The following is a 114783-nucleotide window of genomic DNA, read 5'->3' on the forward strand; positions in this document are numbered from 1 at the left end:
CCGTTCGCCCGCAGGTAGGGCAGGACCGCCCCGGTGATGTCGGCGGAAGGCCAGTCGTCGACGGCGGCCACCGCGAAACGTCCGCCGCTCGCGGCCAGGTGGCGATCGGCCGAATAGCGGTCGAACGGTGTGCACGCGTCGCCCAAGTCGCCGTGAAGCATGATCACCACGGGAATCTCCCCCCGCACCCCCGGCGGAAATCCGACGATCACTCGGTGCCTGCCCACCTTGCTCTGCAGCCGCGCCCCGGGGCGTGCCGACGGCGGGCCGGGAACCGGGCCGCAGACAATCTGGGCGTATGCATCCCGAATACCCTCCGGGCCGGCTATCAGCGCGGCCCCGCCAAGGCCCAGCATGGTCAGCCCTCCGCCTATGAGAAAAGTGCGCCTTTTAAGAAGGCTTTCCCCACTTGGGGGGGTTGCTGGAGCTTCGCCCTCACCGCGTTCCGCATCCATGCACGGCACCATAGGCGGTGTACAGGCGAGCGCGGGTGAAGAACGGTAGTCTTCCCCCACACGGGAGTCGGGCAACGGACTGACGAGGGAAGACACCGGAAATTTGCGCCTGAACCGCCAGGCGCGGCGCGCGTTGGGGCTGGAGCGGGGGCGCGCCGGAGGACGAGGACAGGGGGGCGGATGTATCTCAAGACCTTGACCCTGCGTGGTTTCAAGTCCTTCGCCTCGGCCACCACCCTCCGGTTCGAGCCGGGGATCACCGCCGTCGTCGGTCCCAACGGATCGGGCAAGTCCAACGTGGTCGACGCCCTGGCCTGGGTCATGGGCGAGCACAGCGCCAAGTCGCTGCGCGGCGGCAAGATGGAAGACGTCATCTTCGCGGGCACCTCCTCACGCGCCCCGCTGGGCCGCGCAGAGGTCACGCTGACCATCGACAACACCGACGGCATGCTTCCGATCGACTACACCGAGGTCACGATCAGCCGCCTGATGTTCCGGGCCGGCCAGAGCGAATACGCCATCAACGGCGACACCTGCCGCCTGCTGGACATCCAGGAGCTGCTCTCGGACTCCGGCATCGGCCGGGAGATGCACGTCATCGTCGGGCAGGGCCAGCTCGACCAGGTGCTGCACGCGGGCCCCGAGGAGCGCAGGGCGTTCATCGAGGAGGCGGCGGGCGTTCTGAAGCACCGCAAGCGCAAGGAGAAGGCGCTGCGGAAGCTCGACGCGATGCAGGCCAACATGACCCGCGTCCAGGACCTCACCACCGAGCTGCGCCGCCAGCTCAAGCCGCTGGGCCGCCAGGCCGAGATCGCGCGCAAGGCCGCCGTCATCCAGGCCGACCTCCGCGACGCCCGCCTGCGGCTGCTCGCCGACGACGTGCTCACCCTGCGGACCACGCTGGAGCGGGAGACGGCCGACGAGGCCGCCGTCCTCGCCCGCCGTGCGGCCGTGGAGGTCGAGCTGGAGCAGGGCCAGGTCGCGGAGTCCGAGCTGGAGGCCGCCGAGGCCGAGGCCCAGCCGCGTCTGGCCGCCGCGCAGGAGACCTTTTTCCGGCTCTCCTCGCTGCGCGAGCGCCTCAGGGGTCTGGGCGGGCTGGCCGCGGAGCGCCACCGCCACGCGACCGACACCGCCGTGGAGCGGCGCGGGCGCGACCCCGAAGACTTCGAGCGCGAGGCCGAGGAGGTCAGGGAGCAGGAGCGGGTCCTCGCCGAGCTGCTCGCCGACGAGCAGGAGTCGCTCGCCAGGGCCGTGGCCCGGCGCACCGAGACCGAGGGCGCGCTCGCCGCCGAGGAGCGGCGGCTGGCCGCCGAGGCCAGGGCCGCCGCCGACAGGCGCGAGGGGCTGGCCAGGCTCAGGGGTCAGGTGGGCGCCGTGCGCAGCCGGGCGGGGGCGGCCGAGGAGGAGATCGGGCGGCTGACACGCTCGCTGGAGGAGGCCGAGCAGCGCGCCGAGCGGGCCCAGGCCGAGCACGACGGCCAGGAGCAGGCGGAGCCCGCCGCCGATCCCGCCCTCGCCGAGGAGCTGGAGATCGCGCTGGAGGTCGTGGAGCAGGCCAGGGAGTCCGTGGAACGGGCCAGAGCCGGGGTCGAGGAGGCCAAGGCGGCCGTCGCCGGGCCGAACGCCGCGCTCGGCGCCGCCAAGGCCGCCCTCGGGGTGGCGCGCAAGGCCGACCAGGAGGCGCAGCGCCAGGTGGCCGCGCTGGAGGCCAGGTTCGAGGCCCTGGAGCTGGGGCTGATCAGCGGTGCGGACGGCGGCGCGGTGCTGCTCGGCGCCGACCTGGCCGGGGTGCTCGGCCCGGTGGCGGCCATGCTGACCGTACGGCCCGGTGCCGAGGTGGCAGTCGCCACCGTGCTCGGCGCGGCCGCCGAGGCCGTCGCGGTGGAGTCCTTGCAGAGCGCGGCCGACGCCATCGAGTTCCTCAGAAACGAGGACGGCGGTCAGGCCTCCATGGTCATCGCCGCCGGCGGGGCGGAGATCCAGACGGGCTCCGTGCCGGTGGCCGGCGCCGAGTGGGCGATCAACCTGGTCACGGTCCCCGCCGAGCTGCGGGCCGCCGCCGCGCACCTGCTGGCGGGCGTGCTGGTCGTCGATGATCTGACGATCGCCAGGAAGGCGGTCGAGCAGCGTCCCGAGCTGCGGGCCGTCACCCGTTCCGGTGATCTCCTGGGCGCCTACGCGGCCAGGGGCGGTTCGGCGGGCGGCACCTCGGCGCTCCAGGTGCGGGCCGCGCTGGACGAGGCGGGCGTCGCCCTGGCCGCTGCCAGGGTCGCCGCCGAGCAGGCCGGGACGGCGATGGAGGAGGCCGCCGAGGCCGAGGGCGAGGCGCAGTTCGCGGTCGAGAGCGCCCAGGCGCGGGTGACCGAGACGCAGACGGGCGTGCAGACCGCCCAGGCCGGCGTCAACGCGGCGCAGGTCGCGCTGGACCAGGTCCGGGCCAGGCAGCGCGACGCCGACCAGCGTGTCGCCGCGGTCGCCAAGCGTCTGGCCCAGCTGGACGCCGCGGCCAGAGCCGCCCGTGACGAGTGCGAGCGGCTGGCCAGGGGCGTGCGGGCGGCGCAGGAGGCCCGCGACCGGGACGCGGCGGGCCTCACCGAGCTTGAGGAACGGCTCGCCGCCGCGAGCGAGGAGGGGGAGCTGGAGACGGAGCCCACCACCGAGATGCGCGACGAGCTCGCCGAGATCTGCGCGGTGGCCAGGCAGTCCGAGATGGAGGCCCGCCTCGCCGTACGGACGGCTGAGGAGCGGGCCAGGGGCATCGAGGGCAAGGCCGACGGGTTGATGCGCGCGGCGGAGCGGGAGCGCGAGGAGCGGGCCAGGGCCGCCGACCTGCGAGAGCGGCGGCGCAGGCACGCCCGGGTGGCCCAGGCGGTCGTCCGGGGCATCGAGCGGGCGCTGCGGATGCTGGAGACCTCGATCCTCGCCGCCACCGCGGAGCGCGACGAGGCCGAGCAGGCGCGCGGGCAGATCGACGCCTCGCTCAAGTCCATCCGGATCCGGGTCCGCGAGCTGTCGGGAGAGCTGGACAAGCTGGTCAACCGGGCGCACGGCAGCGAGGTGGCCAGGACCGAGCAGCGGATGCGCCTGGAGCAGCTGGAGATGCGGGCGGTGGAGGAGTACGGCGTCGAGACCGACACCCTCATCGCCGAGTACGGCCCGGCCGAGCCGGTCCCCACGGGGGACGGCGACCCCGTGCCCTACGTGCGGGAGGAGCAGCAGAAACGGGCCAGGGCGGCCGATCGCCAGATGTCCCAGCTCGGCAAGGTGAACCCGCTCGCGCTGGAGGAGTTCGCGGCGCTGGAGGAGCGGCACTCGTTCCTCACCTCGCAGCTGGAGGACCTGAAGAAGACCCGGCGTGACCTGCTGCTCGTGGTCAAGGAGGTCGACGACCGGGTCGAGCAGGTGTTCACCGCCGCCTTCGAGGACGTGGCCCGCGAGTTTGAAACGATCTTCACGCGGGTGTTCCCGGGAGGCGAGGGCAGGTTGCTGCTCACCGATCCCACCGACATGCTGACCACCGGAGTCGAGGTCGAGGCCCGGCCGCCCGGCAAGAAGGTCAAGCGGCTGTCCCTGCTGTCCGGCGGCGAGCGGTCACTGACCGCGGTGGCCTTCCTCGTCTCGATCTTCAAGGCGCGGCCCTCGCCGTTCTACGTGATGGACGAGGTCGAGGCCGCGCTGGACGACACCAACACCCAGCGCCTGCTGACCCTGTTCGAGGAGCTCCGGCAGACCTCGCAGATCATCATCATCACCCACCAGAAGCGCACCATGGAGATCGCCGACGCGCTGTACGGAGTGTCGATGCGGGGCGACGGCGTGACCCATGTCATCAGCCAGCGCCTGAGAGAACACGAGTCCGCCTGACCCCACCGTGTCCGAGCATTCCGGGTCGTCTGGAAAACTGTGGTCTTGTGGAAGCCTATCTCGGCATAATCGCGATCATCGTCGTCGTCGCCCTGCTTGCGGCGGGCGGCGTGTTCCTGCTCTTCAGGCGGGGGGGCGGGCAGGCCCCGCCGGTCGAGCCGCCCGAGGTGCTGCCGCTCCCCGGGGAGCAGGCGCCCGCCGGGACCGTCACCAAGGATGACGACGCGGCGACGACCACCGTCCCGCCGCCGGCGAGGCCGGCCGAGCCCGTGATCGTCACCCCGGAGATCGAGGTTCCGCCGCCGTCCGCGGGCAGGATGGTACGGCTCCGCACCCGGCTGGCCCGGTCGCAGAGCACCTTCGGCAAGGGACTCCTCGAGCTCCTCTCCAGGGACCGTCTCGACGACGACGCCTGGGACGAGATCGAGGAGACCCTGCTCACCGCGGACGTCGGCGTCTCGCCCACCCGGGCGATGGTCGACGAGCTGCGGACCCGCGTGAAGATCCTGGGCAGCCGGACGCCCGCGGAGGCGCGGGCCCTGCTCAGGGAGCAGCTGCTCATCCAGATCGGCGCGGACATGGACCGCACCCTGCACGTCAAGCCGCACGGTGAGCGTCCGGCCGTGGTCCTCGTGGTCGGCGTCAACGGCACCGGCAAGACCACCACCACCGGCAAACTGGCCCGTTCCCTCATCGGCGACGGCAGCACGGTCGTGCTCGGCGCGGCCGACACCTTCCGCGCCGCCGCCGCCGACCAGCTCCAGACCTGGGGAGACCGGGTCGGAGCCCAGGTCGTGCGCGGCCCGGAGGGCGGCGACCCCGCCTCGGTCGCCTTCGACGCCGTGGCCCGGGGCATCCAGGACAAGGTGGACGTGGTGATCGTGGACACCGCGGGCCGGCTGCACACCAAGACCGGCCTGATGGACGAGCTCGGCAAGGTCAAGCGCGTCATCGAGAAGAAGGCCGTGGTCGACGAGGTCCTGCTCGTTCTCGACGCCACCACGGGCCAGAACGGCATGCGCCAGGCCCAGGTGTTCGCCGAGGTCGTCAACATCACCGGTATCGCCCTGACCAAGCTCGACGGCACCGCCAAGGGCGGCATCATCATCTCCGTCCAACGCGAGCTGGGCGTTCCGGTCAAGCTCGTCGGTCTCGGAGAGGGGGCCGACGACCTGGCGCCGTTCGACCCCGAGGTCTTCGTCGACGCCCTTCTCGGAGACTGAGCTCCGGCCCCGCACCGCCCTGGGTCTTCGCCCCGCGGCGGTGCGGGCGAGCGGACGTGGGACAGAGGACGGTCCGGGTCGGGAGCGGCAGAGGGCCTGATGGCGAGGGCGGGCCGCAGCCCGGGTCGACGCCGGGTGTGGGGCGTGGGCCCGGGTCAGCTCGGGGGGTGGGCCCGGGTGCCGATGGGGATGACCAGCGGGGTGCCCGCCACCGGGTCTTCGATGACCTTGGCGTCCAGATCGAAGACCTCCGCCAGCAGCCCCTCGGTGAGGACCTCGGCCGGGGTTCCCGAGGCGATGACCTTGCCGTCGCGCATGGCGACCAGGCGGTCGGCGTAGCGGGCGGCGAGGTTCAGGTCGTGCAGGACCATCACCACGGTCCGGCCGAGCTCGCCGTGGAGTCTGCGGACCAGCTCCAGGACCTCGATCTGATGGGCCAGGTCGAGGAAGGTCGTCGGCTCATCGAGCAGCAGCAGGTCGGTGCCCTGGGCGAGGGCCATCGAGATCCACGCGCGCTGCCGCTGCCCGCCCGACAGCTCGTCCAGCGGCCTGTCGCCCAGCTCCAGCAGGCCGGTCATGGACAGGGCCTCGCTGACCGCCGACTCGTCGTCGGACGACCACTGCCGGTACCAGGTCTGGTGCGGATGCCGTCCCCTGGCCACCAGGTCGGCCACGGTCAGCCCCTCGGGTGCGGTGGGCGCCTGCGGCAGCACGCCCAGGATCCTGGCGACCTCCTTGCTGGGCATTCTGTCGATGCGCTTGCCATCCAGCAGCACCTCGCCGCCCGACGGCTTGAGCAGCCGTCCCAGGGCGCGGAGCAGCGTGGACTTGCCGCACCCGTTCGGCCCGATGATCGTGGTCACCGTTCCGGCCTCGATGCCGAGGTCGAGACCGTCGACGATGATCCGGTCGCCGTACCCGAGCTTGAGGTCAACGGCCTGCAGTCTCACGATCGCGCCTTTCTGCGCACACGGATGAGGAGATAGATCAGATAGGGGGCGCCGAGGACCGCGGTGACCACGCCCACCGGCAGCTCGACGGGGCTGAACAGGGTCCGTGAGATCAGGTCCGCGGCGGTGGTCAGGGCGGCCCCCACCAGGGCCGAGACGACCAGCGGCGGCTGCGCCACCCCCGCCAGGCGCAGCGCGATCTGCGGGGCGGCCAGGGCGACGAACGCGATGGGCCCGGCCGAGGCGGTCGCCGTCGCCGCGAGCAGGACGGCCGCGAGGATCATCAGGCCCCTGGCGAGGTTCATCCGTACGCCCAGACCGGTCACGGTGTCGTCGCCGAAGCGCAGCGCGCCGAGCGAGCGGGTGCCGAGCAGGGTCAGCGGGATGAGCACGGCGAGCGCGAGCGAGACCGGGACCACGTGCTCCCAGCCCCGGCCGTTCAGCGAGCCGGTGATCCAGACCATGGCCTTGCCGGTGTCGTTGACGTCCCCGACGGTCAGCAGCCAGTACTTGACGTTGGTGCAGACCGCCGAGACGCCGATGCCGACCAGCACCAGGCGGTAGCCGTCCATGCCCCGGCGCCAGGCCAGCAGGTAGACGGTCAGCGCTCCGACCAGCCCGCCGACCAGGGCCGCCAGGGGGATGCCCACCTCGGCCAGCGGGCCGCTGGCACCGCCCGTGGTGGCTCCCGCCGCCATGGTGATCGCGACCACGGTCACGCTGGCGCCGCCGGTGACCCCGAGGATGTCGGGGCTGGCCAGCGGGTTGCGGGCGACGGCCTGGGTGATCGCCCCTGCCAGGGCGAGCGCCGCGCCGACGAGGGCGCCGGTCAGCGCGCGGGGAAGGCGGAGCTCCATGACGACAAAGTGGTTGGAGCCGTCACCGGTGATCGCCTGGAACACCTCGGGGACGCTCATCGGGATGTCGCCGATGCGCATGGTGAGCGCCATCAGCGCTGCCACGGAGGCCAGCAGGATCAGGGCCACGGCGGCGGAGCGCAGGCGGAGCAGCCAGGAGGCGGAGCCGATCCGCAGCGGCCGGCCGTTCACGAGTCTTTCCGACGGGGAGGTCACAGGCGGACCGGCTTTCTCCGTCGGACCAGGGCTATGAAGAACGGCGCGCCGATGAGGGCGAGCACAACGCCGACCTCCAGTTCGCCCGGGCGCGCCACCACCCGGCCGATCACGTCCGTGAGGAGCAGCGCGGCGGCGCCGATCAGCCCGGAGTACGGCAGCAGCCAGCGGTGGTCGGGGCCGGACAGCGGGCGGGCCAGGTGCGGGACGACCAACCCGAGAAAGGCCAGCGCGCCGCAGGCCGCCACGGAGGCCCCGCTGAGCAACGTGATGGCGGCGATGCCGACGGCGCGGGTCAGGGTGACGTTCTGGCCGAGGGCGCGGGCGACGTCCTCTCCGAGGGAGAGCGCGTTGAGGCCGGGCGCGTTGAACAACGCCAGGAGCAGGCCGACGGCGATGAACGGGAGCACCTGCCAGGCGACGTCGGGGCCTCTGGACGCGATCGAGCCCGACTGCCAGAACCGGAAGACGTCCAGGGCCTGCTCGTCCATGAGGACCAGGGCCGAGGTGAGCGCGTAGAGGAAGGCGCTGACCGCGGTGCCCGCGAGGGCCAGGGTCACGGGCGTGGGGCTGCTCCGGCCGCCGACCATGCCGAGGGCGAAGACTCCCGCGCTGGCGAGGAGCGCTCCGGCCAGGCCGAACCAGATGTAGCCGTAGAGGCTGGTGACGCCGAGCACCATGATGCTGAGGACCATCGCGAACCCCGCGCCCTGGGTGACGCCGAGCAGTCCGGGGTCTGCCAGCGGGTTGCGGGTGTGGCCCTGCATGAGGGCCCCCGCGACGCCGAGCGCGATCCCGGCCAGGATGCCGATGGCGGTCCTGGGGATGCGCAGCGATCGGACGACGATGTCGCTCTCGGTGCCCGTCGGGGTGGTCAGCGCGTGCCAGACCTCGGCCGGAGGGACGGGTTTCGCGCCGATCGCGACGCTGAGCGCGACCGTCACGGCGAGGGCCGCGAACAGTCCCGCCAGAACGAGCAGGCGATGCCGATGGATCGCCCGGATGGTCCTTCCGGAGGACGCCGTTCGCGTGATTGCCGCCGTGCTCACCCGCGCTCCTCTCGTTTGCCGATTTCGGCATGAGTATGCCAGTTTAGGTATAGCTAAGCTAAATTAGGCTCACCTAACTTTGGTTGAGAGGATTTCAGATGAGAGCGTTGCGTGCCCTGACCGTCGGCGTGGTGGGAGCTGTACTGGCCCTTGGCCTCACCGCCTGCTCCTCCGGCACCTCGGGTACGAGCGCTGAAGTTTCCGGGGGTGCCGGCGCGACACCGGCTCCGGCGGCGAGCGGCGCGGGGGTGTTTCCGCGGACGGTGAAGCATGCCATGGGGGAGACGGTGATCCCCGCGCAGCCCCTGCGGGTCGTGGCCCTCGACCAGAGCTTCGTGGACGGGGTGCTGACGCTGGAGACGGACGTCGTCGGCTACACCACCTACCGGTCTATCGAGGAGAAGCTTCCCGATTACCTGAACCCGGTCCTCGCTCACGCCAAGGAGGCCAAATCGGTCGGGACCCTGGAGCAGCCGGGCCTCGAACAGATCGTCGCGCTCAAGCCCGACCTGATCGTCTCCGCCAAGGTTCGGCACGAGGCGCTGTACGACAAGCTGTCGCAGATCGCGCCGACGGTGTTCAGCGAGACCACGGGCGCCCTCTGGAAGGAGAACCTCAGGCTCATGGGCCAGGCCCTGGGCAAGGAGGACCTCGCCGAGCAGAAGATCAAGGATTATCAGGAACGGGCCGCCGCGATCGGCGTCTCGATCAAGGCCAAGGACGGCAAGCTGCCCACCGTCTCCATCGCCCGCTTCGCCGGTGAGCCGACGGTCCGCCTCTACGTGGAGAACTCCTACTCCGGCCTGGTGCTGAAGGACGTCGGGTTCCCGCGCCCGGAGGACCAGCCGACCGTCAGCGACTCCATCGTGGTGAACGTCAGCCAGGAGAACATCTCCCAGCTCGACGCCGAGCACATCTTCGTCGCGGCCTACGACGACCCGTCGGTCGGGCCGGTCAAGGAGAAGTTCGAGGCCAACCCGCTCTGGGGCAAGCTCAAGGGCGTCAAGCACGACGTCTCCGACGTCACCTGGATGACCGCGGTCGGCATCCAGGGCGCCCACTCCATCCTCGACGACCTCGCCAAGATCTTCGAGGTCGACCCGGCGAAGGCCGCCTGACCCTTCCGCCCGCGGGCCCGGCGTCCCCAGCGGGGACGCCGGGCCTTTCGCCGCGCGGCGAGCTGTTCGCCGGCTGTTCATCGAAGATCATTGTTTGTTTGTCATATCGTTGTTGACCCTGATTTACTCATTCCTGGTGTATGTCGCATCATTCGCATGCATCGCATCGCTCACTTGCGTCACATTGAGAGGCCAGGCGGGATGGTCGAGGTCAAGACGGAAGCCCTGAAGATCGCGACCCAGGATCTGATCAGGGTGCTACTTCCCATGGCGGAGGACATCAGGGCCGTCGTCGAGGGAACCCATCTCAGCCAGATGGCGTGGGGCCTCATCGGCTCGGTCACGGTGGCCAACAACTACACCCCGGCCCAGGAATATCAGGCCAAGCAGGCGGTCGGCTTCGTCAACTCCCTCAACGGCATCAACGCGGGCCTGCTCAGCGTGGTGGCGAACTATCGGGAGGCCGAGCTCGTCGCGGCCAAGGCGATCAACGACACGGGGAAGATCCTCGACCTCGAGGCGAAACTCAAACAGGACAGGGTCGATCTCGCCGAGGCGCAGAAGAAGGATCAGGGGCTCACGGACTAGAGGGAGGGTGTCACGTGCCGGGCGAAGAACTCGGGGTAGCCGGCGGCATAGAGGCCGGGGCCATCGGGGCGATGCTGGCCCTGGGAAAGATCGCTCCGGTCTGGGCGCAGACCATGGCCAAGATCGAGCTGGCGGGAAAGCTGGCGGCGCCGGCCATCGGGGCCGGCGCCATCTGGGGGCTTGCCCAGCCATGGGACGACGACGGGGTCACCAAGGCGTGGGGTGACTGGCGCGTGGTGAGCCTCAAGCTCGCGGAGCTGAGAACCCGGGAGTGGGACAAGAAGGTCAAGGCGGTCGCGGACGCGTGGCCGGAAGGGGCGGATCGCCGTGCCTTCGACGACTTCATGGAGCGCGTCTACCACGAGGTCCAGCAGTTCGAGACCGCCACCATGCAGATGGCCGGCGCGGTGCAGAGCGCCCAGTCGAACATTCACCGGATCATCAATACCTGCGGGGTCTTCATCGACTCGCTTCTGGCCATCATCATCGCCTCGGAGCTCATGCAGCTGTTCGGGCACCGGATGGAGGTCGCGGGCATAGCGATGATCGCTTCTGCCCAGGCCATACCCATCACCCCCGCCACCGTCGCCGAACGGACGGTCATGATGAATCGAGGCGTTGAGCTGCAGGCGCGAGGCTTGGGGATCAAAGTCAAGGCCACCGCCACGAAGGACAGTTCCGGCCTGTTCCTCATGGGGGGGACGATGACCGCGGTGGTCGGTGTCAGCGCGGCCGTCCTCTTCAGTCTGGGGGACCTGGTCGGGTTGGTAAGCGCGGACAACCAGTTCCCGCAACCCCAGCTCAACCTCGGCAGCAGCGGCATAGGGAGCGAGGCGGGGCAGACGGACTTCGACGACATCAGGCGGGGCAGCGTCAAGGAGTCCGGCGACGAGGGCTGGACCTACATCTGACCTGGGTGGACCGGCGCGGCGCGCCGGTCCACAGGATCATCGGCGCTCGTACCTGGCGCGGATCTCCTGGAGTTCGCGCAGTGCTTCGGCCACCCGTGGATCGGAGCCGACCTGGGGGCTCAGGCCCGAGTGCGGCAGCCGGTCCCGCACCGTCTTGTTGAACTCCTCGACCCCACCGGTCAGCGGTGCCATCACTTCGCTCAAACGCTCCGTCGCCTGGGTCAGCGCCTTCGTGAAGGCCTCCATGATCGCTTCCTCCAGAGCCTCGGAGCCCAGGCGCATGGCCCGAGGGTCGATCTTCACACTCAGCAACGTGCCCTCGGGGCCCACCTCGGCCCGGACCAGGCCGTCCGCGGCCTCTCCGTGCCCGCTCGCCTCGGCGAGTTCGTCGATCATCTTCTCGTACTGCTGGGAGAGCTTGCCGAAGTTCTCCAGCAACCGATTCACATTGAGGTCGTCGCTCTGCCCGAAGTTGTCGTATGGCGTTGTCATGTGCCCCTCCTGGCAGGTGCTTCAAGATCGGTTCAAGCCGCGTTCACCCTAGCGCCCGAAAGAACATTCCGATCGAGCGGGAGGGGGCCACGGTGGGTTCGCGGAACCAGGTCGGGTGAGGAGCGGGATCCTGGCTGTCCTCCACCGGCCGGGCATCGTCACGGCGGATGCGGCGACGGCGTTCGCCGCCGTCGCGGATCGGGACCTCGAGGCGGGTCCGGCGAAGGTCGTCTGACCTCCCGATCACGGTCGGAGGCAGAGATTTGTCGCCAATCGGCACCGATACCAAACCGAGTTTTCGGCTTCTGATGGAGAATCGGTCAAAGCGGACTAAAGTCAGGAGCATGGTGACTCACCGCTCAGCGGTTCTACCGACAGATCCGGAAGCCCCTGGTACGTGCCTATGTGGGCATCAGGCTGATTTCATTATCCAGACCCTGTGGTTTTCCGGTCGGCGTTCCCTCGACCCCGTTTGTGAACCTCATGTCTCCGCGGTGGTCGACGCCATCGCCAAGAAGAACGCGCAGAGGGACGGCCGGTCCTGACGGGCCGCCGGTATCCGCCGCACCGCTGCCACCTGCCATCCCGCTCGACTGGCTGTCACCCGCCATCTCGACCGAGCGGTCGCCACCCGCCGTCCTGACCGGACTGCCGCCACCTGCGTCGTCACCCTTGGCCGCTCTCAGGAAGACCTCCTGTCGCGGCCGGGCCGCGACGGTCTCCTCGATACGCTCGGCCATCGTCCTTCGGGTGAAACACGCGCCACCCCCGGGTTCCGTCACGGCATGCCACAACGGCCGTCCGCGCCCTATGTTTTTCTCATAGTGATGCGTCCTGAGTCGCATCGAACGCGACATTAGTGGGTTACTTCGAACTCTGCTAGGCATTGTCCGTATTTGGCCTTAGTCCTGTGGTCGGCTGACGTTGACCGGCCGCAGGCGGGTTCACCCCGAATTACTCGCTCCATCGACGGGCATGGTTTTAGTCGTGGGCGAGAAACGACCTCAGCTCCCGCAGATGCGGGGCGATGTCGAGGCCGCGTTCCGCCAGCCAGGCGTCGTCTCCGTAGGTGCCCCGATACCGCTCGCCGCCGTCGCAGATCAGGGTGACGACGCTGCCCTGCTCACCCGCCTCCCGCATCTCCGCCAGGATCTGTACGGCCGCCGCCACGTTGGTGCCGGTGGAGCCGCCGACGTCGCGGCCGGTGACCTCGCGGATCCAGCGCATGGCGGCGATGGATCGGGCGTCGGGGACCTGGATCATGCGGTCGATCACGCTGGGCAGGAAGGACGGCTCGACGCGAGGGCGTCCGATGCCCTCGATGCCCGAGCCCGGGGCGGTGACGGTGGCGTCGCCGGAGCACCAGGAGGGGTAGAAGGCGGAGCCTTCGGGGTCGACCACGGCCAGGCGGGTGGTGTAACGGCGGTAACGGATGTAGCGGCCGATGGTGGAGGAGGTGCCGCCGGTGCCGGCGCCGACCACGATCCAGGTGGGTTCGGGGTGGGGTTCCATCTCCATCTGGCTGAAGATGCTCTCGGCGATGTTGTTGTTGCCGCGCCAGTCGGTGGCCCGCTCGGCGTAGGTGAACTGGTCCATGAAGTGGCCGCCGGTCTCGGCGGCCAGCCGGCGGGACTCCTCGTAGATCGTGCCCGGGTCGTCCACGAGATGACATTTGCCGCCGTAGAACTCGATCAGCGAGATCTTCTCGGGCGAGGTCGAGGCGGGCATCACCGCGATGAACGGCAGATCGACAAGACGTGCGAAGTAGGCCTCGCTCACCGCGGTGGAGCCGCTGGAGGCCTCCACGACCGTGGTGGAGGGGCCGATCCAGCCGTTGGCGAGGCCGTACAGGAAAAGAGAGCGTGCGAGCCGGTGTTTGAGTGAACCGGTGGGGTGTACCGACTCGTCTTTCAAGTAGAGGTTTACCCCCCAACGTGCGGGAAGCGGGAAAACGTGAAGATGGGTATCGCAGCTTCGATGGGCGTCGGCCTCGACGCGACGGATGGCCTCGGCCACCCAGTGACGGGTCCTGGGGTCGTGTCGATCCACGGTTTCCATGACCTTAAAGGTATCGCCAACTGGGGTTATGTGATACTAGACACATGTTCGTCCGAATTGGCGGTGCGATGTTACGATACTGAGACTTGTCCGGCTGTAGGGCGTGTCGCACCCGCTATTAGCGCAGCCACCGATGGATCCCCTGATCAGGCAGACCTCTTAACGGCCCCTTTACAAGGTGCCTGCGAACATGAGACCCGCCGTCAGCAGGGGTGCATCGCACCTGTGTCGGACGGCAATGGGGGGAACAGCGCAAGGGGGATGACATGATCACGATGACCAAAGAGCAACGCCAGGATTGGTTCGAGCGTGATGTCGTGCCGGTCACCAACCAGCTCTATGCGTCCGCGATGCGTTTGACCCGTAACTCCGCCGATGCCGAGGACCTTGTCCAGGAGACCGTGGCCAAGGCGTTCACCTCGTACCACCAGTTTCGTGAGGGCACCAACCTCAAGGCGTGGCTGCACCGGATCCTCACCAACAACTTCATCAACGACTACCGCAAGAAACAGCGGTCGCCCAAGCTCTCGGCCACCGAGGAGATCGAGGACTGGCAGCTCGCCGCCGCCGAGTCCCACATGTCCACCGGACTCAAGTCCGCGGAGACCGAGGCGCTTGAGCAACTGCCCGACAGCGCGGTGATGAACGCCCTGCGTACCCTGCCCGAGGATTTCCGGGTGGCCGTCTACCTGGCCGACGTCGAGGGCTTCGCGTACAAGGAGATCGCCGAGCGGATGGGCACCCCCATCGGCACCGTCATGTCCCGCCTGCACCGGGGTCGCCGCCAGCTCCGGGGCATGCTTGAGAGCTACGCCCGCGAAGAGGGCGGGCTCCGCCTCACCCCACAGCACCAGGTCGCCTGACCTTCTCGTCGCGTACGGCCGTCCCCGACCCCTTCTCCCGTCATCCCGATCTTCCAGTACGGCTCCCGCCGCTCCAGGCGGGAGCCGTACTTTTGTGTTCGCCTCGGGGCGGCATGAGAAACCGGGCTCGTCATACGAGACCGGGCATGTCGCGCGGATCCGGATCTGCCATCCGAGGGCCGGGCACGTCGCGTGGAGGGCCTGGTCATGCGGAGCCGGACCGCGGCTGCGGGATCCTCAGCCCGCGGCTATCAGCGCGACCGCCGCGAGGGTGAAACCGATGCCCACCACCTGGACCGTGTTGAGTCGTTCCCCCAGCACGTAACGGGCCAGCAGCAGGGTGCTCGCCGGATAGAGCGAGACCAGGACGGCGACGAGGCTCAGCAGGCCCCGCTGCTGAGCGAGGACGAAGAGCATATTGGCGATCATGTCGAGGGCCCCGGCCGCGATGATGATGCGCAGCGCGCCAGATCCCGGGCGCAGGCTGCGGCGAGTGATCAGGGCCAGCAGGGCGATGAGGGTGACCGAGGCCAGGCGCGCGCCGAGCAACGGCCAGATGCCGCCGTCCTCGGGGGCCTGCGAGAGCAGGATGAAGAAGCCGCCGAAACCGGCGCCCGCGGCGAGCGAGATCAGGATCGGACCGTAGCTCCGCCCGGCCGTCGCCGCGGGGGAGGAACCGCGGCTCACCAGCAGCACCGCGAGCAGCGCGAGCACCACGCCGCCCAGCGCGACCGGCTCCGGCCGCTCCCCGGTGGCCAGCCCGAACAGCACCGGCAGAATGGCCGAGGCGGTCGCGGTGAGGGGCGCGACCACCGACATCACGCCGGTGGCGAGTGCCCGGTAGAACAGCACCAGCCCCGCCGTGCCGGCCACGCCGGAGGCCATTCCCCAGGCCAGGGTCCCGGTGGTGAGGGTTCCCGGCAGGAACGGCAGCAGGGCGATCACCAGGACCAGACCGACCATCTGGGAGAGCACCACCACCGCGAGCACCCGTGATCGGCGGGTGGCCAGGCCTCCGAAGAAGTCGGCCGTGCCGTACACCACCGCGCATACCGTTGCCAGCACCACAGCCGCCACTCTTCACCCCAGTTCAATAGGTTGTACTTCTAGTTCAACCTATTACTACACAGATAGTGCACTGCAGTGCAAATCAAGTTCACTACACTGAACTCATGGACCCAGAGACGATCACCGCCGCGGTCGCCAACAACGTGCGGGCTCAGCGGGCGCACCGGCAGATGACGCTCGACGAGCTCGCCGCGCGGTCAGGGGTGAGCAGGGGCATGCTCGTCCAGGTCGAGCAGGGAAGGACCAACCCGAGCATCAACACGCTCACCCGCATCGCCGACGCGCTCGGGGTGACGGTCGCGCGGATCGTCGAGGTCTCCGACACCCCCGCGGTCCGGGTGGTCCACTCCGCCGACGTCGTCGTCTTCCCGCACGGCGAGGCGAGTGCGGCCCGGCTGCTGGTCGGCACGGACGCGCCCGCGATCCTGGAGCTGTGGGACTGGCGGCTGGCTCCGGGCGACCACCACGACGGCGACGCCCATCCCCCGGGCACCCGCGAGATGCTGACCGTGCTGGAGGGGCGGCTCACCCTCTCGGTGTACGGCGGCAGCCACGTCGTGGAGACGGACGACGCCATCGTGTTCAGCGCGGATCGCCCGCACAAGTACGCCAACGAGGGGGATGTCCTGCTGCGGTTCATGATGGTCGTGACGGAGCCCCGGGAAACGCCCGACCGGTAGGGCTCCGTCCCGATCCGGCGGGATCGATCCGGCCGGACCGGGGCGGACGAGACCGGGGCGGACAGGGGAAACGCGGACAGGGGAACCGTCGTCCTCTGGATACGGATTTCATTGAATGCGCCGCTCGAATGGCGCGTCGGCACGCATATCCGCTGATCGATGTCCCATCCTGTTGGGAATGCCCGGCCAAGATCTTGTGGGGGGAGACGGCCGAGGACTGTCCCTGACCCCCGCATCGCTTTCGGGGGTGGGCATGCGGCTGCGGATCGTCGCGGTGACGCTGCTGTTCGCGGTCGGAGGATGTGCCTCTCCGATCGGCCTGGCGGGAATCACGGGCAGACCGATGGACGCCACCCCGACCGGGATCGTGCACCTCGCGGCCGGGTCCGATACGGACGGCTCCACCGTGACCGACCCCGCCACCGGAGGCTCCACGACGACCGGCCCAGCCGCGCCCGCGCCCGGGTCCGGTACGGCCGGCTCCACCGTGGCCGGTCCCCTCATGCCCGAGTCCGTCCCCGCCGATCCTGTCCGGGCCGATCCTGCCCCGGCCGCGCCCGCGGCGGGCGCGCCCCCGGTGGCCGGTCCCGAGACGCCGGCCGCGAAACCGGGCGCGGTCCAGCAGCGGCGGCCGGAGAGCGACTTCCCCCTACCGCCCCCGGCGCGCCCGGTGAACTGCAGGCAGATCAAGTGTGTGGCGCTGACCTTTGACGACGGGCCGGGCCCGTACACCGGGCTTCTGCTCGACATCCTCGTCAAGTACCAGGCCAGGGCGACCTTCTTCGTGCTCGGCCGGATGGTGGCGGTAGATCACCGGGACAGCCTTTACCGGATGGTGGCCGAGGGGCACGAGGTGGGCAACCACACCTGGGATCACCTCGATCTCACCGGGTTGCCGGAAGCCGAGATCATCCATCAGCTGCGCCGTACCCAGGAGATCGTCCGCCATGCGATCGGGTTCGAGATGACCCTCATGCGCCCGCCGTACGGTTCCACGAACACCCGGGTGACCGACGTGAGCCGCCGCGAAGGACTCGCCCAGGTCCTGTGGAACGTCGACACCGTGGACTGGCGTGACCGCAGGGCCTCGATCGTCACGGAGCGTGCGGCGGACGTCGAGCCGGGCTCCATCGTGCTCATGCACGACATCTACCCTTCGACGGTTATGGCCGTCCCCCGGCTGCTGAACGAGCTGACCGCCAAGGGCTACACGTTCGTGACGATCCCGGAGCTGTACGGCGAGCCGCTGACCGGAGGGCCGGTCAGAAGCCTGGACATTCCCAGGGCGGCCATGGCCCGGCTGAGAGCGCTCGACGGCCCGGCCCACGGCCCCCGAGGGCGCCCACGACCTTGAGGTCTCCGCTCTGATGAGGACATGTCCGGCTGCCGGTTGAGACCGGTCAGATGGGCGCCGCCGGTGCCGCACTCCCGGACGAAACTCCCCGCGCCCTCCGTTGCCGGCCGTGAACATGGGGAAGATAGACCGGTCCGTCCTGGGTGCGGCCGGAACCGGCCGCCGGTGACCGCCTGTGGTTGCGAGACGGTGAACCTTCCGGCCCTGTTCTCCGACTGTGCTGAGGAGGAGGCAAGGTGACCGACGAATTGCTGGTGGTCCGCTGCCAGCTCGGTGAGCGCGAGGCGTTCGCCGAGCTGGTGGGGATCTGGAACGACCCGGTATGGACCTACGTGCGGCGCATGATCGGGTCCTCGCAGGCCGATGACGTGGCACAGGAGGTGTGGCTGGCCGTGGTCCGCGGGCTGCCGCGGTTGAAGGAGCCGGGCAGGTTCGCGCCGTGGCTGTTCACGATCGCCCGGCGCACGGTGGCCAACCGGCTGCGTGAGGAGTACGGCAGGCACGAGGTCCTGGCGGAGGAGGAGCAGGCGACCGCCGATCCGGCCGATGCTCTCGTGGACCGCACCGAGCTGCTCGCGGGCCTGTCGGAGCTGCCGGTCCGGGAGCGGGAGATCCTCGTGCTGTTCTACCTGGAGGACCTCTCGCTGGAGGACTGCGCGGAGATCTGCGCCATCCCGGTCGGCACGGTCAAGTCACGCCTCTCCCGCGCGCGGCGCATGCTGCGCGACCACCTCACGGAGAAGGGACACCGGAGATGAACCCCGATGACATGATCGGCAGGCTGTCCGGGCCGCTGTCGCTGCGCAGCCGGATCGGCAACGTCGTGGCGCTGCTCGGCGGGCTGGGCGGGGCGCTGTTCATCGGCCTGCTCTGGGCCACCGAACCGGTCCTGCCGGGCCGTACGCACCTGGCCTTCGGGGCGCTCGTCGCGCTCGGCCTGGCCTGGGCCGGCTACGGGACCTGGGCGCTGACCCGCAGGACGCCGCTGTTCGCCCTCGACCGGGTGATCGCCGCCTGGCTGGCGGTGACCGCGACGGGCCTGCTCACAGCCGGGACGGTCGCGATCGCGGTCGCCCGGGGAACCTGGGTGAGCGCGGCGGGCATCCTCGTCGCCGTGACGCTGGGCGCGGTCGCCCTGGTGATCCTCGTCCGGGCCCGCGCCGCCCGCGCCGCGCTGCTGCGCCGTAAGAGGGAGCTCGGGGGCTGACGGTGAGCGGGAGGGGCCACTAGCTCGACTCCGGCGGCAGGTGCTCCTCGGCCCACTGCGCGATCTGCTGGAGCGCCGGTATGAGTGCCTGGCCGCTCGGGGTCAGCTCGTAGGAGACCGACACCGGGGGTCCCGCGTCGACGGCGCGGGTGATGAGCCCCGCCTTGGTCAGTTCGGACAGGCGGTCCGACAGGACCGAGTCGCTGACCCCTCCGGTCGCACGCGCGAGCTCGCGGAACCCGGCGGGTCCGAGCCCAAGGTTTCCGAGCACGACGCCGCTCCAGCGTTTGCCGAGGACGCCGAAGGCTCGGGTCAACGCGGCGTCGCCACGCATGCAGTCATCCGTGCCGGGGTGATGAGGGGACTTCGGAGTCACGACACCACACTAGCAGAATCACTGTCGCTTTGATTTTCGAAGTAGATAGGATTATCGTCGCAGCCATCCAATTACTAGCAGGGGGATGCAATGATCGAAAATTCAGGCACACGTCCGAGCGTTGTGGTCCTGGGCGGCGGATATGGCGGGTTCAAGGCCGCGAGGGCGCTCGACGACGTCGCCGACGTGACGCTCGTCGACCCCTCCGACGCGTTCATGCACAACGTCGCGGCGTGGCGCGCGCTGGTCGAGCCGGAGTGGCTGGAGAAGATCTTCATGCCCTACGACCGCCTTCTGACCCACGGACACTTCCTGCGTGATCGTGCCGTGGCGGTCGACGGCCGGCAGGTCACGCTCGCCTCGGGTCGCCGGCTTGAGCCCGACTACCTGATCCTGGCGACGGGATCGTCGTACCCGTTCCCCGCCAAGATCGACGAGCCGGACACCGAGACGGCGCGGGCCAGGTTCCGGGAGGCGCACAAGGTGCTGTTCGACGCCCGGCGGGTGCTCCTGGTCGGCGCGGGCCCGTCCGGCCTCGAACTCGCCGGCGAGATCAAGGCGTCCTTCCCCGACAAGCACGTGATCATCGCCGACGCCGCGCCCGACATCATGCCCGGGCCGTATGATCAGGCGCTCCGGGACGAGCTCCGCGGCCAGCTCGACAAGCTCGGCGTCGAACTCGTACTCGGCAGCCCGCTGCGTGCGCTGCCGAGCGCGGCTCCCGCCACCGCAGCCTCGATCGCGATCACCACCGGGGCGGGCGACGAGCTGACCGCCGACGTCTGGTACCGCTGCTTCGGCGTCGGCCTCCAGACCGGCTACCTGCGCGGCTCGCTCGCCGAGACCCGTGACGATCACGGTTACGTCCGCGTTGACGAGCATCTGCTCGTCAACGGCCAGGACCGCGTCTTCGCGATCGGCGACATCTCCGACGCCGACCGCAACATGGCGGGCTTCGCCGGCGCACAGGCCGCGCTTCTCGCCGCGAACATCCGCACGCTGATCACCGGAGAGGGCGAGCTCACCAAGTATGAGCGGTGGCCGACCGCGATCGTCGTCCCGCTCGGCCCCGAGGGCGGCGCCGGACAGCTCCCCGGCCACGACGGCATCGCCGGCCCCGAGCTGGCCTCCGGCATCAAGGGCCGCGCCATGCTGGTCGACGACAACGCCGCGTTGTTCGACGCCCCCGCCCCCGCCGAACGGGCCTGACGACATGCCGCCGGTCATCTGAGCCGGCGGGCGCGTCTTCCCGTCCGAAGAAAGATCACAGTCGCCTCCCGCCCGGGTGGCGATGATCGTTCACGATGGCGTTGATGTGCGGGAGGCCGAGTATCGGGCGACTGTGAGGGACGGCCAGGGGAAGGCGAGCATGGGTGCCGCCCGGCTTGTTCCCGGCAGTTGGTCCGGCATCCGGGCACGCAACCAGCTCGGCCGCTCGACGGACCTTCTCGCGGCCGGGTGGCCTCTGCGACGCCTTCCCCGTGGCGCGTCCAGCCTGGGGGAGTAGGGAGACCCGGTGCTCCCTAGCGCTTTGTGATCACTCCGCAGGCGATGCGGCCACCGGAGTCACCGGTCTTGAGGGTGGCGTCGTCGGGGCTTTTCTCGCCATGGTGGTAGCGGTCGGGGATGTTGGCCTGGTTGTCCGGCAGGGCGTGGGCGATGACGGCGCTGCCGTCCTTGTCCAGGAGCTGGGCCACCGAGAAACGATCGGTCACCATGAAGGCGCTACCCGTGCGGTCCTGAGCGACCAGAAGGTCGGGCAGGTCGCCGGAGTGATCGGGATGGTTGCCCGGGCCGAGGGCGAAGTGGCTGCCCGCGCTGAAGAACGGGCTGCCGGTGGCGGGATCCTTCGACGTGGGATCGCAGATGCCCACGGAGTGGATGTGGAAGCCGTGGTAACCGGGTGCCAGGTCCTTGGCGACGACCAGGAGTTTGGTTTTGTCCTCGCCCATCTTCCCGACGAGCAGCACGCCGACGGCCTTGCCCGTGGCGTCCTTGATGTCGGCGCGGGCCGACAGTTCGGTTGTGCCGCGCGGGCTCGGAGATGCCTCCGCGGCGACCGAGCCCGCCGAGGCCAGTCCCGCGCCGAGCACGACGACCAGTGCCAGATGGATCTTGTGATGCATGAGAACCCCCGAACGCAGTCGAGCTCCTCTGCCGTATCGAGAAGCCCGTCCAGGTCTTCTACCTCAGAAGATACCGGCCGGCCCCGTAGCCACGCCGTGGTGACCGCCGCTGAGACGGACGACAGAAGGCGCCGGACCGCGAGGTCCGGCGCCTTCTCGTACGGCGTGCGGGTTACCCGCGCTTGGCGCGGGCGGCGGAGCGGCCGCGGGCGTTGGCGTCCAGGACGACCTTGCGGATGCGCACGGTCTCCGGGGTGATCTCCACGCACTCGTCCTCGCGGATGAACTCCAGCGCCTGCTCCAGCGAGAGCTGACGCGGCGGGATCAGCGTCTCCGTCGTGTCGCTGGTGGAGGAGCGCATGTTGGTGAGCTTCTTCTCCTTGGTGATGTTCACGTCCATGTCGTCGGCGCGCGAGTTCTCACCAACGATCATGCCCTCGTAGACCTCGGTGGTCGGCTGGACGAACAGGACACCGCGCTCCTGCAGGTTCAGCATGGCGAACGGGGTCACCGGGCCCGACCGGTCGGCCACCAGCGAGCCGTTGTTACGGGTGCGCAGCTCGCCGAACCACGGCTCGTAGCCCTCGAACACGTGGTTGACGATGCCGGTGCCGCGGGTCTCGGTGAGGAACTCGGTCCGGAAGCCGATCAGGCCGCGGGCCGGCACCACGAACTCCATCCGGATCCAGCCGGTGCCGTGGTTGGTCATGTGCTCCATGCGGCCCTTGCGGACCGCCAGAAGCTGGGTGATCGCCCCGAGGTATTCCTCCGGGCAGTCGATGGTCACGCGCTCGACGGGCTCGTGGACCTTGCCGTCGATGGTCTTGGTGACCACCTGAGGCTTGCCGACGGTCAGCTCGTAGCCCTCGCGGCGCATCTGCTCGACCAGGATGGCCAGCGCCAGCTCGCCACGGCCCTGCACCTCCCAGGCGTCGGGACGCTCGGTCGGCAGGACGCGCAGCGACACGTTGCCGATGAGCTCCTTCTCGAGCCGGTCCTTGACCATGCGGGCGGTGACCTTGGAACCCTTGACCCGGCCGACCATCGGCGAGGTGTTGGTGCCGACGGTCATGGAGATCGCGGGCTCGTCGACCGTGATCAGCGGCAGCGGGCGCGGGTCGTCGGGGTCGGCCAGGGTCTCACCGATCATGATGTCCGGGATGCCGGCGATCGCGATGATGTCGCCGGGGCCCGCCTCCTCGGCGGGCTTGCGCTCCAGCGCGTCGGTCATCAGCAGCTCGGTGATCTTCACCTTCTGGATGGTGCCGTCGGTGCGGCACCAGGCGACCTGCTGGCCCTTCTTGATGGTGCCCTGGTGGACGCGGCAGAGCGCGATCCGGCCCAGGTAGGACGAGGCGTCCAGGTTGGTGACGTGCGCCTGCAGCGGGGCGGTCGGGTCGTAGACCGGAGCCGGGATCGTGTTCTTGATGACCTCGAACAGCGGCTCGAGGTCCTCGGAGTCCGGCATGCCGGCGTCCTCGGGGCGGTTCAGCGAGGCGCGGCCGGCCTTGGCCGAGGCGTAGACGATCGGGAAGTCGATCTGCTCCTCGGTGGCGTCCAGATCCATGAAGAGCTCGTAGACCTCGTCCACGACCTCCTTGATCCGGGAGTCGGGGCGGTCGACCTTGTTGATGCACAGGATGACCGGCATCTTGGCGGCGAACGCCTTGCGCAGCACGAACCGGGTCTGCGGCAGCGGGCCCTCGGAGGCGTCCACCAGCAGCACGACGCCGTCCACCATCGACAGGCCTCGCTCGACCTCGCCACCGAAGTCGGCGTGGCCGGGGGTGTCGATGATGTTGAGGGTCATGCCGCCGTGCTTGACGGCCGTGTTCTTCGCGAGAATGGTGATTCCCTTCTCGCGTTCGAGGTCGTTGGAGTCCATGACGCGGTCGTCCACGTCTTGGTTGACGCGGAAGGCGCCGGACTGCCAGAGCATGGCATCCACGAGAGTGGTCTTGCCGTGGTCGACGTGCGCGATGATCGCGATGTTCCGCAGGTCGTCGCGGCTGTTCAAAGGCATGATGGAGTCTCACTCTGTGATCGTGGAGGCTGGCCGCGGACCGTGCGGCCTTCCCATTTTAGTTGATCCGCCCAATCACTCTCACGTCTCTGCCATATGGAGTGCGCTAATTCACCCTTTGGACACCCTTTCGCCGTACGGATCGGACCGGTTCTCCTGTAGGCGGAACTGGCCTGATCCGCCTGCCCAGCCCCCTGTGGATCTCTGCGGATTCCCGCCCAGATCGCGTTCGCGGTCCTCGCGACAGATCAGGTCCGGTCGTGTCCGGGCGCTGGGCATTCCCTAAGCTCGGATCCATGCCTTTCGCTCCATCGTTCGCCGTGATGTTCAGGACCCGGGACAACGTGCGGATCGACGCCGCGCACACCCCGTCGCGCGGGGCGGACGATCTCGGGATCGTCCTGGCCCACGGCTTCACCGGATCGCTCAGGGAACGCTCCACCCGCAGGATCGCCCATGTGCTCAGCGGGTTCGGCGGGGTGATCTCGTTCGACTTCCGGGGACACGGCCGGTCCGGCGGGGAGTCGACCGTGGGGGATCTGGAGATCCTCGACATGGACGCGGCGGTACGGCACGCGCGGGCGATCGGCTACACCAGGGTCGCGCTCGTCGGGTTCTCGATGGGCGGGGCGGTGGCCGTACGGCATGCGGGGGTGCTGGGCGGGGTGGACGCGGTGGCGTCGGTGAGCGCGCCCGCGCGGTGGTACTACCGGGGGACCCGGCCGATGCGGCAGGTGCACTGGGCGATCGAGCAGCCGCTAGGACGGTGGATCGCGAAGGTGGGGAAGCGGACAAGGATCATGAAGGGCGTGTGGGACCCGTTGCCGCTGGCGCCGTACGAGGCGGCCGCGAAGATCTCGCCGACGCCGTTGCTGGTCGTGCACGGTGACGCGGACGCCTTCTTTCCGCTCGATCACCCCTACCAGATCTACGAGGCCGCCCTGGAGCCCAAGGAGCTGTGGATCGAGCCCGGATACGGCCATGCGGAGTCGGCCGCCACGCCCGAGTTGATCCGCCGGGTCGGGGAATGGGTCACTACCAGATCCTGATCTCCAGGATCTTCGCTCCCGGTCGGCGAGATGTCTCCGATGAGGCACCGGGCGAGGAGGACGACGTGAGTCGCGTACTGGTGCTCAACACCGGATCTTCTTCGGTGAAGTACGAGCTGCTGTCCGACGGCGAACGGCTCGCGTCGGGAGAGGTGGAGCGAATCGGCGAGCCCGGCTCCCCGGTGGCCGACCACGAGGCGGCCCTGAAGATCGTCGCGGACGAGCTGAAGGAGCGGGACCTGGGAATCGACTCCCCTGAGCTCACCGCGATCGGGCACCGGGTGGTGCACGGCGGCACGACCTTCACCGAGCCGACACTGATCACCGACGAGGTGGTCGAGGACATCGAGAGGCTCATCCCGCTCGCCCCCCTGCACAATCCGGCCAATCTGGCGGGTATCGCGGTCACCCGGAGACTCCGCCCCGATCTGCCGCAGGTCGCCGTCTTCGACACCGCCTTCCACTCCACGATCTCCCCTGCCGCCTCGACCTACGCGATCGATCGGGAGACCGCCGTACGGCTGGGCATCCGCCGCTACGGCTTCCACGGCACCTCACACGCCTATGTCTCGCGCAAGGCCGCCCTCCTCGCCGACGCACCCCCGGCCAACGTGATCGTGCTGCATCTCGGCAACGGCGCCAGCGCCTCGGCGGTGTCGGCCGGGCGCTGCGTGGACACCTCGATGGGCATGACGCCGCTGGAGGGCCTCGTCATGGGGACCCGCAGCGGCGACCTGGACCCGGAGGTGGTCTTCTATCTGAGCCGGACGGAGGGCCTGTCCATCGACGAGATCGACACGCTGCTCAACCGGCGCAGCGGCATGCTCGGCCTCTGCGGGGACAACGACATGCGCGCGGTGCAGAAGCGCGTGGCCGCCGGAGATCCGGACGCCGAACTGGCCCTGTCGGTCTACTGTCACCGGCTGCGCAAATACGTCGGCGCCTACTACGCCGTGCTCGGCACGGTGGACGTCATCGCCTTCACCGGGGGCGTGGGAGAGAACTCCGCGCCGGTCAGGGAGAGGGCGCTGGCCGGTCTGGGGGCGCTCGGCATCACCGTGGACCCCGTACGCAACGAGCGCGGCGAATCGCTGATCTCGCCCGACGGCGCGGTCGTGAAGGTCGCGGTGATCCCCACCGACGAGGAGTTCGAGATCGCCCGGCAAACTCTGGAGATTGTTTCGCGAACCAACTCGGAATAAAACACGTCTACTTACAGCGGATGGATGAAATCCGTGGGGAGAAGTCCGCGGGACACGAACCATCACTTAGTGGTGGTCGTGGGACATACTTCATGTAGTCGAACGGTTGCCCAGCGTCGCGGGGGCGTGCTGGGCCGTCCATCGGCGGGTGTGCTTGTACGGCTCCTCCGAGCCGTACAAGCACACCTCGATCTCAGCCCAGACGGGCGATCGACTTGTACTCCAGGTAGGCCGAGAGTCCCTCGGGGCCCAGCTCGCGGCCGAGGCCGCTGCTCTTGTACCCACCGAAGGGCGAGCTGGTCTCGATCATGAAGAGGTTGACGCCGTAGGTGCCGGCGCGCACCTGGCGGGCCACGTCCATGCCGTGCTCGGTGTCGGCGGTCCACACCGTCCCGGCCAGGCCGTAGTCGCTGTCATTGGCGATCTTGATCGCGTCGGCCTCGTCCTCGTAGGGGATCACGGTCAGGACCGGGCCGAAGATCTCCTCACGGGCGATGCGCATCTCGTTGGTGGCCCCGGCGAAGACGGTCGGGGCCACGTACCAGCCGCGGTCGTGGGGACGCTCCAGGCCGCCGACGACCGGCTTGGCGCCCTCACCGATGCCGATCCTGATGTAGTCCTCGACCCGCTCCTGCTGCCGCTTGGCGACCAGCGGGCCGATGCCGGTGGCAGGGTCGGCGGGGTCGCCGACCGGCATGGACCTGACCATCGCCGAGACCGCGTCCACGACCTCGTCGTAGCGGTTGCGCGAGGCCAGGATGCGGGTCTGGGCGATACAGGCCTGACCGTTGTTCATCATCGAGGCGACCGACAGGAAGCCCATCGCGGAGGGCAGGTCGCAGTCGTCCAGGATGATCGCGGCGGACTTGCCCCCGAGCTCCAGGGTGCAGCGCTTGAGCTGCTCGCCGCAGATGGCGGCGATGCGGCGGCCGGCCGCGGTGGAGCCGGTGAAGGCGACCTTGTCCACGCCGGGGTGGGAGACGAGGTGCTCGCCGGCCTCGCGTCCGGCGGCGACGATGTTGACGACCCCGTCGGGGATGCCGGCCTCCTTGACCATCTCGGCCAGCAGGTAGGAGTCGAGCGGGGTCTCGGGGGCGGGCTTCACGACGATCGTGCAGCCCGCGACGAGGGCGGGGGCCAGTTTGATCATGATGACGAACTGCGGGACGTTCCACGGAACCACGGCGGCGACCACGCCGACCGGCTCACGGCGGACGACCACCGGCCCGAAGATGCCGGCGCGCTCCTCCTCGACGGGGAACGTCTTGCCGAGCTCGGCGTAGTACTGCAGCATGCCGAGCGGCTGCGGGGCCTGTGCCATCTGGGAGAAGGTGATCGGGGAGCCCATCTCCAGGGTGATGAGCTCGGCCATCTCCGCCTGGCGGCTCGCGTAGATCTCGGCGAGCCTGCCGACGACGGCGGCGCGCTCGGCCATCGTCATCCGGGGCCACGGACCGTGGTCGAACGCCTGGCGGGCGGCGGCCACCGCGCGGTCCATGTCGGCGGGGGTCCCGTCGGGGACGCGGCCGACGACCTCCTCGGTGTGCGGTGAGATGACGTCGATGGTCCCGGTGCCCGCGGGAGCCACCCAGTCGCCCCCGATGAACAGCGTGTCGTGCTGGCGCATGATGTATTGCCTCCTGGTGGGCGGGCCAGAGTCAAACTTGAGCGAATGCTTGCTTGGACAAGTGTCATCCGCAGGGAAGGGCGCCACAAGCCCCACCGTTGCTTGAGACCGAATCATGTTCTGTCGCCGATGGCAAGGGTTGCCCGGAACGCCGGTCGCGGGCTGTCGCCTACCGCGAGGATTGCTCGGAACGCCGCTCGCCGGGCTGCCGTTCGGGGCGGAAACTGCTCGAAACGCCTGCTGCCGGACCGCCGCTTATGGCAAGGGTTGCTCAGAACGCCGACTGCCGAGCTGCCACTTGTGGCAAGAACCGCCGGAAGGCCGGCCGCCGGGCACCCGAAGGCTCTGGTGCTCGGGTGTTCGGAGGGGCCGGTGTGCAAAGATTGCCTCTGGTTGCCACAGTGACATGCCAGGCGGTATCTATTTAAATCCCATTAAAGTGGTAGATAGTTCGTCAATAGTGCATGAGTTCCCCCGTTCCGGTGGCGAGCCCCAAGATCGTCTTCTATAGTTTCGCTCCGTTCGTGGGAGGGCTCTGGAGGTGAGCGAAACGTGAGATCGAGTCGCTCAGCCACGCTGGCTGCCGTGCTTGCCCTGCTGCTTCTGACCCCGGTCATGGCCGGGGCCACCGCGCAGCGCGCCGCCAAACCCAACCCCGAGGCCGAGCTCAAGAAGCTGACCAGCGAGGCCGCCCAGCTCAACAAGGACTACCGGGGCCAGGTGCAGAGCCTCGAGGAGACCCGGGTCCAGGCCGGTAAGGCCACCGCCAGCGCCAAGAGCCTCAAGAGGGCCCTGGCGAGCGCCGAGACCGACATCGTGCGCTTTGCCCAGACCACCTACATGGGCGGCGTGCTGGACGACGGCAACCTGATGAGCTTCGACGGCGACGCCAACCTCGTCCTCGGCCAGGCCGCCACCATGTCCTACCTCGCCAGCCAGCGCGCCACCCAGCTCAACCGGATCAAGGAACTGATCAAAGACGCCAAGGCCGCCGAGAAGGCCGCCGACTCCAAGATCGCCAAGCTCAAGAAAGACATCATCGACCTCAAGAGCCAGCGGGTCAGGATCGAGGGACTCCTGGCCAAGTACGGTTTCCAGACCCCCTCGGGCAGTGGCGGCCTGACCCCTCGCACGGTCACCATGCGCAACACGGTGCTCCAGAACTTCCCGATGCCGTACGGCTACGGCTGCCTGCGCCCGGGCGACCCCGGAGACCACGGCACCGGCCGGGCCTGCGACTTCATGATGAGCAGCGGCGGCCGCATCCCGACCGAGGAGGCCATGGAGCGCGGTAACCGCCTCGCCCAGTGGGCCATCACCAACGGCACCCGCTTCGGGGTCATGTACATCATCTGGCAGCAGAAGTACTACGACGTCCGCACCGGCGCCGGCTGGAAGCTGATGTCCAACCGGGGCGGCAACACCGCCAACCACCTGGACCACGTCCACATCTCGATGTTCTGAGCTGTCAGGCTTCTGACCTGCGGTGATTTCGTTGTAAGCCTCTCTCAGGGCACATCCAGGGCACTTTGCCCCGCTGCCCACACGTCTTCGATACGGCCTCGCACGACACCGCGCAGTTCGGTGGCGGGCGTGAGCGGGCTTGCCTGGGGGACGCACATGCCGACCTTGGCAGCCCGTTGGCGGCCGTGTCCCGGTAGGTGATCAGGGCCAACCACGGTGGCGCGTGAGACGTCAGCCGCGCAACCGCTCCACTTCGATCACCCGTGCGGCCTCCGCTTGCGTCGCCGCACGGACCTCGACGAAGTCGTTTTCCTTGCGCAAGACGGTGACGATGCCAGTGAACAGCGTGTTTTGACGAATGCGGTCACGGGCTACGACTTCTCTGCCGACCGACAGCACGTCGGTATGGGTGTTCTCATCCGCTCCCCACACCCAAGCACGCCCGCTGAATCCCGGCTCGACCCCGAAGAACGCTGTTCGCACACTGGATGCCTCCAGCACCAAAGTGGGCGCGGTATCCGGGTTCAGCTCCCGGCCGATACGCCGGTCAACGCGCAACCGCGTCGCGTAGTCCTCCAGCATCGACCGCGACCAGGACCACATGTTCTGCGGCAGGTTGCCGAGCATGTCGTACAACAGGTCGCCCAGCGTCTCATCGACGAGCCGCGGGTCATCGTCCGAATCGACGGACGAGACCGTTATGCGTCCCCTTTCGGCCCCCGGAGCGATGTCGGCCTTCGGGTAATGACGCACCATCGCACGGCCGGGGCTCGGCGGGTTGAAATGCATCACTGCGGTGGCGGTTTCCGGCCGCGGGTGCGAACGCAGCGCGGGCCACGCCCCCGATTGCGGCGCTGCCGAGCCGGGATCGAGCGAAAGGATCTCCCGCATCCTGACCGCATACCCACTGCTCTCTTCGCTGCGGAGGGCAGGCCCAGAGGCTTCGGCCGCCGGCCAGAACCGCAGCAGCCAGGACTCCTCAACGGCTTCGACCTGGCTGGGGTCCCAGGAGGTCGGCTCGCTCCGCACCGAACCGGTGTAGGCGCTCAGCCAGTAGGCGAAACAAGGCGGTCCCAGAAGGAGCTTCTGCCCCGTGGGGCTGTGTCCCATGCCACTGACCGCCACGATGCCGCCCGGGCTCAAGTAGAGAACCCGCCCCGCCTCCACCCACGGCTCGCCGGGTCCGTCCTCGGGCTCGGCCTCCCATGCCTCCATCCGAACAGCGGCCAGCCGTGCCCCGGCCTGGCTCACCAGCTCGACCTGGCCTAGCGAAATGCCGTCGGGCTCGGCCAGCAGGGCGCCGTGTTCGGTCTCCTGCATGACATCCCAGCCATATCCGGATCCGTCGTACAGACAGAAGCGCCCATACGAGATCGGTGCCTCGTCGTAGACGCTGCGGATCAGCTCGGCCATCTCGATTTCCTCCATCTGGTCGCAGGCGGAAACCCTAGCGATCCCGAACGACAGTTCCGCTTGCGCCATCGGGGTGGCCCGGACGGAGCCCGATATGGAGCAGATGTGGCGCTGTTCGCGCTGGGAGCACGTGCTCTCACGATCGAGACTGCGCTCAGCTCGCGATTATGCCGAGCTCTGCCGCGCCAACTTCACGAAGACCCTGGTTCCGTCACACGGCTGAGAACCCGCGACCAGGTTTCTCGGCATTATCTGGGGTCGCCGTGAGGCGTTAGGCACGTAAGGCATGTGGGGGTGGTGCGGACGTGGCTTACGGATATCCAGGGGTCGTTCTGTCACGTCAGCCACGTAAGGGACGTGCCGTGGTGCGGACTTCGCCCTGAACAACGGTGGAAGCGTACGCAGCGCACCGTCGGACCGTCCTTCTCGACGGTTTGTTCAGGGGAAGGTGGCACGCTGGTGTCCGGCAAGGCCCGCACCGCCGTCTGCGGGAGGTTCCGTTGCTCCGCGCCCTGCTCGTCCTGACGAACCTCGAACTCGACCGCCGACAGACGATCAAGACCGAAGACAGCCGCCCACGACCAGCACGAGCACACGAACCCCGCCACACCAGCAGCCGCACCAGCGAAAACCAAGATCGTGGATCTTCAGTGAAGATCCGGCTGGCCCTCGGTCAGTCGATGCCTTCGACGATGCGGAAGTCGCGCTCGACGCCGTCGGAGAGGGCGACCAGCGCCTCTTGGTAGGCCGCACTCTCGTGCGCCGCGACGGCCTGTTCGAAGCTGTCGAACTCGATCAGGACGGTGCGCTCGGCGATTCCGGCGTCATGCGCCACGACCTGACCGCCACGGACGAGGACCCGACCGCCCCCGGCCTTGACGGCCGGAGAGGCCAGCTTGTTGTAAGCAGCCAGCTTCTCAGGGTCTGAAATGGTGCGGTAGGCGCTGACCCAGTAGCCCTTGGGCATGGAACCTCCAGTGTTGGGATGAGTGCATCTGACTTACGGGTTGGTCTCGGACGAGCGTCGGCGGGCGAGAGCGAGGCTTGTCAGCGTCGTGATCGCCATGGCGCCGATGCCGACCAGCGCCGCGGTGGTGTAGGCGCTGTCGTCGGGGAAGAGGTGGCCGGGGCCGGTGCCCGCGGCGAGGATCAGGCCGCCGATGGCGCTGCCCAGGGAGTACCCGACGCTGCGGACGACGTAGTTGAAGCTCATGGCGCTCGACGTCTCGCTCTTGGGGGTGACGGCCAGGATGACGCCGGGCATCGCGGCCGAGAAGCCGCCGACGCCGAAGCCGAGCACGCCCATCGCCGCGAACAGTTCGGCCAGGTCCGACCGGGCCGCCGCGAACAGGGCGAACCCACCGCCGACCACGACGGCGCTGCCGGCCAGGAGCAGGGGGTCGGCGATCCGCGTCCGGACCCGCGGCGTGAGCTTGCCGGCGACGAACCCCAGCACCGAGAACGGGATGAGGACCAGCCCGGCGACGAAGGTCGTCAGCCCGAAGCCGTAGCCGGCGCCGTGCGGCGTCTGCGCGTACCGGGTGATGAGCGTGAGCAGGAGGTACATGCCGATCCCGCCGACGAACATGGCGAGGTTCGCCCCGGCGACCGCCGGGTGCCGCACCGCCCGCACATCGACCAGGGGCGTCGTGCTGCGCAGCTCGATGACGGCCCAGGCGCAGAGCAGTACCACCGCGACGACGGCGAGGCCCGCCGCCACGGCGAGGTGCCGGCTCCACAGATTCCGTTCGCCGGCGAGGAACAGCACCAGGAGCAGCGCAGCGGCCAGGACGACCGCGCCTGCCACGTCCACGTGGGCGGAGCGGCCTTCGGGGGCTTCGGGCATGGAGCGCCACGCGGTCAGGAGGGCGGCGGCGGTGACGACCAGGCCGAGGCCGTAGGCGGCCCGTACCCCGCCGAGCTCGGCGAGCAGTGCGGCCAGCGGGTAGCCGACGCCGGCCCCGATGATCGAGACCACCGAGATCAGGGCGATCACGGCCGCGCTGCGCTCCTCGGGGAGGTGGTCCCGGGCCACGCCCATCATCAGCGCCGTCAGCCCGAGCCCGACGCCCTGAGCCGCCCTGCCGGCCAGCAGCCACGCGAACGGCAGCGGCAGCACGGTGAGCGCGCTGCCGGCGACGACGACCGCCAGCGTGGCGAGGATCGTGGCCCGCCGGTGCGGGCCGGCTCCGAGCCGGCCCAGGACCGGCGTGGCGACGGCGCCGCTGAGCAGCGCGACGGTCAGCGTCCACTGCGCGCTGCCGAGCGAGACGTGGAACGAGGTCGCCACGCTGGTGATGAGCGGCGTCCCGAGGCTGGCGACCGCCGCCACGACCAGAGCGATGAACATCAGGGCGGGGACCAGCAGCCGCGCCTCGGAACGCGCCACCGGGAATGCCTTCACCGCGACCCCGCCGACCGGCCGCCCGGTCACTGCTTCGGCCCTTCGCGGTCCTGGCTTTCGAGCTCTGCCAGATGCTTCAGCGCCGGAAGGGCCGCCACCAGCGCCTCGACCTCGTCGCCGGTGAGCTCGCCGATCAACCGCTCGAACGCGTGGACGCCCGCCTGGCGCCGCGTCCGGACATAGGAGGCGCCGGCCTCGGTCAGGCACACCAGCGTGACCCGCTTGTCGGACGCGTCGCCCCGCCGCTCGACCAGGCCGGACTCCTCCATCACCCGGACCAGGGCGGTTATCGCGGGCTGGGTGACGCCCTCGACCGCGGCCAGATCGGTGATGCGCCGCGGGCCGGTCCGGTCCAGGGTGGCCAGGGTGGCGACGGACGTCAGGCTCATGTCCCGGGGCAGGCGTCTCACGGTCCTGGTGGCCAGGCCGTAGAGGGCTGCCCCGATGGCGGCGGACGCGCCAGGAACGGTGTCTTGACGACTCATGCTCGAAGCATAACCCTTTTATATTCATAGTTTATGGAAATGCTTTGGTGGGTTCCGCCCGTCTGCGACACTCTCAGAGTGCCGACCTCCGGCGGCACGGTTCCACGCTGTAGGCGCTCAAGAACGTTTGTTCCTCAACCCCCCCGGCCGAGGTCTTCCCGGCGTAATCGAGGCTCGCCGGCGGGCCCCGGTGGTACCGGCGAAATCTCCAAGGACGAACTCCCGTTGACCCTGGGCCGGGTCGTTACGGTGCTGACTAAAGTTGCCCGGGTGCGACGCGTATCAGTGGTGGGAATCTCAGGGTCGGGCAAGTCTTCGCTGGCGGCGGCACTCGCCGGGCGGCTGGGCGCGCCGTGGCTGGAGCTCGACTCGATCTTCCACATGCCGGGCTGGACGCCGCGGCCGGTCGAGGGGTTCCGCGCGGAGGTCGACCGGTTCACCTCGGGCGAGAGGTGGGTGGTGGACGGTAACTACTCCGCCGTACGAGACCTGGTGTGGGCGCGCGCCGACACCGTGGTCTGGCTTGATCTGCCGCGGCACCTAGTGATGCGCCAGCTGCTGTCCAGGACGCTGCACCGGATGGCCACGGGGATGGAACTGTGGAACGGCAACAAGGAGTCGTTCCGCTTCCTGCTGGACAAGGACGAGTCAATCATCCGCTACGCCTGGACGAAGCACGCGACCATGCGCGACCGCTATCAACGCGCCGCCGCCGACCCCGCCAACGCCCGTCTGACCTTCGTCCGCCTCACCTCCCGCGACGCTGTCACCCGGCTGACCCGCTCCCTTCCGTAGCGGCACACGACTCGGCCTGGAACTTCCACGGCTACGGCCAGGGGCGAAGTAGGGCTTGGCTGCGCGGCTGACCAGCGGGAGAAACGTCTTGCCGGGCTCTCAGGGGCGGGTCACGCCAGGTCCGGACCTTGCGGTCAGGTTGGTGAAGCCGGCTCCCGGGGAGCCGCCGGCCGCCTGTCCAGAGCCAATGGCAGGGGGAATCTGTCGGTTCCAGCTGATATTCATGATCACCCAGCGTTTCCGATCATCAGTGGAGCCGTGTCATGACGCCAGCGAGCAAATGGGACCACATGGGCCCGGACACGAGTGCCGCCTACCAGCGGTTCGACGAGCTCACCGAGCAGGGACTCGACCCCGGCCCCGGCGTCGACTGGCGGGTCTACGGCACCTACGCGCAGATGAGGCTCTGGCTGGGGCCGGAAGGCGGCCACGACTACGACGAGCGGGTGCTGCGCGTGGTCCGGTCGGTGGCCGAGCGCGACATCGACTTCACCTACCGGGAAGCGCACCACCTCATGAGCCGGGCGGAGCATTGGGTGCGGCAGGGGCACACCCGCTACGAGGAGCTGTTCCGGATCCCGCTCGCGGCGGCCCGCCGGTTCGACTACCAGTTGCGCCGGGACCTGCTGCGCTGGCTGACGTCGGGACCGTGGCTGAAGGACGCGCGGGCGCTTCTGGCCGAGCAGATGACCGAGCTGCTCACCGAACCCGCCGAGCACGGCCCGGCCGGGGTGGTCCGGACCGAGATCGGGGACATCGACCCCTTCGCCCGCATGCTGGCCGAGGAGTACGGCCCGCGCCTGGTCGAGGTACTGCCGCTGTTCCGCCACTGGAACACCGCCCGCTCGACCAAACCCAGCGCCCGGTGGCTCAGGAACGCCGCGCGGATGCTCACCCCCGGCGCGGTCGCCCTGGTCCGTGAGCTGCTCACGCGGCTGGCGGCCTACCGGGGCGGAGACTGGGTCGACCGCTATGACAACGAGGAGTGGTGGGACAAGGTCTTCCTCAAGGAGCACACCATCGTCGTCGTGCGCGGCATCCTGTGGACCTGCCAGGTCATCGACGAGCGCTGGGTGACCTCGCTCGTCACCGACGTCGCGATGACCTGCGGCACCGGCAGCAACGGGATGGGCTCCACGTGCCGCTGCGAACCCGTCACCAACGCCGCCGTCGGTGTCCTGGCCCGCAGGGGCGGCCTCGACGTGATCGTCCCGCTGTCCAGAATCCAGGCGAAGGCGCGCGCGAGGTCCGTACAGAGGAATCTGAGCCTCGCCCTCGACGCGGTGGCCGACGAGAACGGGCTGACCCGCGAGCAGTTGCTCGACCGGACGGTCCCCACCTTCGGCCTGGACACCGACGGCGTCCGCGAGGAGAAGATCGGCGACTACCGGGTCAGGCTGTGCGCCGACGTGTCCGCCCTGCGCTACGTGAACGCCACCGGCAAGACCGTCAAGTCGCTGCCGAAGGATCTGCGCGCGGAGCTGTCCGATCTGCGGGCCATCCTGAAGGAGCTCAAGCTGACGCAGGCGGCCGAGCGATCCCGCTTGGAACAGGCGATCGTCCATGAACGGACGTGGCCCTGGCGCGAGGTGACCGAGTACTTCCTCGACCATCCCGTCACCGGCCCCTACGCCCGCACCCTGGTCTGGCAGATCGCCGGCGGCCCGGCGGCCCTGCCGGTCAAGACCGCCGGCGGCTGGGAACTGGCCGGCCACCGCCCCGCCCCCGACACCGTGGCAGGCCTGTGGCACCCGATCCACGCGACCGCCGACGAGGTGGCGGCGTGGCGCGACCATCTTCTCGAGGGCGGTGTACGCCAGCCGTTCAAGCAGGTCTTCCGCGAGCTCTACCTGCTGACCCCCGCCGAGGAGCGGACCGGCACCTTCTCCAACCGTTTCGCCGGCCACATTCTGCGCTACGGCCAGGCCCGGACCCTGCTGGGCCAGCGCGGCTGGACCGGCCGGTCGATCGGCAACTGGGACTACGAGAACGGCGGCGACCAGGGCGAGGTGGTGCGCGACCTGGCGGGCTGGCAGGCCCGCTGGGCCATGCACATCGTCTCCGCCCCCGGGGCCGAGACCACCATGCTGTGCGCCACCGAGGGCATCACCTTCCACCGCGACGGGCAACCGGCGTCGATGGCCGATCTGCCGCCGCTGGTGCTGTCGGAGATCCTCCGGGAGGCCGACCTCGCCGTGGGCGTGGCCTCGGTCGCCCGCGACGACCAGGCGCTGATCGGCCACGAACGCTATTGGCGCTCCCACGGCTTCGGCGAGCTGACGGAGACGGCCAAGACCCGGCGCGAGGTGCTGGCGCGGCTGCTGCCGAAACTGAAGATCGCCTCCCGGGTGGAGCTGACCGACAGATTCCTTCTTGTACGGGGTGATCTGAGGACGTACAAGATCCATCTGGGGTCGACGAACATCCTGATGGAGCCCAACGACGCGTATCTGTGCATCGTCCCGGCGAGCGGGCGCGCGGCCGGATCGGTGTTCCTGCCGTTCGAGGACGACGGGGGGACGCTGTCGGTGATCCTTTCGAAGGCGTTCCTCCTGGCCGACGACACGGCGATCACCGACCCGGAGATCACCCGGCAGCTCGGCTGAACGCCCGCTCGGACACCGTCGTAGCGGAGGCGGTTCCCCGTCACGGTGGCGGCCTGGTCGTCACCGTGCGGCTCCCGCCCTTCTGAGGTGTCTTGGGCGCGTGTTCGATGAGGGGGACGGATCAGGCGCCGCCGGGCGCGATCCATTCGGTCAGCTCGACGACGATGCCGTTGGGGTCGGTGAGACGCATCAGCCACTCACCCCACGGGTTGCGCCACATCTGCCTGGTGATGGGTGCGTCCTCCGCGTGCAGGCGCGCGTATTCCCTGGCCAGATCGGTGACCGCGAACGCCACCACCGGCTGGGCGATCCGCTCTCGCGGCAGTTCGAGGTCGCGCTGGTGCAGCAGGATGTCCGCGGCCGCGTCGTCGCGGCTCAGCCAGGTGAAGTCCGGGGTTTCGAGCACCTCGCGGAAACCCAGATGAGTGGTGAAGAAGCGGCGGGAGCCTGCCAGATCGTCGACGGTGAAGACGACCGTTGAGGAGACTATGTTCATGATTCTGCCTGTGTGTGGTTGTTTGCAAAGCTTTCCCTCTTATGCGGTTATTCGCCCCATATCAAGATTGTCGGTACGGCCTGGCCGGAGCAATGCCGGATCTTGCAACGCTGCGTTAACCGCAGACTTCACGCCGGGGAGGACACGCTGGAGATCCGCGACATCGAGGTCTCCCCGACACCGGCCGAGGGGCTGCGTGCCGGCCGGTCCGCGAAGGGCTTCGCATCGGCGTGGATCAGGCCCGATCAGCGGCTCAGGGGAGGACCGACGTGCCGCGCATCGGCATGGCCGGCAACAACACGACGGTGGACGATCTCAGCCGGGCAGCGGTCCCAGGTCGCTGACGACGCGGGCGAAGCCGCGGATCATGTCGTTCTCCGCGGCGCTGCACCACACCAACCCGTACGGCAGCGCGTCCATGTCATTGACAGGCAGGTAGGCGATGTCGGGGCGGGGATAGTACCGGGTCACGTGGAGCGGGAAGAGGGCGACGGTCTCTCCCAGGACCGTAGTCATGAAGATGTCCTCGATGTTGTTCACGGTGGCGGTGCGGTCGATCAAGCGGCCCCCGGGGGTGAATTCCGGGACGTATCGCTCGTACCAGGAGTCGGGCACAGATTCGACGGCGGGATGCTGGAAGTCGCTGATCGCCTCCAGGGAGACCGAGGACCATCTGGTGAGCGCATGGTCGCGGGCCACACCCAGCACCCTCGGCTCGGCGAAAAGCAGTGGACCCATGGTGAGGTCGGGCTCCTCGATCGGCAGCCAGGTGACCAGGATGTCGGCCTCCCCGTTGCGTAGCTGGGCGAACGGATCCTGGTAGGCCGACATCCGCAGGCGCAGCTCCCACTGCGGGTGCCGGGCGCGGAAGGTCTCCCAGTAGCGGCGCAGCTCCTGGATGTTGGCCGGGAACAGGCTCACCCGGAGCGTGCCGGTCTTGCCGTGTGCGGCCAGTCGTGCCCGCTCCAAGGTCTGCGCCAGGCCCTGGTGCAGCGGGCGCAGATCGTCCCGCAACTGCTCACCCAGCCGCGTGAGCCGGACGCTGCGGCTGCTCCTCGCGAAAAGCTCGGCACCGATGGCTCGTTCCTGCTTCTTGATCGCCTGGCTGACCCGGGCCACGGAGACGTGCAGCCGCTCGGCGGTGCGGCCGAAGTGCAGCTCCTCGGCCAAGGTCAGGAAGATCTCGATGTCCCGTAGTTCCACAGGTCCCATTTCGCCTATTTGCGCAATATATGGGGGAAGTTTGGCATATCAGGTCAAGAGGGAAGCAGGGGAACAGCCGGACCTCTCCTGAGGTCGCCCCTGATCTGCGTGGAGTCCTCATCGGCCGGGATCAGGCGTTGATCACCCTGGTGCGGATCGGTCCTCGCGGGCCCGTACGCCTCCGCTCGATCACGGCGGAGCGCTGTCTCTCTTACCGGCATTTCGACCTCTGGGGCCGGCGAACTTGGTGATCATTGCGGTGACGGGTTGACGAGCCCGCCTTCGTAGGCGGCGATGACGAGCTGGGCCCGATCACGGCCGTGCAGTTTGGCCAGGAGCCGGCTGATGTGGGTCTTGACCGTGCCGACGGTGAGGTGAAGGTGCTCGGCGATCTCGGAGTTGGACATTCCCCTGCCGATGAGGGTGAGCACCTCGCGCTCGCGCTGGGTGATGCCGCCGAGGTCCCGCCCGGCCGGAGCAGGGCGAGGGTGTCGCAGGAATTCGGCGATGAGCCGACGGGTGACGGTGGGCGCGAGCAGTGATTCGCCGGCGACGACGACCCGGATGGCGGCCAGCAGATCGGTCGCCGGCTGGGCGCGGCCGCGGGTGTGAGGCCGGGGAGCACCTGGGCGTAGAAGATCAGGACCACGGTCACCGCGGCGGACGCGCACGCCGCCAAGCCCGTCACCGACCATCCGACCGAGGTGGTGGAGGCGACCAGGTACAGCACGAGCACGGTCGGCACGAACGACAGCCAGACGGTGCTCGGCGCGACGGCCCCGCCACGGTCGCCAGTACGCCCGCGGCACACGCCAGGCCGAGCATGGCCCGAGGCCACCGCCGCGTCGGCAACGCCTTTTCCACCGAGCCGCCGAGCCCACTCCATGACGAGAAGCTATCTCCTCATCGATCACTTGGCATCTGCCCACGGTCAGAGACCCGTATCCACCCGGGGCCGTACCACCGGCTCGTGCATGCCGGCCAAGAGGCGACCTGAGCCGGACGCGCCCCCACCGCACATGCGGGTCTGCCGAGCATCCACTCCAGGCTTCCCTTTGAGTTGCGTATTCCTATCCAGGCAAGCTAAGTTCTGGATAGGTATCCAGGACTCAGAGGGAGACACGCATGGACATCCAGAACGCTGTCGCAGTGGTGACGGGGGCAAATCGCGGTTTTGGGCGGCAACTGGCCGCCGAACTGCTCAGGCGCGGGGCCAAGAAGGTCTATGCCGGCGCTCGGCGTCCGGAGTCGGTCGACCTCCCGGGGGTCGTGCCGCTGCAGCTGGACATCACCGATCCCGCCTCCGTGGCGCAAGCGGCGAAAGTCGCGTCGGACGCCACACTGCTGATCAACAACGCCGGCATCAGTACGCACGTGGGGCTGATCGACGGCGACATGGCGGACATCAGGCGTGAGATGGAGACGCACTTCTTCGGATCTCTTGACGTCGCCCGCGCCTTCGCCCCCGTCCTCGCCGCCAACGGAGGTGGGGCGATTCTCAACGTCCTGTCCGTTCTGTCCTGGGTGCACTATCCGTCGTATGGCGGCTACAGCGCGGCCAAGGCCGCCGAGCTAGCGATGACCAACGTGATCCGGCAAGAGCTGGCCCCCGCCGGTATCGACGTCACGGCTCTCCATGTCGGCTACATGGACACGGACATGGCCGACTACGTCGACAGCTCGGACAAGGTCGACCCCGCCTGGGTGGCGGGCTTGGCCTTGGACGGTGTTCAGGCGCGCGCCCTCGAAGTGGTCGCCGACGACAAGAGCCGCAATGCCAAGGCCGCGCTCTCCGGCGGACTGGAGCAGCTCTATCCCGGTCTGCCCGCGGCCCGATAACCCATCGGGTGAGACGGCGGTGGGCCGGCGTCTCCCCTTTTCCCAGCCGAGCATGTACGGGTGGTCCCAGCCGGACTTGACGAACGTGAGCGCCGCCCGCGCCGCGGAGGATCGCCGTTGCGAACTCTCCCTGATCCGCGCTGTTGCGTTGATCAAGCAGCACTGAGTAGGAATGAACGACTCAGGAGTTAGACTGGCGCCATGGGTACCGTCAATGTCAAGCACAAGGCAGAAGAGGTGTGCTCGATCGCGCGCACGCTCGACATCGTGGGCGACAAGTGGACCTTTCTCATTTTGCGAGAAGCCTCCTTGCAGGAGGTGACCCGGTTCGCGGACTTCCGCGACCGGCTCGGGATCGCCCCGGACATGCTCAGTAATCGCCTGAACATTCTCGTAGACGCAGATGTCATGGAGAAGCAGCCCTATCGCGAGCCGGGCGCCCGAACCCGGTACAGCTACCACCTGACTCCGGCAGGCGAGCAACTGCTCCTGGTGCTTGCCGCGCTGCAGCAGTGGGGCGACGAGAACAGGCCCCCGGCCTCGGGACCGAGCGTTCTCAGGCGTTCGGCGGACCACGGACGACCGGTGCGTGTGGCATTCGTCGACGACACCGATACCGTCATCCCGGCCGACAGCGTGGTGTTCAGCCTCACCGCCTCCGCTCCGGTCATGGACCCGCGCTCCTGAAGGTGGACCCCGCGGTATTCGCGACCCTCTTCGCGCGGCTCGTCGAGTCGTCTCCGGAGAAGCTCCGGCGGGGTTATCGCCGTCCGACGCCGTTGAGCAGTGTGTCGACGATGAGATCGGCGGCCTGCGGGGGATCGAGCAGGGGGAACTGGTGGGCGGCGGTGTCGACGAGGTGATTCAGCATGGCGCGGGCCCAGTGGACGGGCACGTCGGCGCGTAACAGGCCTTCGTCGGCCGCCCGCTGGACGAACCTGTCGAGCCGCGCGCTCTGTTCTTCCCGGCGGGCATTCGCGGCCGGATCCGCACGCATCATCCGGCGCACATCCACCGGCCACTCCCGGCTGACCGGGATGATGTCCTCCACATATCGGTGCAGCGCCACCGCCACCTGGGCCTCGACGAGCCTGGCCGTGTCCAGCACCCGCTCGGAGGAGTCGAGTTTCGCCTGGAAGATGGCCGCGAGCAGGGCCTCCTTGGTGGGGAAGCGCCGGTAGACGGTGCGCCGGTCGACTCCGGCCTCGGCGGCGATCGCGGCGATGCTGGTCGACGGGTCCTCGGCCAGCAGGCGGGCACCCGTACGCAGGACCGCGTCGAGGTTGCGGACGGCATCGGCTCTCATGATCCCACCAGTGTACTGAGGTGTGACACCTGCCCGCTTGACATACACAGAGATGAGGCACAAAATCCTGTTAGTGTCACACTGATGTGACAGATACTCCGCAAGTCATCTGGAGGAGACACGGTGATCAGGACTTGGCTCATCACGGGAAGTTCGCGCGGCTTCGGACGCGAGCTCGCGGTAGCCGCACTTGAGCGCGGGAATCGGGTGGTCGCCACCGCCCGCCGGCCGGAACAGCTCGACGACCTCGTGCGGAAGTACGGCGACCGCGTGCGCACGTTCGCCCTCGACGTCACCGACGCCGACGCCGCACGCGCCGCCGTACGGCTGGCCGTCGACGAGTTCGGCGGGCTCGACGTGGTGGTGAACAACGCCGGCTACGCCAACTCCTCCCCGATCGAGGAGACGTCGGACGAGGACTTCCGCGCACAGGTCGAAGCCAACTTCTTCGGCGTCGTCAATGTCACGAAGGCCGCCCTGCCGGTGCTGCGCGCACAGCGTTCGGGGCACATCCTGCAGTTCTCCTCCATCGGCGGGCGCGTGGGCGGATCTCCCGGCCTGGCCGCCTACCAGTCCGCGAAGTTCGCGGTCGAAGGCTTCTCGGAGGTGCTCAACAACGAGGTGAAGCCACTGGGCGTCAAGGTCGTCATCATCGAGCCCGGCGCGTTCCGCACCGACTGGGCCGGCTCGTCCATGAGCATCCCGGCCGTGGGGCCGGACTACGAGGAGACCGTCGGCGCCATGAACCGTCGGCGTGCGGGCTATGACCGGACGGCGCCGGGCGACCCCGCGCGGGCGGCGCGCGTCATTCTCGACGTCGTGGACCTCGACGAGCCGCCACTGCGTCTGCTGCTCGGATCGGACGCGGTGAACCTGGCGGAGAAGTCGTCCGATGCCCACGCCGCCGAGGCCGCGCGGTGGGCGGAGGTGAGCCGCTCCACGGACTTCCCGTCCGGTGAGTGACCTTCCATACGGCTACCAGGCCGCAGACCGGGAAGAGTTGGAGCCGTACGGCTGTCGGGCCGCGGACAGGAGCGTTGCCCCATAAAGAGCCGTGCCGTCGGGCCGCAGGCCGGGAAGAACTGCGCTGCGCGCCGACCCGTACGGCTGTCGGGCTGCGGGCGGGGAAGTGTCGACGGCAACCGTGTATGGCCCGGGTGCGCGTCCCCAATGGCCACGCACCGCACCTTCCCCGGCGGGTGTCGTGCGTGGCCCGTGAGATGATTACTCCTACGGCGCCCTCTCGGCCTCGGGTCCAGCAACCCAGGCGAGAGGGTTTTTTCATGCCCGAAACCGCGGTGACGCGTCATCCCGCGGCGGGTGTGCCAACCCGATCAAGGAGTACTCGATGAAACTCGGTCTGACCTGCCCCCGCTTCACCTGGCTCGGCGGCGACACCGCCATCGCCGGGCGGTTCGCGGACGTCGCCCGCGGCGCCGAAGGAGCGGGGCTGCACAGCCTGTGGGTGATGGACCATTTCTTCCAGATCCCCAACTTCGGCGCCGTGGAGGATCCGATGCTGGAGGCGTACGGCGCGCTGTCCTATGCCGCCGCCCTCACCGACCGGGTCACGCTGGGCGCCCTCGTCACCGGAGCCGTATACCGCGAGCCCGGGCTGCTGGTGAAGCAGGTCAGCACCCTGGACGCGCTCTCCGGCGGCCGCGCCGTCCTCGGCATCGGCGCGGGCTGGTACGAACCGGAGGCCCGAGGGCTGGGCCTCCGCTTCCCCTCCCTGGCCGAGCGGTTCGAGCGGCTGGAGGAGACGCTCCAGATCGCCAGACAGATGTGGAGCGACGAGGACAAGCCGTACGAGGGCAGGCACTACAGACTGGAGCGTACGCTCAACGCGCCGCAGGCGAGCCCGCCGATCCTGATCGGCGGCAGCGGGGAGAAGAAGACCCTCCGTCTCGTCGCCGAGTACGCCGATGCCTGCAACTTCCTGTACGGCGCCGACGTGCCGCACAAACTCGGCGTGCTGCGCGCCCACTGCGAGCGGCTGGGACGGCCCTACGAGGAGATCGAGAAGACCCTCCACCTGCGCATCCCCGACGGCCAGAGCGTCGAGGAGAGCGTCCAGCGCTGCGGAGACCTGGCCGCCCTGGGCATCGACCACGTCATCGCCGCCGTCCCGGACGCCGCGGCCGACTCCTCGCTCGCGCATCTGGCCGCGCTCGCCGCCCAGATCTCCGCCATCACCCCGGCCGGACGCTGAACGTGTGGCCCCAACCTCTTTCAGGTGTCACCTGGAAGCAGAACCACGTTGGTTGTTCTGGGGACGGGGAGAGGGGTGCGGAAGAGAAGGGCCAGGCTTGCCACATGCAGGAGGAGGATGACAATTCCCGCGGTTGATATCGCGGGCTCGTTCCACCAGGGTGCTGCGACCTGAGTGGCCACGAAGTTGTGGAACAGGCTTGTGTCGCTGTAATGCAGGGCAGACTCCAGCAAGGCTGCGGTGTAGGGCAATCCGAGGATCCCAGCCATCAAGCCGGCCCACAACCGTGCGCGCCCGTGGCTGAGCAGCAGGATCAGGCCGCCCACCACGACAGGGATGGCCGGGATCGCAAGATAATTGACGTGGACCCGCATATCGAGGAGGAAGGCTTCGGGGAGGAGGTCTGATTCGCCGTACTCGTTGATCAGACCGGCCCGACAGCCGACGTAGTTCACTGCGGCGTAGATCAAGAGCAAGGCCGGGGTGAGCAACATCAGTACGGTTGCCTGGCGGGGCGGGCTCATCCACAGGGGTGGGGATTCCTGCTCGACGGGTTGCTTCCGATGTCTGATCAACCACGACACTCCGTGGCTGCCGGTCAGCAGGACGAGGCTCTGTATCTGTGCGACCGCGCCGGCCACGAGCAGGACGTAGCGGAGGGGGTCGTACCAACCGGGCTGAACCAGATCGATGATGTGCGAAAGTTCCCCGCCGTCGGTCACGATCAGGAGGGTGGACTGTTGCCTGAGGAATACCCGCCAGAGCATGGCCACATAAACGGCGGTCAGTCCGGCGGCCACCGCGAGGAGGGGCGTGGGCCGGCGTGCGCCATGCCGGACCTTCCGCGCGATCACGCCGAACGCGACGGTGGCTACCGCGGTGAATATCCCCAGCCCGAGTAGCTGGTCACGGACGCTCGTGCCGGCCTGGTGTGCCGCAGAGCGCCACATCGCCGCTGAGATCTCCCGCGGATCCTCGTAGTCCGGCAGGGTGAGTGAACTCCGCGCGTAGGCGAGCAGCGTGATCAGTGCCATCACGGCTCCGATCGGGACCGGAGAGAGGATCAAGGCGATCGTGATTCTGATCTTTCCTGGGGGAGCCTCCATGTGATCTTTGACGTGACGAAACTCACCGGCGTTCCTCCCCTGAATCCCGGTGGTTCAGCCACTTGTGACCGGTCTGGGGAAGATCAAGAAAAGGTGCACCCGACCTGCCGGGATCTGAGTGTCCACGTCATGATCTCAGCTGGAAGGGGGCACCTTTCCGGTGTTGAAGACCATCGGATGGGGGCGGCGGCCGGCCGTGTCCTGATCTACTGGAACCGCCTCACCCCGCTTTCCGCCGATAAATCATGCTCATTTCCTCTGCCCCAGCATGAACCGGGCCCGCAGGGGAATATGGGGCCGTATTTTTGCGCGCTGTGAATTTTTTCAGGCGGCGGTCCGGTGTAGGTAATTTTCTTGGTACGTGCGCTCCGAAAATTTTATTTCATTTAGCACGGTCCAAAGAGCGAACCGTCTTCCCTGGCGTTCACCGGAACCGTCGCCGGAACGTGAGCGGTTTGGACGTGCCGGCCCGCGTAATCTTTTTCTTCCCTTCAGGTGAGTACCGGTCGAAGGCGGAAACCCACGATCATGGGTCGCTAGGCAAAACAGGATTTATGCGCATTTGTGTGGTTCATGTTGGTGAATAGTGTGCGCTAAAGAGTGATGCCGATGGATTTCAAGATTCTGGGACCGATCGAGGTGCGGGCGGCCAATGGGCGGCCGATCGCACTCGGACGGCGCAAACAGCGGGTGTTGCTCGCCGCCCTGCTGCTCAATGCCGGTAAGGCGATACCCACCCAGCGGATGCTCGACTGGCTGTGGGAAGAACAGGCTCCTCCCACAGCCGAGTCGAATCTCTACACCTATATCTCCGCGCTGCGACGGGTTCTCGGCGCCCCTTCCCGGATCGAGGCGGGCTCCAACGGATACGTACTCCGGGTAGCTCCCGGTGAAATCGACGTTAAATTGTTCGAAGAACTCGCCGCACAAGGACGTCGAATGTTATCCGAGGGGCGAAATGACGTCGCGCTCGAACGGTGCACCCGGGCCGTGGGCCTCTGGCGCGCCGAGGCGGTTCTGGAGGGACTGTCCCTTCCCGAGCCGTTGCGGGGCGAGGCGGCGCGGCTGGAGCGGTTGAGAGCGGCCGTCGTGGACACCTCGCTGGAGGCCCGGCTGGCACTGGGCCAGCACGGCGAGGTGCTTCCCGATCTGGAGGCGTTGACCCGCAGAGATCCGCTGAACGAACGGCTCCGGGCGCAGTTCATGCTCGCCCTGTACCGCTCCGGCCGCCGGGCCGACGCGCTCGCGGTGTACCAGGGCGCGCGGGAGATGCTCGCCGCGGAGCTGGGCGTCGATCCCGGTCCGGACCTGATCCGCGTGCATCAGCAGATCCTCGTCGACGATCCCGCGCTGGCGGCGCCGTCGCCGTCGATCACCGTCCGCAGGTTTTTCGCCCCGGCCGAGCTCCCGGTCGACTCGGCCGCCTTCACCGGGCGTGCCGCGGAGGTCTCCCGGTTACGGACGGCGCTGGCCTCCGCGGGCTCGGGCCCGATCGTCATCTCCGCGGTCGCCGGAGCGGCCGGGATCGGCAAGTCGGCGTTCGCCGTACACGTCGCCCACCAGGTCGCGGACCGGTTTCCCGACGGGCAGCTCTACGTGAACCTGCACGGCTCGACCCCCAACGTCAAGCCGCTGAAACCGGCCGAGGTCCTCGCCCGCCTGTTACGTTCCCTCGGCGACGACGCGGCCGCGCCGGCCGAGGTGGACGAGCTGGCCGCGCGATTCCGTTCGCTGACCGACGGCAGGCACCTGTTGCTCCTGTTCGACAACGCCCGGGACGCCGCGCAGGTGCGGCCGTTGCTGCCCGCCAGTCCCACGTGCTGCGTGCTGATCACCGCCCGGAGGATGCTGACCTCGCTGGACGCCGTCGCGCATCTCCGCCTCGACACCATGGCGGAGGACGAGGCGATCACCCTGCTGAGCCGCCTGGTCGGCGACGAGCGCGTCGCCGCCGATCCGCGGGCGGCGCGCGCGATCGTACGGCTCTGCGGGGGACTGCCGCTGGCGATCAGGATCGCCGCCGCCCGGCTGGTCGCCCGGTCGGGCCTGTCGCTGCGGGCCCTCGCCGACCGTCTCGCGGTCGAGGACCATCGCCTGTCCGAGCTGCAGGCCGACGACCGGGCGGTCCGGGCCTGCTTCATGATGAGCTACCGCGGCCTGGAAGCCGAGCACTCCCGCATGTTCCGGCTGCTGAGCCTGCTCGGCGGATCCGACATCAGCGTCGCGGTCGCCGCGGCGCTGGCCGACCGCTCCGAGGAACAGACCGCGGATCTCCTGGAGCATCTCGCCGACGTCCAGCTTCTCGAGGTCTGCGACGTCAACCGCTATCGCATGCACGACCTGCTCTGCCTGTTCGCCCGTGAACGGACCCGGCAGGAGGAGACCGAGGAGGAGCAGACGAAGGCCGTACGGCGGGTGCTTCACAGTTATCTCGTCATCACCGGCGCCATCGGCAACGTGTACAACCTGCGGACCAGGCGGAACGCCAAGTTCGGCCGCCCGGCGCTCGGCCGCTCCGGCCCGTCGCCGGACGACTTCACGGCCGATCATCGCACGGAGCCGGCCGACGAGGCGACCCGCTTCCACGCCGAGACCACCGCCGTCCTGCGGGGGCTCAGAGATCCGGTGAAGGCCGCCCTGGACCTGGGCTATCTGGCGGAGATGCACCGTCTCGCCGGCCGGCCCGACATGGCGACCCTCTGCTATCACGAGGCGCTGGAGGCCGATCTCGCGGGCGGCGCCGTCGGGACCTACCGCACGGCGGAGCACTGGTGGGGATTGGGGCGGGCCTACCAGGATCTGGGGGACGAGGCGCGGGCCCGTGAATGCCGGTATACGAGCGCGACCATCCTCCACACGCTCCACCTGATCAACGGCGATGAGAAACGAGCGATCGAAACCGGCGCGGGATCTGACACGCCGGAAATCATCCTCACATACACCCGCCGCGGTCGCGGGATCTGACGGGCGAATCCCCGAGGTCGCGCGCTGAGCTGTCCTTTTTTCCGGCGTTCGCCGGACGGCGGCGCCGACCTATGCAGATTTGTATAGGGCAAGGTATAGCCACATTTAACACTATTGGCGACATGTCTCTCGTTTTCTCACACCTCTAGGAGAAGGCGGCACCGTGCGCAGGCGTACCAAAGGGCTGACCGAAAACAGCGGCGGTACCGCTGCGAAAATCCAACCGGCGCCCGCCTGGCGACGATTTTCATTCTCGGACCGAAATGCGCCCGTAATGTCAGAATCGGTCAATTCGCACAAAACCCCGGGAAAGGGTGGACGTGTCTGAGTTAATCGGCATCGATGAGTGTGAAAACCTTACCGTGAAGCAGGTTCAGAACCTGTACGGAAGGTATGTCAGCCGGAGCCAGGTCAACCTCATGACCTCCTTCGGTTTCGGTCGCGAACTTGTCGAACGGGCCGAGGGCGCCTGGATCTGGACACGCGACGGCCGCCGTATCCTCGACGTCACCGGCGGGGTCGGCGTTCTCAACCACGGCCACAACCATCCGCGAATCCTGGCGGCACGACGCCGTTTCGCCGAGCGGCGGCGAATGGAAGTGCACAAGGCATTCTTCTCGCCCTATTTGGCCGCGCTGAGCCATAACGTGGCCACGCTGCTGCCGGGCGACCTGAACATCTCCTACTTTCCGAACTCGGGCGCGGAGGCCAACGAGGGCGCCGTCAAGATGGCGTACAAGTATCACGGCGGCCGGCGTAACACGATCCTGCGGTCCGACATCAGCTTCCACGGCAAGACCCTTGGCGCGGGGAGCCTGACCGGATCGTCCGAGAACGCGTTTCGATTCCCCGGACTTCCCGGCATCGTCGTCCACCCGTTCGGCGACGTCGCGGCCGTGCGGGCGGCGGTCGACGCCGCGCGCACCCCCGAGGGGAAGTGCGACGTCTACGCGCTCATGGTCGAGCCGTACAGCGCGTCGAGCATGCGCTGCTGGTCGGAGACGGACCTTCACGAGCTGCGCCGGCTCTGCGACGAGAACGACATCATCCTGATCTTCGACGAGGTGTACACGGGATGGGGTAAGACCGGAAGCCTCTTCTACTTCATGCGCTATCCGGGCCTGCTGCCCGACATCCTGGTGTACTCGAAGTCGCTGGGCGGCGGAAAGGCGTCGATCGCCGGATACACCGCGCGCGAGCCCATCTTCCGCAAGGCGTACGACCGGCTCTCCGACGTCATCCTGCACAGTACGACCTACTACGGGTTCGGCGAGGAGACCGCCACCGCGATCGAGGCGATCAACGTGGTCGTCGAAGACGACTATCCCGCGCGGGCGCGGCAGATCGAGCGCATCCTGAAGCCCGGCCTGGAGAACATCCAGAAGCGTTACCCGGAGGTGGTCGGCCAGGTGGCCGGCACGGGGGCGCTGTGGGGAGTGTTCCTGACCGGCGGCCCCAAGGTGCTCGACATCGCCGGCAAGCTGGCACCGGGCTTCTCCGGCGATCCGCACTTCCGCACCAAGCTGATCACCCTCTCGGTGATCGCCGAGCTCTACCGCGAGCACGACATCGTGTCGTACTACAGCCCGAACGTCGAGAACCCCCTCGTCGTCGCGCCGACCCTCGCCATCGAACCCGACGACCTCGAGCACTTCCTGGACGGCCTCGACAAGACCCTGGCCAAGGGCCTGCCGCGGCTGCTCGCCCGATTCGTGCGGGAGAAGGTGGGGTCGCGATGGCCTATCGGGTCGTAGTGACCGGCAGCGCCGGAATGCTCGGCGGCAACCTGGCCCGGCGGCTCGTGCTCGCGGGCCACGAGGTGATCGGCGTGGATCTGCGCCCGCAGTCCGACCCGGCCCCGCAGTGGCAGCACCGGGTCGGCGACGTGCGAGACGTCTCGCTGATGGCCGAGGCGATGGCCGGGGCGGACGCGGTCGTGCACTGCGCCGGCGCGCTGCCGAGCTATCCCGCGGAGCAGATCCACAACCTGATCGTCGGAGGCACGCACAGCGTGCTGGAGGCCGGGCGTCAGGCCGGCGTGGAGCGTGTGGTCCACATATCCTCCACCGCCGTGTACGGGCTTCCGAAGCTGGTGCCCACGCCGGAGGAACATCCGCGCGAGCCGGTCGACCCCTACACCAGGGCCAAGACCGAGGCGGAGGAGCTGGCCGAGAAGTATCGATCCGGCGGGATGTGCGTGCCGATCCTGCGTCCCAAGACCTTCCTCGGTCCCGGCCGGATGGGCCTGTTCGCGATGCTCTTCGAGTGGGCCGAGGAGGGCCGGAACTTCCCGGTCCTCGGCCGCGGGGACGTGCGCATCCAGATGCTCGCCATCGAGGACCTGGTGGACGCCGTGGCCGGCGTCCTGACGGCGCCGGCGGACATCGCGAACGACACCTACAACCTCGCGGCCGCGGAGTTCGGCACGCTACGGGAGGACTTCCAGGCGGTGCTCGACGCGGCCGGTCACGGCAAGCGCGTCGTGTCGCTGCCCGTCCGACCGGCCCTGGCCGGACTCCGGCTGCTGGAGCGGACCCGGCTGTCCCCCGTCTACGGGCGGCTGGTGCACAAACTGCTCGCCGACTCCTACGTCAGCACCGACAAGGCCCGCGAACGGCTCGGTTTCCAGCCCCGGCTGTCCAATCGCGAAGCGATCCTCCGTACGTACGCGTGGTGGCGGGAGCACCGCACCGCCGGCTCGCCGCAGGGCGCCGGCCAGACCAGCCGCGACGCGTGGCGGCAGGGCGCGCTGTCGCTGGCGAAAGTCTTCTTCTGAGCTGACCGGGGAGATCATGTACGTCGTCGAGCCGACAGGCATTCCAGAGAGCCCGCAGCGCCGGGAACCGGCGCCGGACCAGGCAGCCGAGACCCGGGAACAGGCTCCGGGCCAGATGGCTCCGGGTCAGATAGTGGAGATCTGGGAACCGGCTTCGGGCCAGATCGTGGAGGCCCGGCCACACCTGGTCGCGGACCTCTTCAGTTTGATACGGCCATCGCACGCGGCCAAGGCGATCCTCCTTGTGCCGCTCGCGCTCATCGACTCCTCCCCGTGGAACCTCGCCACCGTGGGCAGGGTCATCCTGGCCACGGTCGCGTTCATCCTGGCCTCCGCCGCCGTCTACATCGGCAACGACATCGCCGACCGGCACCGTGACGGGCACCACCCCGTCAAGCGCCATCGCCCCGTCGCCGCCGGCCGCGTGGGGATCGTGGTCGCGTACGTCTACTGTGCCGCCCTACTCACGCTGCTCGGCGCCATCGTCGCCCTCGCGCCGGGATCGTACTGGCCGATCATCGTGTACCTCGTGATCAACGTCGCGTACAGCGGCTTTCTCAAGCACATACCGCTGGTCGATGTGGGCACGGTGGCGGTCTGTTTTGTCCTCCGGGTCGTCCAGGGGTACGAGGCGATCGGAGGACGGCCGGCCGCCTGGTTGCTGGTCACGGTGTTCTCGATGTCCCTGCTGCTCCTCATCGGCAAGCGGCGCCAGGAACTCCTGGACACGGGGGCCGCGCACCGGCCGGCGCTCCGCGGCTACTCGATGGAGCTGACCAACTGGCTGCTGCAGATCGCCTCCGTGCTCGCCCTCGTCTCCGGCCTCATGTATCTGCGAGACGAAGGCCCGTTCGGTCCCGACTACGGTCAGACGGCGATGCTCCTGTCCACGCCCTTCGCGCTCTTCGCCCTTTTCCGCTACCTGCAGATCCAGCTGATGGACGAAGACGGCGGTGACCCGGTCCGAATCCTGCTGCGGGACCGCGTCATGGTCACCAACTCGATGTTGTGGGCCGCCACCCTGGGTGTGACGCTCGCGTTCGCCCACTATCCGGCCCTGGCCGCTGCCGTCCCCCTGTGAGAGCGACACGGAAGGAAAGAATGGAAGTCCGCATATTGGGCCCGGTTGAGGTGACCGTCGACGACCGGCGCGTTTCTCTGGGACCACCTCAGCGACGTGCGGTGCTGGCCGCCCTGGCGGTCGATGTCAACCATCCCGTATCCCTTCAGACGTTGATCGACCGGATCTGGGATCTTCCGCCGGACCGGGCGACGGATTCGCTGTACGCCCACATCGCACGCCTGCGACAGGCACTGACGGGAACCGCGGTCTCCATCGAGCGCCGCGGTGGCGGTTACGTGCTGGAGGGCGACCCCGATCGGGTGGACGCCTACCGGTTCCGCCGGCTGGCGAAACAGGCGCAGACCCATGCCGGTGACGACTTCGCCCGGGTCGCGCTGCTGGCCGAGGCGATGGAGCTCTGGCGCGGCTCACCGCTGACCGACATCTCGGGAGACTGGGCGGCCCGGATCCGGTACAGCATCGAACAGCAGTTTGTCGGCGCCATCGTCACCTGGGCGCAGGCACACCTGCGGCTGGGACGGCCAGAGGCGGTGGTCACCGAGCTCACGCCCCTCATTCCCCGTTATCCGCTCGTGGAGCCACTCGCGAGCATGCTGATGCGCGGTCTCTGCGCCCTGGGGCGCACCGCGGAGGCGGTGGCCCAGTACGCACGCCTGCGCGGGTATCTGGCCGATCAGCTGGGCATCGAGCCGGGGCCGGAGCTGCGCGCGCTGCACCAGGAGATCCTGCACGGCGATCACGACCCGCCGGCCTGGGCGGTCGAAGGGGCGGTCCGGACCGGCACCGGCCACACCGGCACCGGCCACACCGGTCCGGTCTGGGTGCCACTCGGACAGCCGCCGCGGGCCGAACCGCCGATCTGGGTTCATCCCACGGCCCACGTGCCCGGCCGGGTGCTGTCCCGCAGGCACTGACCCTTCTCCGGAGCGCGTTCTCAGATCACGGACTCGTCGAGACGACCAGGCGCTGCCCGCTGTGGTCGGAGAGGCCCTTCGACCGGACCAGCTCGTACCGGTGCACGGTGACGTCCGGTGTGGTGAACGCCCAGTCGATCCGCCACAGAGGCCATCGATCGTCCCAGGACGTGGGATAGAGCGATCCGAGCACCGGGGTGGCGTCGACCATCCGATCCGGCATCAGGCGCATGATGCCCATCGCCGGTGAGGCGTTGAAGTCTCCGGCCAGGACGGCCGGGTGCGGGTTCTTCTCGACGTCGGCCGCGAGCGCGCGGAGGTTGGCCTGCCGCAGTTCGTGCTGGGTCCGGTTGAGACGGCGAGGGTCCAGGCCGGGCGGGGAGGCGTCGACGGGGGAGTTGATGTGCGCGTTGTAGAACGAGACGGTGCCGTCACCGACGCGTACGTCCGTGCGCAGCGTCTTCACCGTGGAGAAATCAGGTAGATCCGGGCTGGACGGTATGGTCACATCGCGTTCTTCGGGCAACCACGGGCGCAGGTCGACCCCTCGCTCAGAGACGATCGGGAACCGGGAGACCGTCACCATTTCGCTCGCCACGGCGATGTGATAACCGGGGAACTCCCGGCGCAGCCTGGCCTCGTCGTCCACCCGGATCGGCTTCGAGTCCCGGCCGAAGTAGACGTACTCCTGAAGGAGATACACGTCCGCCCTCTGGTCCCGGAGATACCGGTAGAAGTCGGCGATCTCACGCGGCGGCGTGCCGGTGGGCGGTGGCATCGCCCCGCCCGCCGCCGGCTGGTCCCAGTACCAGGTGTTCCAGGAGAACACCGTGATCGCGTCCGCCGGGGCCGGGGCCGAACGGTGCCACAGGGAGGCGGGGTTGAGCCCGCTCACGCCTCCGCCGAGCACCACGGAGGCGAGTGTCACCGCGGTGATCCACCCTCGGGCCAGGCGTGCCGGCAGGGCCACCGCGAGCAGCAGGACCGGGACGACCGCGAACACGATCGGTGGAAGGAGCTCCGGAACCTGCCACCACCACACCCGGCCGGACAGCGCGCGATGGAGCGCCACGAACACCAGCCAGGCGACCGACGCCGACAGCACCGACCAGGTCGCCCACCGCGACCACCGCGACCGCCGGGCACGTCGTGGCTCGGCGGTCGCGGTCACGACCTGGGTATCGGTCATCGGCGGCCGCGTTCGGGACGTACGTGTGAGGGCATCCCGGGTGCGCCGGGACGTACGGATGGCGCGGGCATCCCGGGACCTCCACGCGGCGTGGGCATCCCGGGTGCGCCGGGACGTACGGTTGGCGCGGGCATCCCGGGTGGGCTAGGACGCACGCGGGGCGCGGGCATCCCGGGTGTGTACGGACGAGTCATCACATCGCGGCCTCTCCGGCGGCCGCGGGCCGCACGAGCAGGTCTGGTTCGTAGAGCCTACGGAACCTGGCCGAGCAGAACCACTGCACGACTCCGGCCGCCACCCCGGCCGCGATGGTCACGTTCACCACAAAATGCACCGCGCCGTAGTAGAGCAGGAACAGCGGGCCACGCCGGCGCAGCACGAACCGGTACATGCCGAGGTCCGCCAGGATCGACACGGCCAGGGCGAGGAGCGGCAGCGCGGCGCCGGCGGGACCGAGCAGCACCGCCGGTGCGGTGACCACCGCCGCCAGCGCGGCGAGACTTCCGCCGGCCCGGTTCGAGGTCTCGAATCCCCGGGCGAAACGCTTCCGCTGCGCGTACAGCGGCACGCGGGCGCGTCCCCGCCGGAACAGCTTGCGCAGCAACTTGAGCAGCTTGTCGTCGTGGTCGTGCCGGGAGCGCACCGCCGTGGTGAGCACCATGCCGTACCGCTGGGTGAGGCGGTGACCGTAGTCGACCTCCTCGGTCTCGCGCAACCGCGTGTTGAACAGCCCGACGTCGTTGAACACGTGGCGGGGCATCGCGACCAGCGCCGGGAAGAGGAACGAGATGGGCCCCTCGGAGCTCGCCGTCCAGTAGTAGTACTGCAGCGCCCGATATTCCTCGACGCGGCTGTCGCGGATCAGCGGCTCCGGGTCGTGGATGCTGCACACCGCCCCGAGCCGCGGGTCGGCCGCGAGCATGGCCACCGCCACCTCGACGGCATCGGGGTAGGCGGCCACGTCGGAGTCGACGAACACGAGGATCTCACCGCTGGCGTGGGCGGTGCCGAGGTTGCGCGCACCGGCCACGCCCAGGTTGTGCTCGGTGCTGACGACCCGGACACCGAGCCGGCGCGCGACCGCGACCGAGTCGTCGGTGCTGCAGTCGTCCACCACGATCAATTCGATCGGCTGGTAGGTCTGGGCCTGCATGGCGAGCAGGCAGAGCTCCAGCGAGGTCGCGTAGTTGTGGTTGGGCACGATCACCGTTACCAGGGGGCGGGGGTCGCTCATCGCTCACGCACCCATCGCCGGCGCGGACTGCTTCGGCATGTCGTAGGTACGCCGGAACCGAGGGGAGACCAGGCACTGCGCGACCCCGACGAACACCGCCACCGCGACGGTGACGTTCACCAGGAAGTGGACCGCGGCGAAGTAGACGGTGAACGCCGCACCGGCGTAGCCCCAGACGAAGCGGTACATCCCCAGATCCGACGCGATGGAGCCGGCCAGCAGCAGGATCGGCGCGAGCAGCCAGAGCGGGCCGAACAGCACCGGCAGCACTGCGGCGACCACCGCGAACAGGGCGGCGAGCGAACCCCAGCCGCGGCTGCTGTTGGTCGGGCCGCCGTTGAAGTCCGGCCGGCGCAGGTACAGCGGGATGTGCAGGCGCGCGCGGTGGAAGAACTTCGACAGCACCACGCTCAGCCGGTCGTCATGGTCGTGCGCGCCCCGGATCGTGAGGTCCAGCACGATCCGGTAGCGCTGGGTGATCCGGTGGCCGTAGTCGGCGTTCTCGCTGTGGCGCAGCGCCGGGTTGAGCGGGCCGATCTCGTGGAAGACCCTGGTCCACATCGCGAAGATCGCGGAGTAGATCGTGGTGATGTCACCCGCGTCGCCGGAGATCCAGTAGTGCAGCTGGAGGCTGCGGTACCGCTCCACGCGGCTGTCGGGGATCAGCGGCTCCGGCTCGTACGTGCCGCACACCACCCCCAGCGTCGGATCGGACGTGAGCAGCGCCACCGCGTTCCCGACCGTGTCCGGGGTCAGCGCCACGTCCGAGTCGAGGAAGAACAGCACCTCACCGAGCGCGTGCTGGACGCCGAGGTTGCGTGCCGCCGGCGCACCGATGTTGGTGTCGGTGATCAGCACCCGCACCCCGTGCTGATGGGCTATCTCCACCGAGTCGTCGGTGCTCCGGTCATCAACGACGATCACCTCGATGTGCGGGTAGTCCTGCCGCTCCAGTGCGCTCAGGCACAGGTCCAGCGTGCGGGCGTAGTTGTAGTTCGGCACGATGACCGAGACCAGCGGTTGCCGTTCATCCATGATCGATGACCCCTTCGGGTTGGCGGGCGGCCACCGGCCGGGAGGGGACCCGCCCGCCGGACGCTCGCTCGCACTCGTCTGTTCCGATGCCTGACATGGCTACTTGTCTCCCGCCACGCTCGTGGGAGCCGGCGCAGGCGCCGGGCCCGCGGTCGGTTCCACCGCCGGCTCCACGGCCGGGGCACGCCGGATGACGACCTCGGCCGCCGCCAGCGCCGCCGCTCCCAGCGCCACCTCGCTGACCGTGGAGATCAGCCGGCTGGCCACCGCCACCACCGCGGCCGCCGGCGCGGGCAGCACCACCGTCAGGGCGGCGGCCAGCACCGCCTCGCGGACGCCGATCCCGTCGGGTATCACGACCGTCAGCATCCCGACCGTCGTGGCCAGGGTGAACGCGCCCACGCACAACCCCAGGGACCGCAACGGGTCGGCCCCCATCGCCACCGCGAGCAGCCAGAGGTGCAGGCCGGTGACCAGCCATGACACCGCCTGCGCGACGACCGCCAGCCGTATCCCGCGGGCCGAGGCCGACCTGGGGTCCGGCTGGCGCAGCAACCGCAGCACCAGGTTCGCGCCGTGGTTGACCAGCTGCGGCCGTACCAGCACGACCACGATCAGCAGCGCCGCCGCCGCCGCCAGCCACGCCACCTGGGCGCCGAGCATCTGCACACCCGCGAGCAGACCGATCGTGAGCCCGGTCAGCAGCACCAGGCTCATGCTCAGCGCCGCCGTACTCATCAGCCGCGCCAGGCCGACGCCGTTGGCCGTGGCCACCTTGGCCGAGGCGATCAGGCCCGGCACCTTCCCGGGCACGTACTTGCTCAGGAACACCACGAAGAAGACGCGTGCCACCCGTGGTCCGCTGACCGGCGAGCCGAGTTCGAGCAGCACCACCCGCCACGACAGAAAGCCGAGGATCAGCCCGACCGTGCTGGCCAGCAGCGCCCCGGCCAGCAGGAGGGCGATCTGCCCGCTGTCGCGCTGTGCGAGCACGACGGCGACCACGCTCCAGTCCTGCCCGGCCAGGGTCGCGCCGAGTGTGCCCACCAGGACCAGCACGAACGCGATGACCAGGACGCGCCAGAGTGCGCGGGGCAGGCGGGGCAGGCGCCACGGCCGGCGCGCGGTCACTCGGGCGCACCGGCCGGGGAGACCGGGGTCAGGCCGGTCTTGGCCGGGTGCCCCTGGCGGCGGAGCAGCTCGTAGACGAGGCGTGGCAGTCCCGCTCCGGCCCCGAGGAAGAACGCCGTGTGGTAGCAGAACTGCATCCAGGCCATGAGCAGCGCGAAGCCCGCACCCTTGTACCGGTAGGAGTATCGGAGGAAGTCACGGTTCACCGTCACGAACACCGCCAGCAGCACCGCGAGCACCAGGAGCAGCCACGGCACGAAAAAGACGAACGGCAGCGTGAACAGGCTCAGCGCCGCGGAGACGGAGGAGATCCGCGGCGGCAGGCGGCGGGTGCGGGGAGCCGGTCCGATCATGTCCAGCCGGAACCCGATCGTGTCGTCGTCCTGCAGCTGCCGCGCCCTCAGCATGATCACCGGCAGGGTGCTGGCCCTGACGAACCGCTCCCACATGCACTCCCAGAACCGGTCGACGTCGTCCGCCTTGGTGACCACGGTCGCGGTCACCACCAGCCGATACTTGGACGGAACCCGGTTGCCGAACTCGAAGTCCTCACCGTCTCGCAGCCGCTCGTCCAGCCCGCCCGCCTCGCGGAAGACCGTACGCGGGATCAGCGAGTTGGACAGGAACGTGGACACCGCCCGCTGGCGGTCGAAGTGCTCGGAGAAGACGCGATACCTCTCCACCGGACCGTCGTCGAACAGCGGTTCCTTGTCGTAGATCCCCTGGACCATGCCGCAGTCGGGCGTGTCCCGATAGGCCTGCACCGCGTTCTGCACCGCGTCCGGCGCCAGAGCCGTGTCAGAGTCCACGAAGAACAGCAGAGGCGCGCTGCTGGAGTCCACCCCGAGGTTGCGGGCCGCCGACGGTCCCTGGTTCCTCGGCGGCTCGATGATCGTGCACGGGAACTCCCGCGCGATCTCCAACGAGCCGTCCGTGCTGCGGTCGTCGACCACGATCACCTCGGCGAGGGGATACGTCTGCGCGTACACCGCCTCCAGGCAGGCTCGGAGAGTCTTCTTCTTGTTGTAGTTCGGCACGATGACCGCGACACCCTCGGGCCGCGCCGTCGCCGGCTCCGTCATATGAATTCCTTCCACGACTCAGTGGCCAACGGATAGAACCGCTTGTTGAGGGCGATGGTCGGACAGGCCGGCGGCTCCGGGCATCTCATAGCGGTGCACGGCGATGTCCGGAGTGGTGAACATCCAGTCGAGTCGCCAGAGTTCGCCGTATCCGGCGGTCCACGTGGCCGGATACAGAGACGGCAGGGCCCGGGTGTGATCGACCAGCTTCTCCGGCAGCAGCCGGAGCATCCCCATCGCCGGTGTGGTGTTCAGGTCGCCGCCGAGCACCACCGGGTGGTCGTTGGCCTCGATGTCCGTCCGAAGCGCGTGATAGCTCGCCTCCCGCCGGGCATGGGCGTACCGGTTGGAGTCGCGGGACTCACCGTCGTACAGCCGCCAGTCGAGCGGGGGCTGGTTCACCTGCGTGTTGTAGAAGGAGACGACCGCGCCGTCCACCTGGATGTCGGTGCGCAGCGTCTCGACCGTGTAGGAGGTCGGCCAGTCCCGCATCACCTCCGGCACCTGCTTCTGGTCGGCGGGCAGCCACGGGGTTATGTCGAGACCCCGCTGCCCGACGATGGGGAGCCGCGAGAGCGTGATCAGCTCTCCGGACGTCGCGACCTCGTATCCCGGGAACTCGCGTCGCAGCTCCGCTGTCTTGTCGATGCGGAGTGCCATGTCGGCGGTCCACTTCGACGCCATCATGTCCCCCGTCGAGGTGTCGACGTACAGGTACTCCGCGAGCAGGTAGACGTCCGCGTCCATCTTGCGCAGGTAGTCGTAGAAGTTGGGCGAGTAGCGGTTTCCGTCGGAGGTGCGCCAGTCCTGGTCCCAGAACTCGGTGTTCCACATGGCCACCTTGACGGCCCCGGGCGGTGCGGGCGGCGGGGTGTACCAGAGGGTCGCCACGTTGATCCCGCTCTGTCCCGCGCCGAGCACCAGGGTGAACACCAGCGTCGCGATGATCCGCCACCGGGCCGGGCGCGCCAGCGGCGCGACCACCAGCAGCAGCGCCGGCACCACCACGAACATGAACGGCGGGATGAGGTCGAGCGGAGCCCACAGCGAGGTGCGGCCGCTCACCAGCCGATGCGCCACCACGAACAGCAGCCACCCCGTGGTGGCGGTCACCACCAGCCGGGTGCCCAGGCACCACCGTCGCCGCGGCCGGATGAACCGGCCAAGGCGAACCCGCCAGCCGACCGGCTTCTCGAGGGGGACATCCGTGGGCTGATCCTCGGTCATGATGTCCCGGTCGCCCATCAGCACACCACCTCGGCACGTAGGTCAGGCCGGCGACAGCCATTGACGATCCGCGATCACTTTCAGCGGTCTCAACGTACTGACCGGTTCTTGTCGCTTCCTTGTTGTTCAGCGATCGGCAGTGATTGTCAGCGATCGGCAGTGATTCCGGTGGGGTCCGGCGCCGCGGACCATGCGGGAAGGCGACCGTACGACATGGCGGAGCGCACGACAAGAATGAGACAAGCCGCCGCGGCTAGCGTGGGCCGGACGCAGGGCGGTCCGAGGTCGGGATGTGAGCCGTGGCCGGTTGACCGAGGTACCGCCGTGGCAGCCTGCCCCCATCACCGGCCAACACCCAGCGGTTCGGAAAGAGCGGCCTTCAGCCAATGGAGCGACCCATGGAACGCCCGTTAGTCTCGGTCATCATCCCCAGCTTCAACCGCTCCCACGTGTTACGCCTGTGCGTGGGGGCGATCCAGGAGCAGACCTACTCGCCCATCGAGATCATCGTGGTGGACGACTGCGGCACCGAGGACGCGGCAGAAGTGGCGAGCTCGATGGGCGCCACCGTGCTGCGCACCGAGGTCAACGGCGGGGCGTCGCCCGCGCGCAACCTCGGCGCCGAGCACTCCCACGGCGAGATCCTGCTCTTCCTGGACGGTGACATCGCCCTCGACCCGGACAGCGTCGAGAACGCGGTGAACATCCTCAGGTCCGAGCCGAAGCTCGGCGCCCTGGGGGGCATCCTTCACCCCGAGCCGCTGGCGTCCCGGAGCCTCGCCGCGCAGTATCGCGCGCTGCAGATGCACTACTGGTGGATGCCGACCGACCGTCCGACCCTTGAGCTGCACGCGGCCGTGCTCGCCGTACCGGCCGAGGTGTTCAAGGAGATCGGCCCCTTCAACCCGAACCTGAGCGACACGGTGTCCGCGGACTACCGCTACCGGGTGATGCAGAAGGACTACGAGGTGCGCATCACCGCCGCCGTCTGCGGCCGGGCCGACCACGACTCCACGCTGCGGATGATCCTGCGCAAGGTGTTCCGGCGCGCACGGGTGAGCGCGATGGAGTGGGCCCGGGGCGAGACGCCGGGCGACTCCGTACCGCGTGCGTTCGGCGGTGTGCTGCTGCTCGCCGCCGTACCGGCGCTTGCGTCGCCGCTGCTGTTCGGCCCCCTCGGCGCCCTCGTGTCACCGCTGTTCGTCGCCGCCGCCGTGGTCCTCGACGGCAGCACCTACCGCCGGGTGTTCGCCCGCCGGGGCCTCCTCTTCGGCCTCTACTTCAGCGCCGTCCATCTTCTGGTCACCCTCGTGGGAGCGACGGGGGCGGGAATCGGAGTGCTCCAGCGTGTCCTGGGGCGGAGACGGCCGAGCCCACAGTGGGTCCCCCGGACCGGTGATCTGGAGAGTCAGTGACGCGGGGGAGAGCGTCAGGGCCGGCTCTCCACCTCACCCGATCGGCGGGTTCGGGACGCTTTTGATCTCCGCTGGAGGCGATGCCGGCGTTTGCCGCCGATGACGGGAGATCGCACGGTCGTCGACCTCGGTGGAGGGCGGGAAACCGCCCTCCAGGCGATCGAGACCCCCGGCCACCGCATGATCTTCAGGTGTCCTCACAGACACTGCATGATCATGCGGTGGCCGTACTCCGATGACCTCAACCGGGTGTCACGGAAACGCGTTTCGAGGTGTCACCGGAATTCCACGAATTCAACTCGTGCAATCTTCGACGCGAACCGGATGCTCGGCTCAAGCATAGGGATCGAACGGGATCCCGGCCGGCTTGGCCTTTGCGAGCTCTCCCTCGAACGAGCCGTCCTTGATCCCGAAATGGGCGCTGCCGAAATCGTAGTTGACCAGTCGGTCACGGAATCCGGGCGGGTAGTTGTCCCAGCCGATCAACGTCGGCCACTGCCACTGTCCCTTGTGGTTCTCCGGCTTCTCGCCGAAATTGGCGTGGCGGAAACAATGGGTGCTGGCGCCGTCCTTATGGTAGACGACAAACGGGTGTTTCCCGGTTTCGTCCCAGGGAACGTCATTTCTTTGGCGGGTCGTGTAATTGCCGTGCGCGGACGTTGAGACGTACATGCCCCACTCGCCCTGCACCCATACGACGACGTGCTCCCAGTCGTTTCTGTGCCCGGCGCTACCGGGCCCCAGCGCCGCCTGGTCCTTCTCGAAGTAGAGCGCGTACATGTACGCGCACCAGCCGTTGTTGCATTTGACGCGCGAGTAGGCGTTGGTGTTGTCGAGATCCCACGAGTCGCGGCAGTGGCCGTTCTCGGCGCCACCCAGGGACAGGCCCGGGGCGATCGTTCCGTCGCGCCCGATGGCCGGAGTGGGGTAGCAGCCGTCGCCGTCGTAGTCGAAACCCGGCTCGTATATGCGATCGGGCCACGGGGCCGCCCAGTCGAGCGCGGCCGGCGGATCCGCGAAGGCGATTCCGGGAAAAACGACGAGCATCGCGACGGCCGCCGTAAACGCGCGGAGGGCGAACGACAGCTTTCCGAACCGACGTCGGCTCCGGCTCTTGACCGGAGGCGCACCGACCGGAGATTCCCCGGATAACACTTGCCGCATTAAACTTCCCTATCGATTTTTGGCAGCCTGAAACGGCTGTGGCCGCTGAGGGGTGGGACGTTCCGTGTCATGATCGAGGATCACGGTAGGATCTTGACAGCTTTAAGTCAAGCTTGAAATAAGTTGGAGTTTAATGACGCGTGAACCTTTGGCGTCGAGAACATCGGATGTCAGGGGATGTGGTTCGGGCCGGGCAAGGACTTCTCCGCGCGGTCGTTACGGCCGTGTCCGGTGCCGCCGCACCAGACGCGGAAAATGGTGCGGGTCACGCGGATGTCCGCCACGGCGTCGACGGGCGCGCCCCGCTTCAGGAGCGTTCAGGCGACTCGTATTTCGATTGCCGCCCGGGAAGCCCGTGCGATACAAGGTTGCGACCGGATGCGGTGGTCGACGAGGGGTGATGTTCACGTGCGCGTCGAGTACGAACGGTTTGTGGGAGACGAGGCGCAGGGAGAGTTGCTGGCGGACTTCATGGCCGGGGAGAGGTGGCCGTACCACGTCAGTGAGCGGGTCGACCGGGACGCGGTCCGCCGACGGGTCGGGGAGGGCTACTACGACGGCGAGTGGGTGCGCACCTTCTGGATCGTGGTGGACGGCGCGCACGCGGGTGTGGTCCGGCTGGAGGACCTCGATGACGAGACGCCGATGTTCGACCTTCGCATCCGGTCCGCGTACCGCGGCCGTGGCCTCGGCGGAGGCGCGGTCACCTGGCTGACAGAGCAGGTGTTCCGCGCGTATCCGGAGATCTCACGCATCGAGGGAACCACCCGTCAGGACAATCACGCCATGCGGAGGGTGTTCCGCCGCTGCGGGTACGCGAAGGAGGCGCATTACCGGGAGGCGTGGCCAAGCGCGGACGGAACGGTGTACGACTCGATCGGATACGCGATCACCCGGAAGGACTGGCTCGCCGGTACGGTGACCCCTCCGGACTGGCACGACGAGCCCGCTGCGGAAACGCCGGGATTGACGGCCTGAGGTCTTCGCCGCCACCCGCACCGGCGGCCGGAGGTCACTCGCGATCCGGCGCCGGGTCAACTACCTGGCCATGACGGCGCATACTCGTTCGTACGCGGCGGCCGGGCCCGTGTCGTGGTCAGGCGACTTCCGGCTGGGCCACAGGCTCGGCGGGAGCCGTGGCCTGGGCGGTGGTGTCTCGTTTGGGCTGGCGCAGCACGGTGAGCGTGACGGTGAAGGCGGCCACGAGCAGGGCGGCGGCGATGCCGAAGGCCAGGTGGTAGCCGCCGGTCAGCGCGGACGCCTCGTTGGTGCCGGCGGAGAGCAGTTCTTCGGTACGCGAGGCGGCCAGGGTGGACAGCACCGCGACGCCGACGGCCATGCCGATCTGCTGGGTGGTGTTGAACAGCCCGGAGGCCAGGCCCGCGTCGTCTGCCTTGGCGGAGGACATGCCGAGCGTGGTCAGTGCCGGGAGCACCAGCCCGCCACCCGCGATGAGCAGCATCACCGGGAGCAGATCGGTGACGTAGTCGGCGTTCACCGGGACGCGGGTGAGCCAGCCCATCGCTCCGAGCAGGAGCACCAGGCCGGTCAGCAGGACGGCGCGCTCACCGAAGCGGGTGTTGAGCCGGGCGGAGACGAACAGGGACACGCCGCCGATGGCCACCGCCGCGGGAAGCATCGCCAGGCCGGTGTCGAGCGCGCCGTAGCCGAGGACCTTCTGCATGTAGAGCGCGACGATGATCTGGAAGGCGAACATGGCCGACAGCGTCAGCATCTGGACGAGGTTGGCGCCGGAGACATTGCGCGAGCGGAAGATCCGCAGCGGCATCAGCGGTGTCCTGGCGGTGGCCTGACGGACGACGAACGCGGCCAGCAGGACGAGCGACACCGCGCCGAGGCCGAGGGTGTGTGCCGAGAGCCAGCCGTACCGCTCGATCTCGACCACGGTGTAGATGCCCAGCATCAGCCCGCCGGTGACCAGTACCGCGCCGATGACGTCGGCCCCGGCGGCTAGTCCGGCCCCGCGCTCGCCGGGCAGCACCCGAATCGCCAGCGCGATCGTGGCCAGCCCGATCGGCAGGTTGATGAAGAAGATCCAGTGCCAGTTGAGCGCATCGGTGAGGACCCCGCCCAGAACCTGGCCGATCGAGGCGCCGGCGGCACCGGTGAAACTGAAGATGCCGATCGCCTTCGCGCGCTCTCCGGGTTCGGTGAACAACGTCACCAGGATGCCCAGCACGACCGCGGAGGCCATGGCGCTGCCGATGCCCTGAAGGAACCGTGCGGTGATCAGCATGCCGGGACCGGTGGACACTCCGGCCAGCAGTGACGCGGCGGTGAAGACGGTGTTTCCCGCCAGGAACATGGCTTTGCGGCCGATGAGGTCGCCCAGCCGGCCGGCCAGGAGGAGCAGCCCGCCAAAAGCGATCAGGTACGCGTTGACCGTCCAGCTGAGCCCGGCGGGCGAGAAGCCCAGGTCCCGTTGGATGGCCGGCATCGCCACGGTCACGATGCTGCCGTCCAGGATCGTCATCAGCATCGCGGCGGACAGCACGGTGAGTGCCAGCCAGCGCGATCGGGACGCGACGGTGCGGGGCGGTTGAGGGGATGGTGCGGTGTGCGACATGGCCGTCTCCTGTTCGGAAGGGAACAGGAGTGACCGTAGCAGATAGTTTTGTTGTAGACGATCCCTTGCGGATCTATTTTGTGCGATGCCGTGCCCGACGGCTCGCCTGCGGCGCCTCGACGGGGGTGGCCAGATGCCCCGTCACCAGGCGGTTCATGGCCCGCAGAAGCACCTCTCTCTCATCGTCGGGCAGTGCTCCCAGGGCCGCCTGGTGCACGCCGTCGGCGATCTCCTGGCTCTGCCTCGCGACCTCCGCGCCCTTCTCGGTGACCGCGATGATCCGGGCCCGCCGATCCGTGCTGGACGGACGGCGCTCGGCGAGCCCCGCCTTCTCCAGGGCGTCGACCGTGACCACCATCGTGGTCTTGTCCATGTCGCCGAGCTCGGCGAGCTGGATCTGCGTGCGCTCCTCCTCCAGGGCGTGAACCAGCACGCAGTGCATGCGTGCCGTCAGCCCGATCTCGGCGAGCGCCGCCGCCATCTGGGTCCTCAGAACGTGGCCGGCGTGGTCCAGCAGGAACGACAGATCCGGCTCGGTACGGGCGGGCGCTATGGCAGTCATGTCCCCAGCGTAGCAACTGGTTCCGTTCTGGATTATCTACAAAGAGTCCCATCGGGATCCGGTCGCGGCGGGGCGGACCCCGTCGCGCACGGCGGTTGCGTCAGATAGAAGTCCTGGACGACCGGGCGATCCCCGCGTCGGCACGGCTCAACAGCTCCGATCTTGAAATCCGGCATGAACGAGTGACGATGAGGACGCTTCTTTTCCTGATGCCCTCCAACGCGGATATCCTCCCGGGGATGAATCTCTGGTCTCAGGCGTCCGTCAAGCCGGATCAAGCCCAACCCGTCGCTCACGCGTTGAAGACTTTCGGACGACACTCGCGTGCCAATGGGAAACATTTGTCATGGCGGCGTACCCGGATTTAGTTCCTACGAAGGCTGGAGATTAGTAGGGCCCACTTGGCGCCGGATGGGACCTTTGCTACCACGTGGCGGATGTGCGCCTTCTTTCCGGGATAGACGCTGAACTCCGTCACGGCCGGTCTCCTTGAGCATTGCTTTAGTATGGCTATTAAGTCGGGGTTCGGACCGCCTGAACATTGGTCAGATGCGAGTGTGGAGTGGATATTTTGCCTGTTCAAGCATGGTCGGGACATGAGCGAATCATCAATTCGAATCACTATATCCCCCTCAGCCCCGATGCAGTCGACGGAGATGCTGTATGAACTTCCGAGCTTAACCTCCTGGCTCCAATCGGTGAACTCCGCCTTGTCGTCGATATGGTGAACGAGAATCTTGCCCTTGACGTCTTCCGTGAGATCGGCCAAGGGTGGAGCCTTGAATGGTGCAGGATCGGATGAGGACGAAATGTCAGAAGGCCTGGCATCGATGGTTGGCAAAGTAGAGGGATCGCGACTGTGTGCCGAGCAACCGGCCATGAGAACCATGGCCAAGATAGTTGCGGCGAATCTATGCATCTCTACCTTTCGGGGAAAGCAGGAATGAAGTTTTTTGGGAAGTGCGCGCATCCCGTCAAGTGTCATGCGGTTCAGCCTCTGTTCCGTGAGAGTTCCGCATGCCACGAACGAGAGCGTCATGATCTATGCACGGATGATCGTGGATGCCACGATCATGTCTCATGGACGCGGATGCCTTCTGGGAAATGATCGAACGGTCCGACCGAGAGACCGGCGCCAGGCAGGAGCGTCTTGCATGGCTGGATGCCGAGCTTTCCCTGCGCTCGGCCGAGGAGATCGCCGATTTCTCGATGTGGTGGATCTCTGCGACGAGTCGGCTCTGCGCCTGGGACCTGTACGCGGTGTACTGTTCCGTCCTCGGCTGGGGATCGTTGGACGGCTTTGAATACTTCGCGAATTGGCTCGTGAGCCTGGGACGCACGGCGTTCGAACAGGTGGCGGCCATCCCGGACAGCGTGATCGAGTTGCCGCAGCTCCTGCGCCTGCTGGAGTTGCGTCGCGTAAGACTCGCCAACGATGAGTTTCCCGTGTGGTCGATGGAGGAGGAACCGGAGTTCGAGCTCCTCGGCTACGTGGCATTTGATCCTTATGTGAAGGTCGCCGGTCTGGATGTGGTGCATCTGGGCGATGCCGTCCGCGCCCGTGGAGTGCAGGGGAAGTTTCCTCTCATGGGCGCGGATTTTGACGGGGAGGGATGGGATTTCAGCGACGAGACGGAGATGAACCGCAGACTTCCCCGTCTGGCCAGATATCGGGCCATCCGATGAGGAATCCGTGTAGTGATCGACGCCTCCTCCCTAACCGCCACCGATGACAGAGCATCGTGCCCTCGCCAGGAGGCCCGTTCTCCGGAACGAATGAGGACAGTGGTTGTCCGCATCGATTCATAGCGTCTTTCTCGGAGCCCAACCGAACTGAGGAGACCTTCATGACGATTCTGGTGACCGGAGCGACCGGAACCGTCGGCCGCCACGTGGTCGACGAGCTCATCCAGGCCGGTCGGCGGGTGCGGGCCCTGACCCGCAATCCGGTCAGGGCGGACCTGCCCGCCGAGGTGGAGGTCGTGGCGGGCGATCTCACCGTGACGGACAGCCTCGGGCCCGCGCTGGACGGCGTCACCGGGGTTCACCTGATCACCTTCGGCGGAGACGACTACGGGCCGCTGCGGAACGGCCAGGAGATCGTCGAGCTGGCCGCCAAGGCCGGGGTGCGCAGGGTCACGGTCCTGGGCGGCTGGGACGAGGGGACTTTGGAGCCTGCCGTGAGAGCCGGCGGCCTGGACTGGACCTTCCTCCAGCCGACGGAGTTCATGTCCAACGCGCTGCAGTGGGCCGAGACCATCCGCGCCGACGGGGTGGTGCGGGAGCCCTTCGGCGACGCCGTCACCGCCATGGTCCACGAGGCCGACATCGCGGCGGTGGCGGCCAGGGCGCTGGTGGAGGAGGGGCACGCGGGCAAGTCCTACGGCCTGACCGGCCCCGAGAGGCTGAGCACGCGCGACAAGGTCCGCATCATCGGAGAGGCGATCGGCAGGGAGATCCCCTTCGTCGAGCTCACCGAGGAGCAGGCTCGCGAGAAGATGGCGACCGAGGGACAGCCGGAAGAGATGATCGAGTTTCTCATCAACGTCTTCGGCAACGTGCCGGAGGGGCCCAACGTCGTCAATTCCAATGTCGAGAAGGTCACCGGCCGCCCGGCGCGCACGTTCGCCCGGTGGGCCGCCGAGCACGCCGACGCCTTCCGCGCCTGACCGGTTGAACGCCCGTCGCCGGGCACCGCGGCGACGGGCCGGCGTGGAACCGGATCCCGCCTATTCGCGACAGGGGCGCCTTCGACGGCGTGCACCCGGTGCCGGTCAGCCGATATCGGGAGGTCGCGGTGCGTCCCAAACGCGAATTGTGAACGCTCGACCCAGGTCTATCGCCTAAAGTCGGGCAAATGTCCACGAATCCCTCCCGGATGGCCTGGCTGGACGCCCTGCGAGGACCCGCCGCGCTGGCCGTCGCGCTGCACCACTCCGCCTGGACCTTCATCCCGGGCGTCTGGGCGGTGGTGGACCGCAGAATCGACGTCGGCACCTGGGGCGTCTTCGTGTTCTTCCTGGTCAGTGGCTATATCATCCCCGCCTCCCTGGAACGGCGCGGTGACGTGCGAGCCTTCTGGATCGGCCGGGTCTTCCGTCTCCTCCCGCTGCTGCTCACCGCGCTCGGCCTGGCGCTCCTCCTCGCGTACGCCGGTGCGTTCGCCCTTCACCCGGGCCTGAGCTCGCGCCCCCTGCCCCTCGCGGTCCTCGGGAACGTGACGATGCTGCAGGAACTGCTCGGCGTGCCCGCCGTCATCAGCGTGATGTGGACACTCTCCTACGAGGTGGCGTTCTACCTGCTGGTGGTCGGGCTGTTCGCCATGCGGCAGGCACATCGCTCGGCCGGGGTCGCGATCGTCCTGGCGCTGGCGGCCGTACCCCTCGGGCTCCTGATGACACGCCCGGTCATCGGCGGCCGCGCCGACCTGGTCGCCGCGCTCCTCGGCGTCACGGCGATCGTGGTCATCGCCGTGTCGGTGTGGGCGCGCGGCGGGGCACGCGCGGCGGCCGCGGTGACGGGCGGCCTCCTCGGCCTGGCACTGGTGATCCTGGGCAGCCGGATCGGCGCGTGGCAGGGCCTGACCATTTTGGCCATGATGTTCGCCGGCACGGCCGTGTACCGCGCCGAACAGGGGACGATCCGGTGGCGTACCGCCGTCGCCACCGTGGCGACGGTCCTGGCCTGCGGGGTCTTCGCCAAGGACGACCCCGGCTGGGCACCGGCGATGCTGCTGGCCGTCGGCTTCTTCGCGGCCGCGTTCGCACTGCGGCACAGGGCGTTCCCCCGGTGGCTCGCCCACCTCGGGGTGATCAGCTTCTCCCTCTATCTCCTGCACCCGCTCCTGCTGGGGGTGAGCCCGAACCTTCCGATGTTCTTCCTCATCCTGGTGTCGCTCGGCTACCTGACCCACCGCCTGGTCGAGGCTCCCGCCCAGCGCCTCGGCAGGCGGCTGACCAGGCCCTCCCCGAGAGAGCCCGTACTGAGCGCGTCCTCCGGATGAGGAATCGCGGGTGCGAGCCGAGGCGGGAGAAAACGGGTGATACCCGGAGGGAAGGCTCGGGAGCCGCCCTGCTAGTCTCCCGCGAATGAGCGGACGAGCAGTACTGGTCACCGGGGCGTCACGAGGAATCGGCCGGGCGGTCGCGACGGCCTTCGCGGCCGCCGGCGACCGGATCGCGATCCACCATCGCGGTTCCGCGGACCTGGCCGAACGGCTCCGCGCCGAGCTGCCCGGAGAGGGTCATACGACCGTACAGGCCGATCTCGCCGACCCCGCCGAGGTGCGGCGTATGGTCGACGAGGCGGCGGAGGCGCTCGGCGGGATCGACGTGCTGGTCAACAACGCGGGGGTCTTCTTCCACCACCCGATCACGGAGGTCTCGTACGAGGACTGGCAGGCCGCGTGGCGCGAGACGCTGGACGTCAACCTCGTGGGCGCGGCCAACGTCACGTGGTGCGCCGTACGGCACATGAAGCGGGGCGGCAGGATCGTCAACGTCTCGTCGCGCGGTGCCTTCCGCGGAGAACCGGACGGTCCCGCCTACGGTGCGAGCAAGGCGGGTATGAACGCCCTGGGCCAGTCGCTCGCCATCGCCCTGGCCCCGCACGGCATCACCGTGGGCACCATCGCACCCGGCTTCGTCGAGACCGACATGACAAACGAGCACCTCAAGGCGCCGCGGGGCGACGAGATCCGTGCCCAGAGCCCGTTCGGCAGGGTCGCCATGCCCGAGGAGATCGCGGGCGCGGCGCTGTATCTCGCATCACCGGCGGCCGAGTGGGCCAGCGGCACCATCATCGACCTGAACGGCGCCTCCTACCTGCGAAGCTAGGGCCTGTTCTGTGTTGTGATCTGCCTAGCGCCAGGGCCGGAAAAACGGCCTTCGACGGAGGCCTCAGCTCCGGATGATCACGGCCGCGAGATCGTGGATCGTATGAGGCCGACGTGAAAGCTTGATCATCTCGTTCGCCACCGACCTGGGACCAGAAAAGCAGACCAGGATCACAGGGTGGAGCCAAACCGTGCGACGGCGCGACCGGGATGGCAACATGGGAGCCGGGAGGTGTCATGAGCGTTGACTTCACAACTGTCCACACGCAGTTGGCCAACCTGTGCGAGAAGTATGGCATTGCCGAATTGGACGTTTTCGGCTCAGTTGCTCGTGGCGATGATGACGCTGAGAGCGACATCGATCTCCTCTATGTCTTGAAGCCAGGCAACGACATCGGGCTTGAGTTCTTCGGTTTCCAGGAGGAGCTGGAAGACCTGCTCGGACGTAAGGTCGATGTGGTTTCCAAGGAAGGCCTCCACTGGGTCATCCGCGATCAGGTCCTTGAGGACGCCCAGGTGCTGTATGCAGCGTGAGGGCCTGCTATCTGGTGGGTCGGAAGCCGGTGGGCGATGGTGTCCGCCCGGGCGGTCAGGCGAAGATGATCTTTTGGAGAGCGGCTCGTAGCTCTTCCGTCTCGGCGGGCTGCAGGTTCAGGTCGACGGTGAGAACGGTCTCGGTCTCCAGGGCGTCCGCCGCTTCGGGCGTGAGGTGCAGTACGAGCCGTCGATCGTCCAGCGCGTAGGACGTGATGCCGCCGTCGGCGCCTCGCAGGTCTCCCCGGGACACCCAGTAGGGCGAGCCGGTCATCGATTGGATCATGAAGCAGAGACGATCGCCGTCGCCCGAGGGCTTCTCGTCCAGAACAACGGTGAATCCATGGCGACTCTCGCCGTACCCGAACCCGTGGACGGTCATGTGCCCGAGCGGCGTGTAAACCAGCTCCCCGGAGAAGACCGGCGCGGGCTCCGGTGTCGAGGGCCTGCTGCTGAACGGTCTCGACCAGCCAGGATCGGTCCTCCGGAGGCCGAACGGAACCGCCGTCGGGAGCGCGTCCAGGAGCCAGCGGGGAACGGCGTCGCGGGGAAACGCCGCCAGTTCCTCCAGCGGCGCGAGCCCGGGGATGTCCGTGCCTCCGGGAAAGGGAAACGCGTCGGCGTCCACGCGCCCGTGATAGGACCTGCTCCGCGGCGTGAAACGCAACTCGCAGGAGAACCACGTTCCCCGGCCGTCGACGTAGGACAGCTCACGGAGTCGCTGGAACGACTCGTCCAGCCCTTGAATCTCGTCCGGCTCCCGCACAGCGGCCTCCGCCCCGTCGTAGGTGACGACGGTGCGGGAGAACCGGCTGACCTGGGCACGGTGAACCGTGATCCCGGCCCAGCCGGGAGGCGCGGCGGCACGGGCCAGATCTCCGATCATGAGCCGTAGGTGACGTGCCTCCTGATGCTTCGAGCGCATGGTCATCCTTCCTCTGCCGTCAACAGGCCGTGCAGGCGGCGTGCCTCACGGAGCACGCCGCTCGATCCCTTGCGCGCCGCCATGGCCTCAAGCTCGGGGATCGCTCCGCGCGCGTGGGACCACACCGCCGTCGTAGCCCCCAGCGCCACGAACGCGGCGAACCCGTGGTGGGGTTTCCGGCCGGATCCGGGGATGAGCAACGGCAGTGCGGCGGCGATCGCCGTCCACACCTCCCGGTGGGCGCCCCGCGAGGACGCCGACTCCAGAGCCGCCGTCAGGTGGACGAGCTTCATCTGCTCGCGCTTGACCAGCAGGGCCGTCTGCCGCCCGAGCTCGGCGGCGTTCAGATCACCGCGGCCCGCCATCTCCAGCAGGATGTCGACGGCCTCGGGTGTGCCGGGATCTCCCAGCATGAGACCGAGGATGAGCGACACGGAGACTCCCGGCGGCCCGTCGCCGCGGGTGATCTGGCGGAGATGGCTCGGCCGCACCGGTCGATACCACTGATGACGGAAGAGATGGGGCAGGAGGTGGGTGGCGGTCATCTCCCGGTGCGACGGGAACATCGCCGCCCACCACGTCAGATGAATGCCCTCGCCACCGCTCGGGGGATCGCGGAGCACCAGGTCGATGAGCGGAAGCCCGGTGGCCGGCGCGTGCAGCGACGGTATGAGGCGCACATTGTGAGGGTTGTCCGTCTCACCGTCGTCGAGCCAGCGCTCGACCTCGCCGGAGGAGGACCAGCGTATTTCGACCGTGGGGTCCGCGAGGGGAGCCTCGTTCAGCCACTGGGCGATCAGGCGACCGGCCGGTGAGGAGAGCCGGCCCGCGCGTTCGGCCGTTTGCGGGTCCTGGTCCCTCCGTAGCCGGAGGAGGGCCTGCTGCAGGTCCGCGGCGAGTGGCTTCGCCCCGGCGGCCTCAATGATCTCAAGCCTCGTCACCAGCTCCGAAGCGTCCACGTGACCGGTTACGAGGGTGGGAGTGGAGAGCAGCAGCGGCGGGACGACGCCCTCCTCGACGGCCATGTGGATCTCGGCGGCTCGGTGCAGGAGGAGCAGACAGGGCGTGGAGAGACGGCTGACGTCGGGGAGTTTGTGCTTCCAGGCTTCAGGCACCGATGCGGTGCCGGTCAGGGAACGCATCGCTCCGACCAGCCATTGGTCGACATAGTTCCAGTGATCGGGTTGGATCCCGTAGCTGACCTGGTACCGGTTGCTGTCCTGGTAGAAATGGTCGTACTTTCCGGCCAGGGCCGGCTTGAGCGCGGCGGCCGCGCCCTCGCGATCCCGGTGCACGAGAGCGACGAAGCCGGCCAGCAGCCGCTCCCACGCCATCCATTCACTGGGACCGGTTATGACGGACAGCATGCCCGCCACCGAATCGATGGGATCGGCCATCCGCTGCGGGGCGTCGGGCCGTGGGAGCGCGGGCGGAACGAACTCGTCCAGCGGATCGGGCGCGGGCGGCTCCTCCCCGCCGAAGACGGCGAAGGCGCGCAGCCTGAGGTCGTACGGGAGCACGTCGAGCGCGTCGCGGATGGTGGCATGCCCCTCGTCGCCCATGCGGCTCGCGTGCTTGATCGCGAGTGTCACCGCCCTTTCCTGGAGTTCGGCGGAGTCGGAGGCGAACACCGGCACCAGCGGTCCGGCGATCGAGCCGGCCAGGGGAGGCGAGAGCCGTACCAGCTGGTCCAGCCAGGTGAGTCCGGTGCGTACGAGCTTGCGCTCGGACCGGAAGAGCACCGATTCCAGCCCCTCCACCAGGTCGAGGGGATCGAGACCGTCCAGCGTGCGCAGGTGCCGCAGGGCCAGCTCCGCGATCGGTCCCGGCGCGGCGGGCAGCAGCCGCAGATAGTCACGGGCGCGCGATTCGATCTCGTGCGGCGAGGGGTCGAGAGCCTCGTGCAGGCGGGCGAAGAACCGCAGATCCGGCGCCGAGCCGCCTCGCAGGAACCGGCTGACGCACCCTTCCAGCAGGGTCAGCCGTTTCGCTCCGTCCCGGGCGGCCAGCACACGCAGGGAGCGCAGCCACGGCTGGGCGAGATCTTCCCGCTGGAGGGCTCGTCCCACACCCTGGGCATCGAAGATGCGGGGAAACAGCGTGTCGAAGAGCGGGTCCTCGTGGGGAACGGACAACCTGCCGGCGCTCACCCATCCGACGACCAGCGGATCGTGAATCGGGATCTCGATCCCGGTCGCACGGAGCAGGGCGAGTGTCAGGCCGAGGTCTCGGTCCTCCGCGGTCCGGAGTTTGAGCACGAGCCGCCTGGCGAGATCGGCACGCCACTCCGCCGGCCTGGTCGCGAGGATCGTCATGATGCGGTCGGTGTCCCCGTACGGCCCACCCCACCGGGAGGTGAACTCGCGGCGGCTCAGCCAGGACGTCACGGCAGCCGCCCCGGGAAGAACCCCGGCCCCGGCGGCGCGGAGCACCTCGGCGTGGTCTTCGAGACCCTCCCAGGGTTCGCGTCTGCCACGCAGAACCTTCAGATGCCCGGGAAGAGCCTCGGCGACCTCCTTGCGCGCGGCCTCGTCCAGCTTGACGACCCGGGCCGCGACGGTGTCGGCTTTCTGGCGGTCGATGAACATCCGGAGCTTCTCCCACTCGTTCACGCGCCGGCTCCTTCGTGGCGAGAACGAGTGGGAACGGCGATGAGATCGCCGGATGTGGGGGACTCCGCCGCCGCGGGTGGCAGAGCGGGGTACTGGTGCTGTGCGCTGGACATGCCGGGAACAGTAGTGATCCACTCCGACAAATCGATCAAGCATTGGCTCTCGTGCGTCTCGGGTCGGCGGTGAAGCCGGATGAACGCCCTGCCTCCGCTCGCTTCCGTGGCCTGTGCTCGCCGCTTGCTGGGCATTGGCCCACTACTCCGTGGTACCGTATAGTGGTACTCGGCGCCACCGAGTACCAGGAGATCGAAGAGGACCCACGATGGACGACCTGACGGAGATGCTGAAGGGCACGCTTGAGGGCTGCGTGCTTGAAATCATCGGCAGCGAGGAGACCTACGGGTACGCCATCACGCGTCGGCTGAACGAACTCGGCTTCGCCGACGTCGTCGAGGGGACGGTTTACACCATCCTGCTGCGACTGGAGAAGAACGGGCTCGTCCAGGTGACGAAACGACCGTCCGGGCTGGGCCCGCCGCGCAAGTTCTACGCGCTCAACGACGCGGGGCGCGAAGAACTCACGACGTTCTGGGCGAAGTGGGAGTACGTCACATCACGGATCGACAAGCTCAAGGAGGGCGGGAGATGAACTTCTGGGAGACCATTACCGGCAGCGATCTCACCAGGGAATGGAAGGCGTTCGAAGTTCGGGCCCAGGCATTGCCGGCCGACTACCGGGCGGCGTGGGAAGAGATCAAGGGTCACCTTTTTCCCTACGGGGACTTCACGGGTCGAAACCTGATGCCGATTATCGACGGTGCCCTGGGGCTGCTCGAAGAGACGGCGGCCGATGGGCAGAGCATTCACGAGGCGCTGGGTGACGACATCGGGGGCTTCTGCGCGGCGCTGGCCGGCGGAGAAGGGGCTCGAAGCTATCGCGACCGGTGGCGCGAGCAGTTGAACAGGAACGTCGCAAGAAAATTGGGCCGGCTAGGAGGCTGACGTGGGCATCCAGGACATCATCGAAGGCAAGAAGCAGTGGCGGGCGCACATGGCGCGGGTCAAGGCGCTCCCGTCGGACTACCAGATCGTCTACAAGGAGATGCAGAGGTACCTCTTCAAGGTTGGACCGATCGACCTGCTTGGCGGGTCCCTGCTCTCAGGGATCGTCGATTTCTTCGAGGAGGGCGTCGCGGCCGGCAAGGGGGTCCTGGAACTCATCGGCAACGACGTCGCCGCCTTCTGCGACGACCTGGTCAAGGATTCGCGCACCTACGCGGACATCTATCAGGAGTCCATCGGCGGGAAACCCGGCACGGCCGAGAAGTGACACCCGTCGGCCCAAGGCACCGGCGGGCGCCCTGATCGCATGGACCCACCATGGTGGTGAGGAAACGTCGTGCGCGCATGGGTTATCTCCTGGAGGTCATGCCGGGTTCGGGCGGGGATCTGGGGCGTGCCGTTTTCCGGCGGGGATCTGGGGCGTGCCGCGGGTGCGGGCTGGGATCTGTGCGTCGTGCCGGGTTCGGGGGATCTGGGGCGTGCCGGTTTTCGGCGGGGACCCGGTGCTGTCGTGGGTCCGGCGGTCAGCGCAGCAGGTCGTCGAGGACCTCCGGCGCCAGGCCGAGCGCGGTGGTCATTCCGACGCCGGAGGTCACGGAGACCACGCGGACACCGGGCATGGGCGTGGCGATCAGGAACGGTTCCGGGGCCGAGGCGTAGACACCACGCCAGCGTTCGCGCACCGTGAGACTCTCGACGCCGAGCAGGCGTCCGGCCTCGACCAGGACGTGCCGGTCGAGCTCGTCCGCGTTGAACGGCTCAAGCGTGGTGGCGTAGGCGTGGGTGTCGCCGATGGTGAGGTCGCCATCCGGACGCTGGGTGAACATCAGGTTCAGCCCGGCGTCGAGCAGGTCGGGATGCTCCGACTTCAGTCGCGTACGGAGTGCGGGCAGGGTGGGGCACGCCCCGAAGCCGTCGTAGCGCAGGAGCGAGAAGCCGGTGAGCACCGCGGGGGCGATCTTCTGGCCGTGCGGGTCGCGCACGCGCAGCATGTGCAGGGCGCAGCGGCGCAGTCCGGCCTGCTCGGCCAGTTCGGGGAAGTGGCGGTCGACGTCGTGACCGACCGCCATCACCACCCGCCCGGCCCGCACCTGCCCCCGGCTGGTGCTCACAAGGCCCGGCTCGACGGTGTGCACCGTGGTCGCCCAGTGGAACCGCACGCCGCGGGCGGCCAGCCAGCCGGCGATCGCGTGCGGGGCCTCCCGTGGGTCGACGCGCACGTCCATCGGCAGCCAGGCGCCACCGACCACGCCGGGGCCGACGGGCATCCGGCCGGCCACCTCGGCGGCGTCGAGCAGCACGACCTGGTCGTCACGGACGGCGTGGAACTCCTCCAGGACCGCGTGCTCGTCCTCGGCGCGCGCGACGACGACGGTGCCGCTGTCGCGGAGCCAGAACCCGGACTCCTTGGCCAGGCGCAGCCAGCCGGTCCGGGCGGCCATCGCGTATCGGAGGGCGTCGCCGTCCTGGGCGGTGAAGCAGCCGTGTCCGAAGTTGCGCACCGAGGCGCCGGTGGCCCGCTCGTCACGTTCGATGACGGCGACGGACAAGCCGCGGCGTACCGCGTCCACGGCGTGGGCGAGACCCACGATGCCCGCGCCGACGACAACCAGATCGGCGGAGTCGAGGGACTGGTTCCGCGGGAGATAACTTGTCATGACAAGTACGATGCTCAGCTTCGAGAGGGGTTGTCAACGGTGAAGGCCCACATGTCACCGCGTGTTTCTCTGAGCTTAAATTCGCAGCTCATAGCGTTTTCTTCATGGCAGGTCCGCTTTCGCGCCCCGTTCGACTTCCTGTATTGTCAAGTTGCGTGGATGGACCCATGCATGAACGCATCGCAGCTGACCTACGCCGTCGTATCGCCTCCGGCGAGTTGCTGGTGGGTTCGGCCGTGCCCTCGGAGTCGCAGCTGGGCGAGCAGTGGGAGGCGTCCCGGGGGCCGGTCCGCCAGGCGCTCGCCACCCTGCGGGCGGAGGGGTTGATCGACGGCGGGCGCGGCAAGCCCCCGCTGGTGCGCAGCCAGGCGATACCCCAGCCCTTCGAGACCTTCCTGTCGTTCTCCCGATGGGCCGAGGGAACGGGCCGGATCCCGGGCCAGCGGACCCTGGAGATCGCCCGGCGTCCGGCGACGGCCGAGGCCGCCGAGGCTCTGGGGCTGGACGAAGGCGAGCCGGTCGTCCAGTTGCTGCGGCTGCGGCTGCTGGACGGGCTGCCCACGATGATCGAGCGCACGACGTTCGTCTGGTCCGTCGGCCGGCTGCTCTTCGACCACGACTGCGACTCCGGATCGGTTTTCGCCTATCTGAGCGGCTGTGGGGTGGACCTCAGCACCGCCCGCCACGTCATCGACGCGATCGTCGCCGACGACACCGACGCCGCGCTCCTGAACGTCGACCCCGGAGCGCCCCTGCTGCGCGAACGCCGCCGCACCTTCTCCTCCACGGGCGAACTCCTCGAATACTCCGACGACCGCTACCGGCCCGACATCGTCTCCTTCACCATCGAGAACTCCCAGCAGGCCCACCCGGAGCTGGTGCGCAGTTCGAACCAGGACGGCCCACTCCGCGCGGACGTCTCCCGCTGAGCGGCTCCACCCCGACAACCAGGACGGTTCTCTCCGCGCGGATGTCTCCCGCTGAGCCGCCCCACTCGACAACCAGGACGCCTCTCCCGCCGAGCCGCCTCACCCCACAACCATGAGGACCCACGTCATGATCGAACTGGCAGTTCTGGACATCGCCGGCACCACCGTCGAGGAGCACGGCGCCGTCTACGTCGCGCTCGAAGAGGCCGTACGCGCCGCGGGCGGTCACCCGAGCACCGCGGACATCCAGCGTTGGATGGGCGCCGGCAAGCGTGAGGCCATCACCGCGCTGCTGACCGAGGAGCTGGGCGGGGCGCCCGAGGCCGGCACCGTCGACAACGCCGTCGCCGACTTCCGCGGCCGCCTGGACGCCGCCTACACCGACCGGGTGCCGACGCCTCTGCCCGGCGTTCCCCAGGCGATCGCCACATTGCGCGCCGCCGGCGTCAAAGTGGCGCTCACCACCGGGTTCGACCGCGGTGTGACCGACGCGCTGCTGGCGAAGCTCGGCTGGGACGACCGGCTCCTCGACGCCGTCGTGTGCGTGGACGACGTCGCCGCCGGACGCCCGGCGCCGTACATGATCTTCCGGGCGATGGAGGCGACCGGCGTTCGCGATGTCGGCCGCGTCCTCACCGCGGGCGACACGGTCCGCGACCTCGAGGCCGGCACCAACGCCGGCGCCGCCATCGTGGTCGGGGTGCTCACCGGCGGCCTGGACGCCACCGAGCTGGGCGCCGCCCGCCACACCCACCTGCTCCCCAGCGTGGCCGACATCCCCGCCCTGCTGTCCCTGTCCGGCGGATGACCCCCGTCCGCGGAGCCGACCCGATCTCCGCCGGTTCCCGCTCCGTCGCCTCTGCCCGATGGGCGGCGTCGTCCGCGGAGCTCACCCGGCTTCTCAAAGTCGGGACGCCCGCCGGCGGCACGGGTGCCATCCGGTTCCCGGCGGGCGCATCCGTGCAGGCGGAGGTGCCCGGGACCGGCCGGTGGAGGCCGAGCCCGGGCGGTGGGTCAGTGGAGCAGCTCGAAAAGCGTCAGCCACCGTTCCGGGTGGACAAACGCCACCACCGTGTCGCGATCCACGCGTGCGTCCGCGAACGCGGCGTCGACCTGGCGGGCCGGATACCGCATCCGCAGTGAGGCGTGCAGCGAGCCGCCCAGGCCGGTGAAGCCGTACTCGACGAACTCGCGCCAGGCGGTGTCCCACTCCGCGGGCAGCAGCGGGACGGGCCGGGACTCGATGCGCAGGATCGCCGAATCGACCGCCGGCACCGGCCGGAAGCTCTCACGGCCGATGCGGCCGACCAGCTCCCAGGAGTGGCCGGGCCACGTCAGCACGGTCAGCCTGCTCCAGCGGCCGAAGTCGCCGGAGCGTTTGCGTGCGTACTCCAGTTGGGTGACCAGCGTCGCCGAGGTGAGCGCGGGCGCGCGCAGGCACCAGTCGACGATCCTGGACGTGATCGAGTAGGGGATGTTCCCGGCGACCGCGAACGGCTCGCGTGGAGCTCGCGCGGTCAGGAAGTCACCTCTGACCACCTCGATCCGGTCGTCGTCGCGGGTGCGGGCGTTGAGCCTGCCCGCCGGAAGCGGGTCGATCTCGTAGGCCACGACCCGGGTGCAGCTCTCCGCGAGAGCGAGGGTGAGGACCCCCTCTCCCGCGCCCGGTTCCAGGACCAGCCCGTGCGGCCCGGCCGCCTTGGCCACCTGGTGGACGGCGTACGAATCGACGAGGAAATTCTGGGACAGGACGCGCCTGGCCCGGTCGCGGTCACTGAGGCCGCCCCTGTTCTTGACCTGCTTCTGGGTGTGTGAATGGTTTCCGTGTGCGAATGAGCGCGCCACAGCTGTAGCCCTTTCGGGTCCGAGAGGAATGAGGTCTCGGAGGCCCTGGGCACACGCATCGGGGACGCATGGGAAAACGGAAGAGGGGTGATGCGTCCCTAGCGGGCCAGAGCCTGGCTGCCGCGGGGACGGATCACATAGCCCACCATCGAGGGGGCGAAGAACGAGCACATGGTTTCCACCGTACGGCCCGCCCCGTCGCCGTACAACGGATTTTCCACCCGCGTGTCCCGTCCGACACGCGTCTCATGTTTTGGTATTCCCGATGTTCACGTGTTGGAATTGTGGAAGTCCGAGAAAAATGCGTATCCGCAGTTGGCTCGCACCGCTCGCGGTTGATTCGGGCCGGTGGGGGCGGTTCGCGGCCGCTCAGGGAGGGATCACAGATGACCACTCTGAACAACGGGGTGTCCATGCCGCAGCTGGGTTTCGGCGTGTTCCAGGTGCCCCCGGCGGAGACCGCCCAGGCGGTGACCAGGGCGCTCGAAACGGGATATCGGAGCATCGACACCGCCAGGGCCTACGGCAACGAGCGGGGTGTGGGTGAGGCGCTGGCCGCCTCAGGGCTGCCCCGTGACGAGGTGTTCGTCACCACCAAGTTGTGGAACAGCGACCAGGGGTACGACTCGACCCTCGCGGCCTTCGACGCGAGCATGGCGGATCTGCGCCTGGACCGGCTCGATCTGTATCTCATCCATTGGCCCGCACCGGCCAAGAACCTGTACGCCGAGACGTGGAAGGCGATGCAGCAGCTGTACACCGACGGCCGGGTCCGTGCCATCGGTGTGTCCAACTTCCAGCCCGCCCACCTGACGCGCCTCATGGATGACGGGGGCATCGTCCCGGCGGTCAACCAGATCGAGCTCCACCCCGCCCTGCAACAGGCCGAGCTGCGTGAGTTCCACGCCGACCACGGCATCGCCACCGAGTCATGGAGCCCACTGGCCCAGGGCGCCGTGCTCAAGGACCCGGTGATCGTCGCCATCGCCGAGAAGTACGGCAAGACTCCGGCTCAGGTCGTCCTGCGCTGGCACCTCGATCTGGGGAACATCGTGATCCCCAAGTCGGTCACCCCATCGCGGATCAGGGAGAACCTCGACATTTTCGACTTCGCCCTGACCGAGGGGGACATCGCGGAGATCGCCCGTCTGGACAGAGGCACCCGCACCGGCCCGGACCCCGACACCTTCAACGGCTGAGTACGGCCTCGGGCGGCTGATCCCGCCGGATCGCCACGCCGAGGTTGATCCGTCGCTGGATTGCCACGCCGGGATCGATTCACCGTCGGATTGCCACGTGGGGATCGATTCGCCATTCCGGTCGGCCCTATCCCGATATCCGGCCAACAAGGTCGTGGAATGGCGGCCGAAAGAGCCGGGACGGCGCTTTGGCGAGGTGCTCTGTCGGCTCATGTCGCGCCCGCGGAGCGGGTATTCTCCTGCGGGTCCGTCCCCGCGTGCGTGAATGTACATTCAGCTCTCTGATCGATGATCTTAAGCTGTATTCATGACGTTGCTGGAGAAGTTTTTCAGGTCGGTTCGGGAGTCCAATTCGGATTCAACGGAGAAAGCGAAGATGAGTCGTTCGAGTGAGATCCGCTGTGTGAGGTTTTCTCTCAGTCTTGCGAGATCCGCTGTGCGAGCCAGTGGTAGGACGCCTTCGGGGTGCGGGTCCCGGTGGCGAAGTCGACGTGGACCAGGCCGAAGCGCTGGTTGTAGCCCTCGGCCCACTCGAAGTTGTCCAGCAGGGACCAGACGTAGTAGCCGCGCACGTCAACCCCCTCGGCCCCGGCTTTTTCCACGGCTTTGATGTGGCCGTCGAGGTAGGCGATCCTGGCCTGGTCGTCGACCGTTCCGCCGGGGCCGACGTCGTCGGGCTGGGAGCAGCCGTTCTCGGTGACGTAGACCGGGGGGAGGGCGTCGCCGTAGCGCGCCTTGAGGCCGACCAGAAGTTCGCGCAGGCCGTCGGGAACGACGGGCCAGCCGAAGGCGGTGGTGGGATAACCGGTGATACCGGCGTCCTCGAAGGGAAGGCCCTCGCCGGTGGGGGCGGTGATCCGGGTGGGGTTGTAGTAGTTGACGCCGATGCCGTCGAGGCGGGTGCCGATCAGGTCGAGGTCGCCGTCCCTGACGCAGTCGAGGCTCACCCCATACGCCGATAAATCCGGATACGTTCCAAGAAGTACCGGGTCGTTGAACAGGCGGTTGTGGAGGGCGTCGTAGGCGTCGGCGGCGGCCAGGTCGGCGGGGTCCGCGGAGGCGGGCCAGACCGGCGTGCAGTTGTTGGTGATCAGCACCTTCTCCGCGCCCCGCGCCCTGAGTTCCCGTACGGCGAGGCCGTGCCCGAGCAGCTGGTGATGGGCCGCCGGAAGCGCGTCCAGGACCAGGGCCCTGCCGGGGGCGTGGTTGCCCAGCGCGTAGCCGTACACCATGTGGATGAAGGGTTCGTTCAGCGTGATCCACATCGGGATCCGGTCGGCGAGCCGGTCGGCCACGATGGCGGCGTACTCGGCGAACCGGTAGGAGGTGTCGCGGTTAAGCCAGCCGCCCTCGTCCTCCAGGGCCTGGGGCAGGTCCCAGTGGAACAGCGTGGCCGCGGCGGCGATGCCCTTCTCACAGAGCGCGTCCGTCAGCCGGTCGTAGAAGTCCAGGCCAGCCGGGTTGGCCTCGCCCCTGCCGTCGGGCTGGATCCGCGGCCAGGCGATGGAGAAGCGGTAGGAGTTCACCCCGAGATCGCTCATCAGCGCGACGTCCTCGGGCCAGCGGTGATAGTGGTCGCAGGCCACGTCCCCGGTGTCCCCGCCGCGCACCCTGCCGGGCTCGTGGGTGAAGGTGTCCCAGATCGAGACGCCCCGGCCGTCCTCGGCGACGGCGCCCTCGATCTGGTAGGACGCGGTAGCCGTACCCCACAGGAACATCCCGACCTCCACATGTGTGAGTGTGGCTCATGTTAACCCGGGCGGGCCCGCGTGGTGGATGATGGAGTGATGACGAACGCTTCCGGAGGAACGCTGCGCCGTCGTCCCGCTCAGCGCCGCAGCCTTGAACGGGTTGAGCGCATGCTGGACGAGTGCGCGCGACTGCTGGACGAGGTCGGCTACGAGGCGCTGACCACCAAGGAGGTCGCGCGCCGCGCAGAGGTGCCCATCGGCACCTTCTACCAGTTCTTCTCCGACAAGCACGGACTGGTGCGCGCGCTGGCGTTGCGCAACCTGGAGGCGTTCCTCAACCGGATCATCGGCAGGCTGGGAAGCGCGAAGTTGTCGGACTGGACCGAGATGGTGGATCTCTCGATCGACGAGTTCGTCGCGATGAAGCGGTCGACGCCGGGTTTCGCCGTCGTCGACTTCGGAGAGGTGCTCATCACCCCGGGCGGTCCGGCGATCAAGGGAACCGAGCGGATGCTCGACGCCGCGCTGGAGAACAACGTCATCGTGGCCGACCGGCTCCGCGGGATCACGGTGGAGATGCTCGGTGTCCCGATCGGGCCGGATCTGGACCGGGCGCTGATCGTCGCGGTCGAGGCCGCCGACGCGGTGCTCAAGCTCGCCTTCCGCTCCCGGACCGACGGCGACCCCGAGTTGATCGCCGAGTGCAAACACCTGGTCCGCCGCTACCTGTCCGCGCATCTGTCCCCGGAATGACGCCGGGTGCCTCGGGCTCTCTTGTGGTGACGCCGGATGTCCCATGGCGGGCCGGGCGTTCCCGGAACGGCGGTGAGTGCCTCGGGCTCTTGCGGTGACACCGGATGCCCCTACGGCGGGCCGGGCCCCGGAATGGCGGCGAATGCCCGGAGGGCGGTGCCGGGCGTGTGCTCGTGCACTGCCGGAATGACATGACTTGACCTGAAGTGCACTCCAGGTGGGATGCTGCCAGATGTGAGTGTGTACACGCCAGGACAGGTAGTGGAGGAGACCGGCTTCAGCCTCGACACGCTGCGCTACTACGAGCGGATCGGGCTGCTGAAGTCCATCGGTCGCAACTCGGCCGGACAGCGTCGGTTCACCCAGGAGGACGTCGGCTGGCTCGGCATGGTCCGCTGCCTGCGCGACACCGGGATGCCGATCGTGGAGATGATCCGTTTCGCGGAGCTGACCCGGGCGGGCGAGCACACGGTGTGCGAGCGGATCGCATTGCTCGAAGCCCATGACCAGCGGGTACGGGCCCAGGTCGACAACCTGCGCGAGAAACAGGCGGTGATCCGGAGCAAGATCGGATACTACCGTTCGGTGATCGACTAGTCTGCGTTCCTCAACGGAGGTTGCGAACGCGCGGCGGAGAACCCGAGGCCCTCGCGACGGCGTTCACCGCCCGCGCCGCCTCCGCGGACCCCGGCACCGTCAACCGGGAGCTGCCGGTGTTCAAAGCGGCGGTCGCCTGGTGGCTCTTTACGGGCATGCTTTTCACGCGTGGGTGACCGCCGCTCCAAGGGGCGAAAAGGTTGTGGCCAGAGATGCGGCATGGTCGCATCAGCGGAGATGCGACGGGCATGGTGACCGGGGTAGGCAGCGCAACCGGTGGTGGCTCGCCGGTGGTGAGAACCTCGGGGGGACGCATGAAAGTCGGTCTCGGCCTGCCCATCAGCGAACCCGCGGCCCTGCTGGAGTGGGCTCGGGGCGCGGACGCGGGCCCGTTCAGCACGCTCGGCTTGCTTGATCGTCTCGTCTACGACAATCCCGAGCCCCTCGTGGCCCTGGCCGTGCTCGCGGGGGCGACCTCCAGAATCCGCCTGCAGACCGAGGTGCTGCTCGCCCCGCTCCGCGAGCCGGCCTTGCTGGCCAAGCAGTGCGCGACCCTGGACCGCATGTCGGGAGGGCGCTTCACGCTCGGCGTCGGTTTGGGGGCGCGCCGGGACGACTACGAGGCCGCGGGTGCGGACGTGCACCGGCGCGGGGCGCGGCTGGAGGAGATGATGGAGGTGATGCGCCGCATCTGGTCGGGCGAGCCGTACGGCGAGGGGATCGGCCCGATCGGGCCCGAGCCTGCACGCCGGGGCGGCCCGGAAGTGTTGTTCGGCGCCTTCAGCCCGGTCGGGATCCGTCGTGCAGCCCGCCTGGGTGACGGCTTCCTGTGCGCGGCACATCTCGCCGACGCCGAGGATCTGTTCCGGGCCACCGAGACGGAGTGGCAGGCTCAGGGACGCACGGGCCGTCCCCGGCTGGTGGCCCAGTTCAACGCCGCCCTGGGGCCGGATCACCTGATCAAGGAGGCGCGTGACCGGTTGTACGACTACTACGGCGGTCCCCACTACATGAACCTGCCGGCCGGTTTCGCCGACGGTGCGGTGGCGAGCATGCTCACCACGTCCGACCAGATCCGCGACACGGCCACCCGGATGGCGGACATCGGCGCCGATGAGGTCATGTTCTACTGCTGGAACTCGGACGTAGGCCAGGTGGATCGCTTCGCCGGGGCACTCAGCGGCACGTGAAAGCCGCCGAAACCTCTCAGGCCGGCGGTGACTCGTGGGCCGGTGTGCCGGCCCACCGGCGAGGGACGCATCCCGATCTCCCTCGACGGGCCACCAGCCCGGCGAGCTCGGTCAGAACCAGCCGCCGTCGGCCTGGATGGTCCGGCCGGTGATGAACGAGGCATCGTCCGAGACCAGGAACGAGACGACCGCGGCGATCTCAGCGGGCTGGGCCATCCTCCCGAGCGAACTGGTGGTGCGGATCACGGTACCGAAATCCGCGTCGACGTCGGGATGGACGTACCGGGAACCCGCATGGTCGGACATGTCGGTGACGGTTCCCCCGGGCGCGATGGCATTGATGGTGATACCGCGCCGGCCGAGTTCCGGGCTGAGGTTGAGCGCGATGCATTCGACCGCAGCCTTACTCGACGCGTAAAGAGCGTGGTAAAAGACCGTCTTGTGAGCACTCGCCGATGACGTCAGCACGATCTTCCCTCCTTCGCCCATATGCCGTACCGCGTTCTGTACGGCGAAGAACTGGCCTCGTACGTTGATGGCGAAGACACGGTCGAAGTCGGCAGGGGTGATCGCGTCCAGCTTGCCGAAGTGCTCGATTCCGGCGTTGCTGACCAGGATGTCGAGTCCGCCGAGAGCATCGGCGGCCTGATCGGTCATCCGCCGGATCTGGTCCGGATCGCTGACGTCCGCCTTGATCGCGACCGCGTGGCGGCCATCGGCGGTGATCTCGGCGGCGAGTGCGTCGGCGTCATGGCCGCTGCTCCGGTAGTTGATCGCAACATCGGCCCTGTCAGCGGCGAGCCTGCGCACCACTGCCGCACCGATCCCTCGTGCACCCCCGGTGACCAGGGCCTTCCTGCCTGCCAGCTTTCCGCTCATCGGTCTTCTCCCTTCACGGGGATCCGGCGATCATGCCAAACGCGGATGGCGCGGGGTACGGGTCCCGGAACTGACGGCAGCAGGTGACTTCTTCGCCTCGCACACGCAGTGGAGGGCTGCCGTGGTCGTCCTCGTCGCGGTGGGCGCGTCCTCGTTCACCATCGGACCTCAGTACCAGTATCGCCCCGGCATGGGCACAGGCGCCGCTCGGAGCACGGTCGACCGGCAATCAGAACCTGGCCGAGTTGATCCTCAGCTTGAACCGGATGCCGGCGGGGTAGGCGAGCCACTTCGGACGCGAAGTATCCAAGGCGATCTTCAACGCGATCGGCGTCTTCACCTGAGGACGATCAATGCGCTGGATCCGCCGCAACCACACGGGCAAGGCCCGGGTGCCGGAGAACAGCGGACCGAAAACGTGCGCTGGGGGCTGACGGCGCAGCTCAATGATGGGATGAGGGCGGTTACGGCCGTCACGGGCCCACGGCCACGCCGTACGGGCTGTTGCCGACCGTGACGGTTGCGACGACCTTGAGGGTTTTCGGGTCGATGACCGTGAGGGTGCCCGCTCCTTGCTCCGTAACGTAGAGCGCGCTGGAGGTGACCGCCACGTTGAACGGGTCGGTGCCCGGAGGACCCACGGAAACCGTCGCCGAGACGCGGTGACCACGGGTGTCGATCACGGACACGTTTCCCGGGCCGAGAACGGCGACGTAGGCCGATCGGCCGCCCGGTCCGAGCGCCACATCAAAAGGCCCCTCGCCGACCGGCACGGTGGCCGTAATCGTCCCGGTACGGGTTCCGACGACCGAAACGCTCGCCGACACCTGGTCGGCCACGTAGATCGACCCGCCGTCCGGGGTGACGGCGACGCCCACCGGGGAGCGGCCTGCGGGAAGGAGCCGGGTGGGCCGATGCGTACGGGTGTCGATGACCGACACGCTGCCCGACCCGGCATTGGCGACGTAGGCCGCGGCACCGTCGCGACTGACGGCCACGCTCACCGGGGAGGTGCCGACCGGGATGGACGCGGTCACCCGGTTGGTTCGGGTGTCGAGCACCGAGACGCTGTTCGAACCGCCGTTGGCGACGTAGAGGAACCTGCCGTCCGGACTCAGCTCGACACCGCTGGGGTCCTTTCCGACCGGCACGGCCGTGACGATTTTTTTGGTTCGGGTGTCGAGTACCGAGACCTCGGCCGATCCGTTGCCGGCGATGTAGGCGTGCCTGCCGTCCGGGGCGACCGCGATGCCTTCGGGCGCCGTACCGGCCGGCACGGTCGCGACGACCTTGTTCGTGCGGGCATCGATCACCGATACCGTGTCGTCGAGCTGGTTGGTGACGTACACGTGGCCACCGGCGTCCGGGGCGACGGCGGCGGAGGGCACCGGGACCGAGGCCGGACCGATCGGCGCGGCGGGCGGACCGGACGCCGGCAGGAGCCCGATGCAGACCCCCATCACCGTCGCGAGCGCCTTCCCGCGCTGTCGGCCGGCGGCGTCGGCCCGAACTCGCCGGAGGAAACGCATCTCGCCTCCCGTGCGCATCGCAGGGTTCTGTCCGTGGACGGGACCGCCTGTCGCCGCAAACCGGTCCCGCTCGGAAGCGGTGGTCAGGTCAGGAGTTCTCGGGCGTAGTGGTCCTGGTCATCGCGCACGCCCGGAAGGGCGAAGAAGTAGCCTCCGCCCCGCGGGCTGATGTACGGCACCAGCGCTTCGCCTTCCAACCGGTTCTGCATGGTGATGTAGGTGTTGAGCTCGCGCTGGAAGCAGCAGAACGCGTGTCCCAGGTCAAGGCCGCCGCGTACGTCCAGAGTCCGGTCGTAGTCGTAGCTGCGACGCAGGATGGTGCTGGTCGCCGCGGTCTGCGGGGTCTGGGGATTGGCGAGGCGGATATGCGAGTTCAGCGGAGTGATCAGTCCCTGCGGGTCGTTGGTGTAGATGGGATCGAGGAGGTCGGAGGCGTCCTCGGACAGGGCGTACATCGGGGCTCCGCTGTCCTTGCGGCGGCCGAAGATCCGCTCCTGCTGGGCGAGGGGCAGCTTCTGCCACTTTTCGATGTTGAAATGGACGATGCGCAGCACCTGGTAGGTACCGCCCGCCGCCCAGGCGGGCTCGGCGGTGCGCGGCTGCGCCCAGACCAGCTGGTCCATCTGGGTGGGGTCCGTGGTGTCCGGGTTGGAGGTGCCGTCTTTGAAGCCGAACCAGTCCCGCGGGGTACCGACGGGGCGCGGCGGATTGCGCTGGCAGTCGATGCGCCAGCGCGGTTTCATCGCGCCGCCTGTGTGGGCCAGGATGTCGAGCAGTGCGTGCACCGTCGTGTCACGGTGATCGGCGCACAGCTGTATCAGCATGTCGCCCTGGGACAGCGCGGGGTCCAGGTCGTCGTGACGGAAGGGCCGCATGGTGATGAGCTGGACCGGCCTGCGCGGGCCCAGTCCGTAGCGGCCGTCGAAGAGGGTCGCGCCGAGGGCGACGGTGATGGTGAGATTGTCCGGCGGGATCTTGGGCCCCAGAATGTCGTTGTCCGGTTGCGCTGAATCCGGTGGCGCCCTCGGCGGCGTGCCGCCCGCGGTGAGGAAGCGGGCCCGCGCGGTCAGCGTACGGAACAGCTCGGTGAGTTCTCCGCGGTCGGAGGCGGTCACGTCGAAGGAGGCGAAGCTCCCGGTCGGCTGTGGGGGAGTGGCGATGCCCGCCTGATGGTAGCCGTGGAACGGAATCGCACCCGTGCCCGCGTTGCCGCCCCTCGCTCCGTCGGCGAGGGCCGCATCACCGGCCGGCGGGCTTCTGCCCGCCGCTCCAACGAGGCCCGCGGCGAGTGTGCCCTGAAGGAACGACCGCCGTCCGAAGGCACCCGCCGGACACTCTCCGCCGCCTCTCCCTGCCTCCTGGGCCGGCGGCCTTTCGTCAGCCATGGACCCCCCCGAAACGAGCTCGGCGTCGTGCCGTGTCTGCGGCCTCGTCCTCACCGACCCTTACCCGGATGAATGCATATATTGGTCAACGTACCCCGCGCTTGGTGGGAATCGCAGTGGGCATTGGACCAAATCTGGCCACCCTTGGGCTAAATAGCTTGGGGCTTCCGGCAGTATTCGACAACTCTGTGCGATGGGCCGCGTACCTGGTGGGTGGGGTTTGCGCGGGCTGAGGTTCCCGAGCGCCTCTCCAGGTCCTCCCACCACCTCGTCGCCCTAATCCGCGCCGGGGCATCGTTCGTCAACGGCGAACCTGCCGAACGCACCGACAGGCCAGGCACCGAGAACGACTCACGCACAGTCGCATAAAAGATTTTCATTCATTGGTGTCGGCGATTGCTCCCGGGTGTCAGAGCGATTGCAAGCATGTCATGAAAGAAGAGGGGAAAAGGGAATTGAGTGACCAACCGCCAAACACGACCACGGACGCCGGGATCCCCGTGCCCAGCGATGAGCACTCACTCACGACCGGTCCCGCCGGCCCTGTGCTGCTGCAGGATGCCTACCTAATTGAGAAGCTGGCCCACTTCGTCCGCGAGCGCGTCCCCGATCGCGTGTACCACGTCAAGGGCGGCGGCGCCTTCGGCTATTTCGAGGTGACCGCCGACGTCACCCAGTGGACCAAGGCCGCCTTCCTCAACCAAGTCGGAAAGCGCACGCCGATGCTCGCGCGCATCTCGTCGGTGGCCGGCGAAGAGGGCTACCCGGACACGGACCGCGACGTGCGCGGCTTCGCCCTCAAGTTCTACACCGAAGAGGGCAACTACGACATGGTCGGCAACAACACGCCGGTCTTCTTCGTGCGCGACCCCATGAAGTTCCCTGACTTCATCCACTCGCAGGAGCGCATGCCCGACAGTGGCCTGCGCAGCAACAACATGCAGTGGGACTTCTGGACGCTCTCGCCCGAGTCGGCCCACCAGGTGACAGTCCTGATGAGCGACCGGGGCACGCCGCGCACCTGGCGCAACATGAACGGCTACAGCAGCGACACGTACATGTGGGAGAACGCCGCGGGCGAGAAGTTCTGGGTGAAGTACCACTTCAAGACCGAGCAGGGCATCGAGAACATGACCGACGCCGAGGCCAGGGCCATGCGCGCCGAGGACCTCGACTACCACCGGCGTGACCTGCGGGAGGCGATCGCCCGCAACGACCACCCGTCCTGGCGCCTCGAGATGCAGATCATGCCGTACGAGGACGCGGCCGACTACCGCTTCAACCCCTTCGACATCACCAAGGTCTGGCCGCACGAGGACTACCCGACGATCCCGATCGGCCGGATGGTGCTCGACCGCAACCCCGAGAACTTCTTCGCCCAAATTGTGCAGGCCGGGTTCGACGTGGCGAACTTTGTCCCGGGCATCGGACCCAGCCCGGACCGGATGGTACTGGGGCGCATGTTCGCCTACGGCGACTCACAGCGCTATCGCACCGGTCCCAACTATGCCCAACTGCCGGTCAACCGGCCGTTCAACGAGGTGCACAACTACAACAAGGACGGCCCGATGCGCTACGACCACACCGGGAACCGGCCGGTCTACGCGCCGAACAGCTACGGCGGGCCCAAGGCCGATCCGCAGCGTTACCGTGACCCGAGCTGGTTTGTGGAGGCCGCCGAGATCATGCGCACGGCCTACGTGGCGCACAAGGACGACAACGACTTCATCCAGCCCGGCACGCTCTACCGCCAGGTGATGTCGCCGACCGATCGAGACCATTTGGTCGGCAACATCGTCTGGCACCTGAGCCAGGGGGTGGAGCGCTTCATCCAGGAGCGCGCGATCAACGACTACTGGAGCAAGGTCGACCCCGACCTCGGCACTCGCGTCGCCCACGATCTGGGTCTCGTGGCTTCGGTGCGGTAGAGAGGCAGCGACTGGGACTTGGCCGCGAACGAGTCCGGCGCGACCCGGCTTGACTTCGTACCGCTCGGCCAGGTCCAGGCTGCGCGCCTCGTTCACCCGCAGGGCGGTAAGGCCGGGGTTGTACCGCACAAGCTCCAGAAGCCGTACGGCTGCTTTGCCCGTGGGCGAGAGCCCCTTTTCGGTCCGGCTGTTAAACCGGTATCGGGAGAGGGGCCATGGTTGCACCACGCGCACGCCGGATCAACATCCCCCTGCGGCACGTCGCCCTGATGTGCGGAGGGATGTTGTTCGTGCTGCTCGCTCAGACGACCTATCTCCAGGGGATCGACGCCGCGCGGCTCAACGAGGATTCACGCAACCTGCGGACGATGATCGCGCGTTTCGAGAGCCCCAGGGGCAAGATCCTGCTCCACGACGGCACGGTCATCGCGACCAGCCGTGTGACCGGGGACGGCAGGTACAGATACCGGCGGTTCTATCCCAACGGCCCGCTCTACGCCGCGGTGACCGGATACGTCTCGCTCTACAGCGCCGGCGGCATCGAGGAGGCGGAGGACGCCGTGCTGTCCGGGAGCGACCCCCGGGTGAAGGTACGCGGGCTGGTGGACGGCACCCGGGTCGGCGCCACGCTCAGGCTCACCGTCGACCGGCGGGCGCAGCGGGCCGCCTACGAGGGACTGCGCGACACGGGGCTGCCCGGCGCCGCCGTCGCGATCGACCCGAAGACCGGCGAGATCCTGGCCATGGTGTCCTTCCCCTCCTACGATCCGAACGCCTACACGACCTTCAACACCGTCAAGCTCGGCAGGGTGGACAAGCGACTGCAGGACGATCCCGGCAATCCGCTGCTGAACCGGACGATCCAGCAGAACTATCCGCCCGGGTCCACCTTCAAGGTCGTCACCTCGGCGGCGGCGCTCGGCTCGGGGAAGTACGGTCCGAACACCCCTGTCAGCGCGCCCACCGCCCTCCGCCTTCCCGGCACGAACACCTACCTGCGCAACTTCGGGGGCGCCTCCTGCGGTGACGGCAACCCCCCGCTGCTGTACGCGTTCAAGCTCTCGTGCAACACACCGTTCGCGAAGATCGGCACTGCTCTCGGCCAGGACGCACTGCGCGAGCAGGCCGAGGCGTTCGGGTTCGACACGGACGACCTGGCCGTTCCCATGCCGGTCGCCAGAAGCGTGTATCCGTCGGAGATGGACGAGGCGCAGACCGCGCTGTCGGCGCTGGGCCAGTTCAACGACCGGGTCACCCCGCTCATGATCGCGATGATCGCGGCGGCGGTCGCCAACGACGGCGTGCTGATGCGTCCCCACCTCGTGCGGGAGGTCCGGCTCTCCGACGGCAGAGTGATCGACGAGACCGAACCGTCGCAGTATCGCCAGGTGCTCAGCACGAGCGTGGCCGAGCGGCTCACCCAGATGATGGTCGCCGTCACCGAGCCGGGCGGCACCGGCACCGCCGCCGCCATCCCGGGAACCACGGTCGCCGCGAAGAGCGGCACCGCCGAGAACGTCGCCTCCCAGCAGGACCACGCGGTCTTCACCAGTTTCGCCCCGGCGTCCGATCCCCAGGTGGCCGTGGGGGTCCTGGTGGAGCGCGGCGGGCGGGGCGGACAGGTGGCGGCTCCCATAGCAAAGGCCATCATGGAAGCGGTGCTGAACGATCAGACGGAGTAGGGCGGGCTCCGCGGATCGCGAAGGTCATCATGGAGGCCGCGCCGAACGATCAGGAGTGGAGCGGGCTCCGCGGATCGCAAAAAGCCATCATGTGAATCGTGCCGAACGATCGGGCGGAGGGCGGGCTCCGCGGATCGCGGGGGTGTCATGCGGGCCGTACCGGACGATCAGGCGGAGTAGGCGGAGGCCTGCAGATTGTAGAGGTCGGCGTAGAGACCGTTGAGCTCTATGAGCTGGTCGTGGGTGCCGTGCTCGGTGACCTTGCCGTGGTCCAGGACGTAGATCCGGTCCGCGTAGCGGACGCTGGCCAGCCGGTGGGTGATCAACAGGACGGTACGGCCGTCGGCGTGCTGCCGGATGCGGGTGAAGAGGGCGTCCTCGGCCCGGGCGTCGAGGGCGGCCGTGGGTTCGTCGCAGATCAGCAGCGGGGCGTCGCGGTGGAAGCCCCGGGCGACGGCGATCCGCTGCCACTGGCCGCCGGACAGCTCATGGCCGTCCTTGAAGCGCCGGTCGAGCAGGGTGTTGTAGCCGTGGGGCAGCTCGGCGACGACCTGGTCGGCGCCCGCGACCTCGGCCGCCGAGATCAGCGCGCCCTCGCCCTTTTCTGTGCCCATGCTGATGTTGTCCCTGGCGTTCAGCGGCCAGCGCGTGTGGTCCTGGGCGATGACCGCGATGTGACGGCGGAGCTGGTCGGGGTCGACGTCGGCCAGATCGGTCCCGTCCCAGAGGACCCGCCCGCTGTCCGGTTCGTAGAGCCCGGACAGGATCTTGGCCAGCGTGGTCTTGCCCGAGCCGTTCTCGCCGACAAGAGCGATCACCTCGCCCCGGTCGATGGTGATCGACATCCCCTGGAGTGCGGGGGCGCTGGAGCCCGGGTAGGTGAAGACGACGTCCTCGGCGGTGATCCGTTCGAAGGTCTCGGGGGCCTTTTCCGGGCGCCCGGCGCCCAGCCGGCTCTCCGCGTCGGCACAGAAGTCGAGGAAGTCGGTGAAGTAGAGACCCTCCTCGTAGAGGCGGTTGGTGGCGTACATCAGGTTGGCCAGGTAGGTCTGGCCCGAACGGATGGCCAGTACGGCGGTGCCCGCCACGGCCAGCGGCACCGCGCCCACGGCCAGCAGCACGCCCAGGGCGACGTAGACGATGGCCGTGCCGATCCCGCCGAGCGCCTCTCCGGCGATCTTCACGAACGTCTGCCGCCGCGCCAGGCGCAGCAGGATGGCCTGCTCCGCCGTGGCCACCACGTCGTACATCCGCATCAGGAAGTCCCGCATGGTGAACGAGCGCACCTCGGCGGCCGCCTCGCGCTCCGCCAGCAGCTCCGCGATGATCCACTTACGGCGCATGGCGGGGATCAGCGCGTACATGGTGGTGTAGCGCATCCGCGCCGAGCGGATCGCGGCCCAGGCGTCGGGCAGCACGGCCAGCACCAGCAGCGGCAGCAGGATGGGGTGGAGCACCCCGAGCACGCCCGCCGCCGCGGCGATCCCGATGAGCGCGGTCAGCACGTTGATGGTCGTGCCGACCACCACGTCCGCCATGGCCACCCCCCGCGCCCTGGCCCGCTGGAGCGCGTCGTGAAAGTCGGGGTCGTCGAAGGCCGCCAGGCTGACCTGGCTGGTGAGCCCGTACAGTCGTTCCTCGGCGATCCGGCTGACCTGGGGGTCCAGCCGGGACTGCGCCCAGCCCGCGCCCGCCTGGGTCAGCGTGCGCAGGGTGGCGGCCACGCCCACCATGATCAGACTGGGCAGGGCGTCCATGACCCGCTCCGGGGTCGGCCCCGCCGCGAACAGGGCCGACAGCACCCCGGTGGTGGCGAGCAGCCCGAACGCGGTGAACACCCCGGAGATCAGGCTCAGACTGATCGTGATGGTGGTGTCACGGGGATCGGCCAGCCACGCCAGCCGTACGGCCTGCGACACCAGCGCGGGCAGCCGCCGGGCGATGGTCAGGAAGCTGACCCCCGTCATCTTGCCGACGTGAGCGTGCCACTCGGAGAGGGTGAGCTCGCCGAGCTCGGGAGCGGGTTCGGAGGGCTCGGGAGGTTCAGGGGGTTTGGAAGGTCCGGGAGGTTCGGAGGGTCCGGGGGGCTTGGAGGGTTCGGGGGGCTTGGAGGGAGCTTCCGGGGGAGTGTCGGGCATAGGAGCAGTGTGAATCGCCGTACCGACAATCCGCCATCGGATGGCCGGGGACGGCCAGGGTGGGCCCGTCGGCGCGGATTGCCGCGAGCCGGAACCGAATTCCGGGTGCGGTATCGCGAGGGCTGGGGATGGTGGGGCTGGTTTCCATGCGGGTTATCGGGGGTTCGGGGATCCCCGGCGATGGTCTTTCTGTAAGGGCGGTGATGGCCGGGGCGGGTCCGCGTGTGGACTATCACGAAGGTATACCGGACACCGAGATGATCTCCGCATTAAAAAATAGGTCCAAGCCCGGGCATGCTTCGGTAATTGATGTCACACTTTCTGTGACGGTTCTACCCTCGACCTATTTAAGAGCCGATGACCCAGGACACCACACACGCTTCCGTTGCCCCCGGCAACCTTCCCCTCGAACCCAACGCTTTCGTGGGGCGGGAAGCCGACGTGGAAGAACTCACCGAGCTGCTGAGTGTGGCTCGGGTGGTGACCCTGTGCGGCGCGGGCGGCATCGGCAAGAGCAGGCTGGCGGTCCGGGTGGCCTCCCAGGTGGCGGAGGAGTTTCCCGAGGGCGTCTGGCTGGTGGAGCTGGCGGAGGCGGTGCGCGGCGACCTGATCGCACCCCGGGTGGCCGCCGTTCTCGGGGTGAAGCCCGAGCCGTCGCGCGCGCTGGCCGACACGCTGGTCGACGCGCTCGGCGACCGGCGTCTGCTGCTGGTCATCGACAACTGCGAGTCCCTCATCGAGGAGTCCGCCCTCTTCTGCCGGACGCTGCTCACCGTCTGCCCGCAGGTGCGCGTGCTCACCACCAGCCGGGAGCCGCTGCGTGTGGCGGGGGAGACCGTGTGGCGGGTGCCGCCGCTCTCCCTGCCCAGGAGCGGTGGCCAGGATCTCGGCACCAGCGAGGCGGTGCGGCTCTTCGTCGACCGCGCCACCGCGGCCTCGCGAGGCTTTGTCGTCACCGAGCAGAACGCCGGCGACGTCGTCGGCCTGTGCGAGGCGCTCGACGGGATGCCGCTCGCCATCGAGCTCGCCGCCGCGCTGTGCCGGGTGCTGACCGTGGAGCAGATCAATGCCCGCATCAGGGACCGGTTCCGGCTTCTGTCGGCGGGCGACAGGACGGCCCCGGCCAGGCAGCAGACGCTCAGGGCGACCGTCGACTGGAGCTATCAGCAGCTCAAGGAGCCCGAGCGGATCCTGCTGCGGCGGCTGGCGGTGTTCACCGGAGGATGGACGCTCGACATGGCCGAGCAGGTCTGCGCGGGCAACGGCCTGTGGGCCGAAGACGTCCTGGGAGTGCTCTGCGACCTGGTCGACAAGTCCCTGGTCCTGGCCGACGCGGAGGTGGCGGGCGAGACGCGTTACCGGATGCTGGAGACGATCCGCGAATACGCGGCCGAGCAGCTCGACGTCTCCGGCGAGGAGCCCGAGTTCCGGCGACGGCACCGGGATCACATGATCGACGTCGCCGCCCGGATCCATCAGATGATCGTCCGGCGGCCCCGCCCGACCTGGCCGGAGATCTGCCCGATGCTGGTCCTGCTGGACGAGCTGCACTCCAACGTCTGGGCGGCGGTGCGCTGGTCGGCCGAGGCGGACGACCCGGAGAACGCGCTGCGCCTCCTCGTCCTGCTGCGCTGGCCGATCATCGCCGGTGGCAGGTTCACCCCGGCCGACGAGTGGCTGGACCGCCTGCTCGACGTGGAGCCGACGGAGCTGACCCCGCGGGTGCGCGGCGACGCCCTCGCGCTGCGCGGGCAGGTGGCCTTCGGGCAGGGCGATCCCGACACCGCGCAGGTCGCCTGCACGGCCGCCGTCGAGCTCTGCCGCAAGACCGGCCTGAACGGACCGCTGAGCGGGGCGCTGGCCATCCTGGCCTGGGTGGCCATCTACCAGCGCCGGCCGGAGAGGGCCAGGTCCCTCCTGGACGAGGCGCTGGAGGCCGTGCGCACGGTCGACGATCCGTGGCACGAGACGGTGATCCGCTCCATGGAGGGCACGTTCGCGCTGTCGGAGGGGCGGGCCAAGGAGTCCCAGCGCTCCTTCGAGGCCGCGCTGGCCATCGCCCACGAGCTCGACAACCACTGGGCCGCCCCGGTCGCGCTCATCGGCCTGGCCCAGGTCGCCTGGCTCCGGGGCGACCTCGTGGAGGCACGCGCCCACTACGAGCGGGCCCTCGACCTGCTCCAGGACATCACGGCCCACTGGCAGGCCATCACGTGCCTGTCCGGTCTGGGGAGGATCGCGTTGGTCCAGGGTGATCTCGCCACCGCCCGCGTCAGGCTGATCGAAAGTCTGAGGCTCTGCCTGGGCACGGGTCAGCGACTCGGCGTGGCCCGGCGGATCGAGACACTCGCGCAGCTCGCGCTGGCCGAGGAGGACGACCGCCGGGCGGTGCGCCTGGCGGGGGCCTCCGCGGCGATCAGGAGCGCGATGAGCGGCGCCGTGCTGCCGCCCGGTTTCGGCGCGCGGATGGAGGAGCTGCTCCAGCCCGCCCGCGTACGGCTCGGCGAGGCGCTGGTCGCCCAGCTGTGGGCGCACGGCCAGGAGATGTCCCAGGAGCAGGCGGTCCGTTACGCGCTGCAGTTCGACGAGCCGTCCGAGACGCCCCTGCTGCTCGGCAGGAACCCGGTCGTCGCCCCGCTCACCACGCTGACCTGCCGCGAATGGGAGATCGCCGAGCTGATCGCCAGAGGCATGAGCAACAAGGCCATCGCCGACGACCTGGTGATCAGTCCCGCGACCGCGGCCCGGCACGTGGCCAACATCCTCGCCAAGCTCGGCTTCTCCTCCCGCACCCAGGTCGCCACCTGGGTCATCGAGCAGAACCGCTCCTGAGGCGTCCCAGCCGTCCGCCCCGCGCATCCGCCTCCCGCGGCCGCGCCGTGCGTGTCCGCCGTGCGTGCCCGCCATACGGGGTCGGCGTAGGTGCTCGCCGTACGTGCCTGCGATACGTGTTCGGCGCGAAAGAGGATCAAAAGAGGATCGAACGGTCGCCGGCACGGGTGGAAGGCGTACCGCCCGGGTGGAGGGGGCGCGCCTGGGGCGGGGAACGTCTACACACCGGGACTACATATCGGCGGTCACGGAGATACACCTCCGGATACGCAGTCCGGAGCATGTGCCGGGCACACCGCTCGCCATACATTTTCCTCGTGTTCGACCGATGACGTCCAGCCCTCCGCGGACTGCCGACCATGAAGGCGGTCCGTATGAGGGCTCACACCATCCCGGGTGTCTCGGCCGAGCATAAGGGAGCGTCGCGTGTCCCTCCCGACGGCCGAGGTCTCCTCGGAGGGGTGGGGACTTAGGGCCATGGGCCACGCGACAGCGGGCTCGAGCCGCGCAGGGCTCGAGCCCGCCCGTCCCGGGGGCGTCGTTCCCTGAAATCCTGTATTCGCCCGGAACTCCTCATCCCCGAGCCCTTTCCTGCCTGGAACTCGCGTTGTGTGAAACCCACTCCTTGAATGTCTTTAAACCCTCTCTCTTCGAAGATTTCTGCCTAGAATCCGATTCTCCTCAAAGCGGGGTCCCTTCTCGAAACCCATGCCTCCCCGGAAAGGCCGTGTTACCTGGAGGTACGACGTTGAATACACAGTCATCTACATACATTTGTCGATGCCCGAGGGAAGAGGCTGACTCTACTGTCAGCGAAATGAGACCGACCCCCCAGTCCATCCAGTGCACTGTGACCGAGGCGGTGTTCGGTTGCGCACACGGGCGGGGTGATCGGCCCGCACTGATCGATCTCGGCGCCGGAGTGGTGTACGGCTATCGCCGGCTGGCCGGCGAGGTGACGCGGGGAGCCTCCGGCCTGGTCAGACGGGGGGCGAGGCGGCGCCAGGTGGCGGGAATCCACGTGGACAACGCCGCCGCCCAGACCCTGGCGGTGCACACCGTCATCGCGGCGGGCGGCGTGGCGGCGCCCATCGTCCCCGGGAGCGGGGAGATGGGCGAGCTGCTGGCCGAGTGGGACGCGCGGCTGCTCATCACCACTCCTCGTCTCGCGGAGTCGTCGCTGCAGGCCGCCGAGGACTCCCGGGTCCGGCAGGTGATCGCGTTCGGACAGGCCCGTGACACCGTCGACTTCGCCGACCTGCTGCTGCTCGAATCCGTCCCGCTACCCTTCCTCGACCCGGCCGTTCAGCCCGCCCTGCTGACCGATGACGGGGGCGTGCTCACCCACCAGGACCTGATCATGCGGATGCACGCCCTCGACAGGGTCGCCGCGCTGGAGAAGTCGGACGTTCTCCTGGTGACCTGGCCCCTGGTGTGCAGCCTCGCCATGACGACTCTGATCGGGCTGGCACTGATGCACGGCGCCCTGGTCGTCGTGGCCCCCGGCCTCTCGTCCGCCGAGCTGTCGGCGACCATTCAGGACTTCGGCATCACCGTCATGGCCCTGTCCGACGGCTCCATCCAGCGTGTGTAGGCGCCGGCACACGCGATCTCATGATCGATCACCGTCACGGCTCCATCCAGCGTATAGGCGTCGACACACGCGGTCTCATGGCCGGAGTCCCGAGGGGTCGACCAGGGAGTCACCCAGTGCCGTGCGGTGATACAGGACACCGCGACCGGTGCGGCTCCCGGTGACCAGACCCGCTCTGCGCAGGGCGGTGATGTGGCCGCCCACGGTCCCGAGACCCAGCTCAAGCAGGCTGACGAGCTGCGTGGTGGTCGCTGGGGTCGCCAGCTCCAGCAGGACCAGGGTCCTGGTCCTGCCGATCAGCCCGGCCAGGCCGTCCGGCGTCTCGTGGGGAATCCCGGTGCCCCGGGCCGGATAGCTGATCGCGTACGGCCAGCGGTCCTCCAGGTAGGAGCCCACCCCCGCGGGGAACACGGTCGGCACGAAGAGCAGCCCGCGCCCGTCGAGCCGATGGGTCTCGTCCGGACTCTTCGCACGCACCTCGATGACGCCGTCGGGACGCCACCGGATCCGCGGGTTGAGATCGTCGAGCGCCGCCGCCCAGCCGTAGGTCGCCAGGCGGCCGGCTCGGTGGACCACGTCCCGTTCCAGGATCGCGTGGAAGCGTGGCCACGCGGGGGCGACGATCTCCTCCCACACCGCGCTGAGCGCCTCGGCGAACAGCTCCACGACGTCGGGGGAGAACAGCACGTCCCTGACGGGCTCATTGGGACGCGGCATCCCCTCCAGGTTTTTGGCGATCTCTTCGTGTGCCTGCGCCACCGGGGTGGCGCGCACCACCGCGAGCTCCGTCTCGAACGGGCTGTTCACCCCGGTCGGCGGCGGCGCGGGGAAGTCGGCGTTGTAGTTCCTCTCACGGAACAGCGCCACCATGGCACCCAGCCCCGGGTGCGTGAGCAGTAGCCTCTCGTACGGTCCCCGCATCCGGCCCGCCCACGCCTGCCACTCTCCGGCCTTCTTCTTCCCGGACAGGATCCAGAGCGCGTGCTTGGTCACGATGAGCGGGGAGATGGCGAACCTGCTGGCCATGACGTCCTGCGGAGTGACCTCGATGCGGTAGACCAACTGACGACCTTTCGGATATATCCGAAAGCTTAGCCAGCCGTTCCGGTCACCTCCAGCATCGTGCCCATGACCACACAAGAGCGCGGTGCGACCTACACGGAGGTCTTCGCGAACCGGGAGTTCCGGGTCCTGTTCGGAAGTTTCGCCCTTCTCGTGACCGGTGACCAGGTCAAGATGCTGGCCCTGTCGGCACTGGTCTACGCGCGGACCGGCTCGCCGGGCCTGTCGGCGGCGACCTACACGCTGGGCTTCCTGCCCTACATCGTCGGCGGGACGTTCCTGCTCTCGCTGGCCGACCGGATCCGGCCGCGCATACTGATGATCGTCGGTGAGCTGCTCAGGGTGGTGACCTGCCTGCTGATGGCCTTCGCCGGGCTGCCCGTCTGGGCGCTGCTCGCGCTGGTCCTGGCCACGGGGCTGTTCTCGCCGGTCTTCGGGGCGGCCCGCAGCGCCCTCCTGCCCGATCTGCTGCCGGGTGATGCGTTTGTGCTGGGCAGGTCAGTGCTGTCCCTGATGGCCGCCGGGTCGCAGATCGGCGGGCTGGCCGTGGGCGGCGGCATTCTCGCCGCCACCGGTCCAGCGGGGGCACTGGCCGTCACCGCCGCGCTGTCCGCGGTGGCCGTCGTGGTGCTGCGCTTCGGCCTGCCCGACTTCCCCGCCCGGAACTCGAAGGCCGGCGGCTTCCCCGGCCAGGACGCGAAAGCCGGCGACCTCCCCGTCCGGAACGCGAAGGTCGGCGGCTTCCCCGTCCAGGACGCGGGAGACGGCGGCTTCCCCGTCCAGGGTGCGGGGGACGGCTTTTCCGTCGGAAGCGCGGGGACGGGCGGCTTCCCCGCTCAGGACGTGGAGGGCGGGGATTTTCCAACCGAGGACGCGAGGGGCGGCGCCGTACGGGAGACCCTGAGAGTCAACCGGACCCTGATGATGGACGCGCGGGTGCGCGGCCTGCTCCTCGCACAGTGGCTGCCGATATCGTTCGTGACGGGTGCCGAGGCGATGCTGGTCCCCTATCTGGGAGGCACCGCGGGGATCGCGCTCGCCGCCTCATCCGTGGGCCTGGCGGCCGGAAACCTCGCCGTCGGCCGGTTGGTCTCGCCCGCAGGCAGGGAGCGGCTGGCATTGCCGCTCGCGGTGGCGGCGGGCATTCCCCTGCTCGCGTTTGTCGTCCAACCGGAGTTCTGGGGGGCCGCGCTGCTCATGCTGCTCGCGACGGCGGGGAGTTCCTACGAGCTCGGGTTGCAGCGGAGGTTCGTGGAGGCGGTGGCCGAGCCGTTCAGGGGCCAGGCCTTCGGCCTGTCCTCGGCGGGGATGATGACGGGCCAGGCGCTGGGCGCGGCCCTGGTGGGCGGGGCCGCCGAGCTGACCTCCCCGCACATGGCGATCGTCCTCGCAGGCGTCGCGATCGTCCTCTGCTCCCTCGCCCTGCACAGATCTCTACGGCCGGAGCCCTCCTGACGGGCCCCTCTCTATACGGCCGGGGCTCTCCTGACGGGCCTCCTCGCCTGTCCGACAGCATGCGCGTCATGTGATTCGCCGCGCGCACCGCCGTGCGGGCGATGCCGGTGCGGCCGTCGAGGCTCTCCGGCGGACCGGCAAGGCGGTGTGGCCCTGCCGATGCCGGCGACACCGCCCAGGACGAGAGGGCCTTGCGCGTGCTGAGATCGGCCATGGCAGATCGTGAAAGCGCTGTCAGCCCTGCTTGAGCAGGTGCAGAGACGACAAGGAGCCGCCCAGCTGCATCAGGCGTCCGCCGGTGCGCAGGTCGCCCACGTTGACCGGGGCGAACCCCAGCCCGTCCGCCCACTCCGCGAAGGCGGTCGCCGCGGCGGCGTCGTCACCGGCCAGGAACAGTACCCGGCGGCCCGCCTCGTGCCGGGGGTCGGCCGCGATGTGCTGGGCGTAGAGCGTGTTGAACGCCTTGATCACATGGGCGCCGGGAGCCAGGCCGGCCACGACCTCGCTGCCGGTCCGCTCGCCCAGGTCGGCGACCTCGAACTCGGGCGGTCCGGTGAGGAAGTGGTTGGTGGCGTCGATGAGGATGCGACCGTCCCACGGCGGCAGGCCGGACAGGGCCTGGGGGATGTGCGGCCACGGTACGGCGAGCAGCACGGCGTCGGCCTGGGCCGCCTCGGCGATGGTGCCGGCGGACGCGCCGGGGCCGAGGTCGTGGATGAGCGGCTCAAGCGTCTCGGGCCCGCGACTGTTGCTGAGGGTGACCTTGTGGCCGACGTTGAGCGCGTGCCGGGCGACGGCCTGGGCGATGGCTCCGGCGCCGATGACTCCGAAGGTTTCGATACGCATGAAGAGTGCCTTTCTCTGTCGCGGACGACCCTGGACAGGGTGGTGCCGACTCTCATCCCCTGGAGACTCTCCAGGAAACGATCATCTATCCCCGACTTCGGTCGACGGCGGTAGGCGCGAGGCATGCGTTGCAACCGCTTCCAGCAGCTGACTCTTCGACGGGTTCACCATGGCGTTTCCGGCCACGGTCACGGTCGGCACGGTCTCGTTCCCGCCCGCGACCGAGCGGACGAACGCCGCGGCCTCGGCATCTCTCCAGATGTTCACCTCGACGTACTGCAGGCGCGTGAAGCGCAGACGCGTGCGCAGGCGCATGCAGTACTTACAGCCGGGGCGCCAGTACACGACCACGCCTTCGCGATCCTTCTGCGTGAGGGACGTTCTGGACCGGCCCCTGCGAGGCAGGTTCGCAACGATCATCCATATCGCGTAGAGGACGAGAAAGGAGATCGCGATCGTGGAAAGCACGTCAGAGATCACTTAAGTGACTATATGGGAGAAAATACCCCAAGGTTCTGGGCCACCGGCCGTGGGTGCCTCCCTGTCGGCTCTCCTCGCCGCGTCTTCCCCTGCCACCTGAAGTCCCGAGGTGTGCAACCGTGATCGCCGCGGAGCCGGAGGCCCCGGGACCGCGTGCCGTGCTCACGAGGGCCGGAGCTCTCCCGATCCCCGGGGGATGAGACGGGTCGGCAGCTCGATCCGCTCGGGGGTGCCCAGCTCACCGGCGAGACGGCGGAAGAGCAGTTCGGCCGCGGTGCTGCCGAGTCTCACCGGGTCCTGGGCCACCACGGTCACGCCGGGCACCAGGAGGTCGGCCAGTTCGAAGTCGTCGAAGGCGACCATGGGCAGGCGGTGTCCCGTGCGCAGCACGGCCACGGTGATCCGGCTGTTGCCGGTGAACACCGCCGTGGGCGGGTCGTCGAAGGAGAGCATCCCGGTCAGCGCGGTTCCGGCCTGCTCCGCGGGACCCGTGGCGACCAGGGACTCGTCGTAGGGGAGACCCGCGTCCCGGAGGGCATGGCGGTAGCCGTACAGGCGCTCGGTGGCGGTGAAGATGGACGCGCTGTCGCCGACGTAGGCGATGCGCCGGTGGCCGTGCCGGATCAGGTGGGTCACTCCCGTGCGCGCGCCGCCGGAGTTGTCGGACAGCACGGTGTCCACGTCCAGCCCACCGGGCCGGTCGACGAAGACGGCGGCGATGCCCGCGTCGAGTTCGGGCAGCAGGTATTCGTGGTCGGACCCGGTCGGCACGATGATCAGACCGTCCACCCGCCGGGAGCAGAAGGTCAGGACCAGTCCCCGCTCGCGCTCGGGCTCCTTCCCCGTGGAGCCGCTCAGCACCAGGGAGCCGTTCCGGAGTGCCACGTCCTCGACCGCGCGGCTGATTCCGGAGTAGAACGGGTCGGCCACGTCCTCGATCACCAGGCCGATGCTCGCCGTCCGGCCCTTTCTGAGCACCCGGGCACTCTCGTTGCGCCGGTAGCCGAGCCGTTCGATGGCGGCCACGACCCGCGCGGCCGTGGCGGCGTTGACTCCCGGCTCCTCGTTGACGACCCGGGAGACGGTCTTGAGCGCCACCTCGGCCGCCGCCGCGACGTCCTTCATGGTGGGACGCCCGCGCGCACTGTCTGTCACGGGTCGATCATTTCTCAGTATCGGCTCGTCGACAACGTTGTCATCATCTCGGTGCGTCAACGGGAGAGCGCGGTGCCGGTCGTACCCATCGAATGGAGGTCCGCCTCGACCCGCGCGGCCGCGGCGAGCAGCGGCGGCAGCAGGTCGCGGCGGGCCGACTCGACGGTCGTACGGCTCGCGTGGGAGGAGATGTTCATCGCGGCGGTCACCCGCCCCGAACGCTCCCGCAGGGGCACGGCGATCGAGCGCAGCCCCTCTTCCAGCTCCTGGTCGACCATCGCCCAGCCCTGGGAGCGGATCCTGTCGAGCTCGGTCCGGAGGATGGAGGGCGAGGTGACGGTGTGGGAGGTCAGCCTGCGCAGCTCGGCGTGTTCCAGATAGGCGTCGAGGTCGTCCGGGGGCATCCAGGCCAGCAGCACCCTGCCCATCGAGGTGCAGTGGGCCGGGAAGCGGGTGCCGATGTTGATGGTCACCCGCATGATCCGGCTGGTGGCCACCCGGGCCACGTAGACGACGTCCTCGCCGTCGAGCACGGCCACGGACGCCGACTCGTGCACCTCGGCGACGAGCCGTTCGAGATGCGGCTCGGCGACCTCGGGCAGGGAGAGGCTGGACAGGTAGGCGTAGCCCAGGTCCAGCACGCGCGGGGAGAGCGCGAACAGCCGCCCGTCGGTCCTGACGTAACCGAGGTCGACGAGCGTCAGCAGGAACCGCCGGGCCGCCGCGCGGGTCAGATCGGTCGCGCGGGCGACCTCGCTGAGCGTGAGTTCGGGGCTGGTCGCGCTGAACGCCCTGATGACGGAGAGCCCGCGGGCCAGGGACTGCACGTGGTCGGAGCCACGATCAACCGGTTCGACCATTCCGGTCCTCCTCATTCCGGTCGAACTCTAGCGCCGCCTGCGCCACCGCGAACGCCCGATTGGCCGCCGGCACACCCGCGTAGATCGCGGTCTGCAGCAGCACTTCCTTGATCTCGTCCTCGGTGAGGCCGATGCGGCGCGCCGCCCGCACATGCATGGCCAGCTCGTGTTCGTGCCCGAGCGCGGCCAGCATGGCGAGGGTGATGCAGCTGCGGGTCCGCCGGTCCAGGCCGGGGCGGGTCCAGATCTCTCCCCAGGCGTATTTGGTGATGAACTCCTGGAAGTCCGCGGTGAACGGTGTGGCGCCCGCGGCGGCGCGATCCACGTGCTCATCGCTCAGTACGGCCCGGCGCGTCGCGTCTCCGGCCTTCCACACGTCCATCTTTCAGCTCCTTGTTGCGTTCGGGTGGGCGTCGAGCGCCCGGTCGACGAAGGTCGGGGCGGAGCCGAGGTAGGCCGCCGGGTCCAGGGCGGCGTCGACCTCCTCCGGGGTCAGATCCACGCCGGGGTCCGCGAGCATGGCCTCCCGCAGCGACAGGCCCTCGTCGGCCGCGCGGGCGCAGACGGCGTCCACCAGCCCCCGGGCCTGTGACGTGCCGCCGAGCCGGGCCACGACGTGCTCGGCCATCATCAGCCCTCGCGTCGCGTCGAGGTTGGCACGCATCCGCGAGGCGTCCACGGTCAGGCCCTCCAGCACCTCGCGGAGCCAGGAGGCGGCGCTGCCGGTGAGCCGGAGCAGCTCGCCCAGCGTCTCCCACTCGGCCTGCCAGGGGCCGGCCGCGCGCTCGTGCTCCTGGAGCATGCCGCCGAGCACCGAGGCCACCAGCCCGGGGACGCGCTGGACGCAGGCGAGCACGGACATCGCGCCCACCGGATTGCGCTTGTGCGGCATGGCGCTGGAGTTGCCGCGGCCGGGCGCCGTGGGCTCGGCCGCCTCTCCCACCTCGGTCTGGGTCAGCAGCTTCACATCGGTCGCGATCTTGCCGAGCGTCCCGGAGGCCATGCCGAGGGCGCAGGCCAGCCGGGCCACCGGAGTCCTGTCGGTGTGCCAGGGGATGACCGGGTCGGCCAGGCCGAGCTCGGCCGCGAGGCGGGGGAGCACCTCGTGGCCCCGGTCGCCCAGGACGGACAGGGTGCCCGCCGCTCCGCCGTACTGGACGGGCAGGCGCAACTCCGACAGGCCGGCCCGCGAGTGGTCCAGCGCGCTCATCCAGCCCGCGGCCTTGAGCCCGAAGGTGACGGGTACGGCGTGCTGCAGGACCGTGCGCCCGGCCATGACGGTGCCGCGGTGCTCGCCGGCCAGCCGTGCGCACGCGTCGGCGCAGGCGGACAGGTCGGCCAGGATCGGCACCAGGGCGCGGCAGGCGATCAGCATCGACGCCGTGTCGTTGATGTCCTGACTGGTGGCGCCGTAGTGCACGAACCGCCGAAGCTCGGGCTTGACCCGCTCGCGCAGGGCGGCGACGAGGGGGATCACGGGGTTTCCCGACTGAGCCGCGTCGCCGCCCAGCTCCGCGATGTCGAAGAACTCGGGCTGGCAGGCATCCTCCACCTCGGCGGCCACCTCGGCGGGGACCAGGCCGATCGCCGCCTGGGCGCCTGCCAGCGCGGCCTCGACGTCCAGCATCGCGGCCAGCCACGCCGCGTCCGACACCTCGGGCGCGGCCCCACCCCTGGCGAACGTCCCGGAGAACAGCCCACCGGTCGTCGAAGCGGTCATGCTCACCTCCGAATACTTCGAATAACTCGCATTTTCCAAGGTGCCCGAGGCCCCGAAGACGTCTGAGCCGTCCGAGGCATCGGCAATGCCGGGGACCTCCAAAACACCGGGGGCGCCTTGGACGCCGGAGCCATCCGGATGCCCTGACGACAGACTGTCACGCGGTCAGGATCCGGTTCCCTCAAGGACGACGGCGAGTCCCTGGCCCACCCCGATGCAGATGGCGGCCAGGCCGTACCCGCCGCCTCTGCGGCGCAGCTCGTGGGCGAGGGTGCCCAGGATGCGCGCGCCCGAGGAGCCGAGCGGATGGCCGAGGGCGATCGCGCCGCCGTTGACGTTGACGATCTCGGGATCGAGGTCGGGCCACTCGGCGAGGCAGGCCAGGGACTGGGCGGCGAAGGCCTCGTTGAGCTCGACCGCGCTCAGGTCGGACCAGGTGATGCCCGCGCGCTTGAGCGCCGTGCGGGCGGCTTCGACCGGTCCGATGCCGAACAGCTGCGGCTCGATACCGACCACCGCGCGGGCCACGATCCTGGCCAGAGGAGCGTGGCCGGACCGGGCGGCCCCCGCCTCGTCGCCGATGAGCAGGGCACTGGCGCCGTCGTTGAGCGGGGAGGAGTTGCCCGCCGTGACGGTGCCACCGGAACGGAAGACCGGCTTCAGCTTGGCGAGGGACTCCGCGCTGGAGTCGGCCCTGACGGACTCGTCGTGGTCGAGGGCATCGAGCGGGACCACCTCGTCGCCGAAGACGCCGCGCTCCCAGGCCGCGGCCGCGAGCCGATGGCTGCGCAGGGCGAACCGGTCCTGGGCCTCGCGGCTGATCTCGTAGCGCTCGGCCAGGATCTCCGCGCACTCGCCCAGGGGGATCGTCCACTCGGCGGGCATCCGGGGGTTGACCATGCGCCAGCCGAGGGACGTGTCGTGCAGGGTCTGCGGTCCCCGCTCGAAGGCCCGGCCCGGTTTGGGCATCACCCAGGGCGCCCGGCTCATCGACTCCGAACCGCCGGCGATCACCAGGGACGCGTCTCCCACGGCCACGGCGCGCGAGGCGGCGATCGCCGCCTCCAGGCCGGAACCGCACAGCCGGTTGACGGTCGTGCCCGGCACCGTCACCGGCAGCCCGGCGAGCAGGACGGCCATCCGCGCGACGTCGCGGTTGTCCTCGCCCGCGCCGTTGGCCGCGCCGAAGAACACGTCCTCGATCGCGGCGGGGTCGAGATCGGGGGAGCGGTCCGCCAGCGCGCGGACCACGTGCGCGGCCAGGTCGTCGGGGCGGACGCCCGACAGCGCCCCGCCGTACCGGCCGATGGGCGTGCGGACCGCGTCGAGGACAAAAACGTCGTTCATGATCTGAAACTCCTGTCCGACGGGTGCCGGTGTCTGGCGAACCTCGTGACCGGGAGAGAAGCCGCGAGAAAGACGGGACGCCATCTCACGGTCGCCCCGGGAAGAGGCCGTCTCACGGTCGCTTCGGGATGAGGCCGTTCCATGGTCGCCTCGGGGTGGGGCCGCACGATGGCTTCTGAGCGAGGCCGTTTCATGGTCACCTCCCGGTGAGCCTGCGCAGGGCGGCGAGCTCGTCGGGGGTCGGAGGCTCGGTCTCGCGCAGGTCGGGGGCGGCGGCCAGTTCCCAGCCGGTGGCGGCGCGGGCCTGGTCGAGGGTGACGCCGGGGTGCAGATGGGTGAGGACCAGCTCGCAGCCGACCGGGTCGGGCTCCAGGATCCCCAGGTCGGTGATGACCGTACGGGGACCGCTGCCCCGCAGGCCGAGGCGTTCCCTGTCGCCCGGTCCGGAACCGAAGCCGACCGAGGTGACGAAGTCCACGCGCTCGACGAACGCGCGGCGGCTCTGCCGTACGATCACCGTCACCTCGCGGCAGGAGGCGGCGATCTCGGGAGCCCCGCCCGCGCCGGGAAGGCGCACCTTCGGGTCGTCGTACGGGCCGATCACGGTCGTGTTGATGTTGCCGAACCGGTCGATCTGGGCGGCGCCGAGGAAGCCGACGTCGATGCGGCCCGGCTGGAGCCAGTAGTTGAAGATCTCCGGCACGCTGACGACGGCGTCGGCGGTCTCGGCCAGCACGCCGTCCCCGATCGACAGGGGCGGCAGGTCGGGCTTGGCGCCGATGGTCCCGGACTCGTAGATGAGGACGAGATCGGGGGCGTTTGTACGGCGGGCGAGGTTGGCCGCCGTGCTGGGCAGGCCGATGCCGACAAAACACGACTGGCCGTCGCGCAGCCGCCTGGCCGCTGCCACCGTCATCATCTCGTCGGAGGTGTAGTCGGTGCCGAGGTCGGTCGTCACAGAACGTGCTCCTTCATCCAGGCCACGAAGGTCTCGCGGTCGCGGCCGATCTCGTCCCAGGCGAGATAGAAGTCGTTGTCACGCGTGGAGTAACCGGCGCTGTAGGAGGGATGGGAACCTCCGGGGGCCTCGGACACGTGCGTGATCGCCCAGCCGGGCAGCACGATCGCGCCGGGGCGGGGCTCCAGTTCGTCGACCAGCTCCTCCACGGTGACCAGCGAGCGCCGGGCCGCCAGAACGGCCTCCTTCTGCACGCCGGTGATCCCCCAGAGCTGCACGTTGCCCCGCCGGTCGGCGCGTTGCGCGTGTACGACGGCGACGTCGGGGTTGATCGCGGGGACGGCGGTGAGCTCCTCACCGGTGAACGGGCAGGTGATCGGCTTGATGGTGGCGGTGTGCGCGGGCAGGTCGGTGCCCCGGTAACCGCGCAGCACCGCGAAGGGCAGTCCCGAGGCTCCGGCGACGTAGGCGTTGGCGATGCCCGCGTGGCTGTGCTCCTCGATCTCCAGCGGAGCGGGCCAGCGGTTCTGCACCGCGTCACGGAAGCGGTGCAGCGAGCCCACCCCGGGGTTTCCGCCCCAGGAGAAGACCAGTTTCCGGGCGCAGCCCATTCCGATCATCTGGTCGTAGAGCAGGTCCGGGGTCATCCTGATCAGGGTGAGGTCGCGGCGTCCCTGCCGGATGATCTCGTGTCCGGCCGCGTACGGGATCAGGTGGGTGAAACCCTCCATCGCCACGCTTTCACCGTCGTGCACGAGCTCGGCCACCGCTTCGGCGAGTGGAACCACCGTGGCCATCGGGCTCCCTTCACATGTGTTCGTTATGCGAACGAAAGTTCTTTGAACGAACATACTTACTCATCGTCCGGGCGGTCAACTTTCCGATCATGGTTCCTTGACATACCCGATATTCGCGGCGTAACTTCCGCGTTACATGTCGTTCGTTCGAAGAACCATTGTGCGTATGACGAACGCAACTCCCTAACGTCTCCCCCGGGAGGTTCTGTGCGTCGTCCCATAGCCGCCCCACCGAGTGGCGGGGAGGGGCGCGCTGATATCGCGGGTGACACGGATGGCGCCGATGCCGCAGGTGTCATAGATGGCACGGATGACACCGTGCTCGCCACGCCGCCCCGGATCGTCCGGCCCACCGCCGTGGCGCTCGTCGCCGATGACCCGGCCGAGGTTCACCGCAGCCCCGCCGACCTGGCCTTCATGGCTTCCCCCGCCGCCTGCGCCCGCCTCGCCGTCACGCTGCCCACCCGTTCCACCGCCGTGCCGCGCCTGCCCGGCGCGACGGGTGGAGGCCTACCCCGAACTGGTCGACGTGCTCGACGAGGTGATCCCGGGGCTCGCGGAGCGAGGTGAGCCCCTGCTGCTCGACGTGGCGGTCGTTCCCGACACGGATTTTCAACCCTGACAGATTGAGAGAAGGAACCGTTATGACGCTCATGGATGCCAAGACATGGACCGGACAGGTCTTCGGCGACGGCTGGAACACCTCGCGGGCCGGTGACGCGGCCGTCGTCGAGCCGGCCACCGGCGCGGAACTCGGCCGGGTCGGCATCGCCGGGCCCGAGGACGTGGCGTCGGCGGCGGTGCGGGCCGTACGGGCACAGCGAGAGTGGGCGGCGGCCTCGTTCGAGGACCGGGCGGCCGTGCTCCGGCGGGCGGGGAGGCTGTTCGAGGAGCACGCGGCGGAGATCGACGACTGGGTGGTCCGTGAGACCGGGGCGGTCCGTCCCAAGGCGGAGCTCGAGACGCATATCGCCGCCCAGGAGTGCTACGAGGCCGCGGCGCTGGCCTCCCAGCCGCTGGGAGAGATCCTGCCGACTTCCAAGAAGCGGCTCAGCCTGGCACGTCGCGTCCCGGTGGGGGTCGTCGGGGTGATCGCTCCGTTCAACTTCCCGCTGATTCTCGCGATCCGCTCGGTCGCCCCGGCGCTCGCCGTGGGCAACGCGGTGATCCTCAAGCCCGACCCGCGCACCGCCGTCTCCGGCGGCGTCGCGATCGCCCGCGTCTTCGAGGAGGCGGGGCTGCCTCCGGGCCTGCTGCACGTGCTCCCCGGCGGAGCCGAGACCGGGCAGGCACTGGTCGGCGACCCGCTGGTACGGGTGATCTCCTTCACCGGCTCGACCGCCGCCGGCCGGGCGGTGGGAGAGGCGTGCGGGCGCCTGCTCAAGCGGGCGCACCTGGAGCTCGGCGGCAACAGCGCGCTGATCGTACTGGACGACGCCGACCTGGATCTCGCGGTCTCGGCGGGAGCCTGGGGCTCGTTCCTGCACCAGGGGCAGATCTGCATGACGACGGGCCGGCACCTGGTGCACGCCTCGATCGCGGAGGAGTATGTCGCCAGGCTCGCCGAGAAGGCCGACCACCTGCCGGTCGGCGACCCGATGGGTGGGCAGGTCGCGCTCGGCCCCCTGATCGACGCCGGTCAGCGGGACAAGGTCCACGGCCTCGTCACCGCGAGCGTCGAAGCCGGGGCGCGGCTCGCCGCGGGCGGCACCTACGAGGGGTTGTTCTACCGGCCCACGGTGCTGGCCGACCTTCCCGCGGGCGCTCCCGCCTACACCCAGGAGGTGTTCGGCCCGGTGGCCCCGGTCATGCCGTTCTCCACGGTCGAGGAGGCCGCCGCGCTGGCGTCCGACAGCGAGTACGGACTGTCCCTGGGCATCCTCACCCGTGACGTGATGAAGGGTCTCGCGCTGGCCGACCTCATCCCGACCGGGATCGTCCACATCAACGACCAAACCGTGGACGACGAGGCGACGGCCCCGTTCGGCGGGGTGGGCGCGTCGGGCACCGGCTCTCGTTTCGGCGGGGGCGGGGCCAACATCGAGGCCTTCACCGAGACCCAGTGGGTGACGATGCAGGGAGACATCGCGAGATACCCCTTCTGACCCTCTTATGGAGGTACTGAGCGGTTTCGGGGGTGTGGGAAGGTTGGGCAATGTCTGAGCGAAGAGTCAGTTTGTCGCGGGTTCTGTTGATCGTGGGATTCGTGCTCGCATCGCTCAACCTGAGACCGGCGCTGGCCGGGATGTCGCCGGTGCTCGACGAGGTCATGGGCGACCTCGGGCTGAGCGCGGCCGGGGGCGGGGCGATCACCACGGTCATGGTGATCTGCCTGGGCGTGCTGGGCCCGCTCGCTCCGCTCCTGGCCCGCCGGTTCGGCCTTGACCGCACGGTCATGGCCGGACTGCTGATCCTGGCCACCGGGGTGGTGCTGCGCAGCACGGGCAGCGTCCCCGCGCTCTACGTGGGCGCGGCCGTCGCCGGTACGGCGATCGGCATCATGAACGTGGCGATGCCCGGCGTCGTCAAGCAGCACTTCCCCTCCCGGATCGGCCTGTTCACCTCGGTCTACGTCTCGGGCCTCGTGCTCGGCGCCGCCACCATGTCCGGACTGGTGGTGCCGCTGGAGCATGCCACCGGTTACGGCTGGCGCGAGGTGACGGCGATGGCCGCGATCCCGGCCGTCGTGGCGATGGTGCTCTGGCTGCCGCAGGCGCTGCGACGCCCCGTGGCGCAGAGCGCGGTGCCCAGGCCGTTCCGCGTGATGCTGCGCAGCCGGGTGACCTGGTTCGTGACCGCCTACATGGGCCTGCAGTCGCTGACCTTCTACATCATGCTGGCCTGGGTGCCGACGATCTTCCAGGACGCCGGGCTCCCCGCCGACCAGGCGGGGTACATGCTCGGGCTGACGCACCTGGCACAGATGGCCGCCACGCTCACGGTCCCGCTCTTCGCGGGAAGAGCCCGGTCTCAGGTGCCGTACATGACGGTCGCGAGTCTGCTCACCATCGCCGGATACGTCGGCATCCTGCTCGCCCCCGCGGCCTCCCCCTCCCTGTGGATGATCATCCTTGGCCTGGGACAGGGCGGCTCGGTCGCGCTGGCCCTGCTGATCGTCGCGCTCCGCGCGCCCGATCCCGCCTCGGTCACCGCGTTGTCGGCCGTCGCCCAGTCCGTCGGATACACGCTGGCGGCGCTGGGGCCGCTGGTGATCGGCGCGCTCTACCAGAGCTCGGGCGGCTGGACGCTTCCGCTGCTGGTCGGGCTGGGGGTGTGCGTGCTCCAGCTGCCCGCCGGGTTCCTGGCCGGGCGCCCGACGCCTCCCGCGGAGAAGGAGGAGAAGGTCAGCCCGGTGGCGGACCCGCTGCCTCTGGGATGACACCGCCTGTCATCCGATATGGCTAAAGATCAGCATCGGCCTCGCCTCATCGCTATGATCATTTTTTGCTGGTAGATATTACGATTTTTGGTCTTATCGACCAGTAACGATCACGTAGCACCCTCTCCAGAAGGGAATGCATGCGAGGCGGGTCCAGGCGAATCCCTCCATTGACCGGCGATGCGGCATCTGCCCCGCCGGCGGCGGCCGGAGCCATTCACGCGTGTTCCTGATCTACCGCTGCCCCCTCGCACGCGGCACGTGACTGTGAAAGGAACACATGAAGAGGCGGTTATTCACCGTTGTTCTCACGGCGCTCGCGCTGACGATCCCGCTCTCCCAGCCGGTCCTCGCAGAGCCGACTGTCGAGCAGGCCGCGGCCTCGCAAGCGCGCTCCTCCGCGCCGATCCAGTGGGCGGAGTGCGGCACCACCTACAAGGGCGAGTGCGCGACCCTGAAGGTGCCGATCGACTGGAAGAAGCCGGGCGGGCCGACCCTCGACCTGGCGATCGGCCGGCTCAAGGCACTGGACCCGGCCAAGCGGATCGGCGTGCTGGTCGTCCACCCGGGCGGCCCCGGCGGCTCGGGGATCAGTCCGTTCATCCTCAACGGGGCCATCCCGGAGAGCGATCCGATCCGGCAGTACTTCGACCTCGTCAGCCTCGATCCGCGCGGCGTCGGCCGCAGCACGCAGGCGGTGTGCAGCGAGGACCTGGTCAACCGCACGCCGACCACCTATCCGGCCGACGAGGCCGAATACCGGGCGCTCCTGCGGTTCAACGCGGACCTGTCGAAGGACTGCCGCGAGCAGACCGGCCCGCTGTTCGACCACGTGGACACCACCAGCGCGGCCCGCGACATCGACGCGATCCGGGTGGCACTCGGCGAGCGCAAGATCAGCTTCTTCGCGATCTCCTACGGCACGCAGGTCGGCCAGCAGTACGCCGAGCTGTTCCCGGGGAACCTCCGTGCGATGGCGATCGACTCCAACATGGACCACAGCATCACCTCCGCGTGGCAGTACCTGAAGACCACGACGGAGGACTTCGAGGGCAGCTTCCTCGAATTCGCCAGGTGGTGCGGTGAGACCGAGGCCTGCGCGCTGCACGGCCGGAACGTCGTCGACGTGTGGGACGGGCTGCACGCGAAGGCGACGGCCGGGGACCTGACGGACTCCGACGGCACCCCGATCTCCGCCGAGGAGCTGCGGCTGGAGCTGTTCGACTACATGTACGACCCGAGCACCTGGTTCGACGCCGCCGGCTGGCTGAAGGCTCTCGCCGACGGCTCGACCTCGGCGAGGGCGGCCATCACCAAGGCGGAGGTGGTCGGCAACCCCTACCCCGCCATCTGGTGCTCCGACTGGACGTGGGACGTCAGGAGCTTCTCCCAGCTCGACCAGTACAGGCGGCAGCTCGAAAAGGTCGCCCCGCACACGAAGCTCTCGCCGTTCTGGTCCGACGTGACGAGCTGCCTCAACTGGCAGGGCCCCGTGTCCAACCCGCAGCACCGGCTCACTATCAGCGGCAACCCGCCCGTTCTGGTGGTCACGGCCCGCCATGACGTCGGCACCCCGGCGGCGTGGAACCACGAGGCCGCGCGGCAGATCCCGCGATCGGTGGTGCTCGAGTACGAGGGTGTCGGGCACGGCCAGTTCCGCAACAGCGTCTGCGCGCACGACAAGATCGCGACCTACCTGATCGAGCTCAGGACACCACCGCGCGGCACCCGCTGCGCCCCCGAATACCTGACCCAGCCGCCCGCCGCGACGGACTTGGCGAGGAAGCAGCCGCTCACCCGGACCGGCCGCCCCGTTCACGCCAGCTGACCTGCACGACCTCGCACCTCCCCGGCAGCGCCCGCACCCCGCGGGCGCTGC

Annotated in this window: 99 protein-coding genes; 49 read left to right on the forward strand and 50 right to left on the reverse strand. The window is 68.8% G+C overall.

Translation table 11 applies throughout. The features are described from left to right. Positions 1-635: 635 nt before the first annotated feature. Together smc and ftsY are read left to right on the forward strand one after the other, a co-directional pair. On the forward strand, positions 636-4319 hold the full coding sequence (gene smc, locus CHC08_RS19310) for a chromosome segregation protein SMC (RefSeq protein WP_089208721.1): 3684 nt from the start codon (positions 636-638) through the stop codon (positions 4317-4319). Between the two features lie 47 nt (positions 4320-4366). Continuing rightward, a complete protein-coding gene (gene ftsY / locus CHC08_RS19315; RefSeq protein WP_089208722.1) occupies positions 4367-5542 on the forward strand; it encodes a signal recognition particle-docking protein FtsY in 1176 nt (391 codons plus the stop codon). Positions 5543-5697: 155 nt separating this feature from the next. Here ftsY and CHC08_RS19320 read toward each other — a convergent pair whose 3' ends face one another. The 3 genes from CHC08_RS19320 to CHC08_RS19330 are packed head-to-tail and all read right to left on the reverse strand — an operon-like array spanning position 5698 to position 8614. Beyond that, positions 5698-6492: an ABC transporter ATP-binding protein gene (locus tag CHC08_RS19320; RefSeq protein ID WP_089208723.1), complete on the reverse strand. Its 795-nt coding sequence runs from the start codon at positions 6490-6492 to the stop codon at positions 5698-5700. After that, positions 6489-7541, reverse strand: coding sequence for a FecCD family ABC transporter permease (locus CHC08_RS19325; protein ID WP_245878413.1), 1053 nt, complete (start codon positions 7539-7541; stop codon positions 6489-6491). Before CHC08_RS19325 ends, CHC08_RS19320 begins: the two co-directional genes overlap by 4 nt. Positions 7542-7561: 20 nt before the next feature. Further along, the gene (locus tag CHC08_RS19330; RefSeq protein WP_089208725.1) at positions 7562-8614 is read right to left on the reverse strand and encodes a FecCD family ABC transporter permease; all 1053 of its coding nucleotides are present in this window, start codon (positions 8612-8614) and stop codon (positions 7562-7564) included. A gap of 98 nt (positions 8615-8712) precedes the next feature. Between CHC08_RS19330 and CHC08_RS19335 the strand changes: the two genes are divergently transcribed. The 3 genes from CHC08_RS19335 (at position 8713) to CHC08_RS19345 (ending at position 11231) form a co-directional block, all read left to right on the forward strand. Beyond that, positions 8713-9732 carry an ABC transporter substrate-binding protein gene (locus CHC08_RS19335; RefSeq protein WP_089208726.1) on the forward strand — a complete coding sequence of 340 codons (1020 nt, stop codon included), beginning with the start codon at positions 8713-8715 and terminating at the stop codon, positions 9730-9732. Positions 9733-9906: 174 nt separating this feature from the next. Further along, on the forward strand, positions 9907-10320 hold the full coding sequence (locus tag CHC08_RS19340) for a hypothetical protein (RefSeq protein WP_143653277.1): 414 nt from the start codon (positions 9907-9909) through the stop codon (positions 10318-10320). A gap of 14 nt (positions 10321-10334) precedes the next feature. Next, complete coding sequence (locus CHC08_RS19345; protein ID WP_089208728.1) at positions 10335-11231, forward strand: hypothetical protein; 897 nt, start codon at positions 10335-10337, stop codon at positions 11229-11231. Between the two features lie 36 nt (positions 11232-11267). Here CHC08_RS19345 and CHC08_RS19350 read toward each other — a convergent pair whose 3' ends face one another. The 3 genes from CHC08_RS19350 to cds1 form a co-directional block, all read right to left on the reverse strand. Then, positions 11268-11723, reverse strand: coding sequence for a YbaB/EbfC family nucleoid-associated protein (locus CHC08_RS19350; RefSeq protein WP_089208729.1), 456 nt, complete (start codon positions 11721-11723; stop codon positions 11268-11270). 401 nt (positions 11724-12124) lie between these two features. Continuing rightward, complete coding sequence (locus CHC08_RS19355; RefSeq protein WP_089208730.1) at positions 12125-12463, reverse strand: hypothetical protein; 339 nt, start codon at positions 12461-12463, stop codon at positions 12125-12127. A gap of 241 nt (positions 12464-12704) precedes the next feature. Beyond that, positions 12705-13781, reverse strand: a complete 1077-nt coding sequence (cds1, locus tag CHC08_RS19360) for an L-cysteine desulfhydrase Cds1 (RefSeq protein ID WP_089208731.1) — start codon at positions 13779-13781, stop codon at positions 12705-12707. Positions 13782-14047: 266 nt separating this feature from the next. Between cds1 and CHC08_RS19365 the strand changes: the two genes are divergently transcribed. Further along, positions 14048-14644: a sigma-70 family RNA polymerase sigma factor gene (locus CHC08_RS19365; protein ID WP_089208732.1), complete on the forward strand. Its 597-nt coding sequence runs from the start codon at positions 14048-14050 to the stop codon at positions 14642-14644. Between the two features lie 237 nt (positions 14645-14881). Here the strand turns inward: CHC08_RS19365 and CHC08_RS19370 are convergent, their stop codons facing one another. Then, entirely contained in the window at positions 14882-15712 is an 831-nt protein-coding gene (locus tag CHC08_RS19370; RefSeq protein WP_245878414.1) for a DMT family transporter, read from the reverse strand. Positions 15713-15816: 104 nt separating this feature from the next. Between CHC08_RS19370 and CHC08_RS19375 the strand changes: the two genes are divergently transcribed. The 4 genes from CHC08_RS19375 to CHC08_RS19390 all read left to right on the forward strand — a co-directional run bounded on the left by CHC08_RS19375 (position 15817) and on the right by CHC08_RS19390 (position 18953). Then, on the forward strand, positions 15817-16392 hold the full coding sequence (locus CHC08_RS19375; protein WP_089208734.1) for a helix-turn-helix domain-containing protein: 576 nt from the start codon (positions 15817-15819) through the stop codon (positions 16390-16392). A gap of 178 nt (positions 16393-16570) precedes the next feature. Beyond that, positions 16571-17746, forward strand: a complete 1176-nt coding sequence (locus CHC08_RS19380; RefSeq protein WP_245878415.1) for a polysaccharide deacetylase family protein — start codon at positions 16571-16573, stop codon at positions 17744-17746. 236 nt (positions 17747-17982) lie between these two features. Beyond that, positions 17983-18504, forward strand: coding sequence for an RNA polymerase sigma factor (locus tag CHC08_RS19385; RefSeq protein WP_089208735.1), 522 nt, complete (start codon positions 17983-17985; stop codon positions 18502-18504). After that, the gene (locus tag CHC08_RS19390) at positions 18501-18953 is read left to right on the forward strand and encodes a hypothetical protein (RefSeq protein ID WP_245878416.1); all 453 of its coding nucleotides are present in this window, start codon (positions 18501-18503) and stop codon (positions 18951-18953) included. Before CHC08_RS19385 ends, CHC08_RS19390 begins: the two co-directional genes overlap by 4 nt. Before the next feature lie 19 nt (positions 18954-18972). Here CHC08_RS19390 and CHC08_RS19395 read toward each other — a convergent pair whose 3' ends face one another. Continuing rightward, entirely contained in the window at positions 18973-19287 is a 315-nt protein-coding gene (locus CHC08_RS19395; RefSeq protein ID WP_089208736.1) for a winged helix-turn-helix transcriptional regulator, read from the reverse strand. Between the two features lie 132 nt (positions 19288-19419). On the opposite strand from CHC08_RS19395, the gene CHC08_RS19400 reads away from it, so the two are divergent. Continuing rightward, positions 19420-20538, forward strand: a complete 1119-nt coding sequence (locus CHC08_RS19400; RefSeq protein ID WP_089208737.1) for an FAD-dependent oxidoreductase — start codon at positions 19420-19422, stop codon at positions 20536-20538. Positions 20539-20852: 314 nt separating this feature from the next. On the opposite strand, the gene CHC08_RS19410 is transcribed toward CHC08_RS19400, so the two are convergent. Together CHC08_RS19410 and typA are read right to left on the reverse strand one after the other, a co-directional pair. Beyond that, a complete protein-coding gene (locus tag CHC08_RS19410) occupies positions 20853-21455 on the reverse strand; it encodes a superoxide dismutase family protein (protein WP_089208739.1) in 603 nt (200 codons plus the stop codon). 172 nt (positions 21456-21627) lie between these two features. Further along, positions 21628-23478, reverse strand: coding sequence for a translational GTPase TypA (typA, locus tag CHC08_RS19415; protein WP_089208740.1), 1851 nt, complete (start codon positions 23476-23478; stop codon positions 21628-21630). Between the two features lie 296 nt (positions 23479-23774). Here typA and CHC08_RS19420 point away from each other — a divergent pair, with 296 nt between their 5' ends. Together CHC08_RS19420 and CHC08_RS19425 are read left to right on the forward strand one after the other, a co-directional pair. After that, a complete protein-coding gene (locus CHC08_RS19420) occupies positions 23775-24527 on the forward strand; it encodes an alpha/beta hydrolase (protein WP_245878417.1) in 753 nt (250 codons plus the stop codon). A gap of 65 nt (positions 24528-24592) precedes the next feature. After that, entirely contained in the window at positions 24593-25729 is a 1137-nt protein-coding gene (locus CHC08_RS19425; RefSeq protein WP_218825378.1) for an acetate/propionate family kinase, read from the forward strand. A gap of 193 nt (positions 25730-25922) precedes the next feature. Here the strand turns inward: CHC08_RS19425 and CHC08_RS19430 are convergent, their stop codons facing one another. Further along, on the reverse strand, positions 25923-27356 hold the full coding sequence (locus tag CHC08_RS19430) for an aldehyde dehydrogenase (RefSeq protein WP_089208743.1): 1434 nt from the start codon (positions 27354-27356) through the stop codon (positions 25923-25925). Between the two features lie 585 nt (positions 27357-27941). Here CHC08_RS19430 and CHC08_RS19435 point away from each other — a divergent pair. Then, positions 27942-28820 carry a coiled-coil domain-containing protein gene (locus tag CHC08_RS19435; protein ID WP_245878418.1) on the forward strand — a complete coding sequence of 293 codons (879 nt, stop codon included), beginning with the start codon at positions 27942-27944 and terminating at the stop codon, positions 28818-28820. Positions 28821-29051: 231 nt separating this feature from the next. Here CHC08_RS19435 and CHC08_RS19440 read toward each other — a convergent pair whose 3' ends face one another. The 4 genes from CHC08_RS19440 to CHC08_RS19455 all read right to left on the reverse strand — a co-directional run bounded on the left by CHC08_RS19440 (position 29052) and on the right by CHC08_RS19455 (position 33122). Continuing rightward, on the reverse strand, positions 29052-30233 hold the full coding sequence (locus CHC08_RS19440; RefSeq protein WP_143653278.1) for a hypothetical protein: 1182 nt from the start codon (positions 30231-30233) through the stop codon (positions 29052-29054). 673 nt (positions 30234-30906) lie between these two features. Continuing rightward, on the reverse strand, positions 30907-31200 hold the full coding sequence (locus CHC08_RS19445; RefSeq protein WP_089208746.1) for a DUF1330 domain-containing protein: 294 nt from the start codon (positions 31198-31200) through the stop codon (positions 30907-30909). A 33-nt stretch (positions 31201-31233) separates the two neighbouring features. Beyond that, positions 31234-32667, reverse strand: a complete 1434-nt coding sequence (locus CHC08_RS19450) for an MFS transporter (protein ID WP_089208747.1) — start codon at positions 32665-32667, stop codon at positions 31234-31236. Further along, the gene (locus tag CHC08_RS19455) at positions 32664-33122 is read right to left on the reverse strand and encodes a MarR family winged helix-turn-helix transcriptional regulator (protein WP_245878419.1); all 459 of its coding nucleotides are present in this window, start codon (positions 33120-33122) and stop codon (positions 32664-32666) included. The genes CHC08_RS19450 and CHC08_RS19455 overlap by 4 nt, the downstream gene beginning before the upstream one ends. Before the next feature lie 270 nt (positions 33123-33392). Here CHC08_RS19455 and CHC08_RS19460 point away from each other — a divergent pair, with 270 nt between their 5' ends. Both CHC08_RS19460 and CHC08_RS19465 read left to right on the forward strand, forming a co-directional pair. After that, a complete protein-coding gene (locus tag CHC08_RS19460) occupies positions 33393-33917 on the forward strand; it encodes a P-loop NTPase family protein (RefSeq protein ID WP_089208748.1) in 525 nt (174 codons plus the stop codon). Positions 33918-34180: 263 nt separating this feature from the next. Further along, on the forward strand, positions 34181-36523 hold the full coding sequence (locus CHC08_RS19465) for a DUF4132 domain-containing protein (RefSeq protein WP_089208749.1): 2343 nt from the start codon (positions 34181-34183) through the stop codon (positions 36521-36523). Between the two features lie 121 nt (positions 36524-36644). Here CHC08_RS19465 and CHC08_RS19470 read toward each other — a convergent pair whose 3' ends face one another. The 3 genes from CHC08_RS19470 to CHC08_RS52450 all read right to left on the reverse strand — a co-directional run bounded on the left by CHC08_RS19470 (position 36645) and on the right by CHC08_RS52450 (position 38917). Further along, positions 36645-37019 (reverse strand): VOC family protein, encoded by a 375-nt coding sequence (locus tag CHC08_RS19470; RefSeq protein WP_089208750.1) that lies wholly within the window; start codon positions 37017-37019, stop codon positions 36645-36647. 315 nt (positions 37020-37334) lie between these two features. Next, on the reverse strand, positions 37335-38222 hold the full coding sequence (locus CHC08_RS19475) for a LysR family transcriptional regulator (protein ID WP_089208751.1): 888 nt from the start codon (positions 38220-38222) through the stop codon (positions 37335-37337). A 251-nt stretch (positions 38223-38473) separates the two neighbouring features. Continuing rightward, positions 38474-38917 (reverse strand): helix-turn-helix transcriptional regulator, encoded by a 444-nt coding sequence (locus tag CHC08_RS52450; RefSeq protein WP_338055687.1) that lies wholly within the window; start codon positions 38915-38917, stop codon positions 38474-38476. A 430-nt stretch (positions 38918-39347) separates the two neighbouring features. Here CHC08_RS52450 and CHC08_RS19485 point away from each other — a divergent pair, with 430 nt between their 5' ends. Then, positions 39348-40061: an SDR family oxidoreductase gene (locus tag CHC08_RS19485; protein WP_089208752.1), complete on the forward strand. Its 714-nt coding sequence runs from the start codon at positions 39348-39350 to the stop codon at positions 40059-40061. A gap of 201 nt (positions 40062-40262) precedes the next feature. Next, entirely contained in the window at positions 40263-40748 is a 486-nt protein-coding gene (locus CHC08_RS19490; protein ID WP_089208753.1) for a winged helix-turn-helix transcriptional regulator, read from the forward strand. A gap of 73 nt (positions 40749-40821) precedes the next feature. Here CHC08_RS19490 and CHC08_RS19495 read toward each other — a convergent pair whose 3' ends face one another. Continuing rightward, positions 40822-41367: a TetR/AcrR family transcriptional regulator gene (locus CHC08_RS19495; RefSeq protein WP_089208754.1), complete on the reverse strand. Its 546-nt coding sequence runs from the start codon at positions 41365-41367 to the stop codon at positions 40822-40824. A 123-nt stretch (positions 41368-41490) separates the two neighbouring features. Between CHC08_RS19495 and CHC08_RS19500 the strand changes: the two genes are divergently transcribed. Continuing rightward, positions 41491-42330 (forward strand): oxidoreductase, encoded by an 840-nt coding sequence (locus tag CHC08_RS19500; protein WP_089208755.1) that lies wholly within the window; start codon positions 41491-41493, stop codon positions 42328-42330. 385 nt (positions 42331-42715) lie between these two features. Continuing rightward, positions 42716-43579 (forward strand): LLM class F420-dependent oxidoreductase, encoded by an 864-nt coding sequence (locus tag CHC08_RS19505; protein ID WP_089208756.1) that lies wholly within the window; start codon positions 42716-42718, stop codon positions 43577-43579. 20 nt (positions 43580-43599) lie between these two features. On the opposite strand, the gene CHC08_RS19510 is transcribed toward CHC08_RS19505, so the two are convergent. Next, positions 43600-44613 carry a hypothetical protein gene (locus CHC08_RS19510; protein ID WP_143653279.1) on the reverse strand — a complete coding sequence of 338 codons (1014 nt, stop codon included), beginning with the start codon at positions 44611-44613 and terminating at the stop codon, positions 43600-43602. Between the two features lie 681 nt (positions 44614-45294). Between CHC08_RS19510 and CHC08_RS19515 the strand changes: the two genes are divergently transcribed. The 5 genes from CHC08_RS19515 to CHC08_RS19535 all read left to right on the forward strand — a co-directional run bounded on the left by CHC08_RS19515 (position 45295) and on the right by CHC08_RS19535 (position 52423). Beyond that, positions 45295-47649 carry an AfsR/SARP family transcriptional regulator gene (locus tag CHC08_RS19515; protein WP_179282113.1) on the forward strand — a complete coding sequence of 785 codons (2355 nt, stop codon included), beginning with the start codon at positions 45295-45297 and terminating at the stop codon, positions 47647-47649. 362 nt (positions 47650-48011) lie between these two features. Then, a complete protein-coding gene (locus tag CHC08_RS19520; protein ID WP_245878420.1) occupies positions 48012-49403 on the forward strand; it encodes an aspartate aminotransferase family protein in 1392 nt (463 codons plus the stop codon). Further along, on the forward strand, positions 49385-50425 hold the full coding sequence (locus CHC08_RS19525; protein WP_089208759.1) for an NAD-dependent epimerase/dehydratase family protein: 1041 nt from the start codon (positions 49385-49387) through the stop codon (positions 50423-50425). The genes CHC08_RS19520 and CHC08_RS19525 overlap by 19 nt, the downstream gene beginning before the upstream one ends. Positions 50426-50441: 16 nt before the next feature. Further along, the gene (locus tag CHC08_RS19530) at positions 50442-51506 is read left to right on the forward strand and encodes a UbiA prenyltransferase family protein (protein WP_089208760.1); all 1065 of its coding nucleotides are present in this window, start codon (positions 50442-50444) and stop codon (positions 51504-51506) included. A gap of 20 nt (positions 51507-51526) precedes the next feature. Beyond that, positions 51527-52423, forward strand: a complete 897-nt coding sequence (locus tag CHC08_RS19535; RefSeq protein WP_089208761.1) for an AfsR/SARP family transcriptional regulator — start codon at positions 51527-51529, stop codon at positions 52421-52423. Positions 52424-52448: 25 nt separating this feature from the next. Here CHC08_RS19535 and CHC08_RS19540 read toward each other — a convergent pair whose 3' ends face one another. From CHC08_RS19540 to CHC08_RS19565, 6 genes are all read right to left on the reverse strand, one after another. Beyond that, positions 52449-53612 (reverse strand): endonuclease/exonuclease/phosphatase family protein, encoded by a 1164-nt coding sequence (locus CHC08_RS19540; RefSeq protein ID WP_089208762.1) that lies wholly within the window; start codon positions 53610-53612, stop codon positions 52449-52451. A gap of 193 nt (positions 53613-53805) precedes the next feature. Next, a complete protein-coding gene (locus CHC08_RS19545; RefSeq protein WP_089208763.1) occupies positions 53806-54846 on the reverse strand; it encodes a glycosyltransferase family 2 protein in 1041 nt (346 codons plus the stop codon). Positions 54847-54849: 3 nt separating this feature from the next. Next, the gene (locus CHC08_RS19550; RefSeq protein ID WP_089208764.1) at positions 54850-55881 is read right to left on the reverse strand and encodes a glycosyltransferase family 2 protein; all 1032 of its coding nucleotides are present in this window, start codon (positions 55879-55881) and stop codon (positions 54850-54852) included. 99 nt (positions 55882-55980) lie between these two features. Further along, complete coding sequence (locus CHC08_RS19555; RefSeq protein WP_179282114.1) at positions 55981-57012, reverse strand: lysylphosphatidylglycerol synthase domain-containing protein; 1032 nt, start codon at positions 57010-57012, stop codon at positions 55981-55983. Further along, positions 57009-58094 (reverse strand): glycosyltransferase family 2 protein, encoded by a 1086-nt coding sequence (locus CHC08_RS19560; protein WP_089208766.1) that lies wholly within the window; start codon positions 58092-58094, stop codon positions 57009-57011. The genes CHC08_RS19555 and CHC08_RS19560 overlap by 4 nt, the downstream gene beginning before the upstream one ends. A gap of 18 nt (positions 58095-58112) precedes the next feature. Continuing rightward, entirely contained in the window at positions 58113-59339 is a 1227-nt protein-coding gene (locus CHC08_RS19565) for an endonuclease/exonuclease/phosphatase family protein (protein WP_143653280.1), read from the reverse strand. A gap of 380 nt (positions 59340-59719) precedes the next feature. Between CHC08_RS19565 and CHC08_RS19570 the strand changes: the two genes are divergently transcribed. Continuing rightward, a complete protein-coding gene (locus CHC08_RS19570) occupies positions 59720-60736 on the forward strand; it encodes a glycosyltransferase family 2 protein (RefSeq protein WP_179282115.1) in 1017 nt (338 codons plus the stop codon). 333 nt (positions 60737-61069) lie between these two features. On the opposite strand, the gene CHC08_RS19575 is transcribed toward CHC08_RS19570, so the two are convergent. Continuing rightward, positions 61070-61783 carry an NPP1 family protein gene (locus tag CHC08_RS19575; RefSeq protein WP_245878421.1) on the reverse strand — a complete coding sequence of 238 codons (714 nt, stop codon included), beginning with the start codon at positions 61781-61783 and terminating at the stop codon, positions 61070-61072. 525 nt (positions 61784-62308) lie between these two features. Here CHC08_RS19575 and CHC08_RS19580 point away from each other — a divergent pair. Beyond that, positions 62309-62878, forward strand: a complete 570-nt coding sequence (locus tag CHC08_RS19580; RefSeq protein ID WP_245878422.1) for a GNAT family N-acetyltransferase — start codon at positions 62309-62311, stop codon at positions 62876-62878. Between the two features lie 118 nt (positions 62879-62996). Here the strand turns inward: CHC08_RS19580 and CHC08_RS19585 are convergent, their stop codons facing one another. From CHC08_RS19585 to CHC08_RS48365, 3 genes are all read right to left on the reverse strand, one after another. Then, complete coding sequence (locus CHC08_RS19585; RefSeq protein WP_089208771.1) at positions 62997-64487, reverse strand: DHA2 family efflux MFS transporter permease subunit; 1491 nt, start codon at positions 64485-64487, stop codon at positions 62997-62999. A gap of 73 nt (positions 64488-64560) precedes the next feature. Next, positions 64561-65049, reverse strand: coding sequence for a MarR family winged helix-turn-helix transcriptional regulator (locus CHC08_RS19590; RefSeq protein WP_089208772.1), 489 nt, complete (start codon positions 65047-65049; stop codon positions 64561-64563). A 364-nt stretch (positions 65050-65413) separates the two neighbouring features. Beyond that, complete coding sequence (locus tag CHC08_RS48365) at positions 65414-66088, reverse strand: hypothetical protein (RefSeq protein WP_143653281.1); 675 nt, start codon at positions 66086-66088, stop codon at positions 65414-65416. A gap of 41 nt (positions 66089-66129) precedes the next feature. On the opposite strand from CHC08_RS48365, the gene CHC08_RS19595 reads away from it, so the two are divergent. The 5 genes from CHC08_RS19595 (at position 66130) to CHC08_RS19615 (ending at position 70417) form a co-directional block, all read left to right on the forward strand. After that, positions 66130-66735, forward strand: a complete 606-nt coding sequence (locus tag CHC08_RS19595; protein ID WP_179282116.1) for a DUF4240 domain-containing protein — start codon at positions 66130-66132, stop codon at positions 66733-66735. A gap of 161 nt (positions 66736-66896) precedes the next feature. Further along, entirely contained in the window at positions 66897-67718 is an 822-nt protein-coding gene (locus CHC08_RS19600; protein WP_089208774.1) for an NmrA family NAD(P)-binding protein, read from the forward strand. 188 nt (positions 67719-67906) lie between these two features. Next, a complete protein-coding gene (locus CHC08_RS19605) occupies positions 67907-69052 on the forward strand; it encodes an acyltransferase family protein (RefSeq protein WP_089208775.1) in 1146 nt (381 codons plus the stop codon). 85 nt (positions 69053-69137) lie between these two features. Next, a complete protein-coding gene (locus CHC08_RS19610; protein WP_089208776.1) occupies positions 69138-69884 on the forward strand; it encodes an SDR family NAD(P)-dependent oxidoreductase in 747 nt (248 codons plus the stop codon). Between the two features lie 236 nt (positions 69885-70120). Further along, positions 70121-70417, forward strand: a complete 297-nt coding sequence (locus CHC08_RS19615; protein WP_089208777.1) for a nucleotidyltransferase family protein — start codon at positions 70121-70123, stop codon at positions 70415-70417. 55 nt (positions 70418-70472) lie between these two features. Here the strand turns inward: CHC08_RS19615 and CHC08_RS19620 are convergent, their stop codons facing one another. Both CHC08_RS19620 and CHC08_RS19625 read right to left on the reverse strand, forming a co-directional pair. Next, positions 70473-71342, reverse strand: a complete 870-nt coding sequence (locus tag CHC08_RS19620) for a hypothetical protein (protein ID WP_089208778.1) — start codon at positions 71340-71342, stop codon at positions 70473-70475. A gap of 2 nt (positions 71343-71344) precedes the next feature. Continuing rightward, positions 71345-73954 carry a DUF7824 domain-containing protein gene (locus tag CHC08_RS19625; protein WP_089208779.1) on the reverse strand — a complete coding sequence of 870 codons (2610 nt, stop codon included), beginning with the start codon at positions 73952-73954 and terminating at the stop codon, positions 71345-71347. Positions 73955-74276: 322 nt separating this feature from the next. Here CHC08_RS19625 and CHC08_RS19630 point away from each other — a divergent pair, with 322 nt between their 5' ends. The 3 genes from CHC08_RS19630 to CHC08_RS19640 are packed head-to-tail and all read left to right on the forward strand — an operon-like array spanning position 74277 to position 75284. Then, complete coding sequence (locus CHC08_RS19630) at positions 74277-74603, forward strand: PadR family transcriptional regulator (protein WP_089208780.1); 327 nt, start codon at positions 74277-74279, stop codon at positions 74601-74603. After that, complete coding sequence (locus CHC08_RS19635) at positions 74600-74956, forward strand: DUF1048 domain-containing protein (protein WP_089208781.1); 357 nt, start codon at positions 74600-74602, stop codon at positions 74954-74956. The genes CHC08_RS19630 and CHC08_RS19635 overlap by 4 nt, the downstream gene beginning before the upstream one ends. Before the next feature lies 1 nt (position 74957). Continuing rightward, entirely contained in the window at positions 74958-75284 is a 327-nt protein-coding gene (locus tag CHC08_RS19640; RefSeq protein WP_089208782.1) for a DUF1048 domain-containing protein, read from the forward strand. A 256-nt stretch (positions 75285-75540) separates the two neighbouring features. Here CHC08_RS19640 and CHC08_RS19645 read toward each other — a convergent pair whose 3' ends face one another. Then, positions 75541-76674 (reverse strand): TIGR03364 family FAD-dependent oxidoreductase, encoded by a 1134-nt coding sequence (locus tag CHC08_RS19645; protein ID WP_089208783.1) that lies wholly within the window; start codon positions 76672-76674, stop codon positions 75541-75543. Between the two features lie 167 nt (positions 76675-76841). Here CHC08_RS19645 and CHC08_RS19650 point away from each other — a divergent pair, with 167 nt between their 5' ends. Further along, a complete protein-coding gene (locus tag CHC08_RS19650; protein WP_218825379.1) occupies positions 76842-77603 on the forward strand; it encodes a GntR family transcriptional regulator in 762 nt (253 codons plus the stop codon). A 127-nt stretch (positions 77604-77730) separates the two neighbouring features. Continuing rightward, a complete protein-coding gene (locus tag CHC08_RS19655; RefSeq protein WP_089208785.1) occupies positions 77731-78411 on the forward strand; it encodes a phosphonatase-like hydrolase in 681 nt (226 codons plus the stop codon). A gap of 206 nt (positions 78412-78617) precedes the next feature. On the opposite strand, the gene erm is transcribed toward CHC08_RS19655, so the two are convergent. Continuing rightward, the gene (gene erm / locus CHC08_RS19660; RefSeq protein WP_089208786.1) at positions 78618-79448 is read right to left on the reverse strand and encodes an ErmE/ErmH/ErmO/ErmR family 23S rRNA (adenine(2058)-N(6))-methyltransferase; all 831 of its coding nucleotides are present in this window, start codon (positions 79446-79448) and stop codon (positions 78618-78620) included. 98 nt (positions 79449-79546) lie between these two features. Further along, positions 79547-79669, reverse strand: coding sequence for a hypothetical protein (locus CHC08_RS52455; protein WP_275937192.1), 123 nt, complete (start codon positions 79667-79669; stop codon positions 79547-79549). Positions 79670-79834: 165 nt separating this feature from the next. Here CHC08_RS52455 and CHC08_RS19665 point away from each other — a divergent pair, with 165 nt between their 5' ends. Then, positions 79835-80647 (forward strand): aldo/keto reductase, encoded by an 813-nt coding sequence (locus CHC08_RS19665; protein ID WP_089208787.1) that lies wholly within the window; start codon positions 79835-79837, stop codon positions 80645-80647. 416 nt (positions 80648-81063) lie between these two features. Here the strand turns inward: CHC08_RS19665 and CHC08_RS19670 are convergent, their stop codons facing one another. Further along, the gene (locus CHC08_RS19670; protein WP_089208853.1) at positions 81064-82365 is read right to left on the reverse strand and encodes a GH1 family beta-glucosidase; all 1302 of its coding nucleotides are present in this window, start codon (positions 82363-82365) and stop codon (positions 81064-81066) included. Between the two features lie 69 nt (positions 82366-82434). Between CHC08_RS19670 and CHC08_RS19675 the strand changes: the two genes are divergently transcribed. From CHC08_RS19675 to CHC08_RS19685, 3 genes are all read left to right on the forward strand, one after another. Continuing rightward, positions 82435-83091: a TetR/AcrR family transcriptional regulator gene (locus tag CHC08_RS19675; protein ID WP_089208788.1), complete on the forward strand. Its 657-nt coding sequence runs from the start codon at positions 82435-82437 to the stop codon at positions 83089-83091. Positions 83092-83325: 234 nt separating this feature from the next. Then, a complete protein-coding gene (locus CHC08_RS19680) occupies positions 83326-83688 on the forward strand; it encodes a MerR family transcriptional regulator (protein WP_245878423.1) in 363 nt (120 codons plus the stop codon). Between the two features lie 314 nt (positions 83689-84002). Then, entirely contained in the window at positions 84003-84878 is an 876-nt protein-coding gene (locus CHC08_RS19685) for an LLM class flavin-dependent oxidoreductase (RefSeq protein WP_089208790.1), read from the forward strand. A 111-nt stretch (positions 84879-84989) separates the two neighbouring features. On the opposite strand, the gene CHC08_RS19690 is transcribed toward CHC08_RS19685, so the two are convergent. The 3 genes from CHC08_RS19690 to CHC08_RS19700 form a co-directional block, all read right to left on the reverse strand. Next, entirely contained in the window at positions 84990-85757 is a 768-nt protein-coding gene (locus tag CHC08_RS19690; RefSeq protein ID WP_179282117.1) for an SDR family NAD(P)-dependent oxidoreductase, read from the reverse strand. Between the two features lie 473 nt (positions 85758-86230). After that, a complete protein-coding gene (locus CHC08_RS19695) occupies positions 86231-87286 on the reverse strand; it encodes a YVTN family beta-propeller repeat protein (protein ID WP_179282118.1) in 1056 nt (351 codons plus the stop codon). An 83-nt stretch (positions 87287-87369) separates the two neighbouring features. After that, positions 87370-88671: a Dyp-type peroxidase gene (locus CHC08_RS19700; protein WP_089208792.1), complete on the reverse strand. Its 1302-nt coding sequence runs from the start codon at positions 88669-88671 to the stop codon at positions 87370-87372. Between the two features lie 431 nt (positions 88672-89102). On the opposite strand from CHC08_RS19700, the gene CHC08_RS19705 reads away from it, so the two are divergent. Beyond that, positions 89103-90599 (forward strand): catalase, encoded by a 1497-nt coding sequence (locus CHC08_RS19705; RefSeq protein WP_089208793.1) that lies wholly within the window; start codon positions 89103-89105, stop codon positions 90597-90599. Positions 90600-90814: 215 nt separating this feature from the next. Next, the gene (locus tag CHC08_RS19710) at positions 90815-92281 is read left to right on the forward strand and encodes a peptidoglycan D,D-transpeptidase FtsI family protein (protein ID WP_089208794.1); all 1467 of its coding nucleotides are present in this window, start codon (positions 90815-90817) and stop codon (positions 92279-92281) included. Positions 92282-92448: 167 nt separating this feature from the next. Here CHC08_RS19710 and CHC08_RS19715 read toward each other — a convergent pair whose 3' ends face one another. Further along, positions 92449-94419 carry an ABC transporter ATP-binding protein gene (locus CHC08_RS19715; protein WP_089208795.1) on the reverse strand — a complete coding sequence of 657 codons (1971 nt, stop codon included), beginning with the start codon at positions 94417-94419 and terminating at the stop codon, positions 92449-92451. 357 nt (positions 94420-94776) lie between these two features. On the opposite strand from CHC08_RS19715, the gene CHC08_RS19720 reads away from it, so the two are divergent. Next, positions 94777-97251 (forward strand): tetratricopeptide repeat protein, encoded by a 2475-nt coding sequence (locus tag CHC08_RS19720; protein WP_089208796.1) that lies wholly within the window; start codon positions 94777-94779, stop codon positions 97249-97251. Positions 97252-98068: 817 nt separating this feature from the next. After that, positions 98069-98845 (forward strand): AMP-binding protein, encoded by a 777-nt coding sequence (locus CHC08_RS19725; protein WP_089208797.1) that lies wholly within the window; start codon positions 98069-98071, stop codon positions 98843-98845. A 75-nt stretch (positions 98846-98920) separates the two neighbouring features. Here the strand turns inward: CHC08_RS19725 and CHC08_RS19730 are convergent, their stop codons facing one another. Beyond that, positions 98921-99907 carry an ArsR/SmtB family transcription factor gene (locus CHC08_RS19730; protein ID WP_089208798.1) on the reverse strand — a complete coding sequence of 329 codons (987 nt, stop codon included), beginning with the start codon at positions 99905-99907 and terminating at the stop codon, positions 98921-98923. A gap of 66 nt (positions 99908-99973) precedes the next feature. Between CHC08_RS19730 and CHC08_RS19735 the strand changes: the two genes are divergently transcribed. Beyond that, positions 99974-101362 carry an MFS transporter gene (locus tag CHC08_RS19735; RefSeq protein WP_089208799.1) on the forward strand — a complete coding sequence of 463 codons (1389 nt, stop codon included), beginning with the start codon at positions 99974-99976 and terminating at the stop codon, positions 101360-101362. A 234-nt stretch (positions 101363-101596) separates the two neighbouring features. Here the strand turns inward: CHC08_RS19735 and CHC08_RS19740 are convergent, their stop codons facing one another. From CHC08_RS19740 to CHC08_RS19780, 9 genes are all read right to left on the reverse strand, one after another. Further along, positions 101597-102208 (reverse strand): NADPH-dependent F420 reductase, encoded by a 612-nt coding sequence (locus CHC08_RS19740; protein WP_089208800.1) that lies wholly within the window; start codon positions 102206-102208, stop codon positions 101597-101599. An 81-nt stretch (positions 102209-102289) separates the two neighbouring features. Next, positions 102290-102688 (reverse strand): glutaredoxin domain-containing protein, encoded by a 399-nt coding sequence (locus CHC08_RS19745; protein ID WP_245878424.1) that lies wholly within the window; start codon positions 102686-102688, stop codon positions 102290-102292. Positions 102689-102850: 162 nt separating this feature from the next. Next, entirely contained in the window at positions 102851-103843 is a 993-nt protein-coding gene (locus CHC08_RS19750) for a LacI family DNA-binding transcriptional regulator (RefSeq protein ID WP_245878425.1), read from the reverse strand. Between the two features lie 56 nt (positions 103844-103899). Beyond that, positions 103900-104703 carry an IclR family transcriptional regulator domain-containing protein gene (locus tag CHC08_RS19755; protein ID WP_089208802.1) on the reverse strand — a complete coding sequence of 268 codons (804 nt, stop codon included), beginning with the start codon at positions 104701-104703 and terminating at the stop codon, positions 103900-103902. After that, positions 104687-105085, reverse strand: a complete 399-nt coding sequence (gene pcaC, locus CHC08_RS19760) for a 4-carboxymuconolactone decarboxylase (protein WP_089208803.1) — start codon at positions 105083-105085, stop codon at positions 104687-104689. Before pcaC ends, CHC08_RS19755 begins: the two co-directional genes overlap by 17 nt. A gap of 3 nt (positions 105086-105088) precedes the next feature. Further along, the gene (pcaB, locus tag CHC08_RS19765; RefSeq protein ID WP_089208804.1) at positions 105089-106423 is read right to left on the reverse strand and encodes a 3-carboxy-cis,cis-muconate cycloisomerase; all 1335 of its coding nucleotides are present in this window, start codon (positions 106421-106423) and stop codon (positions 105089-105091) included. A gap of 165 nt (positions 106424-106588) precedes the next feature. Beyond that, complete coding sequence (locus tag CHC08_RS19770) at positions 106589-107770, reverse strand: thiolase family protein (RefSeq protein WP_089208805.1); 1182 nt, start codon at positions 107768-107770, stop codon at positions 106589-106591. A 196-nt stretch (positions 107771-107966) separates the two neighbouring features. Beyond that, entirely contained in the window at positions 107967-108689 is a 723-nt protein-coding gene (locus CHC08_RS19775; RefSeq protein WP_089208856.1) for a CoA-transferase subunit beta, read from the reverse strand. Positions 108690-108724: 35 nt separating this feature from the next. Beyond that, positions 108725-109525: a CoA transferase subunit A gene (locus CHC08_RS19780; RefSeq protein ID WP_089208806.1), complete on the reverse strand. Its 801-nt coding sequence runs from the start codon at positions 109523-109525 to the stop codon at positions 108725-108727. Positions 109526-110169: 644 nt separating this feature from the next. On the opposite strand from CHC08_RS19780, the gene CHC08_RS19785 reads away from it, so the two are divergent. The 3 genes from CHC08_RS19785 (at position 110170) to CHC08_RS19795 (ending at position 114732) form a co-directional block, all read left to right on the forward strand. Beyond that, a complete protein-coding gene (locus tag CHC08_RS19785; protein ID WP_089208807.1) occupies positions 110170-111630 on the forward strand; it encodes a benzaldehyde dehydrogenase in 1461 nt (486 codons plus the stop codon). Positions 111631-111680: 50 nt separating this feature from the next. Further along, positions 111681-112904, forward strand: a complete 1224-nt coding sequence (locus CHC08_RS19790) for a CynX/NimT family MFS transporter (protein ID WP_089208808.1) — start codon at positions 111681-111683, stop codon at positions 112902-112904. Positions 112905-113184: 280 nt separating this feature from the next. Beyond that, entirely contained in the window at positions 113185-114732 is a 1548-nt protein-coding gene (locus CHC08_RS19795) for an alpha/beta hydrolase (protein ID WP_089208809.1), read from the forward strand. Positions 114733-114783: the final 51 nt, after the last annotated feature.

Source organism: Streptosporangium subroseum, assembly GCF_900188345.1.
Lineage (GTDB): Bacteria > Actinomycetota > Actinomycetes > Streptosporangiales > Streptosporangiaceae > Streptosporangium > Streptosporangium subroseum.

What these genes read in the sequence shown, in the direction of transcription:
- CHC08_RS19780 (WP_089208806.1), bottom strand. Translation starts at nt 109,525, where the DNA reads ATGGCCACGGTGGTTCCACTCGCCGAAGCGGTGGCCGAGCTCGTGCAC.
- typA (WP_089208740.1), bottom strand. Translation starts at nt 23,478, where the DNA reads ATGCCTTTGAACAGCCGCGACGACCTGCGGAACATCGCGATCATCGCG.
- CHC08_RS19615 (WP_089208777.1), top strand. Translation starts at nt 70,121, where the DNA reads ATGAGCGTTGACTTCACAACTGTCCACACGCAGTTGGCCAACCTGTGC.
- CHC08_RS19430 (WP_089208743.1), bottom strand. Translation starts at nt 27,356, where the DNA reads ATGCGCCAGCACGACACGCTGTTCATCGGGGGCGACTGGGTGGCTCCC.
- CHC08_RS19755 (WP_089208802.1), bottom strand. Translation starts at nt 104,703, where the DNA reads ATGGTCGAACCGGTTGATCGTGGCTCCGACCACGTGCAGTCCCTGGCC.
- CHC08_RS19510 (WP_143653279.1), bottom strand. Translation starts at nt 44,613, where the DNA reads ATGGCACTGATCACGCTGCTCGCCTACGCGCGGAGTTCACTCACCCTG.
- CHC08_RS19670 (WP_089208853.1), bottom strand. Translation starts at nt 82,365, where the DNA reads ATGTTCCTGTGGGGTACGGCTACCGCGTCCTACCAGATCGAGGGCGCC.
- CHC08_RS19710 (WP_089208794.1), top strand. Translation starts at nt 90,815, where the DNA reads ATGGTTGCACCACGCGCACGCCGGATCAACATCCCCCTGCGGCACGTC.
- CHC08_RS19390 (WP_245878416.1), top strand. Translation starts at nt 18,501, where the DNA reads ATGAACCCCGATGACATGATCGGCAGGCTGTCCGGGCCGCTGTCGCTG.
- CHC08_RS19665 (WP_089208787.1), top strand. Translation starts at nt 79,835, where the DNA reads ATGACCACTCTGAACAACGGGGTGTCCATGCCGCAGCTGGGTTTCGGC.
- CHC08_RS19445 (WP_089208746.1), bottom strand. Translation starts at nt 31,200, where the DNA reads ATGCCCAAGGGCTACTGGGTCAGCGCCTACCGCACCATTTCAGACCCT.
- CHC08_RS19770 (WP_089208805.1), bottom strand. Translation starts at nt 107,770, where the DNA reads ATGAACGACGTTTTTGTCCTCGACGCGGTCCGCACGCCCATCGGCCGG.
- CHC08_RS19515 (WP_179282113.1), top strand. Translation starts at nt 45,295, where the DNA reads ATGGATTTCAAGATTCTGGGACCGATCGAGGTGCGGGCGGCCAATGGG.
- CHC08_RS19400 (WP_089208737.1), top strand. Translation starts at nt 19,420, where the DNA reads ATGATCGAAAATTCAGGCACACGTCCGAGCGTTGTGGTCCTGGGCGGC.
- CHC08_RS19395 (WP_089208736.1), bottom strand. Translation starts at nt 19,287, where the DNA reads ATGCGTGGCGACGCCGCGTTGACCCGAGCCTTCGGCGTCCTCGGCAAA.
- CHC08_RS19610 (WP_089208776.1), top strand. Translation starts at nt 69,138, where the DNA reads ATGAGCGGACGAGCAGTACTGGTCACCGGGGCGTCACGAGGAATCGGC.
- CHC08_RS19705 (WP_089208793.1), top strand. Translation starts at nt 89,103, where the DNA reads ATGAAAGAAGAGGGGAAAAGGGAATTGAGTGACCAACCGCCAAACACG.
- CHC08_RS19355 (WP_089208730.1), bottom strand. Translation starts at nt 12,463, where the DNA reads ATGGCCGAGCGTATCGAGGAGACCGTCGCGGCCCGGCCGCGACAGGAG.
- CHC08_RS19565 (WP_143653280.1), bottom strand. Translation starts at nt 59,339, where the DNA reads ATGGGCGACCGGGACATCATGACCGAGGATCAGCCCACGGATGTCCCC.
- CHC08_RS19785 (WP_089208807.1), top strand. Translation starts at nt 110,170, where the DNA reads ATGACGCTCATGGATGCCAAGACATGGACCGGACAGGTCTTCGGCGAC.
- CHC08_RS19590 (WP_089208772.1), bottom strand. Translation starts at nt 65,049, where the DNA reads ATGACTGCCATAGCGCCCGCCCGTACCGAGCCGGATCTGTCGTTCCTG.
- CHC08_RS19600 (WP_089208774.1), top strand. Translation starts at nt 66,897, where the DNA reads ATGACGATTCTGGTGACCGGAGCGACCGGAACCGTCGGCCGCCACGTG.
- CHC08_RS19410 (WP_089208739.1), bottom strand. Translation starts at nt 21,455, where the DNA reads ATGCATCACAAGATCCATCTGGCACTGGTCGTCGTGCTCGGCGCGGGA.
- CHC08_RS19570 (WP_179282115.1), top strand. Translation starts at nt 59,720, where the DNA reads ATGGAACGCCCGTTAGTCTCGGTCATCATCCCCAGCTTCAACCGCTCC.
- CHC08_RS19535 (WP_089208761.1), top strand. Translation starts at nt 51,527, where the DNA reads ATGGAAGTCCGCATATTGGGCCCGGTTGAGGTGACCGTCGACGACCGG.
- CHC08_RS19620 (WP_089208778.1), bottom strand. Translation starts at nt 71,342, where the DNA reads ATGCGCTCGAAGCATCAGGAGGCACGTCACCTACGGCTCATGATCGGA.
- CHC08_RS19540 (WP_089208762.1), bottom strand. Translation starts at nt 53,612, where the DNA reads ATGACCGATACCCAGGTCGTGACCGCGACCGCCGAGCCACGACGTGCC.
- CHC08_RS19530 (WP_089208760.1), top strand. Translation starts at nt 50,442, where the DNA reads ATGTACGTCGTCGAGCCGACAGGCATTCCAGAGAGCCCGCAGCGCCGG.
- CHC08_RS19715 (WP_089208795.1), bottom strand. Translation starts at nt 94,419, where the DNA reads ATGCCCGACACTCCCCCGGAAGCTCCCTCCAAGCCCCCCGAACCCTCC.
- CHC08_RS19470 (WP_089208750.1), bottom strand. Translation starts at nt 37,019, where the DNA reads ATGAACATAGTCTCCTCAACGGTCGTCTTCACCGTCGACGATCTGGCA.
- CHC08_RS19725 (WP_089208797.1), top strand. Translation starts at nt 98,069, where the DNA reads ATGAGACCGACCCCCCAGTCCATCCAGTGCACTGTGACCGAGGCGGTG.
- CHC08_RS19630 (WP_089208780.1), top strand. Translation starts at nt 74,277, where the DNA reads ATGGACGACCTGACGGAGATGCTGAAGGGCACGCTTGAGGGCTGCGTG.
- CHC08_RS19720 (WP_089208796.1), top strand. Translation starts at nt 94,777, where the DNA reads ATGACCCAGGACACCACACACGCTTCCGTTGCCCCCGGCAACCTTCCC.
- pcaB (WP_089208804.1), bottom strand. Translation starts at nt 106,423, where the DNA reads ATGACCGCTTCGACGACCGGTGGGCTGTTCTCCGGGACGTTCGCCAGG.
- CHC08_RS19365 (WP_089208732.1), top strand. Translation starts at nt 14,048, where the DNA reads ATGATCACGATGACCAAAGAGCAACGCCAGGATTGGTTCGAGCGTGAT.
- CHC08_RS19690 (WP_179282117.1), bottom strand. Translation starts at nt 85,757, where the DNA reads ATGAGCGGAAAGCTGGCAGGCAGGAAGGCCCTGGTCACCGGGGGTGCA.
- CHC08_RS48365 (WP_143653281.1), bottom strand. Translation starts at nt 66,088, where the DNA reads ATGACGCTCTCGTTCGTGGCATGCGGAACTCTCACGGAACAGAGGCTG.
- CHC08_RS19605 (WP_089208775.1), top strand. Translation starts at nt 67,907, where the DNA reads ATGTCCACGAATCCCTCCCGGATGGCCTGGCTGGACGCCCTGCGAGGA.
- CHC08_RS19375 (WP_089208734.1), top strand. Translation starts at nt 15,817, where the DNA reads ATGGACCCAGAGACGATCACCGCCGCGGTCGCCAACAACGTGCGGGCT.
- CHC08_RS19350 (WP_089208729.1), bottom strand. Translation starts at nt 11,723, where the DNA reads ATGACAACGCCATACGACAACTTCGGGCAGAGCGACGACCTCAATGTG.
- CHC08_RS19775 (WP_089208856.1), bottom strand. Translation starts at nt 108,689, where the DNA reads ATGATGACGGTGGCAGCGGCCAGGCGGCTGCGCGACGGCCAGTCGTGT.
- pcaC (WP_089208803.1), bottom strand. Translation starts at nt 105,085, where the DNA reads ATGGACGTGTGGAAGGCCGGAGACGCGACGCGCCGGGCCGTACTGAGC.
- smc (WP_089208721.1), top strand. Translation starts at nt 636, where the DNA reads ATGTATCTCAAGACCTTGACCCTGCGTGGTTTCAAGTCCTTCGCCTCG.
- CHC08_RS19740 (WP_089208800.1), bottom strand. Translation starts at nt 102,208, where the DNA reads ATGCGTATCGAAACCTTCGGAGTCATCGGCGCCGGAGCCATCGCCCAG.
- CHC08_RS19420 (WP_245878417.1), top strand. Translation starts at nt 23,775, where the DNA reads ATGCCTTTCGCTCCATCGTTCGCCGTGATGTTCAGGACCCGGGACAAC.
- CHC08_RS19790 (WP_089208808.1), top strand. Translation starts at nt 111,681, where the DNA reads ATGTCTGAGCGAAGAGTCAGTTTGTCGCGGGTTCTGTTGATCGTGGGA.
- CHC08_RS19795 (WP_089208809.1), top strand. Translation starts at nt 113,185, where the DNA reads ATGAAGAGGCGGTTATTCACCGTTGTTCTCACGGCGCTCGCGCTGACG.
- CHC08_RS19525 (WP_089208759.1), top strand. Translation starts at nt 49,385, where the DNA reads ATGGCCTATCGGGTCGTAGTGACCGGCAGCGCCGGAATGCTCGGCGGC.
- CHC08_RS19440 (WP_143653278.1), bottom strand. Translation starts at nt 30,233, where the DNA reads ATGGCCGAGCTGATCCGCAGCGTCTACGACGAGGCACCGATCTCGTAT.
- CHC08_RS19495 (WP_089208754.1), bottom strand. Translation starts at nt 41,367, where the DNA reads ATGAGAGCCGATGCCGTCCGCAACCTCGACGCGGTCCTGCGTACGGGT.
- CHC08_RS19585 (WP_089208771.1), bottom strand. Translation starts at nt 64,487, where the DNA reads ATGTCGCACACCGCACCATCCCCTCAACCGCCCCGCACCGTCGCGTCC.
- CHC08_RS19675 (WP_089208788.1), top strand. Translation starts at nt 82,435, where the DNA reads ATGACGAACGCTTCCGGAGGAACGCTGCGCCGTCGTCCCGCTCAGCGC.
- CHC08_RS19645 (WP_089208783.1), bottom strand. Translation starts at nt 76,674, where the DNA reads ATGACAAGTTATCTCCCGCGGAACCAGTCCCTCGACTCCGCCGATCTG.
- CHC08_RS19700 (WP_089208792.1), bottom strand. Translation starts at nt 88,671, where the DNA reads ATGGCTGACGAAAGGCCGCCGGCCCAGGAGGCAGGGAGAGGCGGCGGA.
- CHC08_RS19735 (WP_089208799.1), top strand. Translation starts at nt 99,974, where the DNA reads ATGACCACACAAGAGCGCGGTGCGACCTACACGGAGGTCTTCGCGAAC.
- CHC08_RS19650 (WP_218825379.1), top strand. Translation starts at nt 76,842, where the DNA reads ATGCATGAACGCATCGCAGCTGACCTACGCCGTCGTATCGCCTCCGGC.
- CHC08_RS19695 (WP_179282118.1), bottom strand. Translation starts at nt 87,286, where the DNA reads ATGCGTTTCCTCCGGCGAGTTCGGGCCGACGCCGCCGGCCGACAGCGC.
- CHC08_RS52450 (WP_338055687.1), bottom strand. Translation starts at nt 38,917, where the DNA reads ATGGTCGGTGACGGGCTTGGCGGCGTGCGCGTCCGCCGCGGTGACCGT.
- CHC08_RS19550 (WP_089208764.1), bottom strand. Translation starts at nt 55,881, where the DNA reads ATGGATGAACGGCAACCGCTGGTCTCGGTCATCGTGCCGAACTACAAC.
- CHC08_RS19485 (WP_089208752.1), top strand. Translation starts at nt 39,348, where the DNA reads ATGGACATCCAGAACGCTGTCGCAGTGGTGACGGGGGCAAATCGCGGT.
- CHC08_RS19575 (WP_245878421.1), bottom strand. Translation starts at nt 61,783, where the DNA reads ATGCTCGTCGTTTTTCCCGGAATCGCCTTCGCGGATCCGCCGGCCGCG.
- CHC08_RS19560 (WP_089208766.1), bottom strand. Translation starts at nt 58,094, where the DNA reads ATGACGGAGCCGGCGACGGCGCGGCCCGAGGGTGTCGCGGTCATCGTG.
- CHC08_RS19505 (WP_089208756.1), top strand. Translation starts at nt 42,716, where the DNA reads ATGAAACTCGGTCTGACCTGCCCCCGCTTCACCTGGCTCGGCGGCGAC.
- CHC08_RS19380 (WP_245878415.1), top strand. Translation starts at nt 16,571, where the DNA reads ATGCCCGGCCAAGATCTTGTGGGGGGAGACGGCCGAGGACTGTCCCTG.
- CHC08_RS19335 (WP_089208726.1), top strand. Translation starts at nt 8,713, where the DNA reads ATGAGAGCGTTGCGTGCCCTGACCGTCGGCGTGGTGGGAGCTGTACTG.
- CHC08_RS19465 (WP_089208749.1), top strand. Translation starts at nt 34,181, where the DNA reads ATGACGCCAGCGAGCAAATGGGACCACATGGGCCCGGACACGAGTGCC.
- cds1 (WP_089208731.1), bottom strand. Translation starts at nt 13,781, where the DNA reads ATGGAAACCGTGGATCGACACGACCCCAGGACCCGTCACTGGGTGGCC.
- CHC08_RS19655 (WP_089208785.1), top strand. Translation starts at nt 77,731, where the DNA reads ATGATCGAACTGGCAGTTCTGGACATCGCCGGCACCACCGTCGAGGAG.
- CHC08_RS19595 (WP_179282116.1), top strand. Translation starts at nt 66,130, where the DNA reads ATGGACGCGGATGCCTTCTGGGAAATGATCGAACGGTCCGACCGAGAG.
- CHC08_RS19490 (WP_089208753.1), top strand. Translation starts at nt 40,263, where the DNA reads ATGGGTACCGTCAATGTCAAGCACAAGGCAGAAGAGGTGTGCTCGATC.
- CHC08_RS19635 (WP_089208781.1), top strand. Translation starts at nt 74,600, where the DNA reads ATGAACTTCTGGGAGACCATTACCGGCAGCGATCTCACCAGGGAATGG.
- CHC08_RS19455 (WP_245878419.1), bottom strand. Translation starts at nt 33,122, where the DNA reads ATGAGTCGTCAAGACACCGTTCCTGGCGCGTCCGCCGCCATCGGGGCA.
- CHC08_RS19685 (WP_089208790.1), top strand. Translation starts at nt 84,003, where the DNA reads ATGAAAGTCGGTCTCGGCCTGCCCATCAGCGAACCCGCGGCCCTGCTG.
- CHC08_RS19545 (WP_089208763.1), bottom strand. Translation starts at nt 54,846, where the DNA reads ATGAGCGACCCCCGCCCCCTGGTAACGGTGATCGTGCCCAACCACAAC.